General features: G+C 49.8%; 103 protein-coding genes (1 of these 103 cut by a window edge). 60 read left to right on the top strand and 43 right to left on the bottom strand.

The window, feature by feature from the left end; all coding sequences use genetic code 11:
• The first annotated feature begins 355 nt into the window (after window positions 1–355).
• The 3 genes from M1L66_RS27605 to M1L66_RS27595 all read left to right on the top strand — a co-directional run bounded on the left by M1L66_RS27605 (window position 356) and on the right by M1L66_RS27595 (window position 2,547).
• Window positions 356–820, top strand: a complete 465-nt coding sequence (locus M1L66_RS27605; protein WP_434694335.1) for a methylated-DNA--[protein]-cysteine S-methyltransferase — start codon at window positions 356–358, stop codon at window positions 818–820.
• Window position 821: 1 nt separating this feature from the next.
• Entirely contained in the window at window positions 822–1,628 is an 807-nt protein-coding gene (locus M1L66_RS27600) for a glycosyltransferase family 2 protein (RefSeq protein WP_187019949.1), read from the top strand.
• 205 nt (window positions 1,629–1,833) lie between these two features.
• Window positions 1,834–2,547, top strand: coding sequence for a hypothetical protein (locus M1L66_RS27595; protein WP_055656595.1), 714 nt, complete (start codon window positions 1,834–1,836; stop codon window positions 2,545–2,547).
• Between the two features lie 59 nt (window positions 2,548–2,606).
• Here the strand turns inward: M1L66_RS27595 and M1L66_RS27590 are convergent, their stop codons facing one another.
• From M1L66_RS27590 to M1L66_RS27580, 3 genes are all read right to left on the bottom strand, one after another.
• On the bottom strand, window positions 2,607–3,206 hold the full coding sequence (locus M1L66_RS27590) for an ABC transporter ATP-binding protein (protein WP_117622617.1): 600 nt from the start codon (window positions 3,204–3,206) through the stop codon (window positions 2,607–2,609).
• A gap of 10 nt (window positions 3,207–3,216) precedes the next feature.
• Complete coding sequence (locus M1L66_RS27585) at window positions 3,217–3,984, bottom strand: ABC transporter permease (protein WP_434688944.1); 768 nt, start codon at window positions 3,982–3,984, stop codon at window positions 3,217–3,219.
• A 120-nt stretch (window positions 3,985–4,104) separates the two neighbouring features.
• Entirely contained in the window at window positions 4,105–5,202 is a 1,098-nt protein-coding gene (locus M1L66_RS27580; protein ID WP_434688943.1) for an ABC transporter substrate-binding protein, read from the bottom strand.
• 302 nt (window positions 5,203–5,504) lie between these two features.
• Between M1L66_RS27580 and M1L66_RS27575 the strand changes: the two genes are divergently transcribed.
• The 6 genes from M1L66_RS27575 (at window position 5,505) to M1L66_RS27550 (ending at window position 13,093) form a co-directional block, all read left to right on the top strand.
• Window positions 5,505–6,335 (top strand): purine-nucleoside phosphorylase, encoded by an 831-nt coding sequence (locus M1L66_RS27575; RefSeq protein ID WP_187019945.1) that lies wholly within the window; start codon window positions 5,505–5,507, stop codon window positions 6,333–6,335.
• A 31-nt stretch (window positions 6,336–6,366) separates the two neighbouring features.
• The gene (ade, locus tag M1L66_RS27570) at window positions 6,367–8,118 is read left to right on the top strand and encodes an adenine deaminase (RefSeq protein ID WP_187019944.1); all 1,752 of its coding nucleotides are present in this window, start codon (window positions 6,367–6,369) and stop codon (window positions 8,116–8,118) included.
• 305 nt (window positions 8,119–8,423) lie between these two features.
• Complete coding sequence (locus tag M1L66_RS27565; RefSeq protein WP_002604584.1) at window positions 8,424–8,663, top strand: (2Fe-2S) ferredoxin domain-containing protein; 240 nt, start codon at window positions 8,424–8,426, stop codon at window positions 8,661–8,663.
• 2 nt (window positions 8,664–8,665) lie between these two features.
• Window positions 8,666–10,399, top strand: coding sequence for a [Fe-Fe] hydrogenase large subunit C-terminal domain-containing protein (locus M1L66_RS27560; protein ID WP_434688942.1), 1,734 nt, complete (start codon window positions 8,666–8,668; stop codon window positions 10,397–10,399).
• Entirely contained in the window at window positions 10,399–11,580 is a 1,182-nt protein-coding gene (locus tag M1L66_RS27555) for a SpoIIE family protein phosphatase (RefSeq protein ID WP_117633734.1), read from the top strand. Before M1L66_RS27560 ends, M1L66_RS27555 begins: the two co-directional genes overlap by 1 nt.
• A gap of 61 nt (window positions 11,581–11,641) precedes the next feature.
• A complete protein-coding gene (locus M1L66_RS27550) occupies window positions 11,642–13,093 on the top strand; it encodes a 4Fe-4S dicluster domain-containing protein (RefSeq protein ID WP_187019939.1) in 1,452 nt (483 codons plus the stop codon).
• Between the two features lie 356 nt (window positions 13,094–13,449).
• On the opposite strand, the gene M1L66_RS27545 is transcribed toward M1L66_RS27550, so the two are convergent.
• The gene (locus tag M1L66_RS27545; protein ID WP_242354611.1) at window positions 13,450–14,457 is read right to left on the bottom strand and encodes a LacI family DNA-binding transcriptional regulator; all 1,008 of its coding nucleotides are present in this window, start codon (window positions 14,455–14,457) and stop codon (window positions 13,450–13,452) included.
• Between the two features lie 264 nt (window positions 14,458–14,721).
• Between M1L66_RS27545 and M1L66_RS27540 the strand changes: the two genes are divergently transcribed.
• From M1L66_RS27540 to M1L66_RS27525, 4 genes are read left to right on the top strand one after another with little or no spacing between them, the layout of a single operon-like run.
• Window positions 14,722–16,047, top strand: coding sequence for an ABC transporter substrate-binding protein (locus tag M1L66_RS27540; RefSeq protein WP_434688941.1), 1,326 nt, complete (start codon window positions 14,722–14,724; stop codon window positions 16,045–16,047).
• 53 nt (window positions 16,048–16,100) lie between these two features.
• Entirely contained in the window at window positions 16,101–16,979 is an 879-nt protein-coding gene (locus tag M1L66_RS27535; RefSeq protein ID WP_434688940.1) for a carbohydrate ABC transporter permease, read from the top strand.
• Between the two features lie 6 nt (window positions 16,980–16,985).
• A complete protein-coding gene (locus M1L66_RS27530) occupies window positions 16,986–17,816 on the top strand; it encodes a carbohydrate ABC transporter permease (protein WP_242354608.1) in 831 nt (276 codons plus the stop codon).
• 13 nt (window positions 17,817–17,829) lie between these two features.
• Window positions 17,830–20,742: an MGH1-like glycoside hydrolase domain-containing protein gene (locus M1L66_RS27525; protein WP_434688939.1), complete on the top strand. Its 2,913-nt coding sequence runs from the start codon at window positions 17,830–17,832 to the stop codon at window positions 20,740–20,742.
• 135 nt (window positions 20,743–20,877) lie between these two features.
• Here the strand turns inward: M1L66_RS27525 and M1L66_RS27520 are convergent, their stop codons facing one another.
• Both M1L66_RS27520 and M1L66_RS27515 read right to left on the bottom strand, forming a co-directional pair.
• On the bottom strand, window positions 20,878–21,792 hold the full coding sequence (locus M1L66_RS27520; protein ID WP_156833137.1) for a calcium/sodium antiporter: 915 nt from the start codon (window positions 21,790–21,792) through the stop codon (window positions 20,878–20,880).
• Between the two features lie 227 nt (window positions 21,793–22,019).
• A complete protein-coding gene (locus tag M1L66_RS27515; protein WP_187019935.1) occupies window positions 22,020–22,601 on the bottom strand; it encodes a TetR/AcrR family transcriptional regulator in 582 nt (193 codons plus the stop codon).
• Window positions 22,602–22,774: 173 nt separating this feature from the next.
• Between M1L66_RS27515 and glgB the strand changes: the two genes are divergently transcribed.
• Window positions 22,775–24,550: a 1,4-alpha-glucan branching protein GlgB gene (glgB, locus tag M1L66_RS27510; protein ID WP_434688938.1), complete on the top strand. Its 1,776-nt coding sequence runs from the start codon at window positions 22,775–22,777 to the stop codon at window positions 24,548–24,550.
• A gap of 80 nt (window positions 24,551–24,630) precedes the next feature.
• Here the strand turns inward: glgB and M1L66_RS27505 are convergent, their stop codons facing one another.
• From M1L66_RS27505 to M1L66_RS27480, 6 genes are all read right to left on the bottom strand, one after another.
• Entirely contained in the window at window positions 24,631–25,326 is a 696-nt protein-coding gene (locus tag M1L66_RS27505; protein ID WP_434688937.1) for a PspA/IM30 family protein, read from the bottom strand.
• Window positions 25,327–25,384: 58 nt separating this feature from the next.
• Window positions 25,385–27,130 carry an SPFH domain-containing protein gene (locus M1L66_RS27500; RefSeq protein ID WP_434688936.1) on the bottom strand — a complete coding sequence of 582 codons (1,746 nt, stop codon included), beginning with the start codon at window positions 27,128–27,130 and terminating at the stop codon, window positions 25,385–25,387.
• A gap of 140 nt (window positions 27,131–27,270) precedes the next feature.
• Complete coding sequence (locus M1L66_RS27495) at window positions 27,271–27,813, bottom strand: hypothetical protein (protein WP_187019929.1); 543 nt, start codon at window positions 27,811–27,813, stop codon at window positions 27,271–27,273.
• Window positions 27,814–28,113: 300 nt separating this feature from the next.
• Window positions 28,114–28,359: a spore coat protein gene (locus M1L66_RS27490; protein ID WP_002604573.1), complete on the bottom strand. Its 246-nt coding sequence runs from the start codon at window positions 28,357–28,359 to the stop codon at window positions 28,114–28,116.
• Window positions 28,360–28,371: 12 nt separating this feature from the next.
• Window positions 28,372–28,545: a hypothetical protein gene (locus M1L66_RS27485; RefSeq protein WP_002604572.1), complete on the bottom strand. Its 174-nt coding sequence runs from the start codon at window positions 28,543–28,545 to the stop codon at window positions 28,372–28,374.
• Between the two features lie 35 nt (window positions 28,546–28,580).
• Complete coding sequence (locus M1L66_RS27480) at window positions 28,581–29,930, bottom strand: MATE family efflux transporter (protein ID WP_434688935.1); 1,350 nt, start codon at window positions 29,928–29,930, stop codon at window positions 28,581–28,583.
• 156 nt (window positions 29,931–30,086) lie between these two features.
• Between M1L66_RS27480 and M1L66_RS27475 the strand changes: the two genes are divergently transcribed.
• The gene (locus M1L66_RS27475) at window positions 30,087–31,157 is read left to right on the top strand and encodes a glycerol dehydrogenase (RefSeq protein ID WP_434688934.1); all 1,071 of its coding nucleotides are present in this window, start codon (window positions 30,087–30,089) and stop codon (window positions 31,155–31,157) included.
• Between the two features lie 76 nt (window positions 31,158–31,233).
• On the opposite strand, the gene M1L66_RS27470 is transcribed toward M1L66_RS27475, so the two are convergent.
• The 6 genes from M1L66_RS27470 to M1L66_RS27445 all read right to left on the bottom strand — a co-directional run bounded on the left by M1L66_RS27470 (window position 31,234) and on the right by M1L66_RS27445 (window position 37,958).
• Entirely contained in the window at window positions 31,234–32,640 is a 1,407-nt protein-coding gene (locus M1L66_RS27470) for an amidophosphoribosyltransferase (RefSeq protein WP_434688933.1), read from the bottom strand.
• A 290-nt stretch (window positions 32,641–32,930) separates the two neighbouring features.
• The gene (locus M1L66_RS27465) at window positions 32,931–34,676 is read right to left on the bottom strand and encodes an NADH-dependent [FeFe] hydrogenase, group A6 (protein WP_434688932.1); all 1,746 of its coding nucleotides are present in this window, start codon (window positions 34,674–34,676) and stop codon (window positions 32,931–32,933) included.
• 17 nt (window positions 34,677–34,693) lie between these two features.
• Window positions 34,694–36,481 (bottom strand): NADH-quinone oxidoreductase subunit NuoF, encoded by a 1,788-nt coding sequence (gene nuoF, locus M1L66_RS27460; protein ID WP_187019921.1) that lies wholly within the window; start codon window positions 36,479–36,481, stop codon window positions 34,694–34,696.
• A 12-nt stretch (window positions 36,482–36,493) separates the two neighbouring features.
• On the bottom strand, window positions 36,494–36,871 hold the full coding sequence (locus M1L66_RS27455) for a (2Fe-2S) ferredoxin domain-containing protein (RefSeq protein ID WP_002604566.1): 378 nt from the start codon (window positions 36,869–36,871) through the stop codon (window positions 36,494–36,496).
• Window positions 36,872–36,895: 24 nt separating this feature from the next.
• On the bottom strand, window positions 36,896–37,453 hold the full coding sequence (locus M1L66_RS27450; RefSeq protein WP_002604565.1) for a sensor histidine kinase: 558 nt from the start codon (window positions 37,451–37,453) through the stop codon (window positions 36,896–36,898).
• 10 nt (window positions 37,454–37,463) lie between these two features.
• Window positions 37,464–37,958, bottom strand: a complete 495-nt coding sequence (locus M1L66_RS27445; RefSeq protein ID WP_002604564.1) for a complex I 24 kDa subunit family protein — start codon at window positions 37,956–37,958, stop codon at window positions 37,464–37,466.
• 386 nt (window positions 37,959–38,344) lie between these two features.
• Here M1L66_RS27445 and M1L66_RS27440 point away from each other — a divergent pair, with 386 nt between their 5' ends.
• Genes M1L66_RS27440 through M1L66_RS27420 form a run of 5 tightly spaced genes read left to right on the top strand, consistent with a single transcriptional unit; the run spans window position 38,345 to window position 41,618 of the window.
• Window positions 38,345–38,692: a DRTGG domain-containing protein gene (locus M1L66_RS27440; protein WP_187019920.1), complete on the top strand. Its 348-nt coding sequence runs from the start codon at window positions 38,345–38,347 to the stop codon at window positions 38,690–38,692.
• A complete protein-coding gene (locus M1L66_RS27435; RefSeq protein WP_187019918.1) occupies window positions 38,692–39,117 on the top strand; it encodes an ATP-binding protein in 426 nt (141 codons plus the stop codon). Before M1L66_RS27440 ends, M1L66_RS27435 begins: the two co-directional genes overlap by 1 nt.
• Window positions 39,118–39,132: 15 nt before the next feature.
• Window positions 39,133–40,533: a [Fe-Fe] hydrogenase large subunit C-terminal domain-containing protein gene (locus tag M1L66_RS27430; RefSeq protein WP_187019917.1), complete on the top strand. Its 1,401-nt coding sequence runs from the start codon at window positions 39,133–39,135 to the stop codon at window positions 40,531–40,533.
• Between the two features lie 19 nt (window positions 40,534–40,552).
• Window positions 40,553–40,906, top strand: a complete 354-nt coding sequence (locus M1L66_RS27425) for a hypothetical protein (protein ID WP_025531293.1) — start codon at window positions 40,553–40,555, stop codon at window positions 40,904–40,906.
• A complete protein-coding gene (locus M1L66_RS27420) occupies window positions 40,893–41,618 on the top strand; it encodes a PHP domain-containing protein (RefSeq protein ID WP_187019915.1) in 726 nt (241 codons plus the stop codon). Before M1L66_RS27425 ends, M1L66_RS27420 begins: the two co-directional genes overlap by 14 nt.
• A gap of 98 nt (window positions 41,619–41,716) precedes the next feature.
• On the opposite strand, the gene M1L66_RS27415 is transcribed toward M1L66_RS27420, so the two are convergent.
• The 3 genes from M1L66_RS27415 to M1L66_RS27405 all read right to left on the bottom strand — a co-directional run bounded on the left by M1L66_RS27415 (window position 41,717) and on the right by M1L66_RS27405 (window position 43,825).
• Entirely contained in the window at window positions 41,717–42,142 is a 426-nt protein-coding gene (locus M1L66_RS27415; protein WP_187019913.1) for a pyridoxamine 5'-phosphate oxidase family protein, read from the bottom strand.
• Between the two features lie 69 nt (window positions 42,143–42,211).
• Entirely contained in the window at window positions 42,212–42,568 is a 357-nt protein-coding gene (locus tag M1L66_RS27410) for a winged helix-turn-helix transcriptional regulator (RefSeq protein WP_187019912.1), read from the bottom strand.
• A gap of 27 nt (window positions 42,569–42,595) precedes the next feature.
• A complete protein-coding gene (locus M1L66_RS27405; protein ID WP_434688930.1) occupies window positions 42,596–43,825 on the bottom strand; it encodes a helix-turn-helix transcriptional regulator in 1,230 nt (409 codons plus the stop codon).
• A 175-nt stretch (window positions 43,826–44,000) separates the two neighbouring features.
• Here M1L66_RS27405 and M1L66_RS27400 point away from each other — a divergent pair, with 175 nt between their 5' ends.
• The 3 genes from M1L66_RS27400 to M1L66_RS27390 all read left to right on the top strand — a co-directional run bounded on the left by M1L66_RS27400 (window position 44,001) and on the right by M1L66_RS27390 (window position 48,005).
• Entirely contained in the window at window positions 44,001–45,392 is a 1,392-nt protein-coding gene (locus tag M1L66_RS27400) for an MFS transporter (protein ID WP_434688929.1), read from the top strand.
• 62 nt (window positions 45,393–45,454) lie between these two features.
• Entirely contained in the window at window positions 45,455–46,315 is an 861-nt protein-coding gene (locus M1L66_RS27395; protein WP_187019907.1) for an HAD family hydrolase, read from the top strand.
• The gene (locus tag M1L66_RS27390; protein ID WP_434688927.1) at window positions 46,308–48,005 is read left to right on the top strand and encodes a glycoside hydrolase family 3 protein; all 1,698 of its coding nucleotides are present in this window, start codon (window positions 46,308–46,310) and stop codon (window positions 48,003–48,005) included. Before M1L66_RS27395 ends, M1L66_RS27390 begins: the two co-directional genes overlap by 8 nt.
• A 56-nt stretch (window positions 48,006–48,061) precedes the next feature.
• Here M1L66_RS27390 and M1L66_RS27385 read toward each other — a convergent pair whose 3' ends face one another.
• Genes M1L66_RS27385 through M1L66_RS27375 form a run of 3 tightly spaced genes read right to left on the bottom strand, consistent with a single transcriptional unit; the run spans window position 48,062 to window position 49,822 of the window.
• Complete coding sequence (locus M1L66_RS27385; RefSeq protein WP_434688926.1) at window positions 48,062–48,742, bottom strand: hypothetical protein; 681 nt, start codon at window positions 48,740–48,742, stop codon at window positions 48,062–48,064.
• Entirely contained in the window at window positions 48,739–49,269 is a 531-nt protein-coding gene (locus M1L66_RS27380) for a flavodoxin family protein (protein ID WP_434688925.1), read from the bottom strand. Before M1L66_RS27380 ends, M1L66_RS27385 begins: the two co-directional genes overlap by 4 nt.
• On the bottom strand, window positions 49,244–49,822 hold the full coding sequence (locus M1L66_RS27375; RefSeq protein WP_434688924.1) for a helix-turn-helix transcriptional regulator: 579 nt from the start codon (window positions 49,820–49,822) through the stop codon (window positions 49,244–49,246). Before M1L66_RS27375 ends, M1L66_RS27380 begins: the two co-directional genes overlap by 26 nt.
• Window positions 49,823–50,007: 185 nt before the next feature.
• Here M1L66_RS27375 and M1L66_RS27370 point away from each other — a divergent pair, with 185 nt between their 5' ends.
• Complete coding sequence (locus M1L66_RS27370; protein WP_434688923.1) at window positions 50,008–52,242, top strand: bifunctional diguanylate cyclase/phosphodiesterase; 2,235 nt, start codon at window positions 50,008–50,010, stop codon at window positions 52,240–52,242.
• A gap of 37 nt (window positions 52,243–52,279) precedes the next feature.
• On the opposite strand, the gene M1L66_RS27365 is transcribed toward M1L66_RS27370, so the two are convergent.
• On the bottom strand, window positions 52,280–52,708 hold the full coding sequence (locus M1L66_RS27365) for a DUF3021 domain-containing protein (RefSeq protein WP_434688922.1): 429 nt from the start codon (window positions 52,706–52,708) through the stop codon (window positions 52,280–52,282).
• Window positions 52,709–52,723: 15 nt separating this feature from the next.
• Window positions 52,724–53,161, bottom strand: coding sequence for a LytTR family DNA-binding domain-containing protein (locus M1L66_RS27360; RefSeq protein ID WP_434688921.1), 438 nt, complete (start codon window positions 53,159–53,161; stop codon window positions 52,724–52,726).
• Window positions 53,162–53,333: 172 nt separating this feature from the next.
• Between M1L66_RS27360 and M1L66_RS27355 the strand changes: the two genes are divergently transcribed.
• On the top strand, window positions 53,334–53,945 hold the full coding sequence (locus tag M1L66_RS27355; RefSeq protein ID WP_434688920.1) for a GNAT family N-acetyltransferase: 612 nt from the start codon (window positions 53,334–53,336) through the stop codon (window positions 53,943–53,945).
• Between the two features lie 4 nt (window positions 53,946–53,949).
• On the opposite strand, the gene M1L66_RS27350 is transcribed toward M1L66_RS27355, so the two are convergent.
• Genes M1L66_RS27350 through M1L66_RS27340 form a run of 3 tightly spaced genes read right to left on the bottom strand, consistent with a single transcriptional unit; the run spans window position 53,950 to window position 56,164 of the window.
• Complete coding sequence (locus M1L66_RS27350) at window positions 53,950–55,155, bottom strand: class I SAM-dependent rRNA methyltransferase (RefSeq protein WP_434688919.1); 1,206 nt, start codon at window positions 55,153–55,155, stop codon at window positions 53,950–53,952.
• A 37-nt stretch (window positions 55,156–55,192) separates the two neighbouring features.
• The gene (locus tag M1L66_RS27345) at window positions 55,193–55,687 is read right to left on the bottom strand and encodes a hypothetical protein (RefSeq protein ID WP_002604544.1); all 495 of its coding nucleotides are present in this window, start codon (window positions 55,685–55,687) and stop codon (window positions 55,193–55,195) included.
• Between the two features lie 36 nt (window positions 55,688–55,723).
• On the bottom strand, window positions 55,724–56,164 hold the full coding sequence (locus tag M1L66_RS27340) for a DUF4430 domain-containing protein (protein WP_434688918.1): 441 nt from the start codon (window positions 56,162–56,164) through the stop codon (window positions 55,724–55,726).
• Between the two features lie 194 nt (window positions 56,165–56,358).
• Between M1L66_RS27340 and M1L66_RS27335 the strand changes: the two genes are divergently transcribed.
• The 5 genes from M1L66_RS27335 (at window position 56,359) to M1L66_RS27315 (ending at window position 60,148) form a co-directional block, all read left to right on the top strand.
• Complete coding sequence (locus M1L66_RS27335; protein WP_434688917.1) at window positions 56,359–56,988, top strand: hypothetical protein; 630 nt, start codon at window positions 56,359–56,361, stop codon at window positions 56,986–56,988.
• Between the two features lie 186 nt (window positions 56,989–57,174).
• Window positions 57,175–57,783: an imidazole glycerol phosphate synthase subunit HisH gene (gene hisH, locus M1L66_RS27330; RefSeq protein WP_110324666.1), complete on the top strand. Its 609-nt coding sequence runs from the start codon at window positions 57,175–57,177 to the stop codon at window positions 57,781–57,783.
• 11 nt (window positions 57,784–57,794) lie between these two features.
• Window positions 57,795–58,556: an imidazole glycerol phosphate synthase subunit HisF gene (gene hisF, locus M1L66_RS27325; RefSeq protein ID WP_434688916.1), complete on the top strand. Its 762-nt coding sequence runs from the start codon at window positions 57,795–57,797 to the stop codon at window positions 58,554–58,556.
• A gap of 61 nt (window positions 58,557–58,617) precedes the next feature.
• On the top strand, window positions 58,618–59,292 hold the full coding sequence (locus M1L66_RS27320) for a uracil-DNA glycosylase (RefSeq protein WP_002604539.1): 675 nt from the start codon (window positions 58,618–58,620) through the stop codon (window positions 59,290–59,292).
• 22 nt (window positions 59,293–59,314) lie between these two features.
• Window positions 59,315–60,148, top strand: a complete 834-nt coding sequence (locus M1L66_RS27315; RefSeq protein ID WP_187019887.1) for an undecaprenyl-diphosphate phosphatase — start codon at window positions 59,315–59,317, stop codon at window positions 60,146–60,148.
• A 155-nt stretch (window positions 60,149–60,303) separates the two neighbouring features.
• Here the strand turns inward: M1L66_RS27315 and M1L66_RS27310 are convergent, their stop codons facing one another.
• From M1L66_RS27310 to M1L66_RS27300, 3 genes are all read right to left on the bottom strand, one after another.
• Window positions 60,304–62,394, bottom strand: coding sequence for a glycogen debranching protein (locus M1L66_RS27310; protein WP_434688915.1), 2,091 nt, complete (start codon window positions 62,392–62,394; stop codon window positions 60,304–60,306).
• A 21-nt stretch (window positions 62,395–62,415) separates the two neighbouring features.
• Window positions 62,416–62,661, bottom strand: a complete 246-nt coding sequence (locus M1L66_RS27305; protein ID WP_002604536.1) for an HPr family phosphocarrier protein — start codon at window positions 62,659–62,661, stop codon at window positions 62,416–62,418.
• Between the two features lie 372 nt (window positions 62,662–63,033).
• The gene (locus M1L66_RS27300; protein WP_187019884.1) at window positions 63,034–64,281 is read right to left on the bottom strand and encodes an MFS transporter; all 1,248 of its coding nucleotides are present in this window, start codon (window positions 64,279–64,281) and stop codon (window positions 63,034–63,036) included.
• 208 nt (window positions 64,282–64,489) lie between these two features.
• On the opposite strand from M1L66_RS27300, the gene M1L66_RS27295 reads away from it, so the two are divergent.
• Complete coding sequence (locus M1L66_RS27295) at window positions 64,490–66,463, top strand: CAP domain-containing protein (protein ID WP_434688914.1); 1,974 nt, start codon at window positions 64,490–64,492, stop codon at window positions 66,461–66,463.
• A 60-nt stretch (window positions 66,464–66,523) separates the two neighbouring features.
• Here the strand turns inward: M1L66_RS27295 and M1L66_RS27290 are convergent, their stop codons facing one another.
• The gene (locus M1L66_RS27290; protein WP_187019882.1) at window positions 66,524–67,552 is read right to left on the bottom strand and encodes a 3-deoxy-7-phosphoheptulonate synthase; all 1,029 of its coding nucleotides are present in this window, start codon (window positions 67,550–67,552) and stop codon (window positions 66,524–66,526) included.
• Window positions 67,553–67,740: 188 nt separating this feature from the next.
• Between M1L66_RS27290 and M1L66_RS27285 the strand changes: the two genes are divergently transcribed.
• From M1L66_RS27285 to M1L66_RS27260, 6 genes are all read left to right on the top strand, one after another.
• Window positions 67,741–68,031: a hypothetical protein gene (locus M1L66_RS27285; protein ID WP_187019880.1), complete on the top strand. Its 291-nt coding sequence runs from the start codon at window positions 67,741–67,743 to the stop codon at window positions 68,029–68,031.
• A gap of 234 nt (window positions 68,032–68,265) precedes the next feature.
• A complete protein-coding gene (locus M1L66_RS27280; protein WP_187019879.1) occupies window positions 68,266–68,838 on the top strand; it encodes a DUF4358 domain-containing protein in 573 nt (190 codons plus the stop codon).
• A 2-nt stretch (window positions 68,839–68,840) separates the two neighbouring features.
• Window positions 68,841–70,244, top strand: a complete 1,404-nt coding sequence (locus tag M1L66_RS27275; RefSeq protein WP_434688913.1) for an MBOAT family O-acyltransferase — start codon at window positions 68,841–68,843, stop codon at window positions 70,242–70,244.
• Window positions 70,245–70,276: 32 nt separating this feature from the next.
• Window positions 70,277–71,455 carry a DHHW family protein gene (locus M1L66_RS27270; RefSeq protein WP_434688912.1) on the top strand — a complete coding sequence of 393 codons (1,179 nt, stop codon included), beginning with the start codon at window positions 70,277–70,279 and terminating at the stop codon, window positions 71,453–71,455.
• 27 nt (window positions 71,456–71,482) lie between these two features.
• A complete protein-coding gene (locus M1L66_RS27265) occupies window positions 71,483–72,322 on the top strand; it encodes an RNA polymerase sigma factor (protein ID WP_434688911.1) in 840 nt (279 codons plus the stop codon).
• 102 nt (window positions 72,323–72,424) lie between these two features.
• Window positions 72,425–72,742 (top strand): carboxymuconolactone decarboxylase family protein, encoded by a 318-nt coding sequence (locus M1L66_RS27260; RefSeq protein WP_187019874.1) that lies wholly within the window; start codon window positions 72,425–72,427, stop codon window positions 72,740–72,742.
• 114 nt (window positions 72,743–72,856) lie between these two features.
• Here the strand turns inward: M1L66_RS27260 and M1L66_RS27255 are convergent, their stop codons facing one another.
• Together M1L66_RS27255 and M1L66_RS27250 are read right to left on the bottom strand one after the other, a co-directional pair.
• Window positions 72,857–73,054, bottom strand: a complete 198-nt coding sequence (locus tag M1L66_RS27255; RefSeq protein WP_434688910.1) for a hypothetical protein — start codon at window positions 73,052–73,054, stop codon at window positions 72,857–72,859.
• Window positions 73,032–73,721, bottom strand: coding sequence for a Crp/Fnr family transcriptional regulator (locus M1L66_RS27250; protein ID WP_434688909.1), 690 nt, complete (start codon window positions 73,719–73,721; stop codon window positions 73,032–73,034). Before M1L66_RS27250 ends, M1L66_RS27255 begins: the two co-directional genes overlap by 23 nt.
• Before the next feature lie 153 nt (window positions 73,722–73,874).
• Here M1L66_RS27250 and M1L66_RS27245 point away from each other — a divergent pair, with 153 nt between their 5' ends.
• From M1L66_RS27245 to M1L66_RS27230, 4 genes are all read left to right on the top strand, one after another.
• Window positions 73,875–75,311 (top strand): SLC13 family permease, encoded by a 1,437-nt coding sequence (locus tag M1L66_RS27245; RefSeq protein WP_187019870.1) that lies wholly within the window; start codon window positions 73,875–73,877, stop codon window positions 75,309–75,311.
• Between the two features lie 17 nt (window positions 75,312–75,328).
• Window positions 75,329–77,185 carry an aryl-sulfate sulfotransferase gene (locus tag M1L66_RS27240; protein ID WP_434688908.1) on the top strand — a complete coding sequence of 619 codons (1,857 nt, stop codon included), beginning with the start codon at window positions 75,329–75,331 and terminating at the stop codon, window positions 77,183–77,185.
• 417 nt (window positions 77,186–77,602) lie between these two features.
• Window positions 77,603–78,826 carry a tyrosine--tRNA ligase gene (gene tyrS / locus M1L66_RS27235; RefSeq protein ID WP_187019866.1) on the top strand — a complete coding sequence of 408 codons (1,224 nt, stop codon included), beginning with the start codon at window positions 77,603–77,605 and terminating at the stop codon, window positions 78,824–78,826.
• A gap of 229 nt (window positions 78,827–79,055) precedes the next feature.
• Complete coding sequence (locus M1L66_RS27230; RefSeq protein WP_434688907.1) at window positions 79,056–79,598, top strand: GNAT family N-acetyltransferase; 543 nt, start codon at window positions 79,056–79,058, stop codon at window positions 79,596–79,598.
• A gap of 127 nt (window positions 79,599–79,725) precedes the next feature.
• Here the strand turns inward: M1L66_RS27230 and M1L66_RS27225 are convergent, their stop codons facing one another.
• The gene (locus M1L66_RS27225; protein WP_243270183.1) at window positions 79,726–80,601 is read right to left on the bottom strand and encodes a hypothetical protein; all 876 of its coding nucleotides are present in this window, start codon (window positions 80,599–80,601) and stop codon (window positions 79,726–79,728) included.
• Between the two features lie 178 nt (window positions 80,602–80,779).
• Here M1L66_RS27225 and M1L66_RS27220 point away from each other — a divergent pair, with 178 nt between their 5' ends.
• The 3 genes from M1L66_RS27220 (at window position 80,780) to M1L66_RS27210 (ending at window position 85,387) form a co-directional block, all read left to right on the top strand.
• The gene (locus M1L66_RS27220; protein WP_187019861.1) at window positions 80,780–81,307 is read left to right on the top strand and encodes a putative immunity protein; all 528 of its coding nucleotides are present in this window, start codon (window positions 80,780–80,782) and stop codon (window positions 81,305–81,307) included.
• A 451-nt stretch (window positions 81,308–81,758) separates the two neighbouring features.
• A complete protein-coding gene (locus M1L66_RS27215) occupies window positions 81,759–84,290 on the top strand; it encodes a ribonucleoside-diphosphate reductase subunit alpha (protein WP_434688906.1) in 2,532 nt (843 codons plus the stop codon).
• 53 nt (window positions 84,291–84,343) lie between these two features.
• A complete protein-coding gene (locus tag M1L66_RS27210) occupies window positions 84,344–85,387 on the top strand; it encodes a ribonucleotide-diphosphate reductase subunit beta (RefSeq protein WP_187019858.1) in 1,044 nt (347 codons plus the stop codon).
• A 45-nt stretch (window positions 85,388–85,432) separates the two neighbouring features.
• On the opposite strand, the gene M1L66_RS27205 is transcribed toward M1L66_RS27210, so the two are convergent.
• Window positions 85,433–86,728, bottom strand: coding sequence for an HD-GYP domain-containing protein (locus tag M1L66_RS27205; protein ID WP_187019856.1), 1,296 nt, complete (start codon window positions 86,726–86,728; stop codon window positions 85,433–85,435).
• Between the two features lie 335 nt (window positions 86,729–87,063).
• Here M1L66_RS27205 and M1L66_RS27200 point away from each other — a divergent pair, with 335 nt between their 5' ends.
• From M1L66_RS27200 to treC, 10 genes are all read left to right on the top strand, one after another.
• Window positions 87,064–88,056, top strand: coding sequence for a LacI family DNA-binding transcriptional regulator (locus M1L66_RS27200; protein ID WP_434688905.1), 993 nt, complete (start codon window positions 87,064–87,066; stop codon window positions 88,054–88,056).
• A 470-nt stretch (window positions 88,057–88,526) separates the two neighbouring features.
• Complete coding sequence (gene yiaK / locus M1L66_RS27195; protein ID WP_187019853.1) at window positions 88,527–89,534, top strand: 3-dehydro-L-gulonate 2-dehydrogenase; 1,008 nt, start codon at window positions 88,527–88,529, stop codon at window positions 89,532–89,534.
• 44 nt (window positions 89,535–89,578) lie between these two features.
• On the top strand, window positions 89,579–90,925 hold the full coding sequence (locus M1L66_RS27190; RefSeq protein WP_002604500.1) for a hypothetical protein: 1,347 nt from the start codon (window positions 89,579–89,581) through the stop codon (window positions 90,923–90,925).
• Between the two features lie 19 nt (window positions 90,926–90,944).
• Window positions 90,945–93,074 carry a hydantoinase/oxoprolinase family protein gene (locus M1L66_RS27185; RefSeq protein WP_187019852.1) on the top strand — a complete coding sequence of 710 codons (2,130 nt, stop codon included), beginning with the start codon at window positions 90,945–90,947 and terminating at the stop codon, window positions 93,072–93,074.
• A gap of 87 nt (window positions 93,075–93,161) precedes the next feature.
• Entirely contained in the window at window positions 93,162–93,950 is a 789-nt protein-coding gene (locus M1L66_RS27180) for a hypothetical protein (protein WP_434688904.1), read from the top strand.
• Complete coding sequence (locus M1L66_RS27175; protein WP_187019848.1) at window positions 93,944–94,399, top strand: YhcH/YjgK/YiaL family protein; 456 nt, start codon at window positions 93,944–93,946, stop codon at window positions 94,397–94,399. Before M1L66_RS27180 ends, M1L66_RS27175 begins: the two co-directional genes overlap by 7 nt.
• A 274-nt stretch (window positions 94,400–94,673) precedes the next feature.
• Complete coding sequence (locus M1L66_RS27170) at window positions 94,674–95,864, top strand: hypothetical protein (protein WP_434688903.1); 1,191 nt, start codon at window positions 94,674–94,676, stop codon at window positions 95,862–95,864.
• A gap of 153 nt (window positions 95,865–96,017) precedes the next feature.
• On the top strand, window positions 96,018–96,731 hold the full coding sequence (treR, locus tag M1L66_RS27165) for a trehalose operon repressor (RefSeq protein ID WP_002604495.1): 714 nt from the start codon (window positions 96,018–96,020) through the stop codon (window positions 96,729–96,731).
• 522 nt (window positions 96,732–97,253) lie between these two features.
• Entirely contained in the window at window positions 97,254–98,663 is a 1,410-nt protein-coding gene (gene treP / locus M1L66_RS27160; RefSeq protein WP_434688902.1) for a PTS system trehalose-specific EIIBC component, read from the top strand.
• 16 nt (window positions 98,664–98,679) lie between these two features.
• Window positions 98,680–100,344 (top strand): alpha,alpha-phosphotrehalase, encoded by a 1,665-nt coding sequence (gene treC, locus M1L66_RS27155; RefSeq protein WP_434688901.1) that lies wholly within the window; start codon window positions 98,680–98,682, stop codon window positions 100,342–100,344.
• Window positions 100,345–100,545: 201 nt separating this feature from the next.
• On the opposite strand, the gene M1L66_RS27150 is transcribed toward treC, so the two are convergent.
• The 6 genes from M1L66_RS27150 to M1L66_RS27125 all read right to left on the bottom strand — a co-directional run bounded on the left by M1L66_RS27150 (window position 100,546) and on the right by M1L66_RS27125 (window position 106,798).
• Window positions 100,546–101,106, bottom strand: a complete 561-nt coding sequence (locus tag M1L66_RS27150) for a manganese efflux pump MntP (RefSeq protein ID WP_002604492.1) — start codon at window positions 101,104–101,106, stop codon at window positions 100,546–100,548.
• A 267-nt stretch (window positions 101,107–101,373) separates the two neighbouring features.
• Window positions 101,374–102,723, bottom strand: coding sequence for a 6-phospho-alpha-glucosidase (locus M1L66_RS27145; RefSeq protein ID WP_434688900.1), 1,350 nt, complete (start codon window positions 102,721–102,723; stop codon window positions 101,374–101,376).
• Window positions 102,724–102,773: 50 nt separating this feature from the next.
• Window positions 102,774–104,324, bottom strand: a complete 1,551-nt coding sequence (locus tag M1L66_RS27140) for a PTS transporter subunit EIIC (protein WP_434688899.1) — start codon at window positions 104,322–104,324, stop codon at window positions 102,774–102,776.
• A gap of 35 nt (window positions 104,325–104,359) precedes the next feature.
• A complete protein-coding gene (gene licT, locus M1L66_RS27135; protein WP_434688898.1) occupies window positions 104,360–105,196 on the bottom strand; it encodes a BglG family transcription antiterminator LicT in 837 nt (278 codons plus the stop codon).
• 36 nt (window positions 105,197–105,232) lie between these two features.
• Window positions 105,233–105,718, bottom strand: coding sequence for a PTS sugar transporter subunit IIA (locus M1L66_RS27130; RefSeq protein ID WP_187019838.1), 486 nt, complete (start codon window positions 105,716–105,718; stop codon window positions 105,233–105,235).
• 165 nt (window positions 105,719–105,883) lie between these two features.
• Window positions 105,884–106,798, bottom strand: coding sequence for a YitT family protein (locus M1L66_RS27125; protein ID WP_434688897.1), 915 nt, complete (start codon window positions 106,796–106,798; stop codon window positions 105,884–105,886).
• Window positions 106,799–106,955: 157 nt separating this feature from the next.
• Between M1L66_RS27125 and M1L66_RS27120 the strand changes: the two genes are divergently transcribed.
• From M1L66_RS27120 to M1L66_RS27095, 6 genes are all read left to right on the top strand, one after another.
• Window positions 106,956–108,752: a sensor histidine kinase gene (locus M1L66_RS27120; RefSeq protein ID WP_434688896.1), complete on the top strand. Its 1,797-nt coding sequence runs from the start codon at window positions 106,956–106,958 to the stop codon at window positions 108,750–108,752.
• Entirely contained in the window at window positions 108,749–110,275 is a 1,527-nt protein-coding gene (locus M1L66_RS27115) for a response regulator transcription factor (RefSeq protein WP_434688895.1), read from the top strand. Before M1L66_RS27120 ends, M1L66_RS27115 begins: the two co-directional genes overlap by 4 nt.
• Before the next feature lie 257 nt (window positions 110,276–110,532).
• Window positions 110,533–111,837, top strand: coding sequence for an ABC transporter substrate-binding protein (locus M1L66_RS27110; protein WP_434688894.1), 1,305 nt, complete (start codon window positions 110,533–110,535; stop codon window positions 111,835–111,837).
• Window positions 111,838–111,954: 117 nt separating this feature from the next.
• Window positions 111,955–112,851: a carbohydrate ABC transporter permease gene (locus M1L66_RS27105; protein WP_187019829.1), complete on the top strand. Its 897-nt coding sequence runs from the start codon at window positions 111,955–111,957 to the stop codon at window positions 112,849–112,851.
• Between the two features lie 11 nt (window positions 112,852–112,862).
• Window positions 112,863–113,726, top strand: coding sequence for a carbohydrate ABC transporter permease (locus M1L66_RS27100; protein ID WP_187019827.1), 864 nt, complete (start codon window positions 112,863–112,865; stop codon window positions 113,724–113,726).
• Window positions 113,727–114,043: 317 nt separating this feature from the next.
• A protein-coding gene (locus M1L66_RS27095) for a sulfatase-like hydrolase/transferase (RefSeq protein ID WP_187019826.1) crosses the window boundary here: on the top strand, window positions 114,044–115,343 show its 5' portion. It continues 47 nt past the right edge of the window; 1,300 of the gene's 1,347 nt are visible here — the first part of the coding sequence; the start codon lies at window positions 114,044–114,046; its stop codon lies off the right edge, out of view.

Below are 115,343 nucleotides of genomic sequence, written 5' to 3'. Positions count from 1 at the left end.
GCTATAAAATAAAAAATCCCCCATAAATGGGAGGGGCCGGCAGTAACCATCGGGTTACTGCCGGCCGAGTATGAAAAATAAAAAGTCAATGTTAAAAGGGTGGGGTTCCTTTACATTATTTAGTATAGGAGAAAATTGTGTCATAAATTTGTCCGCACCATAAACATTTCATAAAAAAACTTAAAGAAATATGAGGAAATCTTGAAAAATGGGAGAAGAAATATAAAATCCGGCGGGAAGCCGCCAAATGGGTGCCGAAACCGCCTGTTTATGGTATACTAGCCGGTAGAAGACATCGATCGCGGACTGCGATCGAAGAGAGCCACAGATGATATCCATAGAAAGGAAAATCCCCATGCTTTATTATGAATTTTACGAATCCGCACTGGGTCCGCTCACCATAGGAGATACGGACGGCGCGGTGAGCAGTATCAGCTTCGGCAGAATCCCTCTGAAGGAGGGCGTTCAAAAGGAAACAGACTTAACGCTCCAGGCCGCCAAAGAGATTGCGGAGTATCTGGCCGGTAAGCGCACGGCATTTGATCTGCCGTTGAGACCGGAGGGAACACCATTTCAGAAAAGAGTCTGGGACGCGCTTCTGACCATTCCTTATGGGGAGACGAGAAGCTACAGGGACATTGCGATCCTTGCCGGAAGCCCGAAAGGATTCCGGGCGGTGGGGATGGCCAATAACCACAATCCCATCCCGATTCTGATTCCGTGCCACCGGGTAATCGGTGCGGATGGGAGCATGACCGGGTATGGGGGCGGACTTCCTATTAAAATAAAGCTGCTGGAAACAGAGCGGGGAGGAAAGTAACGTGCAGCTGCCATTGGTGAGTATAATTGTTCCAATTCATAATTCGGAGAAGACACTGAAGCGGTGTGTTGACAGTATTTTAAAGCAGGATTACCAGGAGCTGGAGGTATTTCTGGTAGATGACGGAAGTGAAGACGGGAGTCTGGCAATATGCCGTGAGTATGCAAAGCAGGACGCCAGGATCAAAGTAATCCGCAAGGAGCAGTCCGGGGTATCCGACGCCCGCAATCTGGCAATGGACCAGGCAGAGGGGAAATACCTGCAGTTTGTGGACAGTGATGACTGGGTCACCCCGGATGCCACGAGGATGATGGTATCCGCGGCAGAGCATAGCTCCTGCGATATGGTCATCACCCATTTTTTCCGTGTCAACCATGATAAAATAAGAAGAAAAGGCCATATCAAGGAATACGAGGTTATGACCAGGGAAGGCTTTGCGGAGCACATGATGGAAAAACCGGCCAACTTTTACTACGGAGTCATGTGGAATAAACTGTACCGCCGGGACATTTTGAACACACATATGCTTCGATGCAGCAGGGAATTGAACTGGTGTGAAGATTTTCTATTCAACCTTCAGTACCTCTGTTACGCGGAGCGCATCTGTGCGCTGCCGTATCCCACCTACTATTACGTGAAGACGAAGAACAGCCTGGTGGCGAAGGAAGCCACGATGAAGAATACGATTCAGACGAAAAAGTTTATATTTACCTATTATAAAGAACTTTATGAAAATATTGACCTCTACGAGGAAAATAAAGGGAAGATCAATCGATTCCTGATCTCCATCGCTTCGGACGGCCATTGAGAGGCCTGTTTTCCGGCTCCGCATGGCGCGGATTCCGGCCGGTAACAAAAGGAAAATAATGAGAACATGATAAACAGAACATAAAGTTTATTAAGAATTGTTTGTGATTCTTTCGGTTCTTTTAATACACTATACAAAAGAATCTGAACATGTTATAATCCTCTTCGTCGCAACAAGTTAAGACAGATTATGAGGAGAGATTATTATGAGAAAGAACAGCAGGATCATTACGCTGGCAGTGGCGGCAGCCGTTATGATGGCAGTAACTGCGTGCGGATCAAAAGATAAGACAGAGACAACCGCTTCCACAGAGGCAACGACAGAGGCAGTAACCACTACCGGGGCAGAGACGACAGCGTCAGAAGCTGAAAGTACAGAGGAAGAAGACCAGGCAGAAGAGGAAGAGATGGATGAGGCTGATGAGGCCGCGGAAGAAACTACCGCATCTGCAGCGGGCGAGATTGGTTCCGACGGCGTATTTAAGGCAGCCAACGGCAAGTTTGAGATCAAGGTCCCGGCCGGCTGGACCATCGATGAGGGAAGCGACGATGAATATGTGACCTTCCTTTCCGCAAGCGGTGACGACATGCTGGAAATCATGACGATCAGCGGCAGTTCCGCAGACTCTATCCGTGAGATTTATCCGGATACAGCGGAAGAATACAAGAATATGGTGAGCCGCGGCGATGACATGGCGATTCTTTCCTACGATGTGAAGACGAAAGATGACGGAAGCCAGACCTTCCAGTACTCCATGAAGTACACGAATCCTAACGACGGGATTCACTACCTTGCTGAATCCGGTTCTTATGACGCGGCAAAGCAGACCTACTCCTGTGCGACAGGAACGGTTATGTCAACTGATGAGGCCGTTTCCAAGCAGGTTGAAGAGGCAGTAAAATCATTTAAGATTAAATAATCCGGTTTTGACGGATTGGAACAAGTAAGAGAAAAGGGATATGACCCGGAGTGATGGGGTCATATCCCTTTTTCTTCTGCCGTAAGGCGGATCAGACTGCCGCCCAGAAGGGGGACATCCTCCTCCTGATGGGTACTGATAATCGCCAGCTTTCCGGCTGTCTTCTGTTTGACAAATTCGATGACCTTTCTTCGTGTGTCCTCATCCAGACCGGTAAACGGTTCATCCATAAGGACCGCGTCAAATGGCACCGCCAGCGCCCGGCAGACGGCAACACGCCGCTTCATTCCGCCGCTTAAGGTGGAGACCGGCCGGTAGATGGATTCTTCGGGGAGAAGTTTACATAAATCTTCCTTTACGGACTCCCGTATTTCCTTCGTTACCTTCGGGAAGACCATCAGCACATTATCGAGGGAAGAGAAAGATTCACACAGGCGGTTCTCCTGAAAGACCGCCGAGAGGAATGCGCCCTCTGTCCCGGATACCGTTCCGCTGTCAGGCTGGTCGAGTCCGAGGAGAATCCGGAAGAAGGTGGTCTTTCCCGAGCCGGAGGTGCCCATGAGGCAGTATATGTCTCCGGTCCGGAAGGTCTGGCTGACCTGGCTGAAGACTTGTCGCCCGTCAAATGATTTTGAGAGATTCGTTACTGTAATTTCCATAGTGATTGGCTCACGCACCCCGCTTTCTTTTCGCTCTGTTCTGGCGTTCTGCCGCCTTTAGAAGCTCGATGAAGACCTTTTCAAACAGGCCGCTGATGACAATGATTACCAGAGTCCAGGCAAATAGATCCGCTGTGCTCAAATAGATTTTTGCCATGTAGAGTTTTTCACCGATGGAGTGGTCTGGCACACCGATGACCTCGGCCGCGATACCGGATTTAAAGCTCATGCCCAGACTGATATTGGCGCCGCTTATGAGATAGGGAAGCAGGGCGGGCCAGTAAATGTAACGGAATTTCTTCCAGCCCGACATATGAAAGACCCTGGCCATCTCCAGAAGCTGGGGCTCCGCGCTGTGAAGCCCGGCGATGGTATTGATGTAGATCATGGGAAATACCACCAGAAACGCGATAAAGACCGACAGGTTTCTGGAACCGATCCAGATCAGCGCCAGAATGACGAAGGAAGCCACCGGCACCGATTTGACCAGAACCATGACGGGTTCCAGCAAATCCTTTAAGAATGGAAAACGGCAGGCGGCGCTTCCCGCCAGGATGCCGGCCAGGAACGCACCTAAGAATCCGGTGCTGATTTTGCCGAAGGTAAGACCAATCGTCCTCCAGAATTCCGCCGTGGAGATCTGGGCAATCAGCGCCCCCGCAACCTCCGCGGGGCCGACCAGGATAATGGAATTGTGAACGGCAATGCTGATAAACTGCCAGAGCACCAGCCAGAAACAGATGATGCCGGCTTTTCGCCCCAGACCTGATGGTTTCATGGTGTGACCCTCCTCGCTTATTTTGTCTGAACTTAACCGTACTAAATTTACCAGACAGCTTACTGCAAAAATTCAGCGGCCGGAGACCGGCCGCCGGATACATACTTAACTATTCATTATTTATGGCATATAAAAGAAGTCTTTCGCAGGAAGCTCGCCGCCCACTGTGGTCGGGTCCATTTCATACAGAGCGGAAAGATATCCGTAGAGCATGTTTTTCATATCGCTTCCGTCAATATAGGTAATGCTGCAGTATGGAATCGCCTTTTCTGCCACCGGGGCCTTTTCGATGATGCCCGCGGCTGCTACGAGTTTGGCTGTCTCGGCTACGTTCTCATTGGCAAATGCGGCAGATGCTTTCTGTTCTTCCATAAATGTTTTGACTGCATCACCATGTTCTTCGAATAATTCACCGCGGCAGATGGTTACACCCGTTACGAGGCTTCCGCCGTCCTCACCGGATACGGCTTCCCATTCCCTGGTCAGATCGAGCACCATCTTGAGGGTGTCATTCTGGGCCATGGCCACTGTGACGAATGGCTGCGGAAGAAGTCCGATACCATCCGGCTTTTCTTTTAAGAGAGCGGCAACCTCGGTCGGCTCTGATTTGTATTCGAGAGTGACATCATCCGTGGTCATACCATTTGCCTTCAATAAGTACTGAAGTGCGTAATCCGGTGTCGTTCCCTTGCCGGTTAAGTAAACGGTTTTTCCTTTTAAATCCGCGATGGATTTGATGGAGTCATCGGACGATACTACGTACAGAACTCCCAGAGTATTGATATTTAAAACATTAACGCCGTGGTTGGTCTTGTTGAAAATGATGGAGGCCATGTTGGAAGGTACCAGAGCGATATCGAGATCTCCGCTCACGATCTTTCCAAGCAGTTCATCGGCTGCGGTCACCATGGTGAATTCATAGGAACCTTTTGCCTCGCCCTTTGACGCCTGATCCATCAACTTGACCAGTCCCATGGAGGTAGGCCCTTTTAAGGAACCGATGCGAAGCGTAAAGTCAGAAGACGCAGCGCCGGCGCTTTCCGTCTCCGCTTCCGTTTCAGGAGCTGTTGTGGTTTCTTCTTCAGTTGTCTCGGCAGCAGCCTCTGTGGCAGCCGCTGCTGTGGTTTCAGCCGCTGTCTCACCGCCGTTCTTTGCACAGCCGGTAAGAGCCGCCGCCGTCATGGCAAGAGCCATGAGTACAGGTAATACTTTTTTCATAATTATCATCCTCGCTTTCTGTCCGTATCAATAACCCGGCGGCATAGTCACTTGACTATGAAATAAAAAAACCACACCAAAAAAGGCATGGGGAATCCCGCGATCGATGATTTCTCCTCGCCTTCTCCGTCAGGTAATCCTTTCGGGTTAGAACGAACAATTCCAGTATACCATTACCTGGCAGGTTTTGTCAAAATGTTACTGGTTTCCATTTTACCTGTTCAGATCTATTATAAATTGTGATATACTGTAATTACTTATACTTATATCACAGAAAGGAAATGAAGGAGGATAAAGACAAGATGAACGAAGTATATGAGAAACTGCAGGGCTGTTTAAAGAGTGTGCGGGAAAAGACAGATTTTAAGCCGGAGATTGCACTGGTTTTAGGCTCTGGTCTGGGAGAATACGCGGAGGAGATCGAGGTTGCCGCGGCCATTGATTACAAAGATATCGAAGGGTTTCCGGTATCTACGGTGCCGGGACACAAGGGCAGATTTATCTTCGGCTATGTAAACGGCGTTCCGGTCGTGATCATGCAGGGCCGTGTTCACTTCTATGAGGGGTATCCGATGAGTGATGTGGTGCTTCCCGCACGGCTCATGGGACTTATGGGGGCGAAGATCCTGTTTCTTACCAACGCTTCCGGCGGTATTAACGGCACATTCCATGCGGGCGATTTCATGCTGATTCGTGACCATATCGCAACCTTTGTGCCGTCACCGCTGATCGGCGCTAACATCGACGAGCTGGGGCCGAGATTCCCTGATATGAGCGATATCTACAGAAGAGAGCTGCGTGACATTATAAAAGAGACGGCGAAGGAAGAGGGCATTGAGTTAAAAGAGGGCGTGTATTTACAGCTTACCGGCCCCAGCTATGAATCCCCTTCCGAGGTATCCATGTGCAGGACGTTGGGAGCGGATGCGGTCGGTATGAGCACGGCCTGTGAGGCTGTGGCGGCAAATCACATGGGAATGGCTGTCTGCGGTATTTCCTGTATCACCAACATGGCGTGCGGTATCAGCAAGGAGCCTCTGAGCCATACCGAGGTCCAGGAGACAGCAGACCGTGTGGCACCGCTGTTCAAGCGCCTGATTACGGCCTCTGTCACAAAGCTGGCAGGCAGATAGCCAGAGGAACAGAAAGGGGAGTATTGATCTTATGGATAAGAAACTGTCAGAGCGGATTCTGGCTTCCGCCGGAGCGAAGAAGGCGTCTCTGGTACTGAAGCATGGAACCGTTGTAAATGTATTTACCGCCGGACTGGAACAGGCAGATATCGCCATCGAGGACGGCTGCATCGTGGGACTGGGGGATTATGAAGGGGTAACGGAAATAGATTTAAAGGGAGCAGTCGTCTGTCCCGGCTTGATAGACGGCCACATTCATCTGGAGAGCTCCATGGTGGCGCCGGGAGAATTTGAGCGCACTGTCATTCCCCACGGCACCCAGGCCGTCATCACCGATCCCCATGAGATCGCCAATGTGGCGGGCACCCAGGGAATCCAGTTTATGATGGAGCGGACGAAGGGGCTGACGCTGGATGTCTTCTTTATGCTCCCATCCTGTGTGCCGGCTACCGGTCTGGATGAGTCTGGAGCCGTGTTATCGGCAGATAAGCTGGAACCATTTTATAAAGAAGAGCGTGTGCTGGGCCTTGCGGAGCTGATGAATTCCTACGGCACCACGAGGGCGGACCGTGGGATTCTCGACAAGCTTTCGGGCGCTCTCGACAGGAATAAGCTGGTGGACGGCCACGCCCCCGGCCTTTCCGGCAAGGAACTGAACGCCTACGTGACAGCCGGTGTGAAATCGGATCACGAGTGTTCCGATGCTTCCGAAGCGATCGAGAAGCTGAGCCGTGGCCAATGGATCATGATCCGGGAGGGCACGGCTGCCAGGAACCTAGAGGCGCTGATTCCGCTGTTTCAGGAGCCATACTACCACCGGTGCATGCTGGTGACGGACGACAAGCATCCGGGCGATTTACTCCGTCTCGGCCATATTGATTATATCATACGGAGAGCCATAAGCCTTGGCGCCGACCCGGTTCACGCCGTGATTATGGGTTCCTATAACGCGGCTCAGTATTTCGGGTTAAAAGACAGGGGGGCGGTAGCGCCGGGATACAAGGCGAATCTTATCGTAGTGTCGGATTTTGAGAATTTCCGTGTGGAGCAGGTATATAAAAATGGGAAGCTGGTAGCGGAAAATGGTTCCATGAAAGAAGGAATCCTGGCTGCGGAGATAAAGCACATAGACACGCCCGTAAGGGTCGGAGATTCCTTCCATTTAAAGGAGATCGTGCCGGAGCAGCTCCATATAGAAAAAAAGAGTGATCAGGTGCGGGTATTATGTTTAACGCCAGGCGAGCTGACCACCACGGAACGTCTGGTATCATGGACTGAAAATGAGGGATACGCCCCAGGTGTGGACGTGGATCAGGACATCGTAAAAATGGCAGTATTTGAGCGCCACCACGACACCGGCCACATTGGGCTGGGCTTCTTGGGCGGCTACGGACTGAAAAACGGTGCGGTAGCGACCAGCATTGCCCACGATTCCCATAATTTAATCATTGCAGGAACCAACGATGGCGACATGGTTCTGGCTGGAAACACGGTACGAAAGAACCGCGGAGGCCTGGCGGTAGTAGCGGATGGTAAAGTCCTGGGCGAACTTGCCCTGCCCATTGCCGGATTAATGAGTGAAGAGGCGGCGGAAGCTGTAGATGAAAAGCTTGAAAAGCTAAAAGAAGAAGCCGGTAAACTGGGAATATCAAAGTCGATCGACCCGTTTATGACACTGGCATTCGCCAGTCTGCCGGTAATTCCGAAGCTGAGGTTAAACACATATGGACTGATAGATGCAGAAAAGCAGGAGATCGTGGATGTCATGGTTGGATGTATGTGAAAAAGTACAGCACAGATGAAGTTTTCTGATTGATAATAATATGTCAATGTGAGATAATGTACGCAAAGGGCAGAGCCAGGCAGATACACCCGAAGCCGGCGCGGAATATGAAAAGCCGTTTTTGCCTTTCATATTCCGCGCCGGCTTCGGGTGTATCTGTATGGCGAGCGAAGCGACCCTGGAATGCCGGAGGCATTTCAGGGCTCTGCCCGCACCCCCCGCCACTATGAGCGACCATTCAAACCAAGTATTTTATTTACCCATCACCACCACAACCAAACACAAGATATTGGAGGGAGATTTTCATGAGAGTTACAATCTGTATAGGAAGCGCATGTCATTTAAAAGGTTCCAGAGAAATCATCGCCCAGCTCCAGCAGTTGGTAAAGGAGAATCATTTAGAAAGCAAAGTAGACTTAAATGGTTCCTTCTGCAGCGGAAACTGTGTCAACGGGGTCTGTGTAACCGTAGACGGCCAATTATTCTCTTTAAAACCAGAAGACACAAAGGAGTTTTTCGATAAAGAAATCGTAGGGAGGCTGTAATCATGGCGATTATTGATTTCAAGGCTACGAAATGCAAGCACTGTTACAAATGTGTCCGCAACTGTGAAGTCAAGGCGATCATGATTAAAGATGAGCGGGCCGAGATTATGCCGGACAAATGCATTTTATGCGGAAAATGCATGCAGGTCTGTCCACAGTCAGCGAAAACGCTGGTAAGCGATTTAAACACTGTAAAGGGTTACATAGCGAATCACATCCCAACCGTCGTATCCATCGCCCCATCCTATATGGGATTATTAAAATACAAGACCATCGGCCAGATTAATGCAGCCCTTCGTAAGCTGGGCTTTGCAGATGTCCGGGAGACGTCGGAGGGCGCAGCCATGGTGACGGCTGAATACGCACGGCTTCTGGAAGAGGGGGAGATGGAAACGATCATCACCACCTGCTGTCCGAGCGTCAATGACTTAATTGAGATCTATTATCCCCAGCTAATCCCCTACATGGCGCCAATTGTCTCGCCGATGATTGCCCACGGCAAGATGCTGAAGGAAGAGCTGGGACCGAATGTAAAGGTCGTATTCTTAGGCCCGTGTATCGCCAAGAAGAAAGAAGCGGGCGATGTCCGCCACGATTCCTGTATCGACGCGGTCTTAAACTTCAACGATATCAACCGCTGGCTGAACGAGGAAGAAATCACCATCGAGGACTGTGAAGACATTCCGTTCCGCCATCTGGATCCCAAGGTCAACCGCCTCTATCCGGTCACCAACGGAGTCGTGAATTCCGTTCTTGCCACAGAGGAGAAGAAGGACGGCTATCGGAAATTCTACGTTCACGGCGCCAGGAACTGCATCGATCTATGCGAAAGTATGGTGCGCGGTGAGATAAAAGGCTGTTTCATCGAGATGAACATGTGCTCCGGCGGCTGCATCAAGGGACCGACCGTAGAGGACGAGAGCATATCCAGATTCAAGGTAAAGCTGGATATGGAAGAGACCATCGAAAAAGATCCTGCAAAAAAGAGCGAGGTTGAGGAAATCGTCAATAAAATCTCCTTCAATAAGTTATTCATGGACCGTTCTCCGAGAGAACCGATGCCGACAGAGGCCCAGATCCAGGAGATCCTTAAGAAGACGGGGAAGACGAAACCGGAGGACGAGTTAAACTGCGGCGCCTGCGGTTATTCCACCTGCCGGGAGAAGGCCATCGCCGTATTCCAGAAGAAAGCCGAACTGGGAATGTGCATTCCGTTTATGCATGAAAAGGCCGAATCCTTATCAAATCTGGTGATGGAGACATCTCCGAATATCGTTCTGATCGTGGATAAGGACATGAAGGTTCTGGAGTATTCTGCGGTTGGAGAGAAGTATTTCGGGAAGACGAGGCAGGAAGCCTTAAATATGTATTTGTATGAATTCATCGATCCGTCGGATTTCCAGTGGGTCTACGATTCCCATCAGAATATTCATGGAAAAAAGGTGACCTATAGCGAATATAATTTCTCCATGCTCCAGAATATCGTTTATATTGAAAAAGAGGACGTGGTGCTCGCCACATTTATCGATATCACGAAGGAAGAGGAGCTGGCGAAGCAGGAGTATGAAAAGAAGCTGGAGACCATCGATCTGGCGCAGCGGGTAATCCATAAGCAGATGATGGTAGCCCAGGAAATTGCCGGTCTGCTGGGTGAAACGACAGCGGAAACAAAGACCACGCTTACAAAGCTCTGCCGGTCCCTGCTGGATGAAGGAAGTGAAAGCGAGGTCAAGTGATGGGAGTAACAGTAGACGTTGCATACAAAAGCCTGAATAAGTTCAACGAGGTCCTGTGCGGCGATAAGGTGGAACTGCTCCAGACGGAGAATTCCAACATCATGATTCTCGCCGACGGCATGGGAAGCGGAGTCAAGGCCAATATTCTGGCGACCCTGACCTCGAAGATATTAGGAACCATGTTTTTAAACGGCGCGACTCTGGAGGAATGCGTGGAGACGATCGTGGAGACGCTCCCGGTCTGCCAGGTGCGGCAGGTGGCATATTCTACCTTCAGTATCCTGCAGGTATTCCATAACGGAGACGCCTATCTGGTGGAATTTGACAATCCGAGCTGTATCTTTATCCGCGCCGGAGAACTGGTTCCGATTCCCCAGAATATCCGTGTAATTCAGAACAAGAAGATCAACGAGTACCGTTTCCGGGTAAAAAAAGGAGATGCCTTAGTTCTGATGAGCGACGGCACCATCCACGCCGGAGTGGGGCAGCTTCTAAACTTTGGCTGGCTCTGGGAAGACATCGCCGCCTATGCGCTGAAACAGTACCGGATCACGATCTCTGCGATCCGTCTGGCCACGGCCCTCAGCCGGGCCTGTGACGAACTGTACCAGTTCCGTCCGGGAGATGACACGACGGTGGCTGTCATGCGTATCATTGACAGGAAGCCGGTGCATCTGATGACAGGACCCGCCAGGAACCCGGAGGATGATACCGCCATGGTGGCCGAGTTCATGTCGGGAGATGAATTTACCAAGCGTGTGGTCTGCGGCGGCACCAGCGCCAATATCGTGGCCAGAACCACGAAGAAGAGCCTGGACGTCTCGCTGGATTACAATGATCCCGATATTCCGCCGATCGCCTACATCGATGGCATTGAGCTTGTCACGGAAGGCGTTCTCACCTTAAACCGCGTTCTCCAGCTGCTGAGGCGTTATGTAAAGAACGAGGCGGTCACAGAAGAATTTTTCCTGGAGCTGGATAAACCAAACGGTGCGTCCATGGTGGCGAAGATGCTGATCGAGGACTGTACGGAACTGAAGCTGTACGTTGGAAAAGCCATCAACAGCGCATATCAGAACCCCGGTCTTCCATTTGACCTCGGTATCCGCCAGAATCTGGTGGAGCAGTTAAAACACACGGTGGAAGAGATGGGAAAAAAAGTTACGGTAACTTATTATTAATGAGATTTGCTATAGATATCCATTCTGCTTCCGGCAGATGGAAGTTACGAGGAGGAAAATTATGGTAACAAACGATGCAACATTACTTCGCATAAAACATCAGGTATTGTACGAGGTGGCGAAAATGGCGTGGGAAGGCTGTCTGGAGCAGCGCAGGGAAGAGATTCCCTACAAGATGCTTCCGGGCCCGAAAGCACAGTTCCGCTGCTGTATCTACAGGGAACGCGAGATCATCAGAGAACGTGTTCGCCTTGCAGAGGGCTTATGCCCCAGTGGAAAAGATACGAAGAACATTGTACAGGTTATCAGCTCCGCCTGTGAGGGATGTCCCATTGCCCGCTACGTCGTAACCGACAACTGCCAGAAGTGTATGGGAAAGGCATGTCAGAATTCCTGTAATTTCGGAGCCATTTCCATGGGCCATGACCGTGCCTATATCGATCCTGAGAAATGTAAGGAGTGCGGCAAATGTTCCCAGGCGTGTCCGTATAATGCAATTGCAGACCTGACCCGTCCGTGTAAGAGAAGCTGTCCGGTGGACGCTATCACCATGGATGAGGACGGTATCGTTGTAATCGACGAGAGCAAATGCATCCAGTGCGGCGCCTGTATCCACAGCTGCCCGTTCGGAGCGATCGGTTCCAAGACATTCCTGGTGGATGTCATCAACTTAATCAAGGCAGGCAAGAAGGTAGTTGCCATGGTGGCGCCGGCAACAGAAGGCCAGTACGGACCGGAGATTACCATGGCCAGCTGGAGGACTGCGCTTAAGAAGATCGGTTTTGCAGACATGGTGGAGGTTGCTCTGGGCGGCGATTTAACCGCGGCTGCGGAAGCGGCAGAGTGGGCGGAGGCATATAAAGAGGGCAAGAAGATGACGACTTCCTGCTGTCCGGCGTTCGTCAACATGATCAAGCAGCACTATCCGATGCTGCTCGACAACATGTCAACGACCGTCTCCCCGATGTGCGCTGTATCCAGAATGTTAAAGGAAGAGGATCCGGAGACCATCACCGTCTTCATCGGGCCGTGTATCGCAAAGAAGAGCGAGACTCTGGATTTAAATATTAAAGACAACGCGGACTATGCCATGACGCTGGGCGAGGCTCACGCCATGATGGTGGCAAAGGGCGTAGATTTAGAGCCGGAAGAAAATACACTTCAGCAGGGATCCGTATTTGGAAAGCGTTTCGGCAATGGCGGCGGCGTGACGGCAGCAGTTTTGGAATGCTTGAAGGAGACCGGCGAAAATGCTGATATCAACGTCATGAAGTGCAACGGAGCCGCAGAATGCAAGAAAGCCCTGATGCTGCTTAAGATTGGCAAGCTGCCCGACGATTTCGTGGAAGGCATGGTCTGTGTCGGCGGCTGCGTGGGCGGCCCCAGCAAGCACAAGAGCGAGACTGAAGCCAAGAAAGCCAGGGACTTACTGATCGGCCAGGCGGATAAGAGAGAAGTTCATGAGAACTTAAAGATGCAGGGCGCAGAGCAGGTGGCAATGCATCGGCATTAGGGAGTTAGGGACGAATCGTGAAATAGAGATGATAATGAAATAGAGAAGACAATAAATCAGAGAATGAAGAAATGGAAGCCCCGGCGGATGAGCGAATCGGACCGGGGCTTCCATTTCTTTATAAATCAGACCGGAGTCATTTTTTGATTGTATTTCCACTTAAATCGTGGTAAAATAAACACATAATAAGAGTACCTGGAGAGTCATTTTTCCGGGGAGAGCAGCCTGTTCGGCAATGAAAAGGATGAATCTGATGGTCAATCTGTTGATGAAGTGTTTGGTCTGAATATTGATATATGTTTTTTATAACTCCGGGAATATATTTCCCGGAGTTTTCAGCATCCCGTATTTTATACCTAAGCCCGCGAAGCAGTGGAGGCCCTCTCAACCAACTGTACATCCAGCACAATGTTTTCTGCAGGGGCTCCTGCATCCTTGATGTGGCGGAAAAGGATCTCGACGGCTAATTCTGCCTTTCGGTGTACATCCTGTGAGATTGTGGTCAGCTGTGGTGTAAGGAATCTGCCGATGGGCTGGTTATCAAAGCCCATGATCGAATAATCGCCAGGGATCTGGAATCCAGCGTGGTGCAGATCCTGAATAAGATTTGCCGCAATGACATCGCTGGCCGCAAATATGGCCGTCAATTCACCATGACGCCGGCGAATATCTTCCAGGGCCATGGCCATGTGTTCTTCCGTGTCACTGGTATAAGCGGTAATTGCCTCGCTGGGGATTCCCAAATCCTTGAGACCAAGACAGAATCCTTCGTAACGGTGACGAATAACGCCGTTTTCCTGGCTGGATGGGCCGATAAAGGCAAATTGCCTGTGCCCCAGCCCGGCCAGATGAGCCGCCGCCAGGCTGCCCCCTTTAAAATCATCAATTCCGACGTTAATGATCTGCCTCATACTGCTGTAGCTGTCTGTAAAGACGAGAGGAATCTTGTTGTCATTCTGAATTTGGAGCATCTCGCTGTCAAATACCCCTAAAAAAATAGCTCCCTCTGAATGCCAGGAACGAAGGCTGGGGGTAATGTCTTGAAAAGTGTCCACAAGGCGAACCATAAGGCAGTACCCCTCCTGCTGGACTGCGTTAGCGATAACTCCAAGAAGCTCCGCATTATAGGGAGATTCCAATGGGTTTTCATAATGACGTTTGGAAACCAGAACCGTTATAATGTGAGAAGAACTACCCACGAGGCTTCTGGCGGAGGCATTGGGGACATATCCCATCGTATCTATAATTTCCTGTATTTTTGCACGTGTTTCCTCGGAAACGCCGGAGGTGTTACCGTGAATGACTCTTGATACGGTCATGGCACTGACACCGGCGGCTTTGGCGACATCTTTCAGTGTTACCATAATGATGTCCTCCTTACTGTTTATTTAAAGTTAACGATATATCTTTGATGATGCATTTATTATAATATAAAAAAATAAAAAATGCAATAATTACCAATTATATTTAAAAATATTTTAAATTATTACTAAATGTACTTGACATATGTAAGGATTAGTAGTAAGTTATAAACAGTTAACGTTAACTTAAAACGCAATGGACGATTTAAAATCCGCAACCAAGAGTTCAACAAGGATTACAAATCTATGAGAGAGGTAAGGGGTAACATGAAAAAGAGAATTTTAGCAGTACTGCTGGCAGCAGCAACAGCCATATCCACATCAGCCTGTAAAGCACCGGCAGGTCAGGAATCTACTGGTGCAGAGAAAACGGAAGCAGCCGAGTCGGCTGAAAACAGAAGCATGAAAGCGGATCCGGTGACGATTCATTACTTTGGCCATGCCAACAGCAATGGAGCAAATGAACAGATTATTTCAGATTTTCAAAAGGAGTATCCATGGATTACTGTGGAGTTAGTAGACCTGCCTAATGATACGGCGCAGAAGCTTTCCACTATCAGCACCATTCTCCAGGCAAAGGATTCTTCCATTGACGTCATGGTTATGGATGGAACGTGGACAACTAATTTTATGAGTGCGGGTTGGCTGGAACCGTTATCAGGAAAAATTACGGATGAGCAGTTAGGAACCTATGTGGATGGAGCTATTTCCGGATGCTATCTGGGAGATGAGCTTTATGCCCTTCCGTTCTATTTAAATGTCAGCTCACTTCTCTATAGAAAAGATCTCCTGGATAAATACGGATTTGAACCGGCAAAAACCTGGGAAGAACTGATTGAGCAGTGCAAGGTAATTACTGCCGGAGAAGAAAATATGTCCGGTTTCACGGCGGCCTGGAAGCAAAATGAATCCCTGACATGTACGGGACTCGAATACGTATGGGCTTTTGGCGGAGACGTCCTTAATGAAAATGGGACATGCATTATTAATTCCAATGAGACGAAAGCGGGATTACAGATGATGAAGCGTCTGGTTGATGAAGGAATAACCGTTGAAGGAATAACCGGATTTACCTCTGCCGATATGCGGGCTCCATTCTATGCCGGTAATGTAGTGTATGCTAGGGACTGGGCGACCGGTTATGTCGGAGCAACTGACGAGAAGCAGTCAGGCATTGCCGATCAGGTTGGAATTGCACCTCTTCCGGGAGGAGAGGACCAGGATACGAACTATAACTGTTCCGGTGGATGGAATATGGGAGTATCTGCATTTTCGGAACACAAAGAGGAGGCGGAATTATTTGCAGCATACGCCTGCAGCTATGATGCGAATGTGACTCAGACCTCGATGAACGGTGATATTCCGACCAATCTGGAAGTACTGAAGAGTGAGAAGGTATTAGAAGCGCGGCCATATATGGCAGAACTTGCCGACATGACGGCAAAATGTAAGAATCGCCCTTCCTCACCTTATTACGAGGAAGTATCTGCTGCATTCCAGAACGGAGTTGGCAATTATCTGGCTGGTAATGTCGAGCTGGATCCCATGCTGGAAGAAATGCAGAAGACTATTGATGAAATTATGTCCAGATAATTCAGAGGGGCGTCTGACTCTAAGACGCCCCGGATTTTACAGGAGGCTTTTCTATGTATCAGAAAAAACGTCAGCGGGTTGCCTATTTGTTTTTAATACCGGCCATGGTGCTGTTCCTGCTGTTTGTAGCGTATCCCGTGCTCAATACTTTAAAAACCAGTCTTTATTCCCTGCGGATTCAGACGCTCAGTCAGGGTGGTAAATTTGTGGGATTTCAGAATTTTATTAAACTGGCTCAGGATAAGACCATGTTAACTTCGCTGGTGTTTACGGTGGGATTTACAGTCGTTTCCGTAATACTGGAAACGGTGCTGGGCATGGCATGTGCACTGATCATGAACCGCACCTTTAAGGGACAGGGCTTTGTGAGAGCGATGATCCTGATTCCGTGGTGTATTCCCACCATTGTATCTGGTCTTATGTGGTCCTATATGTTCTCGGAATCCTTTGGAGTAATCAACCAGGCGTTAAAGGCGATTGGACTTTCACCGGTCATGTGGGTGACCGGGGCAAAAGGTGCATTTTCCTCCATGATCATAGCCGACGTGTGGAAAACAAGTCCTTATATGTCGCTACTGCTTCTTTCCGGTTTAAAGACCGTTCCGGGAGATATCTATGAGGCGGCCTCCATAGATGGTGCGGGAAAGATACAGCAGTTCTTTTTTATTACACTTCCGGTCATCAAACCGGTAGTTCTGGTCTCTGTTATGTTCCGGACCATACAGAGCTTTCGTATTTACGATCTCGTCAAAGTCCTTACGGACGGCGGTCCCAATAATGTAACGCAGAGCCTGACGATGTATACAATGAAGCAGTATTTTACATTTGGAGACTTAGGATATGGTGCGGCGCTTGCGGTTCTCACATTTGCTGTATCCCTGATGATTGCCATGTTCTTTTATGATGGTATGAAATCAAAACTGGAGGTGTAAAAGGCAATGAACAAGAAAAAATTGAGCCGGATTGGTCTGGCCGTGTTTCAGATTGTGTTTCTTTCCATGATGATACTTCCGTTTCTCTGGCTGATCTTGGGATCCTTTAAAAATATGAGAGAGCTTTCGGCTATTCCGGTTAAGATCTTTCCTGGAGTATGGAGTTTTGACAATTTCAGGCAGGCGTTTGAGGAGCAGCCATTTGCAAGGTATATTTTTAACAGTGTTGTTGTGGCGGCCCTAACGACGGTTCTAATTATTGTCATAGCGTCCATGACGGCCTACTCTTTGGCGAGAACGAAGATAAAGGGTAAAAAGCTGATACTGATTCTGCTTCTTTCTGTATCACTGCTTCCTCCGGTTACTCTGCTGAATCCTCTGTATTATATGCTCAGCAATATGAAACTGCTGAATAGTCTGATCGGGCTATCATTGGTTCTGACTGTGGTAGAGCTGCCCACTGCAGTATGGTTCTTAACCAGCTTCTTCCAGACTGTGCCCATCGATATGGAAGAGAGTGCGATGATCGACGGCGCGGGGATTCTAAAGACATTCACCAGTATCATCCTTCCTCTGATAGGACCGGGGATTTTTACAATCAGCATCATGACGTTTATTAATGCGTGGAATAATTATATCTTTCCGTCAGTCTTCAATCCATTACCGAAGGCGCGTACCGTGACCGTGGCGCTAACTCTTTATTCTACGGAAACGATGGTGCCGTGGCACCTGATCTCAGCCGCCGCCGTGGTGGTGACACTTCCGCTGGTGATCGTAGTATTGCTACTTCAGAAAAAAATCATTTCCGGAATTATGGATGGCGGAGTGAAGGGGTAGGGGGAGAAGGTAAATGAGAAATCTGGAGATATATAAGGAGTATCTTCCTGACTGGGGACCGTATTCCAAGAAATACATGGGGGTATCCCGGGCCTGCGAAGACGGACGGATTCCAGGAGCCAGGTTTGATCTGGTGGTATTTCCGACACTGGCCAACAGTGGTGTGCCGGTACCCAATGTGACCGTTCCAAGCAATTACCATCCGTGGCAGGCTGCGGCCGATCTGCGTTATTACAGTTATCGATACGATTTGGAGTGGAAGGATCAGTGTTACGCGGAGGTATCATTTTCCCAAATGGAAGCAGGGAAGGTAGTGATCAGGACCGAGTTTGTCAACAGGACGAAAAAAGCTCAGTATGGCTGCCTGAATTATTTTGCAGCTATGGAATATCCTTATCCATATGAATATCATCTTGCATTGCCTGATAAGAGCGAGTTTTGGGACGCGGTATCTTATGATGCGTATGAGTATGCCAGACCCAGACCATGGGACTGTTTAAATCCCGATGGAACGAAAAAGGGAGAGTTTTACGATCCCGATTTTATTGGTCATCACGGACTGGGAGACCGGATTAATAAGGATTTCGTCTTTGAAATCCGTCACTGGGATTTCCGTTCCTTCGGGACAGATGAGGGCGATTTTGTCAGGTACCGTAGAAATACTACAAGAGATTATGTGAGTGGAGTGCTGTATGTACGGGCGCTGATCAAAGAGGAGAGAGAAGATGCTTTTTATTTGCTGGAGATCCGGGATGACGAGAGGGACCGGTTGAATTTTCGGAAAAATGTGGTATTCCGGAAAGATGGCAGTGTTATCGTTGATAACAATGATGCAGGAGGCGGGACGGACAGGAAAACAGTGACAGCGGACTCTGAATGCCGGCGGGCAGTCAGAGAAAAAAAGGATTGTTCTGCCACCTTGGCTGAGGCGGCACGGGCCAGGACAAGGGCTGCGGAGCAGGGCTGTCCCGTATTGTATGAAATTCCAATTGGGAGATTACCGGAAGGACTGCATACGATATCTCTGATTTCCCATGGGAATTCGGCTTTGGAGCTGGACTGCTTTGCCCTGACAGAATGGGAGGACCGGGTGGTTGTCCGGGCGGAACGCAAGGAGTACGAGGTTCATCCTGCAATCAGCCATGAGGAGGGGACTCTGATTTACGAATACGGCGCGTGTGATACAAAAATATGTTTTGCTCCGCTCAGCCCATTAGTTAAGTTTCGGAACATCGAGTCAGGGGTCCTGGAAGATGCATGGATATCGAGACTTTCGAATGGAGATAAGACCTTTGACGATGTGCTCGCGCCGTTTGGAAATGCATTTCCCAGAAAACACAGCAGTCCGGGATATTATCATAATTCTATGATCCCCTCCATTTTTATTAAGCCAGGAGAGAGCCGCGTTGAATATGCAGTAATTGGAGATGAGCGGTGGGAGATTTCGAAAGAGGATTGTGAAAGGATCTATCAGGAGTGCCGGGCAGATTCATTTTCTTTTCAGTTAAAGGAAGACGGCAGGCCATATGAACTCAGTACCCGCATTCTGGGAGCGACAGAGCTTACGAATGTGGTGTATCCAATTCATTTAGATGATGGATTTATCAAGCACCATACGCCGGGAAAACGATGGGACAGCCTGTATACATGGGATTCCGGTATGATCGCTATGGGACTGCGTGATATGAATCAGGGACTGGCAGAATACATTCTGGACACGTATCTTGCGGAAGTGGATAACAAAAACTACGCATTCGTCCATCATGGAACCCCGATCCCGACTCACCTGTATCTTTATCAGGAAATGCTGAATCATACAGAGGAGAAGGAACACCTTCTGGGGTATTATGACAGGGCCAGTCGGTATTATGAGTTTTTGGCTGGAAGGGGAGACGGTTCTGTAACGGCAAGATTTCAGAGCGGTCTGACGACGACCTTAGATTACTTTTTTAATTGCAGCGGTATGGATGATCTGCCGCCGCAGATGTACGTAAAGGAGCACGCGGCGGCCGGAAGAATCGCGCCGGTTATTTCCACCTGCCATGTGATTAGAACTGCAAAGATACTTCTTATGGCTGCGGAACACCTCGGATACGGGGAAGACGTAAGACAGTACGAAGAGGATATAAACAGGCTGACCAGTGCGCTTTCACAGGCCTGGGATGGGGACAGCGGATACTTCGGCTATCTGGTTCACGATGAAGAGGGGAGAGCGTATCATATCCTCAGAACAGAGGGAGGAGAAAACTATAATAAGACGGTGGAAGGGATATATCCCCTGATAGCTGGAGCGTGTTCCAGGGAACAGGAGGAACGGCTTCTGGCGCATCTCAAGAATCCGGAGGAGTTATTTTCCAGAGCAGGCATCAGTTCTGTGGATCAGTCGGCGAGTTATTTTATAAAAGATGGTTATTGGAATGGAAATGTGTGGTTTCCGCATCAGTGGTTTATCTGGAAGACAATGCTGGATATGGGAGAAGGAGAATTTGCCTATGAAATTGCGCATCGGGCACTGGAAGTCTGGAAACAGGAGGTTGACCGAAGCTATTATACATTTGAGCAGATAAATATAGAGACGGGACGCGGCGGCTGGTTTCATCATTTCAGCGGACTTTCCTCTCCGGTCTCTGTATGGGCGTCAGCTTATTTCCGTCCGGGGAGTGTCAGCACAGGGTTTGATCTGTGGATAGAGTCCATAAGATTTAATGAAACCACGGAGGAATGCAGCCTGAAATTTCGGAAATATTCCCATCGAACCTGCGTGATTCTGGTTTCTATGGCAGTGCGTATAGAAGGCTATTCGGTGTGCTTTACCGATGATTTCGGTCTTATAGAGAGCCGGGCGGAATTTAAGGAGCGTACGAAAGGGACCCTGGAAATCTCTTTGCCTGAAGAACGGCTGGAGGGAATCTTGAGGATTTTCTGATACAAAGAACAGAAAGAGAAAGAAAAAACTCCGGGAGAACGTCGTTCCCGGAGCTTTTTCTTATTTATGCATTCATGCTTCTTCCTGCTGATACACAATCACATTATTATACAATCACACTATCTTATATTCCCCCTATCTCACAATCACATAAATCAAATACACCAGATACATCGCCAGCATGAAAGCCCCCTCCATACGGCTAATGCGGTTCCGGCTGCGGCAGAGGATCCATGTAATGGCGCTGGCAATGATTAAAAATCCTATGTCATAAACCGAGAACGGGTTGACAAGGAGCGGGTGGATCGCGGCGGAGGCGCCGAGAACCATTAAAATATTAAAGATATTGGAGCCGATGACATTTCCCAGGGCGAGGCCATTCTCACCTTTGCGGGAGGCGACGATGGAGGTGACAAGCTCGGGTAAAGAGGTGCCCAGGGCAACGATGGTCAGTCCGATCAGGTTCTGGCTTAAACCGAAAGACGCGGCAATAGCGCTGGCATTTTCCACGACTAAGTCACCGCCCCAGACGATGGCGGCCAGTCCGCCTACGATGTAGACGGCGCAGCGCAGCGGCGGAAGCGTTTTGACCTCCTCGGTGGTGACGATCCGGTTGACCAGGGCGTCGCGGACGGTCAGCCCGACAAATGCCACAAACAGGACCAGAAGGAGGAGGCCATCCACGCGGCCGACGGTCTGATCGAATAAGATCATTGCGAACAGGACAACCGCCACAGCTGCCGAGGCCGCATAGTCCCAGCGAAGCTTGACGGCAAACGGGCGGATCGCACCGCAGGCTCCCAGTACGACCAGGAGATTAAACAAGTTGGAACCGATCACATTTCCAACTGCGATATCATTATTTCCTGCGATGGAAGCGGATATGCTGACCGATAATTCCGGCGCGCTGGTTCCAAATGCCACGATGGTGAGTCCAATGATGATGCTGGGAATGCGCAGTGCTCTGGCGACAGAGGAACTGGCCTCCACAAAGTAATCGGCTCCCTTGATCAGCAGCAGGAAACCCAGGATCAGAAATACGTACATCATAAATAATTTCCCTCTTTCGTTTGTTAAGTGCTCTTGTTAAAAAAGGAAGAAGGCCGAAAAAAAGCGAGACTTTTATTGCACGATAAACTAAGATCATGCAATAAAAGTCTCGCTTTTTATATGTGCACCGGTTTCCGGCAAAATTTTGTTCCAGGTGGAACAGATATTTTGCGGAAACGGGAATGTCGGCTACACAGGACACGGATTAACGTGCAAGCTACTCCCTTTTACCGGGTATTAGTATATCCAGTTTTCGGCGAAAAGTCAAGCGGCTTTTCATGCAGCAGCTTCTGCAGCTCCTCCGATATTCTTCCCAGTACGGCGATGACTTCTGTAACGTTCTCCCCCCGGTTCTCGGAAAACGCGTAATAGGCGCCGTAGATCTGATAACTCAGGATGAGATTTTTCACCGGATCATCCCGGTAGTCCGGATGGCGTTCATAAATCAGCTTTTTTAAGCTGGATTCGATCTTCTGGATCAGACATCCGCTCCGGCTGCCCGAAAACAGCGTCTGGATCAAAGAATCCCTGGAAAGATAGGCCAGAAAAAGCTCCTGGGTGAACGCGCCGGGATTCTCCACCATGTATTCCGGATGAGCCAGAGAATTGATGATGGAGGTCACGATCTCCGTTTCCAGGGAATCGGATAATTCATAGATGTCCGCATAGTGGAAATAGAAGGTTGACTTGTTGATCTGCGCCTTTTCACAGAGCTCCTTAACCGTGATTTTCTCCAGCGGCTTTCCGGAGCGAAGAGCGATAAATGCGTTGACGATGCTCTGGTGTGTTTTCTCTATTCTTAAGTCCATACCTGTTACACTCCTTTCCGACGATTTTACAAAAACGTCGTATATCCGACGGTTTTGCAAATCCGGTGATGGATAAAATAAAAAAGATTTTCTATAATCAATTATAGTAGGGAATCGGATGGTTGTCTATTTTCTTTGTGATCAGGGATCAATTTTTTACAGGAGGAAACGGGATGGACTATTATGGCTTTTATACGGGGAAGGAATTTACTGCCTATGAGTATCTGGGGGCGCATATTCAGGAAAATGGAACAGTATTCCGCACCTTTGCCCCCAACGCCGCGCGGATATCTGTGATCGGTGAATTTAACGGGTGGCAGGAGACTCCTATGGACAAGGTGTACGACGGTAACTTCTGGGAATGCTTTGTGCCTGCGGCTGAGGCTGGGATGATGTATAAATACAGAATCCATAAACGGGATGGCTCTTTTATCGATCACTGTGATCCCTATGGTTTTCAGATGGAATTAAGACCTCATTCGGCTTCGCTGATCAGCCGACTGGGAGACTATGCATTCAGAGATTCAAAGTGGAAAAAGAAACACAGAATCGGTTTGGACAAGCCGCTCAATATCTACGAAATGCACGCAGGCTCCTGGCGGAGAAAAGAGGGGGCGGAAGGGGAGGAGGCCTGGTATTCCTATACGGAGCTGGCGGAGCTTCTGATTCCGTATTTAAAAGAGAACGGATACAATTACGTGGAGCTGATGCCGCTGTCGGAGCATCCCTCCGATGAGTCCTGGGGGTATCAGAACACGGGATTTTACAGCCCTACCTCCAGGTATGGAACGCCTGCGGATTTGAAGAAATTCATCGATCTCTGCCACAGGCAGGAGATTGGTGTAATTATGGATTTTGTGCCGGTCCATTTCGCTGTGGATGATTATGCGCTTTGGAATTATGACGGGACGGCTCTCTATGAATATCCCCACAGCGACGTAGGACGGAGTGAGTGGGGAAGCTGCAATTTTATGCACTCCCGCGGGGAAGTCAGGAGCTTTCTCCAGTCGGCGGCGAACTACTGGCTGGAAGAGTTCCATTTTGACGGCCTGCGTATGGATGCGGTGAGTAATCTGATCTACTGGCAGGGAGATACCGCCCGCGGGGAGAACCGAAATGGTATTGGATTTCTGCAGGAGATGAACCGGGGACTGAAGAATAAGCATCCGGAGGCTCTTTTAATCGCAGAAGACTCATCCACCTACCCGGGGGTGACGAAGGCCGTGACAGACGGAGGTCTCGGTTTCGACTACAAGTGGGATATGGGCTGGATGAATGATACACTGTCGTATTTTCAGGCGCCGCCGGCGGAACGGAAGCAGAGATACCACCAGCTTACGTTTTCCATGCAGTATTTTTATAAGGAACAGTACCTGCTTTCACTTTCACATGACGAGGTGGTCCACGGAAAAGCGACAATCCTGCAGAAAATGTATGGAGAATATGAGGGGAAATTCCCACAGGCCCGGGCGCTTTACCTATATATGTTTGCCCACCCGGGTAAGAAGCTGAACTTCATGGGTAATGAATTCGGACAGCTTCGCGAATGGGATGAAAAACGGCAGCAGGACTGGGAGATCTTAAGCTATCCGGTCCATGACGCATTTCACCATTTTATGATGGATTTAAACAAATTGTATTCAGAAAATCCGGCTCTGTATGAGATGGACTATGACCCGGAAGGATTCCGGTGGCTGGACTGCCATCAGGAGGAACGGCTGATCTATGCGTTCGAACGACGGAGCGGGAAGCAGCGCATTGCGGCAGTTTTCAATTTCTCAGATGAGGTACAGGAGGGATATGTCCTGGAGGTCAAAGGGGGAGCAAGTCTGTCCCTGCTGATTTCCAGTGAGATGGAGATTCGGGAAAAACAAAAAATTCCGCTTAAGGAAGGCAAAACGATGATCTCTTTGCCTCCATATTCCGGTAGGTATTATATCGTGGAGTAATAGCAAAAATAGAAAAACCCCCGCCGTTCCGGTGCACATAGATGCATACCGAAACGGTGGGGGGTGACTACGATATTGTATTACAATTCATCTGTGAGATTAAGCGCCTTTTTCATCGCTTCCAGTTCCTCATCTACCCGCGATTTTGACTGGTCGCCGTATAGCGCATCCAGTTCCGCGGCCGTGCTGCCTCTTCCGGTCAGCTCTTCTTTGGCTTCCGCTTCGTGAAGCAGCCGGTTGGCCTTTTCTTCCATGCGGTCAAACTGACTCATTAATCCCGCAGCGGTGCTTACGGATTTCATCTGGACTTCTCCTGCCTGATTCTTTACCTTGGCTGTGCGCACCGTGTTTTTCATGGCTTCTGCGCGGGCCTTCGTCTTCTCTAAGCCTGCTGCCAGCTTCCGGTAGTCTTCCTCGGCCTTATCCGCCTGTACTTTGACGGTTACGTAACTCTGCATCAGAGTCGGCCTTAAGTCTTCCTGCTCCTGCTTTAATGTGATAGCCTGCCTGGCTTTCTCCTCATTGCCATCCCACAGGGCCCGCTCGGCGTAGGTGCCGTATTTCTTGATCTCCGCGTCGCAGGCATCCACCTTTGCCTTTGCTTCTCTGGCAGAAGCCATGACAGAGGCAGTGCTTCCTAAAAGATCCTTGATGGCGTCCTCGTACTTCCTTACCATCTGGTCGGCCATCTTCTCCGGATCCTCAGCTTTGCTTAAGAGTTCATCGATGTTTGCTGATACGATATCCTTAATTCTTCCAAATACATCTAATCCCATATATGCTCGCTCCTTTTTAACTCCGGCAGCTAAGGTCTGCGATTAAGGGCCTTTGAGCCTAATTCCGCTTATCCAGAACTGCTTCTACAATCTCCGCATTGGAAATCTCCTGTTCCATGCTGCGCTGGCCGTCTTCCTGGCCTCCGCCGTTAATATTAATATTCGTAGTGGTCTTGCCCAGCACATCCGCATCGATGATCTCCTTGAAATCGATGCCTGTGGTCTCCCTGACGGTCTCGATCGTCTTGGCAAGGACGGATCCTACATTGCTTGCCAGACTTCCAACGCCGCCTTCTCCGGTGCCGTTGCCGCTGTCGATCACGGTGATCTTCTCGATTCTGGAGAGCGGTTCTGCGATCTTGCCTGCCATCTCCGGAAGGATGCCTACGATCATCTCTGTTATGGCTGCCGTATTGTACTTATTGTAAGCCTCAGCCTTCTTTTCCATACCTTCGGCTTCCGCTAACAGGGCGGCCTTGATACCTTCTGCCTCAGCCAGCTTCTTCGCGCGGATACCTTCCGCCTCAGCCAGCTGCTTCGCACGGATACCTTCTGCCTCAGCCAGCTGTTTGGCTCTGGTGGCAGCGGCTTCCGCCTCTGCCTTCATGCGGATCGCAGCGGCCTCTGCCTCTGCTTTTTTCGTCTCGGCGATCGCGTTCGTCTCGGCGGTGGCAAGACCTCTCATTCTCGTTGCCTCGGCTTCCGCGTCGGCCTGTTTCTTAAGGGTCTGGGCGGAGGCGTCGGCTTCCGCTACTTTCTTATATTTTTCAGAATCGGCAATCTGAGCCTGTTTTTCTCTCTCAGCAATAGCCGGCTGTACAACCGTGGCCTGCAGGGAGGCTTTGGCGGTCTCTGCCTGGCGCTCCGCCAGCTCGCGGTTCTTTACTTCCTTGGAAATCTCTACCTGTACGGCGGCCTGCTCGATATCTTTCTGGCGCTCCTGGCGCAGAAGCTCTGCATCCATCTGTGTCTGAATGACATCCTTCTGGGTAATGTTCTTCTGGATGTCGTAAGCCACGTCGGCCTGGGCCTTCGAGGTCTGGATTTCCTTCTGGTAGGCCTGTTCCTTGATTAATTTTTCCTTGTTGGCGGCACTGATCTCCGCCTCGGTTGCCAGCTTCGCCTGCTCACCGTCTCTGCGGGCCTCGCTGACTTTAATCTGACGCTCGCGCTCTGCCTCAGCCTGCGCAATGTCTGCTTCTTTCTTCTTCTCGGCGATCTGCTTCACACCCAGGGATTTGATGTACCCGTTTTCGTCTGTCACATCCTTGATGGTGAAAGACATGATCTCGAGACCCATGGTGGACAGCTCGGTGGCCGCCGCTTCCTGTACGGAGTTGGCGAATTTCTCACGGTTGCTGTACAGTTCTTCTACAGAAAGTGTGGATACTACTTCACGCAGCTTGCCTTCCAGGATCTGCCGGGCAATCTCTTCCATGTTGAGCTTGACTTCCTTGATGTCCTTGCCGTTGAAACGCTCGATTGCCTTTAAGATGCTGGTGGTGTCGTTCTTAACCTTCAGTACGACGGTGCTGACTACATTGATCGGTACTTTCTGGGAGGACATACTGTCTTCCGTCGTAATCTCCAGGCTGGAGGCGCTAAGCGATATGTAATCGATTCGATTGATGACGGGAATCACGATACCGCCACCGCCGGTAATTACCTTTTTCTTGATGCCGGTTACGACGCCCGCCTTATCCTGTGGAACACGTTTCCACCAGGACATGATCACCATTATAATCAAAATGACTGCGGCCACAATAATGATGATTGGAATTAGCTTGTTGATTAGTTCGCTCATTTTCGTTCTCCTTTTCTCGCCTTTTCTTTTCCCGGTTACGCCCACGCGCAGTTATGAAACCGCGGACATGAGGTTACGGAAAGCGAAGTGATGTGATGGTAAAGTTTATGTATAAAGACCGGCGGAAATCACCTCAGCCTCTATTCATCATTCATACTGCCGTACCCGGCAAACTCGTCTTTGGGACGAACCACGGCGATCTCGCCGTCAAATTCAACCAGCTTTACCACGGTGTTCTGCTTTAAGACCTCCGATGCGTCCGTGCTCCGGCACACGAAGGTGGTGGCAATGCCCTTGATATTATCGAACTCTACTGTTCCCAGGCCGCCTGCCAAAACCGTATTGATGATCTTTCCATCACACAGATAAAGCTCCTCACGATTCATAGCCTCATTTTCCACCCGTTTTAACCTCCTTATGACCATCTGTACCGCCATCGCAGCCGCATAGCCGATTACGATGGCGGGAATCAGGCTGTTAAACAAAAGTCCCATGCCGCCGAATGTGATGAGCCCGGTACAGATACTCACTCCCGAGATCGGCAGGAAATTCAAGTCAATATCAAAATCAAAATTAAGAAATGCCTCCAGCGCTCCGGATACATTTTCCAGAAATTCACCCAGAACAGACAGCGAGAGCAGTAAAAAACCGATAACCATACAAATGATGTAGATATCCCTCATGGCGTCCCCCTCCGCGGCTGTTTTAAGGCTTTGCTTTTTCGGCTCAGTGCCTCTGTCAGCCAGCTCCTGTAACGATATCTATTATACCATTTTTCGGTAAAACATACTATCTATCAATTCATACAAATTTCTTAAATTAGTTGAACAAAAATGGTATTAATCCGTTGTAGAAAGAATTTAAAAAGCAGTATGAGAGAAGGTTTTTAGATAAAGGACTGTATAGAGAAATTAAATTTCAATAAAAAAGCATTGCCATGAGAATTGGGCTCATGGCAATGCTTCTTGCTGTGCTGGGATATCTTACATTCCGGCGAATTTGTTTTTCACTTTGGCAATCTTTTCCTGTGGTGCCTGCTCCATCGGATACCAGCCCTTAGCGGACATCTTCTTGTAAATATCATCCTGCATGCAGAGACTGTCGTTTAATGCACAGTCAAATGTCTGATGAACATTAGCTGTCGATGACTCAATCGTTCCGTGCAGGTATAAGTCACACACTCCCTTGGTGGTAAGGAGTAAGTTTTCCATAATACACTTGTCGTCCATGTTTGCGCCTCCTTACACTAAATTAATGAAATTATCAAAAATCTGCTGATGCTTCTGGGAAATCTGTTCCACACAGGTCTTTAATTCCTGATCCTGTAAATTCGTGATTGCTTCCTGACACTGTGTCTTCAAAAACTTCTCATGACCTAATGCGTCTTCAATATACGTTAATTCCTTTGGACTCATATTATCACCTCCACATTTAGTATGTGAGTTTCTGCTCAATCCATTCCGGCAATTGATTCCTTTTGCGAAGGTGGAATAATTTTCCTGTAAAAAATCATGGTGAGCACAGTGGCCGCCGTCCAGCCGAACGGCCATGCCATCCAGATGCCGGTGCTGCCAAAGTGAGGCGTCAGCAGGCAGGCGAACAGAATACGCAGGATCAGATCGGGGATGGTGGCAATGACAAAATATACCATGGCTCCGGAGCCGCGCAGAATACCGTCGGTCATCAGCTTGATCGAGATCATGAAATAGAGGGGCGCTACGATTTTTAAAAACATCACACCGGCGTTTATGGCCTCCTGACTGCCTGAATCCAGAAACAGCCCCATGATCTGTCTGCTGAACAGGAAATAGAGAGCCACAAAAGGCACGGAGGCGATCAGGGAGAGACGGACGCCTTCCCGGAAACCGGAACTGATCCGGCCGCCCTTGCCTGCGCCCAGATTCTGGGCCGTAAAGCCGGACAGACAGCTTCCCAGGGTCATGAAGGAGGTGATGGCAAAGGTATTCAGTTTGATGGCCGCGGAGTAGCCTGCAATGACGGCAGAGCCATAGTGGTTGACGATGACCTGGACGAATAGATTTCCCACGGAAAGCACGCTCTGCTGCATAATGCTGGGGACCGCGATTGCCGCGAACTGCTTAAAGAGTCCCCAATCAAACATGGCGGCTTTTTCGGTACCGGCCATATTTTTCAGGCGTGAACCGAGGGTCACCACTGCCAGAATACAGGAGACACCCTGAGCGAGAAACGTGGCCCAGGCGACACCGGCGACGCCCATGTGAAAGCCGGCGACGAACCAGATGTCGAGCACGATATTGCCCAGAGAGGAGCCGATTAAGAACCAAAGGGGCGTTTTTGAATCTCCAAATGCAGTGAAAATTCCGGTGCAGACATTATAAAGGATCAGGAACAACAGTCCGAAGGTGTAGATGCGCAGATACAGGGCGCCGTCGGAGAAGACGTTGTCAGGCGTCTTGATCCATCTCATCATGGGAGCGCAGAAGATGACCCCGTAGGCGGTCAGAAAGAGGCTTAGAGCGACGCAGGATATGAAGGCCGTATGGATGGCTGTCTTCATTCTGCGGAAGTCCCTGGCGCCGAAGAGGCGGGATACGACCACCGACGCGCCTAAATTGCTTCCGGTGGCGAAGGCCATGAAGATAACTGTGATCGGATAGGAGGCGCCGACGGCAGCCAGCGCGTCTTCACCAGCGAAGCGTCCGGCGATCATGCTGTCCGCGATATTGTAAAACTGCTGAAACATGACGCTTACCAGCATCGGCAGCAGGAAGCGCCACAGGGTTTTTCGTGGAAGTCCCACGGTTAAATCGGTTGTCATACGGTATCCTCCGGAAAAAATAGTCTAAAGAAGAGTATAGCAGGAGTAGGAAGGGAAGGCAATCGGGAAAATTGGTGATAATTTATATTGTGAAAAAATTATTAATCTTTTACAATGATGGATATAGGAACAAATTATAAGAATGGAGGCAGCCATATGAGACGTGTGATCGACGCCCCGTCCACCTACATACAGGGACCGGGAGAGATAAGGAAGCTGGCGGAGCATTACAGGAGCATTGGGGAGGGCGAAGTACTGCTGATTATGGACCGGTTTGTCCATGACGTTTACCGGGATGCGGCAGCGGAGAGCTTTGAGAAAGAGGAGATTTCCTGGAAGGAAGAGGTGTTCACCGGCGAGTGCTGTGAGCCGGAGATCACGAGACTGGCCGGGCTGGCGGAGAACTGCGGCGCCGTATTCGGGATCGGGGGCGGCAAGGTGCAGGATACGGCAAAGGCAGCAGGCCATTATTCCGGAAAGCCTGTGATTCTGGTGCCGACTGCGGTTTCCACAGATGCACCGTGCAGCAGAATCGCCGTTCTCTACCGGGAGGACGGTACCTTTGATCGTTATCTTTCGTTAAAGAGGAACCCTGATCTGATTATTCTGGACACGGAGATCATCGCCCACGCTCCGGTGCGGCTGTTTACGGCGGGAATGGGAGATGCCATTTCCACGTATTATGAGGCTTTTGCATGTCGGAGAAACGGTGGGGTGACGAGGGCCGGCGGCAGCGTGTCCATTGCGGCGGAGGCTTTGGCGAAGGCGTGTCTCGATACGGTCCTCACATACGGGGAACAGGCCAGAAAAGATGTGGAGAACCGGCTCTGTACGGAAGCTGTGGAAAATATTGTGGAAGCCAATACGTATTTAAGCGGAATCGGCTTCGAGAGCGGGGGACTGGCCTGCGCACATGCGCTTCACAACGGCCTGGCCCTTCTTCCGGAGCTGTCTTCCGTAATGCACGGAGAAAAGGTGGCGTTCTGTACACTGGTGCAGATGGTGCTGGAGGGCCGGCCGGAGGAGGAGATCAGTAAGCTTCGCGGCTTTTGCCGGAAGGTAGGGCTTCCGGTCTCGCTGGAAGACATGCATGCGGGAGAAATCCCGGAACACCGTCTGCTCGAGGCCGCGATCAGAAGCTGCTCACCGGAAGAGACGATGAGAAACATTGGCAGGGACGTGGAGCCGGAGGAAGTGGTGAGGGTGATGAAGCGTCTATCAAAATGATCCGTAGTTAAAACATTTTATATGAAATAGAAAAGAGGTCCCCTACAGCAAAACGTCAGGAGACCTCTACTTTCTGTTATTTTTTCCCGCTCCAGCAATAGGTACAGAGCTTGCAGGGAGAAATGCCGATGGAGGCCTGTAAATCATCCAGCCTGTGGTAATGGAGTGTGGTGAAATTTAGTTTCTTTCTGATTTCCTCCACCATCTCCTGATAGTTCCTGCTGTCGGGATCCGCGTAATCGGCCAGCACTTCGTCGGAGATGTTGTCCCCCTCACGGTCGCGGATGATTCTGCGGGTAATCAGATCCAGCTCCGAGTTGGAACGGGAGAAGTTTAAGTAAGGACAGCCAAACATGAGAGGCGGGCAGGCCGGCCGGATGTGGACCTCTTTCGCACCGCTCTGATATAAGAACTCCGTAGTCTCGCCCAGCTGTGTGCCGCGGACGATGGAATCGTCGATCAGCAGCATACTCTTGCCGCGGATCAGGGCATCTACAGGGATCAGCTTCATCTTTGCAATCAGATTCCGTTCTCCCTGATTCTGAGGCATGAAGGAACGGGGCCATGTGGGCGTATATTTGATAAAGGGTCTTGCAAACGGGATGCCGGATTCATTGGCATATCCGATGGCGTGAGCGATTCCGGAATCCGGAACACCGGCCACCATGTCTGCTTTTACATCATCCCGGCGGGCCAGAAGCTTTCCGCACTCATAGCGCATATTTTCGACGTTGATGCCTTCATAGGAGGAAGTCGGATAGCCGTAGTAAACCCATAAGAAGGAACAGATATTCATCTCCTCCCTGGCTGGTACCAGGCTTTCCATGCCTTCCGGCGTCAAAAAGACGATCTCTCCGGGACCCAGCTCATAGTAGTCAGAGTAGCCTAAATTAATGTAGGCAAAGCTTTCGAAAGAGGCACAGAATGCGTCTTCCTTTTTACCAATAACGATAGGGGTGCGTCCCATACGGTCTCTTGCCGCGTAGATTCCCTCCGGGGTCAGGATCAGTATGGTCATGGAGCCGTCGATCCGCTCCTGGGCGTACTGAAGGCCCTCTGTGATGCTGGCTTTCTGATTGATCAGGGCCGCCACCAGTTCTGTCGAATTGATCCTGCCGCCGCTCATCTCCATAAAATGAATATGGCCGTTCTCATAGGCCGACCGGATTAAATCGTCCTGATTATTGATTTTACCTACTGTGGTGATGGCGAAACTGCCGAGATGGGATTGAATTAAGAGCGGCTGCGGCTCATTGTCAGATATGCATCCGATTCCGGAAGTGCCTTCCAGCTCGTCCAAGTCCCCGTCAAATTTTGTACGGAAAGGAGTGTTTTCGATATTATGAATGGCACGGGAGAAGCCCCGTGGCCCGTATACAGCCATACCGCCGCGCTTGGTTCCCAGATGGGAGTGGTAATCCACTCCGAAAAATACATCGAGTGTACAACTCTTTTTAGATACGACACCAAATATTCCGCCCATAAAATTCCCTCTTCTATGTGATTAAGTCGTGTGATCGTGTGAAAATCAATCCGGACGGTCTGACAAATCAGCCGCCCGAGACAATTCTAACACATATGAGGAGATGGAAACAATGGATTTACCCATTAAATATTCTTATGAGGTTTTAGAAGTAGCGGTGGGGACGCCCCAGGACCTGCGGAGAGTCTGAGGGCGGCAAGGGCGCCAGATGTAATCTGATAAAAAAACAGACCGTCTCTTTGGCCTTCTTTAGTTGGGCAAAGGGACGGTCTGGGTAAAGACACTATAAATTAAACTTCATTGATTTTCCGCTTTACATAAGTCGTGTGAAGCAGGTGGTGCGCTTTTTCGCTGCCTGGTTTGCCGAGGTAGGTCTCGTAGAGTTCCTTGATTGCAGGATTCTCGTGGGACTTACGGATGGTTTTGGCTGCGTCTTCGTCGTATAATACTTTGGCGCGCAGGGCTCTGATGTCTACGGTGTTGCGGACGGAGCCTGGCTGCTGGGGCTGGCCGCCGCCGTTTACACAGCCGCCCGGACATCCCATGATCTCGATGAAGTGGTAGTCTGCCTCACCTGATTTTACTCTGTTTAAGAGCTCTCTGGCATTGCCGAGGCCGGAGGCGACAGCAACCTTCACATCCATGCCGGCTACGTTGTAGGTAGCTTCCTTGATGCCTTCGGTGCCGCGTACGTCGGTAAAGTCTAGCTTCTGTAATTCTTCACCGGTCAGGGTTTCGACAGCCGTTCTCAAGGCCGCTTCCATAACTCCGCCGGTTGCGCCGAAGATAACAGCAGCGCCGGTACCAAGGCCTAACGGAGCATCGAAATCTTCATCAGGAAGCTCGTTGAAGCGGATACCGAATTTCTTGATCATTCTGGCAAGCTCTCTCGTCGTCATGGAGTAGTCTACATCCGGGCAGCCGTTGGCATCCTGGTTGTCTCTGCCGATCTCGAACTTCTTCGCGGTACATGGCATAACGCTGACAGATACGATATCTTCCGGCTTTAAGCCCATCTTTTCCGCATAGTAGGATTTGGCGATAGCGCCGAACATCTGCTGCGGGGACTTGCAGGAAGATAAGTTCTCCGTCATATCCGGGAAATAGTGCTCGCAGTATTTGATCCATCCTGGTGAACAGGAGGTGATCATCGGCAGCGTGCCGCCGTTCTGAACTCTCTCAATAAATTCATGTGCTTCTTCCATAATCGTTAAGTCGGCGCTGAAGTTGGTATCGAATACTTTGTCGAAGCCGATTCTTCTTAACGCAGCAGCCATCTTGCCCTCTACGTTTGTTCCGATCGGATAGCCGAATTCCTCACCCAGTCCCGCACGAACTGCCGGAGCTGTCTGTACGATGACATGTTTGGAAGGATCTGCGATAGCGGCGGCTACGTCGTCGATGCAGGTCTTCTCATAGAGAGCGCCTGTCGGGCAGACTGCGATACACTGGCCGCAGGATACGCAGCTGGTCTCGCCCAGGCCCATATCGAATGCGGAACCGATGATGGTGGCGAAACCACGCTCATTGGCACCGATGACGCCGATTCCCTGTACCTTTTCACAGGTAGCAGAACAGCGGCGGCAGAGGATACATTTGCTGTTGTCACGGACCATGTGGGCCGCACTCTCATCGATACAGGACGGAGTCTTCTCTCCATCGTAGTAATCGCTGTCTTCCACGCCCAGCTCCTTACATAAGGTCTGCAGCTCGCAGTTTCCGCTGCGGACACAGGATAAACAGGAACGGTTGTGGTTGGATAAGATCAGCTGAAGCGTCTTTTTTCTGTATTCAACCAGGTCAGGCGTGTTGGTCCATACCTCAAGGCCCGGATTGATCGGGTAAACGCAGGCCGCAGCCAGCTTGCCGCCGTTAATCTTAACCGTACACATACGGCAGGCAGCAATTTCATTAAGATCTTTTAAATAACATAAAGTTGGTATCTCAACATGGGCGAGTCTTGCTGCTTCCAGAATGGTGGAGCCTTCTGGAGCGCTTACTTCCATGCCGTTGATTTTAATTGTAATATTCTCCATGATACGTTCTCCCTCCATTATTTCTTGTAGATAGCGCCAAACTTACACTTCTCCATACAAGCGCCGCACTTGATACACTTATCGCCATCGATAACATGCGGATTCTTGACGGAACCGGTAATTGCGTTGGCAGGACAGTTCCTTGCACAGAGCGTACAGCCCTTACACTTCTCAGGATCAATGTAGAAGTTAAGGAGTGCCTTACATACGCCTGCAGGACAGGTCTTATCTACAATATGGGCTACGTATTCATCGCGGAAGTACTGTAATGTGGAAAGTACCGGGTTCGGTGCTGTCTGCCCAAGTGCGCAGGCCGAGTTGGCCTTTATGTAGTAACATAATTCTTCCAGCTTGTCGAGGTCAGCCATGGTAGCCTGGCCCTTGGTGATCTTCTCTAAGATCTCCAGCATACGCTTCGTACCGATCCGGCACGGGGTACACTTACCGCAGGACTCCTCAACCGTGAACTCCAAGAAGAACTTGGCGATGTCGACCATACAGTCGTCTTCGTCCATAACGATCAGACCGCCGGAACCCATCATGGAGCCGATAGCAACCAGGTTGTCATAGTCGATCGGAATATCAAAATGCTCTGCCGGGATACATCCGCCGGATGGTCCGCCGGTCTGAGCCGCTTTAAACTTTTTGCCGCCCGGGATTCCGCCGCCGATCTCTTCGATGATCTCGCGCAGTGTGGTTCCCATCGGAACTTCTACAAGGCCGGTATTATGGATCTTGCCGCCGAGTGCGAATACTTTCGTTCCCTTGGACTTCTCGGTTCCCATGGAGGAGAACCACTCCGGTCCGTTTAAGATGATCTGAGGAATGTTCGCCCAGGTCTCTACGTTATTTAAAATGGTTGGCTTGCCAAACAGACCTTTCTGTGCCGGGAACGGAGGACGCGGGCGCGGTTCGCCCCGGTTGCCTTCGATGGATACCATAAGGGCAGTCTCCTCACCACAGACGAATGCACCTGCGCCGAGTCTTAAATCGATATTGAAGGAGAAGCCTGAGCCGAAGATATCGTCGCCCAGGAGTTCCATCTCTCTGGCCTGGTCAATGGCGATCTTCAGACGCTGTACGGCGATCGGGTACTCTGCACGAACGTAGATGTAACCCTGGGAAGCGCCGATGGCGTAGCCTGCGATGGTCATGGCCTCCAGTACTGCGTGAGGATCACCTTCCAGAACGGAACGGTCCATGAAAGCGCCGGGGTCGCCTTCGTCGGCGTTACAACAGACATACTTCTGGTCTGCATCGTTGCCCTTAGCCAGCTTCCACTTGAGTCCGGTTGGGAAACCAGCGCCGCCGCGGCCTCTCAAACCGCTGTCCAGCAGAACCTGGATTACGTCGTCCGGAGTCATCTCGGTTAAAACCTTACCGAGGGCCTGATATCCGCCGGTACCGATGTACTCTTCGATGACTTCCGGGTTGATGACACCACAGTTACGCAGTGCGATTCTGTGCTGCTTCTTATAGAAATCGGTATCTCCTAAGGACTTGACGCCGGATGGTGTAACCGTCTCATCATAGAGGAGTCTCTGTACAGGACGTCCTTTTAATAAGTGTTCTTCTACGATCTCAGGAATGTCCTCTTCCTTGACCATGGCATAGAAGGTTGCATCCGGGTAAACGATCATAATGGGGCCAAGGGCACAGAGTCCATGGCAGCCTGTCTGAACGACGGAAACTTCCTCATCCAGTCCCTGCTTCTTTAATTCTTCTCTTAATGATACCATAATCTGCTGGCTTCCGGAGGAAGTACATCCCGTTCCGCCGCAAACTAATACATGTGAACGATACATCTTGTTTCCTCCTTATTTAATGTCAGCTGAACCCAGCGTGTAATTTTCCAGAATATGACCGCCGATCAGATGCTCTTTGTATACTTCTTCCGCTTTCTCGGCATTCATCTTGATATAAGTTACTTTTTCTTTACCAGGCTCGAGAATCTCGACGATGGGCTCATACTGGCATAAGCCGATGCAGCCTGTCTGTGTAACGGAAAAACGGTCTGTCATGTTATTTTCCTGAACGAGTGTGGAAAGTTTATTAAGAACAGGTCTTGCGCCGCTGGCGATTCCGCAGGTTGCCATACCAACCAGTACACGGGTGCGTGCGTGGTCTTCTTCGCGCATGCTGACCTGACTCTGCATTTTCTCTCGGATTGCCTTTAATTCTTCAAGAGTCTTCATGTTATTCCTCCAATTCCGGCCGGTCTAAATGACCGCGCCACCATCTGTTTCAAGTTTGTTTTCTGCCAGATATTCCTTGATATAGGCGGATACCTCTGGAGTGTCAAAGGGGATATCCCCTAAAATCTCCCGAAACTCTCTGGTATCCAGTACAAATGACGCATCGTTATAGCGGTATGTATAGAGAAAATCCGTATCCGGATGGCATGTAATGAGCGTCTCTATCGTTCCGTTCATATCTCCAAGCGGCATCCGGTCAATATGGGAAAGACCGAAAACTGCGGTGACCGTGGTTCCCACACCGGGAGTTGAGTCGATGGTAAAGCTTCCGCCGGTGCTCTCTGCAGCATACTTAAAAAAGGGAATGCCAAGGCCTACCTTTCTCGTCTTTCTGGTCGTAAAAAATGGATCCGTCACATGAGCTGCCTGCTCCTCTGTCATGCCGCATCCATCATCCGCTATGGTGATAGTCAGCAGGTCAGAAGCAGTGTCAACGGCTGCGGTGATAGCGACAAGCGCTGCGCCCGCTCTCGTGGAATTTTCCGCTACATCCAATACATTTAAAGAAATTTCTGTCATCATGGGATTTTAACTATTCATATTTGGCAAGAATGCCAGGGACGTCATCGGGTGTCAGTCTGCCGTAAACTTCGCCGTTGATCATCATGACCGGAGCGAGTCCGCATGCGCCTACGCATCGGCAGGAGTCAAGGGAAAATTTACCGTCGGGAGTGCATTCTCCGTTGGTAATGCCAAGAAGTTCAACCAGCTTATTGTAAATCTCGCCGGAGCCCTTGACGTAACAGGCTGTACCAAGACAGACAGAAACCTGATATTTACCCTTTGGCTGGAGGGCAAACTGGGCATAGAAGGTAGCAACACCGTATATTTTCTCAAGCGGTATGCCCGTTTCATCAGATATCATGGTCTGTACTTCAATTGGAAGATAACCATAAATGTCCTGTGCCTTCTGCATGATCGGCATCAGGGCGCCTTTCGTGCCTTTAAGCTCGGAAATCACTTCTTTTAAAGCGGCTTCCTGCTCCTTTGTCCCGCTAAACAGGACACCTTGTTTTTTGCAAGCCATTTTATAACCTCCTTAAATTGTTGCTTATGCAATGTATCTAACATTCTACCATGATATTGAGAAAAAATCCATAGGTTCGGAGAGATTCGACAAAAAAATAACGATATATATAGGTAAAAATATACTGATTTCGCAATTGAATACATAGAAAAGTAGTAGGATATAGCAAAGGGCTGTAATCCGGCTCCTTTCTGCATCGGCAGGCAGGCCGCACACGGACCAGTTTTTTGTACAATTTTAACAGATAGAGGGCTGAAATATTCTATAAATAAAAGAAATTATATAAAAGGCTTTCCTTTCCTTCGAAAAATTACTATAATCTACTTATGAAATGAAAAGAATATCATAGCTGAAGTGATAAAACCATCAAAAAGGAGAGTGTATGTATGACTGCTAGAGATGTAAAGGATATTCTGGGCGCCAGGGTGCTGGTTGGTGAGGATCATTTGGAGGTGGAAGTGCGGAGTGCCTGCGGTTCCGACATGATGAGCGATGTGCTGGCATTTTCCAAGGATCATTCGGTGCTGCTTACCGGGCTCTGCAATCCGCAGGTGGTCCGTACCGCAGAGATGCTGGATATCGTCTGCCTTGTTTTTGTCAGAGGGAAAAAGCCCGATGATGCCATGCTGGAAATGGCGAGGGAGAGAAACTTAATTGTGATGGCCACCGGCCACCGGATGTTCTCGGCCTGTGGAATGCTTTATTCAGCGGGGCTTCATGGAGGTGCGATCTGATGGATAACGTTATCACTCTGAAGTATCACATATCGCCCGATGACTTCACCAGGGCGGGTGAGGCCAGCAGCGATGTGAAGGGTAAGCTAAAGCAGATGGGCGTGAGCCCTGATGCTGTGAGAAAGGTTGCTATTGCCATGTATGAAGGGGAGATCAACATGGTGATTCATGCAAAGGGAGGGGAGATTACGGTCAACATAACGCCGGAAGAGATCGAGATGATCCTGGCGGACGTGGGTCCCGGAATTCCTGATGTAGAGCTGGCCATGCAGGCCGGATATTCCACAGCTCCGGACGAAGTGCGCTCTTTGGGCTTCGGAGCAGGCATGGGCCTCCCCAATATGAAGAAGTATTCGGATGTGCTGGAGGTTGACACAACGCTGGGAGTGGGTACAACCGTCCGGATGGTGGTGAAGATAGTATAAGCTGGGGGTGAGAAGGTGGATAAATTTTATCATTCAGTCAGGCTGGATGCGGAACTGTGCATGGGATGCATTAACTGCATCAAACGGTGTCCGACCCAGGCGATCAGGGTGAGAAACGGGAAGGCGCAGATCAACAGCAAATTCTGCATTGACTGCGGCGAGTGCATCAGGGTATGCCCCCATCATGCGAAGCATGCGACGTATGACAAGCTGGATGTGCTGAAACAGTACGAGTACACGGTGGCGCTGCCGGCGCCGTCCTTATACAGCCAGTTTAACAATTTAGACGATGTGAATATCGTGTTGAATGCCCTGCTGATGATGGGCTTTCACGATGTCTTTGAGGTGAGCGCGGCTGCCGAGCTGGTCTCGGAGGCCACCAGAGAATACTTAAGTGAGAATCCCGACCGGCTTCCGGCCATCAGTACGGCATGTCCTTCGGTGGTACGGCTGATCCGGGTCCGGTTCCCGAACCTGATTCCGAATCTCCTCCCGCTTAATCCCCCTGTGGAGGTGGCGGCGATCCTGGCGGCAGAGAAGGCCATGAAGGAGACCGGACTTCCAAGAGAGAAGATCGGTATCATTTTCATATCCCCGTGTCCTTCCAAGGTGACGTATGTGAAGTCTCCTCTGGGGACGGACCACAGCGAGGTGGACCGGGTGCTGGCCATCAAGGAGGTATATCCGCAGCTGCTGTCCTGCATGAAGGCGGTGGGAGACGACCCGCCGGAGATCGGGACGTCCGGAAAGATCGGCATCAGCTGGGGACGGAGCGGCGGGGAGGCCAGCGGCCTCTTCACGGAAGAGTATCTGGCCGCCGACGGGATCGAGAATGTCATCCGGGTGCTGGAGGACATGGAGGATCAGAAGTTTACGAACTTGAAATTTGTGGAGTTAAACGCCTGCAATGGTGGATGCGTTGGAGGCGTGCTGACCGTGGAAAACCCATATGTGGCAGAAGTCAAGCTGAAAAGACTCCGGAAATACATGCCGGTGGCGAGAAGCCATATCGAGGGCAACGCCGAGGAACTGGTCAAATGGACGAAGGATGTCCAGTACGAGCCGGTATTTAACCTGGGAAACACCATGATGGAGAGCTTTGCGAGGCTGGGTCAGGCGGAGCGGCTGTGCAAGAAGCTCCCGGGCCTGGACTGCGGCTCCTGCGGGGCGCCTACGTGTAAGGCGCTGGCCGAGGATATCGTGCGCGGGGAGGCAGTGGAGTCCGACTGTGTATACTATCTGCGGGAGAATTTACATAAGCTGTCCGAGGAGGTATCCATCCTGGCGGATGACATTGCCGCGGGCAATGCGGAGGGCTATGAGATGCTGAAGGTGATGACGGAGTACATCCAGAGGATTTCGGACGAGATGTCGCTGCTTGACAGCCGGGATGAGAAGGAAAAAGACCAGGAATAGGGAAGGAGCAGAAAATAGAATGACGGTTCAGGAGTTGATAGACAGCGGTATCTTCGGTGTCGTGAATGCCGGAGAGGGGCTGGAACGGGAAATCACAAAACCGTTCTGCTGTGACTTACTCAGTATTGCCATGGGGCGCGCGCCATTTGGATGCGCGTGGGTGACGGTGATGGGCAATATGAATACACTGGCGGTTGCGTCTCTGGCGGACGCGGCCTGTGTGATCATGGCGGAAGGGGCCGTGCTCGACGATGCGGCCAGAAAGAAAGCGGTCGATCAGGAGATCACGGTACTGAAGACGGAAGAACCTATATTTGAGGCGGCCCTCGCCGTCTGGAATAAGCTTCAGGCCGGGGCGCATGAAGAGCCTTAGCTACGATCTGCATATCCATTCCTGTTTATCACCGTGCGGGGATGACGATATGACCCCGGGCAATATTGTCGGGATGGCGGCCATAAAGGGACTGGATGTGATCGCGGTAACGGATCATAATTCCTGTAAAAACTGTCCGGCTGTCCTGCATTTTGCCAAGGAATACGGCGTTCTGGCCATTCCCGGGATGGAGATTAATACCTCGGAGGAGGTTCACGCCGTCTGTCTCTTTCCAAACCTGGAGGCGGCCATGGCCTTTGATTCCTACGTTTATGACAGGCTTATTCCATTTCCAAACAATGAGGAAATATTTGGTAAGCAGCAGCTATATAATAAGGAAGACGAAGTGTGCGGAACCGTGGCAAATCTTCTTATTAACAGCGTGGATATTTCCTTTGACGGGCTGTGGGAGCTGGTGCGCTCCTACGACGGCGTGATGTTCCCGGCCCATATCGATAAGACTGCCAACAGCCTGATTGCCAACTTAGGCTTCGTACCTCCGGACAGCCAGTTTAAGACTGCGGAGGTGAAGGATTTGAAGAAGCTGCATGAGCTGAAACAGACCAATCCGTACCTGAATGGATGTCGGATCATCAGCAATTCCGACGCCCATTACCTGGAGGATATCCACGAGCCGGAGCTTACGATCGAGGCTGGGGAAAAGAGCATGCAGGGCATTGTAGACTGCCTGCTCCGGCCGTTGGGAGTGTGAGCAGCGGACTATAGAAACGACAGGAAAGAAGCGATCCGCGCAGCAATTGCACAGACCGCCTCTTTCCTGTTTTTTTGTTGAGACATTCCTTCTGCCGTTTACGCTTCCGGGATCTCGAAGCTCTCGGAATGAAAATTGGTGTAGTAACGTCCGCTTAAGGCGGTAAAACGGAGGACGCAGTAATCCGGGTCTGTGACTCCGCCTGGGTAATACATGGTGTCGCCTTCCTGCCAGATCATCTCCCTGCTCTCACTGTCCTCCAAAACCTCCATGGTTCCGGTCAGCATGGCGCCGCGGAAAAAGCGGCTGTCGCAGACGTAGACACACGCCTTCGGGTTTTCACGGAACTGCCCGACCCTCATGGAAGAGGTGTTTGTGGTGAAATAGATGGTTCTGATTCCATCTCGTTTCCGTGGCCGCAGCATGGCCTTGACATTGGGAAATCCATCTGCGGAGATGGAACCGATAAATGAGACACTCTGTTTGTCAAGCATATTTCCTACGGTATTCTGGGCGTCTTTCATATGTAAATCCTCCTTTTTTCTCATTATAGAACAGTGAGACGGGCGTGAACAGTACCCACTTTTTTGTAACTACAGCAGCCCTTTTTCTCTCAGAAAATCTTCCCGCCCATCTTCTGTCATCATGTCGATCCCAACGCTCTGCATGATGGTAACCGCTTCAAAGATCTTCCTGCCCCGGTCGGTTAAGTAGTATTCCACCTTCAGCGGATAGCCGTCGTAGGCAGTCTTGCCAACGAAGCCGTACTGGGCCAGCTCGCTTAACTGCTGGAGCAGCATCTTCTGGGAAATGCCGGCGATTTCTTTTTTGAGAGAGGAGAGGGAGCGGCCGCCCTTATTCAGCTGCCACAGGATGATGGGCTTCCATTTGCCCCTGATTGCATCGTGGGTAAGCTCCAGCGGGCAGGTGTATTCGTTTCTCTGCTTCATATCTGATACCTCCTGAACACGTACGCCCTATGCGGGGCGGATCGATTTTTTGTACTCGGTGGGCGATACGCCGATTTTTTTCTTGAAGATTCTTGTAAAATAATTCACGTCTTCGATTCCTACATAGTAGGCAATATCCTGAATCTGAATATCGGTGGTGTTCAGCAGCTTCAGAGCGGTGTCGATCCGGCGGCCGTTGACGTAGTCGGTCAGGGTCATGCCCATCTCCCGGCGGAACAGGGAGGAGAGGTAACTGGCGTTGACACTGAACATCTGTGATAAGGATTTTAAACTCAGGTTTGAGCTTAAGTTTAAGTTAATGTGGTTTAAGAGGTCTCGGATCAGCGGCGGATAGTTCTTGAGGGACTGATTTTTGACGAGGAGGCAGTATTTCCGCACCATCTCAATCCGCAGGTTTTCCAGCTGTCTGCGGGAAGTAGAGGCCTCAATCTGGACGGCATAATGATGGGAAATCTCATCTAAGTATACCGGATGGACCACCGCCTTCTCCGCGGCCTTGCGCAGCAGCGTATTTAAAACAATGATCAGGTTCTTGCTGTCACGGATGGGGTCCTTATATCTGGGGGCGATACGGAAGTCTAAAAATGTCTCGAAGCGGCGGACTGCCAGCACCTGGTCTCCCCGCATGACGGCATCCAGAAATTCGTTTTCCGCGGCGTAGCGTTTTTCCGTCACGTGGATGGAAAATGCGTGTTCCGGATCAGGAATGTAGTTCCAGCCGCTGTACTGCTCGTTCCAGTCCTCTGTCATATAGCGGATGGTGAGATCGTGATGGTCCTCATACAGGAAGACGGCAATATGGTTTAACGCCGCGGTGATTCGCGCGGGATCTACGATGGATAAGTTCTGATAGTACTGCTTTAACACGGGAAGCGTCTCTAAGGTCAGCCGGTTCCGGTTGATGACTCGGTTATACAGGAACTCGTTGGCTTCCTCCGTCATATAGGGACCTACCAGAAGGCAGCCGGAATGATTCTTTTCCGGAAGAGGCATGAGAATATAGTGACTGAAAAAATGGTCCGTGATGCTGTAGATATATTTCTCCTCGGCTTTTTCCATTATTTCACTGAACAGTTCTCTGGCGTCATGTCCGGTGAAAATGGATTTCCGCAGGGAGAAATCAATATCCGTCAGTTCTTCCGAACCGGTAGAGAGAACGGAGGTCTGCACGCCGAGCGTGGTGGATAGAAGGGAGATCATCAAATCGATGACCGCTGTCTGAGGTTCATGGCTCATATAAGGGGGTCTCCTTTGTAACGAAATCTTTATACTACTTTTTTTTTATATTATACCATACAAAACAAATATTGTGCTGATAACTACAAAAATTATCCTCAAGACTTTTATGTATTTATGGTAAAGTTTGTTTATCGAAAAAAGATAAACTTACCTTTAGGAGGGGAAATTTTGCATGAAAAGAAAATTTGGTTTCAGGGATAAGATCGGTTATATGTTCGGCGATTTCGGCAATGATTTTTTCTTTATGCTGGCCAGCACGTTTCTTATGGTATTCTATACGAAGGTACTTGGCATCAGTGCAATGGCGGTAGGAACGCTGTTTCTGGTTGCCCGGTGTGTGGACGCATGTACTGATATTACCATGGGGCATATCGTGGATACGGCAAAGCCTGCAAAGGACGGAAAGTTCCGACCGTGGATCCGCAGGATGTGCGTTCCGGTGGTGGTGGCCGGCGTCCTGATGTTTAATCCGTTTATCGCGGATAAGTCCATGACATTTAAGATGGTGTACATCTATCTTACATATTTATTCTGGGGAAGTATCTGCTATACGGGAATCAATATCCCCTATGGCTCCATGGCGTCGGGAATCACCGCGGAACCCATCGAGAGAGGCCAGCTTTCCACATTTCGAAGCGTAGGAGCGGCATTGGCCGGCGTGTGTGTCAATGTGGGCGTTCCCCTGTTTGTATACGCCTATGAGGGTGGAAACCAGGTGGTTCTGGCAGACCGTTTCTTCTATATTGCCTGCCTGTTTGCGGTTCTGGCCCTGATCTGCTATATCCTGTGCTACAGCCTGTCAACAGAGCGTGTAAAGCCGCAGGTGAAGGAGACAAACAAAGGCAGCTTTGCAAGAGCTGTGAAAGGAATGATGCACAATCGCAGCCTGCTGGCCATCATCGGAGCGGCCATCGTTCTTCTGCTCTCCATGCTGCTGTCCGGAAGCATGAACACGTACTTATACATGGATTACTTTAAGAGTAAAGAAGCCATGTCGCTGGCCGGATTCTTCAGTACCGGCGCAACTCTGATTCTTGCACCATTTTCAACGACAATTTTAAAGAAGTTCGGTAAGAAAGAAGCTTCCGCATTTTCCGTATTATTTGCTTCCATTATTTATTTCATTTTGTTTTTCTTCAGATTTCAAAACCCATGGGCCTTCTGTGTCATGATCGCCTTTGGAAACCTGGGAACCGGACTCTTTAACCTCTTAATCTGGGCATTTATTACGGATGTAATCGATTACCAGGAGGTACAGACCGGAAGCCGCGACGACGGCACTATTTACGCGGTTTACTCCTTTGCCCGTAAGATCGGCCAGGCGCTGGCAGGCGGCCTCGGCGGCTGGGTTCTGGGCGCGATCGGCTACCAGTCCTCCAAAGCTGGTGAGGTCATCGTACAGACGGAATCCGTCACCAAAAATATCTATACCGTGGCGACTCTGGCTCCGGCCGTCTGCTACCTGATTGTAGGCCTGATTCTGTTGTTTGCATATCCGTTATCCAAGAAAGTGGTAGAGGAAAACAACCGTATTCTTGCGGAGAGACGGGCTGCTGAGAAATAGATGGACTGCTGCGGAAAACAACGGCTGCTGTGAAAAACTAACTGCAAAGAAAGGTGAGAACAATGGGTGATTTATTTGAGAACTTTCAGCGAAAAAAGGAGTATCTGATCTGCATCGATTCTGACGGATGTGCCATGGACACGATGGATATCAAACATTTCCAATGCTTTGGCCCCTGCATGGTGAAGGAATGGGGGCTGGAGCAGTGGGAGAAAGCGCTCCTGGAGCGCTGGAACGAAGTGAATCTGTATTCCATGACCCGTGGAATCAACCGGTTCAAGGCGCTGGCCATCGTTCTCCACGAGGCCTCCGGAAAGTACCGTTCCATAGACGGGATCGATGCGTTTGTCCGGTGGTGTGAGACGGCGCCGGAGCTGTCGGGCGAGGCATTGTCGAAGATGGAGACGGACGAAGCCCACGTTTGTTTTCAGAAGGCGCTCTCCTGGTCGAAGGCAGTAAATGCTGCCATCGGAGGACTTCCGGAGGAGGCGAAAAAGCCGTATGAGGGTGTGGCGGAAGGTATCCGGGCGGCCCATGAGAAGGCCGATATCGCCATTGTCTCATCGGCCAATAAGCAGGCTGTGGTGGAGGAATGGGAGCGGTGCGGACTTCTTCCATTCACGGATATCGTGCTGACACAGACCGAAGGCTCCAAGGCATACTGCATCAGCCGTCTTCTGGAGGCCGGATATGAAAGAGATCACGTCCTGATGATCGGTGACGCGCCCGGAGACCATCAGGCGGCCGGACAGAACGGTGTCTGCTACTATCCGATTCTGGTGAAGAAGGAGGCGCAGTCCTGGAGACAGTTTCGGGAGGAAGCGTTGGAACGTTTTCTAAACGGCAGCTACCGGGGCGAATATGAGAATCAGTGTGCTGCGGATTTTGAGAAAAATTTAGGAAAAGGAGAAAACAATGGTTAATTTAAGAGAAAAACCTTATTATTTAAATGAGGAAGATATGAAATGGGTGGAGGATACCATCGCGTCTATGACAGATGAGGAGAAGATCGGTCAGCTGTTCGTCAATATGGTGACCTCCAGAAAACCGGAAGATCTGGAAAATGCGGTAAAGAACTATCACGTCGGAGCGATTCGTTATCACAATGCGCCGCCGGAGGAGTTATACGAGCAGAACCGGATTCTTCAGGAAAATTCGAAAATCCCGCTGTTGATCGCTTCCAACTGTGAAGCGGGCGGAAACGGCGGCGTGGGCGGCGGTACCGCGGTGGCCTGCGGGGCGGCGACAGCGGCTGCGGACGACGAGGAGACTGCCTGTGAGGTGGCGAGAATCGGGGCTTTAGAGAGCGCGGCTATCGGATGCAACTGGAACTTCGCACCGATTGTAGATCTGCTCTATAACTGGAGAAATACCATTGTCCAGTGCAGGGCCTTTAACAACAGCCCGGAAGATACCATCCGGTATGCGAAGGCATTTTTCAAGGGTACCAGAACTCAGAATATGGCTACCTGTATGAAGCATTTCCCGGGCGATGGAACCGAAGAGAACGACCAGCACCTTCTCATGGGCGTCAATGATATGACCTGCGAGGAGTGGGACAACACCTTTGGAAGAGTCTACAAAGAACTGATCGACGAAGGCGTCATGACCATTATGGCGGGGCATATCGCACTTCCCGCTTATACGAGAAAGCTTCGTCCCGATACCGCAGACGAGGACATTCTGCCGGCAACCCTGTCCCCGGAGCTGATTACGGATTTATTGAAGGGCCGTCTTGGATTCAATGGCCTGGTAGTAACCGACGCGTCTCACATGATCGGCATGTTTGCGGCCATGCCTCGCCGGGATCAGGTTCCGCAGGCGATTGCCGCGGGCTGCGATATGTTCCTGTTCTTCAACGACATGGACGAGGACTTCGGCTATATGATGGAAGGTTACAGAAACGGCGTAATTACGGAGGAGAGGCTAAGTGACGCGCTTCACCGGATTCTCGGAATCAAGGCGGCGCTGAAACTACACAAGCTGCAGGCCGAAGGCCGTCTGATGCCTCCGAGAGAGCAGCTGTCGGTGATCGGATGCAGTGAGTTCCACAAGTCTGCCGCAGAGCAGGCCGACAAGTTTATTACTCTCGTCAAGGACACGAAACATTACCTTCCAATGACGCCTGAGAAGTATAAGAGGGTGAAGCTGGTATTTATCGGCGGAGAGGGGACGGTAATCGCCGGTAAGCTTCAGGCGGACGACAGCGCTCCCATAAAGGAGATGGTCGTAAGGAAGCTTACGGAAGCCGGATTCATCGTGGACGGCGATACGCCGGCTGTAAAAGGTAAGATGGAGGACCTGCGCAAAAAGTATGACGCGTGTCTGGTGGTATTTAACGTATCGGGATTCGCACAGTACAATACCATGCGTGTAAAATGGGCGCAGCCCGCAGACCAGCCGTGGTACGTATCGGAACTGCCCACCATATTCCTCTCTCTGAACTATACAAACCATCTGATCGACGTGCCGATGGCAAAGACTTATATCAATGCCTATCTGAATTCGGAGGAAGCAGTATCCGCCGCTATCAGTAAAATGACAGGAAAGTCCCCGTTTAAGGGCAGATACAGTGAAAATGTATTCTGCGGCCGCTGGGATACCAGAATTTAATCGTAAAACTCCTCTGCCCGAATGAGTTCCATTCAAACGGCAGGGGAGTTTTTGCCTTACGATTTTAAATCTTTCACGGTCAGCCCGTTTTCACGGCCCTGTTTCCTCCAGCCGATTGAAGCAGCGGCTAAGTAGAGCGGGCGGGGGAAGGAGAGGGAGATGAGCTGGTCCTTTCCTTTTTCAAGGCGTCCGATACGTGCAGCCATGTCTTTCAGCGCGGTGCCCAGCGGCTTTTTAATGCCCTTTTGCAGCGGAGCGCTTTTTATCTGAGCCAGCATGGCCCCGGCGCCGCATCCAATGCCCTGTTTGTATTCGAAACCGCAGCGCAGGCACCAGCTCTCCACGATCCGAAGAGCGAGCGCGGCCTGCTTTCCCTCGTAAAATCCACAGTTTATGGCGGCATAAACGGCCAGCGGTTCTTCAGTTGCCAGGAGCCTGTTGTTTTTCTGCTGCCATTCCAGTTCCATTAAAAAGGAAAGCAGATGGGACGGAACGGCATCCACATAGAGCGGGAAGGAGAGGATAAGAAAGCTGGAACCGCTAAGATGTTTTACGTCCTCGGGTGACGGCTCCCAGCGCATACCCGTGTAAGCGGACGAGGCGGCGGGATGGGAAGCGGTAACGGCCATGACGGCCGTCTCTGTGCTGGGATCGAGTAAAGACCTTAAATCGTCCAGCAGCGCGCCGGAGGAGCTGTCGCGTCTCTTCGGGCTGCCGTTTATCAAAATTCCTTTCATGCCATATTCCCCCTTATCTGTTCCGGTATCTGATAGAAATGCACGGTGCAGCCGGAAGCTCCGAAATTGACGGCGTTTGCCTTAGCCAGGCGGTCCGCGGTCTCTTCCTCCAGCTTTGTGATTGAGTCCCCATAGAAATGCGTCGTGATTGCCATACGGTTATCGTGCCGCATGACATGGTGCATCTCTCCGTTAATGATGCGGAAAAATGGCTGGAGATAACCGATGCTGCGGTCCAGAATATTTTTCACATATGGGCTGTAGCCGCCGTAGCAGCAGCGGCTGATGAGTATGAGTTCGCTGGTCCTGGACAGCAGTTTGCCCATCTCCTGATAGGAATCGGGAAGGACGCAGCTGCCCGGAGTCTTGATCCAGCAGCCAAAACAGCCAATACAGGGGCGTGCCGGATACATAGGGGACAGGATGACGGCAGACGGCTCGGAGGTTCCGAGCCTGGTCAGCTGAGCGGTTTCGGGAAACAGTTCTTCAAATACGGCGGAGTCAAAGTCGTGGATGATTGTTTTCACTGAGGGGACCTCCTTTTTGGGTGTTTGCTGTTGTGGTGGAGTTTTCTGTTGCCAGCCCGGAACACCATTCAATCAGCATCTCATAGTAACGGATTCCATAGACGAGCACAGATCCGTGGAACGTGTGGCCGGCGGCCAGATTTCTGTTATTCAGCTCTTCTCTCTGTGCCTTCAGCTCTCCGAGCCCTACGGAGGCGGTCTCCATAAACAACTCCAGATTCTGCTTTGCAGTAATGGGATCTAAATACTCGTAGAAGAAAAACGGCACCAGGTAGTCGAGGCGTGTTTTTACAAAACGCACCGGCTGCTTTAACCAGGTAAGAAAGACACCGCGGCCTTCTTCCGTAATGGAATAGAGCTTCTTAAACTTTCCCCCGGTCACTTTTTCTTCTGAGAGGATGAGTTTTTTCTCTTCCAGCCTCTTTAACGCGGGATAAATGCTCCCATAGCTGGCATCGAAGAAATAGGACGTGCTTTCCGCCATATACTGCTTTAAGTCATAACCGTTGGCGGCGCATCCCATTAAAAAACCAAGAATGATATACTCTAACATAATATTACCTCCTGATATATATCAAAACGATATATATTATGCCGATACTATATCAGGTAACCATTCCAAAGTCAAGGGTATAAAAAAAGTAAGTGACAGTTGACGTACCCTTTTTCTTTCATGTACAATGAAAGAGGATGCCGTCTGTCATCGTGTATAAGAGCGCAGGCGGGAAAGGAAGAGGTATGAGAAATCTTTTCGCGAAATACAGGGAAGTTATACTCGGTCTGTTGATACTGATTTTACTGACCGTGTCGTGGCTCTTATACGCGAGTACTTTGAAACATGATTTTCAGAATGAGATCATCTCTTCTCTTGAGGAGGTTTCCACACAGGGAAAGAGTATTCTGGAAAAAGAGATAAATGGAAAGCTGGAATTATTGACCGAGGTTTCGCGCCGCGTCGGTTTTTACACAGTGGACAATTATGAGGAGGCCGCTGCCATGTTGGCCGCCACCGCGCAGGAGAATGGGTTTAAGCGGATGGGGGTCATCACTGCGGATGGAACGACATATACCACGGATCATGTACGTATGGATCTGTCCGACCGCCCTTATTACAGAAGGGGCCTGGCGGGAGAAAACAGTGTGTCCGATCCCCTGGTGGACCGGGAGGGGAGTGAAACGATCCATGTATATGCGGTGCCTGTCTATCATGATGGAGAGGTGACGGCGGTTCTGTTTGGCACCTATGATATCAACGAGATGCGCAGGCAGCTGGAGGTGACCTCCTTCGGAGGACGCGGATATACGTATATCGTAAATAAAGAGGGCAACTGCATCGTGGATTCCACTAATTCCTACAGTTACTCCAATATGCAGAATATTTTTACGTCCATGGAAGCGGAAGACAGGAAGAATCAGGCGATTGCGGACCGGATGAAGGTGGATTTTGAGAATGGGCAGGATGGATGCGTCAGATTCATAAATAAAGGGGTTCAGTACATGTACTACCGGCCGCTGCCCATCAATGACTGGTATCTGCTCACTGTGGCACCGGCCAGTGTGCTGGACAGCAAAATGAACGCGGTGCTGGGGCGTACGTATCTGCTGGGCGTGTTTATGGTGCTGATTTTCGCGGGAATCCTGGTTTATGTTCTGAAGGATCAGAAACGGAGGAAGGCCGAGCTCATGCACAGCCTCTATACGGATGAGATCACCGGCGGTTACTCCTTTGCCAAATTCCAGGTGGAGGCGGAGAAAAAGATACGCCGGGCAGAGGCGGGGAACCTGTCCCTGGTCAGCCTGGATATCGATGATTTTAAGTTTATCAATGAGCTTCTGGGATATGAGGAAGGAAATCACCTGATCCGGTATATTCATGGAGTTCTGGCGGGATGGTGCGGAGGCGAGGAACTTTTCGCTCATCAGTCTGCGGATATGTTTGTGGCACTCGTTGACGGTCACGACCATGATGCCTTGTGCAGGCGATTAGAGGAACTTTGCAGCCGTCTTCAGTCGTATTCCATCTGGCCTCAGAATAAGCTGGCTATCGTGCCGGCCATGGGGATATTCCAGATTCGAGACAAGAGCCTTACACTGGATTTCTGTCTCGACTGCGCAGGCATTGCCAGAAAGAGCCAGAAGGGACAGTTCGCCGTCCATTACGCGTTCTATGATGAGCGGGTGAAGGAACAGATCTACCGGGATAAGCGGATCGAAGCGGTGATGAAGAGTGCGCTGGAAAATGGAGAATTCAGGGCGTATTACCAGCCCCAGTACGACGCGGAATCCAAGCGGATCGTAGGGGCAGAGGCCCTGGTGCGCTGGGCGAGGCCTGACGGTGAGATCGTGTCGCCGGGCGAGTTTATCCCGCTGTTTGAGAAAAATGGATTCATCAGCGAGCTGGACCGGTATATGTTCCGGATTGTCTGTGAACAGCAGAAGGAATGGGGGAACCGTGGATATGCGGTGGTGCCGGTATCCGTCAATGTATCGAGAAAGCTTCTCTATGACCTGAATTTTGTGGAGAAATACAACCGGATTCTGACAGAAACAGCGGTGGAAGTCCAGAATGTGGAGGTCGAGATTACGGAGAGCGTCTTCTTCGACAACCAGCCTCGGCTATTGGATGCCATCAGGCATCTGCATCAGTCCGGTTACCGGATCCTTCTGGATGACTTCGGTACGGGGTATTCCTCTATGGCTATGCTGAAGGACATGTCGTTTGACACGCTGAAGATCGATAAAAGCTTCGTTGACAATATTGGTGATGAGAGAGGCAATAAGATCGTGGATGGTATCATACGCCTGGCGGAGTCGCTGGAGCTGAGCACCATCGCCGAGGGCGTGGAGACGAGAGAGCAGTACGAGTATTTAAAGGCGCACGGATGCGACGTAATACAGGGGTATTACTTTGGCCGGCCGATGACCGCGGAATCATTTGAAATGCTGCTGAGCAGCCAGACGGCCGGCAGATAGAGTTTTGTAAGCAGGAGCAGGAGCCCGGGAGGTAATCTTATGGGGTCTGCTCCCCTTTTTTATCCTGGGAGAGGATGAGGCGGTTGATCTCATCCGCCTCGTGGCGGTGTACGGCCGAAAAGTATCGGTCGATCAGGAACGCGATAAACACACACAGCAGTGATGTGTATAGAAAGCTGCTGATGGTGAGAACCGTCCAGTTTAAAACAAAGCTTGCAATAATGACAATCGCATACTCTGCTGCGAAGAACGTGGTCTTGTACGCCCTTTCCGACTGAAACGGAATGTGATCGTACACGACCGATACGAGCTGTATGAAAATGATAAGCCCTGTAAGTTCCAGGACAAAGACGCCGCTCAGTGCATAGTTGTTTCCCAGAATCAGGTTATAGATTGCGTTAAACAGGATGACGATGGTAAATGCGATCGCCGAACTGGGAAGATAGGTTCTTAAAAATCGTTTCATGGCATTTCCTCCTTGTTATCGGGATAATTTTTCTTTCAGCGCAGGTATATAATTTCTGCTGACAATGAGCTTTTCACCATTTTTCAGCAGGGCCTCCAGCCTGCGATTCCACAGGGGGGACACGCTCTTCAGCCAGGCGGTGTTGACGATGCAGTTTTTGCTGATCCGGACAAATGTGGTATTGGCCAGCTTTTCCTCAAGGGACGAAAGCGTCTCACGGCTTTCGTACACATTTTTGCCGCTGTAGAGGAATGTGCGTCCGTCAGCGGAGTCCACATAGATAATCTCCTCGGAATGCAGATAGAAGGAAGTCTCACCGATCCGCCCTTCCAGTGAAAAGGAGTACTGGCGGATATAGTCCAGGAGACGCTTAAGCCGCTGGTCGGCAATGTGGCACCGGATTTCGATTTCGGGCTCGGAAAGGCCGAGCCCTTCGTGCAGTGTTATTTTCATGTCATTCTCCTTTTTGAATATCCAGTGCACCGGATTTATGATATCATTATAGAAGTAGCTGGAATAAAGAACAAGGGGAACCGGCCAAGATGCCTTGAGGGGCGATGAAATACATTACAGGGCTGTGACCTGTAACTGAAATACAGAGAGAGGAAGAGAAGGAGTAGATAACATGGCAAAGACGATGGGAGCTGTTATGGGGGATAACATGAAAGAGGAGATCATTCTTCAGACAGAAAGGCTGGCTCTGCGGCGGCTTCGGCGGGCAGATTACGATGACCTCTGCCTGATGTTAAAGGATGAAGAGGTGATGTACGCCTATGAGCATGCATTTGAGGACTGGGAGGCCGCCGACTGGCTGGACCGTCAGCTTATGCGCTATGAAAAATACGGGTTTGGCTTATGGGCCGTGATTTTAAAGGAGACTGGGGAGCTGATCGGACAGTGCGGGCTGACCATGCAGGAGGCCGGCGAAAGAGAGGTGCTGGAGGTCGGTTATTTATTCAGAAAGGATTTCTGGCATTGCGGATACGCGCTGGAGGCCGCTGCCGCGTGCAGGAATTATGCATTTGAGAAGCTGGGAGCGGAGGAGGTGTATTCCATTATTCGGGATACCAACGCTCCTTCCAGGGCCGTGGCGGAGAGAAACGGTATGACCGTTTGCGGCAGTATCGTTAAGCACTACTATGGAATGGACATGCCCCACCTTCTGTACAGAATCAGCCGCTCGGAAGCGGGGGCAGATTCGGCGCAGAAGGCGGGGCAGGATCTGGAGCATGTGTGAAATGCTATTTCTCGTCACATACCTGGAATATGAAGAATTTTAAATAGTAAGAGGTTTCATCTCCGGACCAGAGAATGGGATGATCCGGTGCCTGCGTCCGGTATTCGACCTGGCGGAGGCGCTTGTGGACATTGCCGGCGGCTTCCCGGATGGTCTTTTCAAATAACTCCGGTGTCATGAAGTGGGAGCAGGAGCAGGTAGCTAAGTAGCCGCCGTCCTTTACCAGCTTCATACCTCTTAAATTGATCTCCCGGTAGCCTTTAACCGCGTTCTTTACGGAGTTTCTGGACTTTGTGAAGGCGGGGGGATCGAGGATGACGACGTCGAATTTCTCACCCTGGCGTTCCAGCTCGGGAAGCAGCTCGAAGACATCGGCACAGCGGAATTTGACCGTATCGGAGAGGCCGTTTAAGGCCGCGTTTTCTTCGGCCTGGGCGACTCCCAGCTCGGAGGCGTCCACACCCAGGACGGAGGAAGCGCCAGCCAGACCGGCATTAAGCGCAAAGGAGCCGGTATGGGTGAAGCAGTCTAATACCCGTTTGCCGGCGCAGAGTCTCTGAATTGCCAGCCGGTTGTATTTCTGATCAAGGAAGAAGCCTGTTTTCTGCCCGTCTTTGACATCTACGAGATAATGCACGTTATTTTCCACGATCTCCACCTTGGTGTCGAAGGGATCGCCGATGAAGCCCTTGAAGCGCTCCATGCCTTCCTGGAGACGGACCTTGGCATCACTTCGTTCGTAGACGCCGCGGATCTGGATTCCGTCCTCGGCCAGGACCTTCTTAAGCTTGTCCAGGATAACCGGCTTGAACCGGTCGATTCCCAGGGCAAGGGATTCCACAACGAGTACGTCGGAAAACTTATCGATGACAATACCCGGAAGAAAATCGGCCTCGCCGAAGATGAGACGGCAGCTGGAGGTGTCGGTCGTGGTCTTCCTGTACTCCCATGCGGCGCGCACTCTCATCTCCAGAAAGTCGTCGTCCACAACGGTATCCTTTTTTCTGGTCATTATGCGGACGGTCAGCCTGGAGTTGGCGTTGATGAATCCATGGCCCAGCGGATAACCGTCGAAGTCTTCCACAAATACCATGTCGCCATTGGCGTAATCCCCCTTGATGGTGTCGATCTCATTGTCATAAATCCACATGCCGCCGGCTTTCAACGAGCGGCCTTCGCCTTTTTTTATCCTTACAACTGCAGATTCCATATAGATTCTCCTTTTTGATTGTGAATACTCTTGTATATTAAAACTGGTTTTTCAGTCTGCTCAGCAGACGGTACAGCGGGTCAAACAGCAGGAGTGTGACGGCAAAGTTGCTGATGCCGTGAACAATGTCGAAGGGAATGCCTGCTGTCCACCATGCAAACGCGGCTCCGATGCCGCCTGTAAAGAAGTAGGAGACGGCGCACAACAGCCCAAAGAGCATACCGAAGATCCCCGCAAGCAGTGCGGCCGATATGGAACGTGGTTTTCCGTTCCATCCCATGAGAAATACGGAACCGCAAAGGATCGCCCACACATAGAGATAAGAAAACCACCACAGGCCGAAGCCGTAGATCAGTCCTTCCAGAATGACGAATACATAGAGGATGAACCAGACATGGCGGCGGAATACGAGGGTATACAGAATCAGCAGGAGCGATACCAGCTCGACATTGGGAAGCCAGGACAGGCTGACCTGCAGCACCAGAAGGATTGCGGCAAGAAACGCGTCACGGACAAGTTCCTTTGTTTTCATGTTATCCCCCTTTTGCCCAAAGAAACGGCGGCTCCATTACTGGTCCGCCGGTGTATATACAATACTGTAATTTTCTCCGTCTTTGATGGGCTGCATGCTGATGCCGTAGTTGCAGGGCTCATGATCTAAAAGCAGCGCCCAGTAGGCTCCATCCTGTGTATAGTCCGCCCGCACTCCATTAACGGTAATCATCATGAGGCCGTATTCCTCGGTGGTGGTGCCTTCTATGGTCAGCTTCGGAATGTCATCCACCGCCTCCTTCAAGTACTGTGCCTCGGTAGTAACGTGATAGCTGTCCTCACTGCCATCCTTGTAAATCACATCGATGGTGATGGTTTTACTGCCAACCATGGGAACGGGTTTTGAAAAGTTATAGATAACCAGCAGCAGCGCCAGCACGGCCACAGCCACGCAGGCACCGAGAAACGGGGAGGGACGTTTCAGTCTCTTATGTCCTTGTTTGTCTGTAATCATCATTAAAGTCTTCTTTCTATACTAAGTTCTCATAGTATAGCATAAAAAGGCAGGGAAACTCAAGAAAATTTAGGGATACTGAGAAAATACTTTTCCCAGGTCCCGGGGTGGTGTATAATGAGGGGCAGTTGGCCGCTGTTTATTGGCATGATAACGGGAACGGGGCGGCCGGACAAGAGATGAAACGGAGAGTCAAAATGGAAGAATATCGGAATATCAGACAGGAAATTACAGAGTGTGAGAAATTATTGATCGGTCTGGGGGAAGAGTGGAAGGCGGAATTTGTCCCGGATATAGCAAATGTGTATGAGAAGCTGGCGGAGCTGACGGAGGGCAGGGACTTTTTTATTGTGACGACAGTGACGGATGCCCGGATCTTTGAGTCCGGGATCGATGCATCGAGAATTGTGGCTCCCTGCGGAAATGAAACGTGGCGCCAGTGTTCCCGCTCCTGCACGAAGGATATCTGGGAGCCGGGGGAGATTCCGGAGGATATATGCCCTCACTGCGGCGCGCCGCTGACGGGAAATACCATCAAGGCGGAAACTTATATTGAGGAAGGCTATCTGCCTCAGTGGAATAAGTATACCGCCTGGCTGGCCGGCACATTGAACAAGAGGCTGGTTATCCTGGAACTGGGGGTAGGGTTTGCCGTGCCTACAGTGATCCGGTGGCCGTTTGAGAAGACGGCGGCGCTGAATAAGAAGGCTCATATGTACCGGATCCACGGGGAATTTGCACAGCTTTCCGCTGAAATGGGGGAAACGGCTGTGTCTGTCCCGATGAATTCCGTGGAGTACTTTAGAAATTTATACTTCAACTTTTAACAAAACAAGCTTAACGGCAGAGGCGGGCGGAGAGAAATCGCTATCCCCCACTGACATGAAGTCAAGCCGCGCATCTATAAGATGTAGTCGCACTCTGTGAAATTATCGAGTGTGGATTGAAACAAAGTTGTACAATCAGGGATCCTGTGATAAAATGTTGAAAAAAGGCGATACGAGGTGGCGGCCATGATAGCGATTATTGATTACGATGCCGGAAATTTAAGAAGTGTGGAAAAGGCACTGGATGCATTGGGAGAGCAGCCGGTTATCAGCCGGGATGAGAAGACGATTCTTTCTGCGGACCGGGTGATTCTGCCGGGAGTTGGTTCCTTTGGAGATGCCATGGGGAAGCTCCGTCAATACGGATTAGTGGATGTGATTCACCGCGTGACAGACCAGGGAACTCCGTTTTTAGGGATTTGTCTGGGGCTGCAGCTTTTATTTGAGCGGAGCGGGGAGAGCGTTAGCGTCCCCGGCCTGGGAATTCTTCCGGGAGAGATTGTGAAGTTCCCGGATACGCCGGGGCTCAAGGTTCCCCACATGGGCTGGAACTGTCTGGACATCCGTCCGGAAGCAAAGCTTTTTAAAGGACTGGCTTCGGGGGAATATGTGTATTTTGTCCATTCATATTATTTAAAAGCGGAGAATGAAGGGGATGTGGCGGCGTCCTCCGTTTACGGTGTCCGTTTTCACGCTTCCGTGGAACACGGCAACATCTTTGCCTGTCAGTTCCACCCGGAAAAGAGCGGTACCACGGGATTAAAGATTCTGAAAAATTTCATTGAACTACAATAGGAGGTGGCCGGATGCTGACGAAAAGGATAATTCCATGTCTCGATGTACATAACGGACGCGTGGTGAAGGGCGTCAATTTCGTGAATTTAAAGGATGCCGGAGATCCGGTGGAGATCGCGGCCGCATACGATAAGGCCGGAGCGGATGAGCTTGTCTTTCTGGATATCACAGCTTCCTCAGACAATCGGAATACCGTGGTGGATATGGTGCGCCGCGTGGCGGAAACGGTTTTTATCCCATTTACCGTGGGCGGCGGAATCCGCACGGTAGATGATTTTAAACTGCTTCTCCGGGAGGGCGCGGATAAGATATCCATCAATTCCTCTGCTATCAACACACCGGAGCTGATCTCCGATGCGGCGGACAAATTCGGACGCCAGTGCGTGGTAGTTGCCATCGATGCCAGAAGGCGGGCCGACGGAAGCGGATGGAATGTATACAAAAACGGCGGCCGTATCGACACGGGGCTGGACGCTGTGGAGTGGGCTATTAAGGCCGACCGCATGGGTGCGGGGGAGATTCTCTTAACCAGTATGGACTGCGACGGCACAAAGGCCGGATATGACGATGAATTAAACGCCGTGATCGCAGAATGTGTCTCCGTACCGCTCATTGCGTCGGGCGGCGCCGGAACAAAAGAACATTTTTACAATGCCCTGACGACGGGAAAAGCAGACGCTGCGCTGGCGGCTTCCCTGTTCCATTATAAGGAACTGGATATCATGGATCTGAAGCGCTATCTGGCGGACCGGGGACTGCCTGTGAGGTTATAGGGCAGAGGATTACGATACAGTCAAAAGTATACAGGACAATACGAAAGGAAATAACAGCAAAATGGGTGCGATCGATAATGACTGGCTGGAACCACTGAGTGTGGAGTTTAAGAAGCCATATTACAAGGAACTTTATAAGAAGGTTAAGCAGGAGTATGAGACGAAAAGAGTCTTTCCGGAGGCGGATGACATCTTTAATGCGTTTCAGTTTACGCCCCTTTCCAAGGTAAAGGTGGTGATTCTGGGGCAGGACCCCTACCACAATTACGGGCAGGCCCACGGCCTCTGCTTCTCCGTAAAGCCGGATGTGGATGTACCTCCGTCGCTGGTGAACATTTATCAGGAGCTGCACGACGATCTGGGATGCGATATCCCCAATAACGGCTATTTAAAGAAGTGGGCGGATCAGGGCGTCATGCTGCTCAATACAGTGCTGACTGTCCGCGCTCATGCGGCTAACTCCCACCAGGGAATCGGATGGGAGACATTTACGGACGCGGCTATTAAAATCTTAAACGAGCAGGACCGGCCAATGGTATTCTTATTGTGGGGCCGACCGGCACAGAATAAGAAGAGTATGCTGACCAATCCGAAGCACCTGATTCTGGAGGCACCGCATCCCAGCCCCCTTTCTGCGTTCCGGGGCTTTTTCGGTAGCAGGCATTTCAGCAAAACCAATGAGTATTTAAAGGCCAACGGGCTGGAGCCCATAGACTGGCAGATTGAAAATATATAAGAATGGAGACGGAAAATAAGAGATGAGTATAATTGAGACATTAAAGGTAATCGTACTTGGAATCGTGGAGGGATTTACCGAATGGCTCCCCATCAGCAGTACGGGCCATATGATACTGGTAGATGAAATCATCCATCTGAAACAGCCGGAAGATTTTAAAAACATGTTTATGGTCGTGATCCAGCTGGGCGCGATTCTGGCGGTCGTGGTCATGTACTTCCACAAGCTGAATCCATTTTCACCGACGAAGAAACCCGCACAAAAGCGGGCCACACTGGAGCTGTGGTCCAAAATTATCCTCGCGTGTATCCCGGCGGCCATCATAGGACTTCTTATCGATGACATTATGGAAAAATACCTGATGAATGGTTATGTCGTTGCGGCCACCTTAATTATCTATGGCGTACTGTTCATCGTTATTGAAAACGCGAATAAAAGCCGAAACTTTGAGATGCAGCGGGTGGGAGACATCTCCTACCAGACGGCGCTTTACATAGGCCTTTTCCAGCTCCTGTCCCTGATCCCCGGCACATCCCGGTCCGGTTCCACCATCCTGGGCGCCATGATCCTTGGATGCTCCAGAGGCGCTGCCGCCGAGTTTTCTTTTTTCCTGGGAATCCCCGTTATGTTCGGCGCCAGCTTCTTAAAGATTGTAAAATATGGTCTCCATTTCACCGGCCCTCAGGTCTTCTATCTGATCCTCGGCATGGTAGTGGCTTTCATTGTCTCCGTATACGCAATCCGCTTCCTGATGGGCTACATCAGAAAACACGACTTCAAATTCTTCGGTTACTATAGAATCGTCCTTGGAGTCATCGTTTTAGTCTACTTTGGAATCACAGCCTTTATCGGCTGACTCGGTTTGGCAGCATATAATATTAGAGTTAGAAACGGATTTACGTAAATGAAAAGCTAAATAATTAAAAACGAAAAACAGAGGCATGCCGCAGACCCACCAGGGTTTGCAGCATGCCTCTGCTTTTTATTTAAACTTTCTTATTCAAACTTTTCTTAAATCTCCACGGCTCCCAGGACGATCACAGCCCTCGCTCCAATCGTGACCGAATGGCAGGCCACTTCTTTCCAGCCGCTCACACGTTCCGGAATACTTTCTTTCCCTCTCCCCGTATCGACGAGCAGGTTCCAGCAAAATCCCTCGGGAAGTTTTGGCAGGCCGATTGTCAGCGGTTCCCAGTAGGTATTGACGGCGAGGTAGATGATATCCTCGGTGCCGTCGTCGTGTTTCCCGGCGTACATGATGCCGATGTAGTGGGTATAGGCCGCTGTTTCATTCTTCCATGCCTCTGTTCCGTGGACGCTGACAGGTGGAAATCCGGTGCTGGAAGGAATCGTCTCCCTTCGGATTACCGGATGACTCCTTCGAATGGCGATCATACGGCGGAAGAATGCATGGATTTCCCGGTTCTTCTCCAGCAGTGACCAGTCCAGCCAGGAGATGTGATTGTCCTGGCAGTAGGCGTTGTTATTGCCGTACTGGGTGTTTCCGAATTCGTCACCGGCGAAGAACATCGGAGTCCCGCGGCTGCACATTAAGACTGCACAGGCGTTTTTGATCATTCGGAAACGGAGCGCCAGAATGTCAGGATCATCGGTCTCGCCCTCGATACCGCAGTTCCAGCTGTTGTTGTTACTGTCTCCGTCTGTATTGTTCCAGCCGTTGGCCTCGTTGTGTTTTTCGTTGTAACTGTAGAGATCATAGAGGGTAAAACCGTCGTGGCACGTCAGGAAGTTGACGGAGGAATTATATCCACGTGTGGCCGGCGGATAGAGATCCGGCGAGCCAGTGATTCTCATGACAGCCGCAGCGGCAGTGTTGTCATCGCCCTTTAAAAAACGGCGCATATCGTCCCGGTATTTGCCGTTCCACTCCGCCCAGCGGTTCCAGGAAGAGAAGGAGCCGACCTGGTATAAACCTCCCGCGTCCCAGGCCTCGGCGATCAGCTTCGCACTGGCGAGAACCGGATCGTAAGATAAGGATTCCAGAAGCGGAGGCTTGTGAAGCGGCGTGCCATCCTCGCTTCGCCCGAGGATAGAAGCCAGATCAAACCGGAAACCGTCTACGTGGTAATGGATGGTCCAGTACCGGAGGCAGTCCAGAATCAGCTGCTGGACGATGGGATGGTTGCAGTTTAAGGTATTGCCGCAGCCGCTGAAATTATAGTAGAAGCCTTCGGGGGTCAGCATGTAGTAAATATGGTTGTCAAAGCCCTTGAAGGAGAAGAATCCGCCCTTTTCATTGCCTTCTGCGGTGTGATTGAAGACGACGTCGAGATAGACCTCCATGCCGTGCTCTTTTATGGTGCGGATGAGCGTCTTCAGCTCCCGGCCCTCGTGGTTGTGCTCGCTTTTTGAGGCGTAGCTGGTGTTGGGAGCGAAGAAGCTGACGGGATTGTAGCCCCAGTAATCCAGCAGCATCTTCCCGTCCACGCTGCGCTGGTTGCGCATCTCGTCAAATTCAAAAATGGGCATCAGCTCGATGGCGTTGACGCCCAAGTCCTCCAGATAGGGAAGTTTTTCCATGATTCCCTGAAAGGTTCCGGGAGCGGTGACCCCGGAAGAAGCATCTCTTGTAAATCCCCTGACATGAAGCTCATAAATAATTAAATCCTCCATGGGAATAGGAGGATGGCAGCAGTCGTCCCAGTTGAAATTGTCTGAGACTACCCTCGCTTTATACCGAAAGCCGCTTTCCGGCTTGGAGCCCCATGTGCCCTGTCCGGTAACGGCTTTCGCATAAATGTCCAGAAGGTATTTGGTTTTGTCGAAGATAAGCCCTTTCTTTGGATCATACGGCCCATCAATGCTGAACGCATACTCCAAATCCCGGGTGTCTAAGCCGAACACGATGATGGAATAGACATTCCCGATCCGGTAACGGTCCGGGATGGGGATCTTCGCGTATGGTTCGCTTTCGTTATGGTGAAACAGCAGCAGCTCGCAGGACGCAGCTTCCTGTGAATGAAGCGTGAAACTGACTCCTCCAGGTATCAGACGCGCGCCGAATTCTTCGTACAATCCTGGTCTTACGGAAAAACCGGATATGGTGTCAAGCGGCCTGAAATCATCGGTGTACTGTGGCATATCGGTGTCCTTTCTGACAGATTAAGGCTGAAACAACATCTCAATCCGTCCTTCAGCGGCTTTCTCATCTTTGCCGTCAAAGTAAAATAGTAAATTTCTGTTCCGCGTTACCAGTCCTTTTTTCATCTCATCATAGTCTTTTACATTTACTTTCGATTTGCCATTATCGATATAGATGTCGCAGTCAAAACAATTGGCCGCCGTAATTAAAACAGCTATGGGGATGGGGGTATAACGCTGATAAATGTCAACTTGTTTCGTTCGCATATCCCAGCCTCCTTTTTATGGCGGGCGGATAATCCGTACGTCGGGTGACAAAACATTAAGATACTCTTCCAGAAAATGATTGGTGAACTGTGAAATATAGATAAATCAATCTATCTATATTCTACCATATATTTTAGCGCGATACAAGATTAAAGCAAAATAATAAACAGTTTAATCGTGAAAATTTTGTGAAATATGTGTAAAAACTAAATGCTGACTGCATGTATCCACTAAAACTGGGAATGTGCGGAAACCTTTCAGATAACAGCGCTGGTTATAATATCTGCAATAGGGCCAGGTCACACAGATATAATATGATCCATGCGGCCTGGAGGTTCACAGCCGGCCTGTAATCCAGGAACCTCAGATATATTACTGCCCCTCTCCCTCCTGTCCTTCCGCCTGTCGATCACAATTGCGCACGGCTGGTATCGCAAGGCATAAAAACGACGCGATGAGCACCAGCCACCCGGCGATAATGAACCATTTCTCAACGCCAAAGCGCTCCGCAAATACTCCAGAGACGGATAATCCGACCGGTCCGCTGATCAGCCGGATGCTGCCGGATAACGATAAAACGCGTCCCAGATATTTTGCTTCGAAGCTGCTTTGCAGAAGCGGTGTGTAGATTCCCCAATAAAACGGGCCGGACACGCCCATCAGCCAGGAGCAGAAGACAAATGCGGCAAAACCATGCTCAGGAAGAAGCCCGGATATAAATAAACTGAAGCTCATCAGCAGAAACGAACCGACAATGGTATAAATCCTGTTTTTCGTTCCGCCCCATTTCGATAGTATAAGAGAGCCGAATAACAGCCCGATCGAAAATACGACTTCGACGACGCTTGCATTTGTGCTGGTTCCATGAAAATACGACATGCTCATCAGCGGGAACAACGCACTGGCCGGCATCAGCGCCAGGGTATACAGGGTGCTGATCAGAACCAGACCCAACATGCCCTTATTCGTCTTCAGAATTAAGAAGCCCTCCATAGCCTCCCGCAGTACATGGATCTTTCCCCTGTTTTCCTCTTCAGGCAGTTTCGGTATCTGCGTAATGGCCAGTGTAAAAACCGCGGCCAAGGCGCCCAGGACATCCAGAAAGATGATGCCGCTTAAACTCCAGGAGCTGTAGAATACGGCAGCCAGTACCGGGCTTAGTATCTGTGATACGGATTCTAAAGCCTGGGAATATCCGGCACAGCGGGTCAGCTGATCCTCCGGAACAATCTGCGGCGTAACGGCCTGGAGACACGGTGTGTGAAAGGCAGAACCGATGGAACGGAAAAACAGGACCACGAGGATCAGTTCGGTTGACAATGTCCCCGTCCAGCCGGCGATTACCATGACCAAACTGGCGGCGGAGATGAACAGATCCGAAAGAATCATGATCCATTTTCGGTTATACCGGTCGATGAACACTCCGATAAACGGCCCCAGGACTCCCTGCGGTAAAAATCCCATCATCATGGCGGCTGTCAGTACGAGGGCCGAGCCGGTTTGATCCGTTAGGTACCATACAATGGCAAACTGAAGGACAGCGCTTGAAAATTGGGAAAAAGCCTGCCCCGCCCATATCGTAAAAAAATTCTGTTTCCAGTTTCTCTGTAATGCGTTCATATTATTTCCCCCAGTTGGTGATTAGAAATATAGTATACAATAAATGATGCGAAATTAGTAATATAATTTTGAATCGCTTGATAATCAGGGAAGTACATTGTATAATTGATCTTAGATAATAAAAAATTAATGGAATTGTAAGGAAAATAGTGCAGTTAAAATCCTTACAATCGGGGCATGAAGGGAGACAAGAGATGAAAAGAAACGAATGCTGGCGTTGGCGCTGGCTTTTGTGCTGGTTTGCAGTAATTTTGCGTGGGCAGACGCAGGCAGCAGACCAGAGCATGGCCTTGGATCAGAGTATGTATCAAAAGCGAGGGCAGCCAGCAGCTCAAATGCTGAAAAAGATGAGAGCTATAACAAGGCGACGGATTCAAATGCGCAGAATAAGGCAACCAGGTCCAATGCACTGCTGATGAAGTGGGAAGAAAGTGAGATAATTACGGACATTGCCCTTGTGAATAATTATCACAGATATGTACAGATCAAGTGGACCGTTTCTGGCTCTTATCCGTGCAATCTGTATCGTTCTGAAGACGGCAGTGATTACATAAAGCTGGAGTCAGGGACATGGAAAAGAAACTATACAGATAAAACTGCTGAAAAAGGAAAGACGTACCAATATAAGGTGACCGCAGTGAACCGCAGCTCAGATGGAAACCAGGACCCCCAGGAGACGGAGGGAAGAGTTTTAGAGGTCGTTGTTTCTGATAAAGAAATTCTGATGCAGAATCAGGACGTGACAGTCGGGACCACTGGTCAGGTTAAGATTACGTTTTCCGGCTTTGAAGAAGCTCCTGAAGGGGTATGGCGCAGCGATAACGGAAACGTGATCAGTATCACCCAGGAGGGGATTTTTACCGCAAAGAAAAGAGGCCGTGCAAATTTGTTCTTTCAGACAGCTGACGGATACGAGGTATCCTGCAAGTACCTCTGTTATGATGAAATGGTTCCACCGTCTGAAGATATGTGCACTTCAAGGGAATGGACCGTGTTTCAGATTACCAATCAGAACCGTATGAAGGAAGGACACCTTCCTCTTTCCATGGTTCCCCTTATGCAGACAGGGACTGATATAAGAAAAAAAGAGCTGACTCAGAAGTATTCCCATACCCGGCCTGATGGAAGCAGCTGTTTTACGGTTTTTGATGAGGTCGGCTATAACACCAGTTCCGTGGGAGAAAATATAGCATGGGGATATTCGAGCCCGGCGGCCGTTATGAATGGGTGGATGCACAGTTCGGGGCATTATGCAAATATTATGAATGACAATTTTACTCATTTTGCGACTGGGGAGACTAATAACTATTGGGTGCAGATGTTTTCCGGATGCTATAATGATAAGCTGAACCACATGGAGTTGTTTGTGCCGGCAGACATGACATTCAAAAAGACTTCGGCAATTGAAGATTTTGGCGTTGTTGCGGCATTTAACTGTACAGAACATGGGATTTCGTATATGCCGGTAATTTCGCAGATGTGTACCGGTTATGATGCGAATCAGGAGGGGCAGCAGACAATCGCTGTGAAATACAAAGATCTGGAAGCGTCCTTTACCGTGACCATAAAAGGAGGTTCTTCTTCCAGCAGTGGTGGAGGAAGCGGCTCCGGAGGAAGTTCTTCCGGCGGCGGAAGTAGTTCTGGCGGCGGCTCCCATTCATCCGGTGGCGGCGGTTCTTCATCAGGCGGAGGCGGTTCTTCAGCGGGAGGAACCGGAAAAGGGCCTGGTGCAGCCGGTACATCAGGGGCAGCATCGATCCCTGATTACGTGGTAAAGGGGGATTGGACACAGACGAAGGAGGGCGGCTGGAGATTTACAGATTCTAATGGAATGCCTTACCTCAATCAGTGGGCGGCAGTATACAATCCATATGCCAATCCCACGTCAGGGCAAAATGCCTTTGACTGGTTTTTCTTTGATGCGAATGGAAACATGGTTACCGGATGGTATCAGGACGGGGAGAATCTGTTTTACTTAAATCAAAATTCGGATGGAACCAGAGGAAAGATGGTTACCGGCTGGTGCTGGGTTCCGGATCAGAATGGCGTGCAGAAATGCTATTATTTCAACCCCAATTCAGACGGCACCCGCGGGAAAATGATGCGGAATGGTGTGATTGATGGGAATACCGTGAATGAGAACGGTGAATGGACTGTAAATGGAGTCGTTCAGACAAAGTAAGGGCAGAGTGAAACAGCCGCGCACAGGATTAAAACCTTGTGCGCGGCTGTTCAATTATTTTTATACATTTTCCGCTATCTCATAAAGCAGTCGTTCAGAATCTGCCCATCCGAGACAGGGATCGGTGATAGACTTCCCGTAGCAGTGCTCGCCGACTTTCTGGCTGCCTGGCTCAATGTAGCTTTCGATCATCAGGCCCTTGACCAGATCCTTGATCTGAGCCGCATGTCTTCTGCTGTGAAGAACTTCCTTGGCGATGCGGATCTGTTCCATGTATTTCTTGTTGGAATTGGAGTGGTTGGTATCCACGATACAGGCTGCGTTATCCAGGCTGCGCTTGGCGTAAAGTTCCTGAAGCAGAACCAGGTCTTCAAAATGGTAGTTCGGAATGCACTGGCCGTGTTTGTTGACTGCGCCGCGGAGAATGGTATGAGCCAGCGGATTGCCGCCGCTCTTTACTTCCCAGCCGCGGTATGTAAAATCATGGCCCTGCTGTGCCGCTACGACGGAGTTCAGCATAACGGATAAGTCGCCGCTGGTAGGATTCTTCATGCCGACGGCCACGTCACAGCCGCTGGCGGTAAGACGGTGCTGCTGGTTCTCTACGGAACGGGCTCCGATGGCCACGTAGGACATAATATCATCCAGATAAGTCATGTTCTCCGGATAGAGCATTTCATCGGCGGTGGGGAAGCCTGTCTCGGCAAATACGCGCATGTGCATCTTGCGGATGGCGATGAGTCCCTCGTGCATATCCGGTTTCTTCTCCGGGTCTGGCTGATGAAGCATTCCCTTGTATCCCTCGCCGGTGGTACGCGGCTTGTTGGTGTAGACACGCGGAATGATGATGAGACGGTCCGCGGTCTTCTCCTGAACCTTGATTAAGCGTTCTGCGTAGTCGCACACGGAATCTTCATTGTCCGCAGAGCACGGACCAATGATCACGAGAAATTTATCGCTTTTGCCGGTCAGAACATCGCTGACCTCCTGGTCCCTCTTTGCCTTCCGCTCTTTTAATTCAGCCGGAAGAGGGAAGCGTTCTTTGATTTCATCCGGGGTCGGAAGGTTGTTTACATATTGAAATCCCATGGTATCCTCCTGAAGATAAGATTCTTCTCTTTTGTTGTTGCCAATTATATACCAGAATATCGGAAAAATCTATACCTGACCGAAATTTTAGGAAATGTGTTCAAACAAGGGAATCCGGGTGTTCCTTTTTTTACAAAAATAGTGTATGATATGAGAGAAGATTTGAGAAAAGGGAATGGTGTGAGAGTATGGATAGATTCTGGACCTGGGGCGGTAAATACGTGGGAGTCAGACAGAAGGAGTATCTGGTGGCCTGTGACGGCACCGTGCTCGGGAAGTTTTACGGCAGAGATATTTATGATCAGGACGGATATTATGTGGGAGAACTGGGAAAGGGCGGCCGGCTGATTAAGAACAGAACAAAGTCTGCCACACGCAGACCGGCATTCAGCAGAGGCGTGAAGGGAACGATCCAGGCCCCCCTGCGGGACTGTGCGCCTTATCCGCTAATCTATGGGTTTGATGATTTTGAATTTTGATACGCCTGTACATCGCCTTATTTGACCTGGAATCATGGAGGTAAGGGATGTGCAGGCTTTTTCATTGCAGTATGGCTGATTTCATTTGATGAAATGACGGGGAATGAAGGACAGGGAATGAACTGACGGGCCGTAAGAGAACCTTCAGTATTTCGTAGGAGATATGCTATAGATATCTGGCCGGTTCTATATTATAATGAATCCGCGTAAGTAGAACAGATAAAGGAGAAATTTATGAGAAAATCAGTATTTGTAACCGCGCTGGTTCTGACAGCGATAAGCCTTACGGCCTGTGGAGGCAAGAAGGGCCCGGATAACGGCGGGTCAGGAACTGTGGCAGAGTCCACACAGGCGATTACGGTGGATTTGGAGAAAGTTCACCAGGCAGTAAAAGATGTATATGGAGAAAATTATATACCAAGCGCAGCCTATGACGCACAGGCATTAAATGATATATTCGGAGTTCCGGAGGATTTATATGAGGAATTCATCGCGGAGGGACCGATGATCAGCGTCCATGTGGACACCTTTGTGGCCATCAGGGCGAAGGAAGGAAAGGGCGGGGATGTGGAGAAGCTGCTTGGCGATTACCGCACCCGTCTCGTGGAAGATTCCATGCAGTATCCGATGAACATCAGCAAGGTGCAGGCGTCTGAAGTAGTCCGTCACGGAGATTATGTGTTCTTCGTTATGCTGGGAACGGCTTCTGAGGAAGCGCAGGAGCAGGGCGAAGAGGCTGCCCTTCAATCTGCACAGGAAGAAAACAAGAAGGCAGTTGACGCAATTAACGCATTCTTTGAGGGGTAAACATGGTATTTTCCAGCCTGTTATTCTTATTCCGGTTTCTGCCGGTTATGTTAATTGTATATTTTGCTGCTCCAAAGAGGTTCCGCAATGGGGTTCTGTTCATTGGGAGCCTCATTTTTTATGGATGGGGAGAACCGGTGTACATCTCCCTGCTGCTGTTTTCCACGCTGGTCGATTACGTCCACGGACGTCTGGTGTGGCGCTTTATGGAAGAGGGAAAACAGAAGCGGGCCAGGCTCTGTGTGGCTTCCTCGGTCATCATCAATCTGGGGCTTTTAGGCGTCTTTAAATACGCGGATTTCCTTTTGGAAACCGTGGGGCGGCTGACCGGGCTTGCGTTCCCTCTTTCGGGACTGGCGCTTCCTATCGGTATTTCTTTTTATACGTTCCAAACCATGTCATACACGATCGACATTTACCGGAAGGAGGCCAGCCCGCAGAAGAATATCATCGATTTCGGTGCCTATGTCTCCATGTTTCCCCAGCTGATTGCGGGACCAATCGTGCGGTATCACACCATTGCAGAGGAATTGCGGGAGCGGACTGAGAACTTCGCCGGATTTTCCAGGGGAGTCTTTCTGTTTGCCGTGGGCCTGGGTAAGAAGGTATTGATCGCCAATACCATAGGAGCGCTGTGGACGCAGATTTCGGGTGTACCGGATGCAGAGCGGACCGTCCTGATGATGTGGATGGGGATTCTGGCGTTCGGCATGCAGATCTACTTTGATTTCTCCGGTTATTCGGATATGGCCATGGGGCTGGGGGCGATGATGGGCTTTCACTTCCCGGAGAATTTCCGGTATCCCTATACGGCGAAGAGCATCACCGATTTCTGGCGCAGGTGGCATATCACCCTGAGCACCTGGTTTAAGGAGTATGTGTATATACCGCTGGGCGGAAACCGGAAAGGCGCGGCGGTGCAGGTGCGGAACATCGCGATCGTCTGGCTGCTGACAGGAATCTGGCACGGAGCGGCCTGGAATTACCTCTTATGGGGGCTCTATTTCGGTGCGCTTCTGCTGCTTGAGAAGTTTATTCTGAAGCCGTATCTGGAGAAGATGCCATCTGCCGTCAGAAGCGTATACGCCATGATCTTCGTCTTTCTTGGCTGGGTGCTGTTTGCACATGAAAATATGGCGGAGGGGCTTCAGTACTTCACCCAGATGGCCGGCGCCGGAGGTATCGCCTTTGCAAGCCGGAGAACGTGGTATTTGCTGGTGACCAATCTGCCGTTATTTGCGGCGGCTGTCCTGGGTTCTACACCGCTTCCGGGGATCTTGTGCAGGAAGTTGTCGGGACGTGTGAGAGAGACGGCCGAATTGCTGTTTGTGGCGGTTATTCTTGTACTGTCGGTAGCATTTCTGGTAGATGCCAGTTATAATCCGTTTCTGTATTTCAGGTTCTAGTGCCTCCCGGCGCTGGCAAATGAGGAGAGTTTATGAAGAAAGAGAGACATAGTGACAGAGCCATGACCTTCCTGTTTCTGGGCTTTTTGGGGATTGTATCCCTGGCGGGTATGATTATGCCGCAGAAGGCGTTTTCAGACTCGGAGAACCGGTATCTGCAAAAGAAACCGGAATTTACGGTGAAGTCTCTGCTGGATGGAAGCTATGGAGAGAAGTACGAACAGTATTTGAGCGATCAGTTTCCGGGAAGAAACGGATGGATCGGTCTGAAGGTTACGTCAGAGCGTCTGGCCTTTCAGAAAGATGTAAACGGCGTATACTTCGGGAAAGACGGCTATCTGATCGAGAAATACGATACAGAGGACGTGGAAGGGGAGCAGCTGAACAAAAATATGGAGAAGCTGGCCGCATTTACAGGGGCGGCAGAGAAGTCCCTGGGGAAAGACCATGTGCGGGTGATGCTTGTACCATCGGCGTCCCAGGTCATGACGGACCGGCTGCCATTTCTCGCCGCGCCCTACGATCAGGGCCGGGTAACGGAGCTGCTTTCCGAACGCCTGAAAGAAACAGGGAACTCCCCGGAGATGGTGCTTCCGGCAGAAGACTGCTTAAAATCGTTTCGTGACGAGGAACTGTACTACCGGACGGATCACCATTGGACCGCCAGAGGGGCGTTTTTGGGATACCGGCTGTGGGCGGAGTCCATGGGGCTTATCCCTTGGACGGAAGACATGTTTAATATCCGGAGGGTCAGCAGCGAGTTTCATGGAACGGTCTATTCCAAACTCAATGTTCCGTGGCGATACGATTCCATCGAAGAGTGGCAGCCGAAGGAGCCGCAGGATTACCGGGTGTCCTTCGATGGGGAACCGAAGGAATATGATTCCCTCTACTTTCCTGACGCATTAGAGGGAAAGGACAAATACGCCGTGTATCTCGACGGCAACCATGCCATAACCAAAATCGAAAACAGGAGCATACAAGGAGATCAGAAGGAAAAAAAGCTTTTCATAATCAAGGACTCCTACGCCCACAGCTTCGCCGTGTTCGCGGCCAACCATTTCGGAACCGTGTATATGGCGGACCTGCGGTACCTGAACCTGAATTTGAAGGAGTGGATGGAGGAACAGGGAATCACGGATGTTCTGGTGATGTACCAGATTCCGGGATTTGCAAAGGAAAAAACGGTATCACGGCTGGTTTATAAATAGCAGGGGCCGTGAACTGCAGCGAGGCGTATGATGAAGGAGATACAACAGAAGGCAGCAGGCAATGTGGACTTGGGAACAGAAGAATGGATTGAGCAATATGGAAGGTTCGTGTATGGGCTTGCGTTCCGTCTGACAACGGATGTGCAGGAGGCAGAGGACCTTTCCCAGGAGACGCTCTTAAAGGCGTGGCTGCACTGCCCGGAACTTAAGAATCCGGCGGCGGTGAAGAGCTGGCTGCGAACGATCTGTGTCAATGAATTTCGGATGAAGATCCGTAAACAGGCCAGCACCCCTCTCAGCTTTTCAGATGATCTGGAGGCCCTGGAGTGGGAGGGGAATCTATTTACTGAAAACATTCCGTCTCCTGTGGAAGAAGTTATCGTGTCGGAGGAGGTTGGAAGGCTTCGGGACGGCTGCTTTCTTGCTATGGCGGGGAAGCTGCCTTTGAATCAGAGGGCTGCATTTTCGCTTGTGGATATGTTTGGCCTGTCCATTCCGGAGACGGCGGAAATTCTCGATGTTACGCCCAAGGCGGTAAAGGGGCTTTTATACAGGGCGAGGCTGAGTCTGGAGTCTTTCTTCCGTGACCACTGCGGCATCCTGGATGAGAAAAATCCCTGCAGATGTTCGGCATGGATTGAATTTTCAAGTAACAGGAATGCTCTGCAGAGGGAGACGAGAACGCGGATCACCGTACTGGACTACCGGGATACCGGGTATCAGCCGGACGAAGAAACGAGGAGACAGATTCTCCATTATTACCGAAACATTCCGGACCGCGTTCCGCCGCGGGAATGGTATGATACGGTGGCGTCGGCAATTGGAACTTTTTTTAAAAATAATGCTGAAAAAACGGGACTTTCATAATTTCGCAGCATCTTACTTTATAGAAGCGGTTATAGGGGCTGGCAGCAGGCCGTGTGATCGTTTCAATACCATAAAACCAAAATAGAGAATGGAGAATGTGACATGGAGAAAAGTAAGATGGGAAATGGATTTAAGATTTTGCTGAGTGAGACTGGAGAAACCGGGAAGGCGTACATGGAAATGGTCATGAAAGGATCACAGGCCAGTGCACTGGACAGAAAGACGCAGGAGCTGGCCTACTTATCCGTACTGGCCGCTCTGCGCATGACCGGAGGCATTGCATACCATGTGGATTCTGTAAAAAAGCTGGGAGCGACAAAGGCTGAAGTCATGAGCGCAGTTTTAGTCGGCCTTCCGGCCGTGGGAATACAGGTGATCGATGCGCTTTCGGCAGCCGCAGAGTGTTACGGAGAATCGTGAGATATCCGGGTGAAGGAAACTTGAGAAGCGGTTAAAAAATGCAGTGCCCCCATACAGGACAAAGAAGTTATATGTCCCGTATGGGGCGCTTTTTATTTTACCATACGTCTGATCCTATTCCTCTTCCTGCGGAGAAAAGTCGTAACAGTTCAGACGGCTCATCTTCTTGACCGAAAAAAGCCGGTCAAGAAGCATCGGATATCCATCCGATGTAAAAATCAGCGCAAAAACGGTCTTATAAGCAAGCTTAACGTCCGCCTTTGCACTGAGTTTTCCGCCGTCTGAACTGTTACGAAAAATCACCGATTTCATGTGGATTTTCTGCAAGATACTTTAACTGTTCCATATCACAGATTACGGTCTTGTGGCCTTCCTTTTCAATCACCTTCATTTTTTTCAGTACCAGCATAATTTTGGAAACGGTTACCGAATGGACTCCAAGGTATCTGGCCAGTTCAGTGTAGGTAAAATATTTCTGAAGTTCATATCTTCCGTTCTTTTCATTTGCCAGCTCAATCAGAGTCCGGCAGAGGCGCCCCGACGTATGATCCTCCTTCGAAGAATGTACATGGGAGATTTCTTCCATAAAATGCCGGGCGATTCCTTCGCTGATCCAGTAGCCGATTTCCGGCTCTTCTTTTATCTTTCTCTCCAGTACGGAAAAAGGAATTTTGTATAGAATGCACTCTGTCTTTGTATACAAAGAACAGAAGCTATAGAGTGTATTAATCTGGGCTGCCCCTTTGTGGGATAGAAAAAACGGCACGCCGCCGATCAAATCCTTTTCCCTGAAATAGTGATAGATAATCTCTTCCCCGTTTTGGGTGAAACGCAGCAGGGCGCATACGCCGGATATCAGACAGTAAGCGGTATTTTCATGATTGATAATCGAAGAAAAGTACTGGTTTTTATCCAATTGGATCCTGGTGCCCTCTCTGCATAGAATTTCTAAAAAATGATCTCTTTCGTTCTCCTTCACAGTCCCTCCGGTTGTACAACATGCACATAAATGATGCTGCCTTTTTAAAATTTATAAGCGATGTTTAGTGATTGCTATTTTTTTAACAGCGACCGTATGTTATTATCTTAACAGAGTACTCAGACAAATTCAATCGATAAAAGGAGAAGCACCATGAAATCAGGGGTTAAGTATTATATTCATTGTATTATTGGCATATTGATTATGCTGGTTTTCCGTTTTATTTCTCCCTTTGGACCAGTTACGGAAGTCGGAGTCAAGGTATTAGGCGTCTTTCTTGGAACGATGTATCTATGGACCTTTGTCGATACGCTCTGGCCCAGTCTGTTCGGTGTCCTGATGTTAGGACTCACCGGTTTCGGTAGTTTTAACGGCCTTTTGAGCTCGACCTTTGGAAATCCGATCGTCATCATGCTGTTCTTTGTCATCATGCTGACAGGAGCCATAACAGAAGAAGGAATTTGCGAGTACATTTCCCGCTGGTTTATCACCCGCAGGATCAATAACGGACGCCCATGGGTATTTACCGCAATGCTTCTACTGGGAGTATATCTTTTATCCGTATTGACCGCTCCGAGTCCCACCATATTCATCTTCTGGCCGATTCTCTACAGCCTATTTGCAGTAATCGGCTATAAAGAAGGCGACCGGTATGTGACCTTAATGCTGATCTCTGTGGTAATGGCGGCTTCCTTTGGGTTTGCGACAACACCTTTCAAGGGCGCGCTCCCGGGGCTGCTGGGCAATTATGCAAAGGTGACCGGGACGGCGATCGAATACCTCCCCTATATGGTAACCGCAGCGGCGATTTCGCTGACGGCGCTGGCAGCCATCGTTCTGCTCATGCGTTTCGTACTTAAGCCGGACGTGACGCCGCTGAAACAGATCGATGCCAGTCTTTTTGACAAAAATCCGCTGCCGCCCATGAATCTCCGCCAGAAAAGCTTAAGCTTTGCCCTGCTCTTTTTTATCATCTGGGTGCTGGCTCCCTCTCTTTTGCCGGAAGGGGCTCTGCAGCAGCTGTTAAAGGATACACAGAATGCAATCCCTGTCTTTATCATAACCGTATGCTGTCTGATCCACGTAGACAAAAAGCCGCTGGTTAATTTTAAGACGATTGTTTCCAAATATATGATCTGGTCCGTTGTGCTGATTGTAGGCTCCGCATTGACCATTGGAAATGCCCTGACCGATGAAGCCACGGGAATCACCGTGTTATTGAAGCAGATTTTAACGCCTGTATTCGAGGGACAGAGTCCGCTGGTCTTCACCATTACCATTGTTGTCATTGCGTGTGTTCTCACCAATATCTGCAACAATATGGTGGTAGGCATGCTGCTCATACCAATTATCCATGTATTTTCGCAGCAGATCGGCGCCGGCTCCGCGGCCACCTCCTGCTTGTCCATGTATATGGTGTGTATTGCCGTTGTGACGCCGGCCGCCTCCACGACATCGGCCATCCTGCACGGAAATACGAAATGGCTGAAAATTGGTGATATCTATAAATACGGAATCCTGATGAGCATAATCAGTCTGATTGCCGTCTTGGCCGTGGGCCTGCCCATCGCTAATATTTTCTTTTCATAAATAACAGGAGGAACAGGATGAAAACAATAGAACATTTTATAGACCAGCAGGCCGCAGCAGAACAGGAATTTATAGAGAGCTTTCACCGGGAACACCGTTCTTTTGAAAATCCGCTCGTTACGGTAAATCCTTACGGCATAGCGCCTCTCACCGCCGTGATCGCTTTTTTTACGGAGGAGAAGGTGAGTGTGAGCATTACGGTGAAAGGGATGGAAGCCAGCGGAGATATCTCGAAAGCATTTCCGGAGGCGTATGAACACGTAATACCGGTGCTTGGCCTGTATCCGGGAATGGATAATACTGTGGAACTGAGGTTGTCAGATGGTCGGCGTAAAGAAATCATTATCACCAGCGGCCCGCTGGACAGTGCCGTCAAACTGCCGGAGTCCATTGACACGACAGCCGCGTATATGGATGGAAACGTGATGTTCGTCATACCCGCCATGGGCGCGCTTCCGGCCGCTTACGATTACCGCGGAGACTGCCGCTGGTACTGCACGGAAAACATCACCTTCGCCATAAAGGAACTGCAGAACGGCCGTTTTTCCATCGGTTCCCCCCGCCTTCTGGAGAAACCGTATTATACGACAGGGCTGTGGGAAATGGACCTGATCGGAAAAATCTATGCGGAATACCGTCTTCCCGGCGGCTATCACCACGACCAGTTTGAGATGGAGGATGGGAACCTCCTTGTACTGACGGAGTGCTTTGAAAATGGCACGGTGGAGGATATGTGCGTCCTGATTGACAGGGCGGATGGTTCCATTTTAAAAACCTGGGACTTCAAGGACATTCTGCCTCAGGATGCCGCTCCTTCCGGAAGCTGGAGCGCTCACGACTGGTTCCACAATAATGCCCTGTGGTATGATAAAAAGACGGATTCCATCACACTATCCGGCCGCCATCAGGATGTCCTGATCAACATCGATTTTCAGAGCGGAAAACTGAACTGGATTCTGGGGGATCCGGAAGGCTGGCCGGAGGACATGAGGGAAGCGTACTTCTTAAAGCCAGTGGGCGATCTGGAATGGCAGTATGAACAGCACGCCTGTCTCATAACCCCGGATGGTGATGTAATGACCTTTGACAACGGCCATTACCGTTCTAAAAACCCGGAGCATTACCGCCTGGGAAAAGACAATTACTCGAGAGGCGTGCGTTTTAGCATCGACCGGGAGAAACGGACCGTCCGACAGATCTGGCAGTACGGAAAGGAACGGGGAAATGAGTTCTTCTCGCCCTACATCTCCAACGTGGACTACTACGGAGAGGGGAATTATCTGGTACATTCCGGCGGAATTGCCTCCCTTGACGGTATCACCTGCGAAGGTGTCGGCTCCCGCAGATACTTTGAGAACAAAAATGTCCGGCTTGAGTCAAAGACCGTGGAGCTTCTGGACGGCAGAGTTGTCTACGAAATGTGCCTGAACGCCAATTATTACCGCGCAAAGAAAATGTCCCTTTACAGCGAAGGGGAGAACTTGACGCTGGGACGCGGAAAAATACTGGGGACATTAGGAAAAACGCCGGAATTCGAAACCGCCGCCGAGACGGAATATAGTAAAAGCACCATTCCGGATCAATACCACTTAGAAATCAGCGAAGAGTTTGACCGTTACACCTTCCATGGAACCTTCGAAAAAGGGCAGCTGGTGATGCTGGTCTTAGAAGATGGGGAGGGAAACTGTCATAACTATTTCATATCCACTTCCGCAGTGTCATTTACCGCCATGTGCGTGGGCACATTCCAGAGTTCCGGGCGTCAGGTGGACTTCCGGCTGAATAAATGCGGTCTTCAGGGGGAATACGCCGTTTCTCTGATTATCGATGATACAAAATACAGCCTTGGCCTGACTTTAAAAATTGATGGCTGAAAAAATAAATTTAGGCTCTTGACAAACAAACCGAAACCTCATATACTAATCAATAACTTCATAAATGCAAAAAGGCGTTGATAAGAACAAGTAATAATGCGCAACAGCACACAGAAAGTAGCCGGTTGATGAGAGGCGCGTGGAAAGCGGATTGTGAATACATCTTTGAGCTTCACACTGAAAGCAGATCTGGAAAGGACGGAGAGTCCTATGGATCGGCGAGTAGACTGTGACGGATTCCTGCACACGTTATCGTGCTAGAGTATGGTGATCGTACTCGAAGAGGTAAGCGGCGCGAGCCGTTTATAAATTAAGGTGGTAACACGGGATTACAGTCTCGTCCTTTGAACAGGACGGGACTTTTTTTTATGTAATAGGAAAGTATCTGCAAAAATTAAAGAAAAGGAGAAAACAATTATGACAGCGTACGAAGAACTCAAAGCCCGCGGCCTCATTGCCCAGGTAACGAATGAAGAAGAGATCAGCAAAATGATCAACGAAGGGAAGGCTGTATTCTATATTGGCTTTGACCCAACCGCGGACAGCCTTCACGTAGGACATTTTATGGCGCTTTGCCTGATGAAGCGTTTACAGGAGGCGGGAAACAAACCGATCGCGCTGATCGGCGGCGGTACCGGAATGATCGGTGATCCGTCGGGACGCAGCGATTTGCGCCAGATGATGACTGTGGATACGATTCAGCACAACTGCGACTGCTTCAAGAAGCAGATGAGCCGTTTTATCGATTTTTCCGAAGGAAAGGCCATGATGGTCAACAATGCGGACTGGCTGCTGGATTTGAATTACGTCGATTTCCTGCGTGAAGTGGGAACTCATTTTTCCGTAAATAACATGCTGAGAGCGGAATGCTACAAGCAGCGTATGGAGAAAGGCTTAAGCTTCCTGGAGTTCAACTACATGATCATGCAGAGCTACGATTTCTATGAGCTGTTTAAGCGTTACGGCTGTAATATGCAGTTCGGCGGCGACGATCAGTGGAGCAACATGCTGGGCGGTACAGAGCTGATCCGCCGGAAGCTGGGCAAGGATGCGCACGCTATGACAATCACCCTGCTGCTTAACTCCGAGGGCAAGAAGATGGGCAAGACCCAGTCCGGCGCTGTATGGCTGGATCCGAACAAGACCACTCCGTTTGACTTCTACCAGTACTGGAGAAATGTGAGCGACGCAGATGTCTTAAAATGTCTTCGCATGCTGACATTCCTGCCGATCGAGCAGATTAACGAGATGGATAAATGGGAAGGAAGCCAGTTAAACCAGGCGAAAGAAATTCTGGCATACGAGCTGACAAAGCTGGTTCACGGCGAGGAAGAAGCTGAAAAGTCTCAGAAGAGCGCCCGCGAACTGTTCACTGGCGGTAATGCGGCCGATATGCCGACCTGCGAGCTGACGGATGAAGATTTCAGAGAAGGAACCATTGATATTCTCGATATTCTTCATAAATCCGGCCTCGCCGGCTCACGTTCCGAGGCAAGACGCAACGTGGAACAGGGCGGCGTATCCGTTGACGGCAATGCAGTAAATGACGTGAAGGCCGTCTTCGCCAAAGAGGGCCTGGAGGGCGAAGGCGTCGTTGTGAAGCGCGGAAAGAAGAAGTTTGTTAAGGTTATTGCGAAATAGAATTTAGGATATGGTGAGAGCGGTGAATGCTTATGGCGTTTGCCGCTCTCCTGTTGTTGGAGTATAACTGTCCCAGAGCCTGCGGCAAAAAAAACGCTGATAGAAATGACATCGGAATACTTGACAAAACCGGCAGCTGAATTTAGAGTAGAATGATAAATCAGGTTGGGACCGGAAAACAGTCAAAGCAGGAAACGCAGAATCAGGTAAGAACGCAGGGAGGAATACTGTGGAAAGCATAAATGTGATAGTGGAAACAGAGCGGTTGATTTTAAGAAGATATGTGGAAGGAGATGCGCAGGATTTGTACGAATACTTATCCAATCCGGAGGTCGTTAAATACGAACCTTATAAACCGATGGATCTGGATGAAGTAAAGAGCAGCCTTGCATGGAGAATCTCGACTGATGAGATGATTGCCGTCGAACTAAAAAGCAATCATAAGATGATAGGAAATGTATATTTGGGAAAGAGGGAGTTTGACGCCCTCGAAATGGGATACGTATTTAATCAGGATTATTGGGGAAAGGGATATGCTAAGGAAAGCTGCAAGGCTTTAATCGAGCAGGCATTTTCCGGTGGAATACATAGAATCTTCGCTGAGTGTGACCCTCAAAATCAAGGCTCCTGGAAACTGCTGGAGTCATTGGGATTTGAACGGGAAGCTTACTTGAAACAAAATGTGTATTTTTGGAAGGATGACGATAACAAACCTCTTTGGAAGGATACTTATATTTATGCCAGGTTGAATCCGTATATGGAGAGGCGATAAAAGGATGGCGGAGGCTGGGATCGCTCTTGGAAGAATCCCGGTCTCTGCCATCCTTTTTTATGTGGATTGCCTGATTGCTGTGGTGACGCCGATGTTGACATAAGCGCTGCCGTTGGTATCGAATGGCTTAGTGAAGTGCACCATTCTCGTCGGGAGTAAAAGTTTTCGCCTTTGTCAGCATTTTTCCATTTTCCTGCAGGTAATAGGTCTTTCCGTCAACGGTGAGAAAACCTGTCTGCATAACGCCGGTTTCCGGATTTAAGTAATACCAGTCGCCGTTATCATTTAACCAGCCTTTGTGGAGACTGCCGGTGCTGTCATAGTAATACCAGCTGCCATCCTGGGAAGACCAGCCGCGGGGGGCGGCTGCTTCGCCGGAACCGTCTGTATTTACCGAATCGGCAAATGCTACGATTTTATATGCAGTATTGGAACCCGACTGTGTCCAGACGAGACATTTCTTACCTTTCACAAGGTCCTGAAGTGTGACGATATTTCTTGTGAGGTAAGGAAGAATCTGACTGTCGGAGTTAACGGTATAGGTGGTACCGTTATCTGCTGAAATGGTACCGGAAACACCGTCACCTGCAACCGTCAGGGTATCAACTGTTATATATTCCGGAACTTTGAAATCGGCCGGAATGCTGCAGAGAATGATCTCTCCGTGAGACATCGGCGGAAGACTTAAGGTCATGGCCGGGCTGATATAGGCGTAGATGGTCTCGCCGTTTTTAAGCGTATCCAGCGAGGCGGGATAACCGTTTACTGCGTCTAAAATTCTGGTTTCTTCCGATACATTGATAATTAATTCCTGTCCGGCGAAATCCCCGTCCTGCCGGGAAATGGACAGTCGGCCGTCGCTGGTCTGATTTACCGTTCCATAGATCCGGACGGAAGAAGGAGCCGTACCTGTGTCAGCCTTTGAACGGAAAGCAAATCCAGAGGCGAAGACGGCTGTGACGCATAAAAGTGAGAGAAGCAGACTTCCGGTTATTTTTTTCATTGAAACCTCCATTAAATTAAGTTGTGTTTTTCAATTGCTGCCAATTAGATTATAGCAGGTTGGAAGAAAAATGAAAATTAAGAAAGGTTTACAAATACTTACAATGATGGATGGAGTGCTGGGAAGTATGGTATGATAAAATTGTGTGAAAGATGAGAGAAGGAACAGGAGAAAAACGATGCCTAAATTAAGAAAAATGCTTGGTGATGTCAATTCTGCGGAATGTATTGCTCTGATGCGTCTTATTGAAACACAGAATGAAAAAACACTGGCGGGCTGGGCTGTTGGCTATGCGAAAGATAATTTCCTGGGAATTTATGAGAACGAGTGCCCGGGGAATGCGTGTCTGAGGGATACGATACTGGTATGTGAAGAATATTTAAAAGGAAACGGTAAATTAAGTGAGATAAAACCGGTAATTAAGGAAGCGGGGCAGTTTGCCCGGGATCTGGCGGATAATCCGACCGCGCAGGCTGCGGCGCGAGCGGTTTCAACAGCATGTGCTTCGGTCCATACGCCGACCAGCGCGCTGGGATTTCTGTTTTATGGGGCCGCAGCCGCAGCATACAGCCAGGCCGGACTGGAACAAGGTGCTGAGGTTTATGATAAAATAGCTTCCAAAGAGTTGGAAAAAGCCGTAGATTCACTGAAACAGGTCTGCGTGACGGATGAAGCACATCCAGTGAAGGTGAAATGGAATTGTTAGGGGGGCCGATGCAGAAGATTGTTGCTGTTAAGTACAGCCGGCAAAGAAAATAATTTCAACGTGGAAATGCCGATTTCTCTTATCTTTTTAATCGGTATTTCCACGTTATTTTTTTTCGTTCTGTTCCCGCAGGGAAAGGTCTCACATTCGGACTCATCACTATCTGATTCATGGCTGCCTGATTCCAAGCCGGAATTCTGTTTATAATAGAATAAAAGCGCTTTTTCGCCCGTGTAATAAGATCAGATTTCGGGATGGCCATCAGTTTTGCATGTATCGATCTGTTGTATTACAAACGGTAAAAAAATCAAATATTTTGCGATCACAATCTTGTAATAAACTACATCTTGTGGTATCATCTTTTAGTGACGGCATTAATAACAGTTATTAATACTGATTGCTTGATGAATGAAAAATGACAATTAAACTTTGGAGAATGGCGGTAAAAGAAATGGATATCAGAAAAAGAAACGGTCAGCCGGAATCATACGAGTGCGGGAAGATAAAGAGTGCAATCCTGTGTGCGTTTGCCAGTGTGAATCAGGAGCCTGGCGAGGCGCGGATGGACAGGATCATGGGCCTGGTGAAAGAGAAAGTGGACGGCGCGGTGAAGGACGGAAGTCCTCTCAGCGTGGAGCAGATTCAGGATATGGTGGAACAGTCTCTGATGGAAGCCGGCTGCTACGAGGCGCTTAAGAGCTTTATTCTTTATCGGAATGAGCGGAGTAAGGAACGCAGTGTGAGGCAGGATCTGGTCCGGTATTTTAACGATGTTCCTGATATGGAGGCCGTCTTAAAGGAGATTCAGAAAAAATGGACCGGCACCGCGTACCGGCTGGAGCACCTGTTTATGAAATTTTCGGCTTTCTATAAACAGGGGATGACGGAAGCGGAGAAGCTGGCCGCCTTAATCCAGGCCGCTGTGGAGCTTACCACCCAGGAAGCGCCGGACTGGGAGTACATTGCAGCCCGTCTTTTGATGGTCCGCTTCAGAAAGAACTTAAGATCCATGGAGGCGAAGTATCAGATCAGAAGCTTTTACGATAAGCTGTATTTTCTGACAGGAGAACGGCTTTACGGTGACTATATTCTGGAACATTACACCAGGGAGGAGATCGAGACGTGTGAGGGCTTCCTCGACGGCACACGGGATCAGCTTTTTACGTATTCCGGTCTGGAACTGCTTCTTTCCAGATATGTGATCCGCAGCCGGGAGAATGTTCCGTTAGAGTCCCCGCAGGAAATGTTTCTGGGCATCGCCCTGCATCTGGCCATGCTGGAGAAGAACGACCGGCTGGAATGGGTGAGGCGTTTTTACGATATGCTGAGTACGCTTAAGGTTACCATGGCGACGCCGACCCTTTCCAACGCGAGAAAGCCGTATCATCAGCTTTCCTCCTGTTTTATCGACACGGTGCCGGACAGCCTGGATGGCATTTACCGCAGCATTGACAGCTTTGCCAAGGTCAGCAAGTTCGGCGGTGGTATGGGGCTGTATTTCGGCAAGGTCAGGGCAGCAGGAAGTGCAATCCGCGGCTTTAAGGGCGCAGCAGGGGGCGTGATCCGCTGGATCAAGCTGGCGAATGATACCGCGGTGGCGGTAGATCAGCTGGGCGTGCGCCAGGGAGCCGTCGCCGTATATCTGGATGCGTGGCACAAGGACCTTCCGGAATTCCTGGCGCTGCGTACCAACAATGGGGACGACCGTATGAAGGCACACGACGTATTTCCGGCGGTCTGTTATCCGAACCTGTTCTGGAAGCTGGCAAAGGAGAATATTGACGCGGACTGGTACCTGATGTGTCCTCATGAGATCCTCACGGTAAAGGGCTACTCGCTGGAAGATTCCTATGGACAGGAATGGGAGGAACGCTATCGGGAATGTGTCGCTGATCACAGGATTCATAAGCGGGTGATTCCGGTAAAAGAACTGGTCCGCCTGATTTTAAAGAGTGCGGTGGAGACGGGAACTCCATTTACCTTTAACCGGGACCTGGTTAATGAGGCAAATCCCAACAGCCATAAGGGCATCATTTACTGCAGCAATCTCTGTACGGAAATTGCACAGAATATGAGTCCGGTGGAACAGATGGAGCAGCGCATCGAAACGGTGGACGGCGAAACGGTGGTGGTGACAGTGACAAAGCCCGGCGATTTCGTGGTATGTAATCTGGCCAGCCTCTCTCTCGGGAAGATCGATGTGACGGACCGGAAAGAGGTTACCGAGCTGACACGGTACGCAGTGCGTGCGCTGGACAATGTCATTGACTTAAACTTTTTCCCGGTTCCATACGCCAAAATCAACAACATGCGGTACCGCCCTATCGGACTGGGGATCAGCGGTTACCACCATATGCTGGCGAAAAACGGAATTTCCTGGGAATCGGAGGAGCATTTGGCATTTACCGACCGGGTGTTTGAATGGATTAATTATGCGGCGATTGAGGCAAGCTGCGACTATGCCGGGGAAAAGGGCCGCTATGAGCTGTTTGAAGGAAGCGATTGGCAGACAGGCGCCTATTTTGAAAAACGGAACTACCATTCGGAAGAGTGGCTCCGGCTGAAGGAAAAGACGGCGGCAAACGGCATGAGAAACGGATGGCTGATCGCCATTGCGCCGACGAGCAGCACCAGTATGCTGGCGGGAACGACGGCCGGCCTGGATCCGATCATGAACCGGTATTACCTGGAGGAAAAGAAGAATGGACTGGTGCCACGGGTGGCTCCGGATTTATCTCCCGAGACATTCTGGCAGTACAAGAACGCCCACTACATTGACCAGCAGTGGTCCGTCCGGGCGGGGGGAATCCGGCAGCGCCATGTGGATCAGGCGCAGAGCATGAATCTCTATATCACTAACGAATACACCTTAAGGCAGGTGCTGAACCTTTATGTATTGGCCTGGGAGTGCGGCGTAAAAACCATTTATTATATCCGCTCCAGAAGCCTGGAAGTAGAAGAGTGCGAGGTATGCTCCAGTTAAATACGGCCGCGGAAATAACATGCAGCAAGCTGTAAAAAGGGAAAGGAAAGACCATGGAACAATTAACCAGAAAGCCGTTATTCAATCCGAACGGCGATACCGACGTCAGAAACCGCCGTATGATAGGCGGCAATACAACGAATCTCAACGATTTTAACAATATGAAATATACCTGGGTGAGCGACTGGTACCGGCAGGCCATGAACAATTTTTGGGTGCCGGAGGAGATCAACCTGGGCCATGATGTAAAGGATTATCCTATGCTGGACGCCGGGGAGCGGAGGGCTTATGACAAGATTCTGTCATTCCTCGTATTCCTGGACAGCATCCAGACCGCCAATTTACCGGCCATCGGCGAATATATAACGGCCAATGAAATCAACCTATGCCTGTCCATCCAGACCTTCCAGGAGGCGGTCCACAGCCAGAGCTACAGCTATATGCTGGATACCATCTGCGAGCCGCAGACCAGGAACGAGGTGCTCTACCAGTGGAAAAATGATGAGCATCTGCTTGCCAGAAATACCTTTATCGGAAATCTTTATAATGAATTTCAGAAGGACAAGAGCCCGTTTACATTTATGAAGACCGTGGTAGCCAATTTTATCCTTGAAGGGGTTTACTTCTACAGCGGATTTATGTTCTTCTATAACCTTGGCAGGAACCACAAGATGCCGGGATCCGCACAGGAGATCCGGTATATCAACCGGGATGAGAACACCCATTTATGGCTGTTCCGCAACATGATTCTGGAACTCAAAAATGAGGAGCCGGAGCTCTTTACCCCCGAACGCGTGGATGTTTACAGAGAGATGATTAAAGAGGGATGCCGCCAGGAGATTGCCTGGGGCCATTACGCCATCGGAGACAAGGTGCCGGGACTGACGAAAGATATGATAACGGACTATATTCAGTATCTTGGCAACCTGCGGTGTGTGAGCCTTGGCTTTGACCCGATTTATGAGGGGCATGAAAAGGAACCGGAGAGTATGGCCTGGGTATCCCAGTACAGCAATGCCAACATGATAAAGACGGATTTCTTTGAGGCCAGAAGTACGGCTTATGCGAAGAGCAGCGCTCTGGTAGATGATCTTTAAATCTGGCAGATGATCTTTAAAAAAGAAGCGGGCATGAGGACAGTTTTAGAAAACTGCCTTCATGCCCGCGATGTCATCCACGGTCATGGCCTGGGAAATCCGGTCAAAATCCTTTTGTATGAGAACGTAGATATCTAGAATCGGCTGGCACTGAATTCGGGTCTCCTCCATGATCTCATCGTAGTCGGAAATCATGAGCTCCACAATATCGGCGTCGATCAGACCAGCGTCCTTCATTTCTGTGATAATCGTGCATATTTTGTCTTTGGAAAATGCGGTCTTATAGCTTCTCGTGCCGGAAAGGGCGCTGATGATATCGGCGATGGCCACGATCCGTTCTCCGGTGCTTAAGTCGGCGGCGGCCAGGCCTCTAGGGTAACCGGAGCCGTCGAGTTTTTCGTGGTGACGGAGGGCGAGCAATTTGACCGTATCCTTGATGACGTCTCCGAAAATTTTCTCAGTGATGTCCACGTGGGTGCGCATGATATTCATGGCCTGGGGACTTAATTTTCCAGGATATTCCAGGATTTCCACCGGAATGCCGATCTTTCCCAAGTCATGAAGCATGGAACCGCAGATGATCTGGTTGCATTCCTCCTCGTTCATCCCCATGCGTTTTGCCAGTTCGGCACTGATGGTCGTGGTGGTGATGGTATGGGTAACTGTGTGGCGGCTTCGAAAATCAATGGTGAAGATGAGCATCTTTAAATAATCCGTGATTTCGTCCTGTGTGAGGGGAATCTCGGAAAACAGCTGGAAAAATAGAGATTCTGCGTCCGTGTCGCCTTCGAACGGTGTGTGGAAATCGCAGGCGAGGGCAAGATCGGTAATAACGGGCGAGAATTTTGTGCCGCTTTCTTTCTTCAGAAGAACCGCGGTTTCTTCCCATGTCATGTGCTGCACCTCCATGGCGACGTCGATGCGGTCGGCCACATGAATGACCTGGGCAAGAAGCCGGATTTCCTTCGGAAATGCCTCCGAATGCTCCAGAACCTGCCAGGTGGCGTGATGCAGAAGAATAGCTCCGGCAAGATTTTTAAGCGGAGAAAAGTATTTGATGAACAGATAGCCATAAACGGAGTGGGCCAGAACATCATCGGTGTCAAACTGCAGCATCTTTGAAATCTCATCGGTCTTGTAGGCGCCGATGTCGTGGAGAAGGGACAGAAAGCAGACGTCCCGTATCTTCCGGGCGTCTTCATGGAAGTATGGCTTTAACATTTCAGATACAATATAGGCCACCCTGTAGCCGTGATTCATCAGGCGGGCGTCCACATAGCTGCAGGAACGACGGATAATTTCCAGTATTCCCCGGTTGTCAATGGAACCTGTATACTGCATAATTTTGTTCTCCAGTTTTCGTGTTTGATGGTAAATTTAAGTGTAACATAAATGGGGGGAAATGTCATGCTTATGTATGGGAATTTTACAGCAAAATGTGAAAGGATGGTTACAGTTCACTCCCCACCAGGGGCACCGCAGTCCGGTTCGGCCAGGCAGGGAGTGAACTGTAACATAGGATGTTCCATGCGTTCCGGACGGATCGCAGAGTGAGAATGGCGCCCGAACTGTAGACGGATTATGTTCTTTTGATAAATTCGCAAATCATCGTGACAAATCAGGAAAAATCATTTACAATAAATGGAGAAAGGGCTTTCAGAGAGGGGATGCAGACTATGAATATCTACGATATTGCGGCGGAGGCGAAGACATCGATCTCCACCGTATCACGGGTACTGAATAATAAAGGGAATGTAAATCCGGAAATCAGACGGCGGGTGGAGGAGGTGCTTAAGAAGTACGACTATAAACCCAGCGCCATTGCGCGTGGAATGGTGTCGAAGACGATGAAGAGTATTGCGATTCTGACTGTGGATGTCAGGGTGACCCACTACGCCAGAATGGTTTACGTGATTGAACAGATTTTCAGCAATGAGGGGTATAATGTGACCGTCTGTAATACGGGTGGTTCGATCAGCGAATGCGGCCGGTATTTCGAGATCCTTTCCGAAAAACAGGTGGATGGAATTGTGTTGATCGGATCTGTCTTTAATGAGCTGATCCATTACCCGGAGATGACGGCCAGGATTAAGGGGATTCCTGTGGTGGTCGCCAATGGACAGGTGAAGCAGCCGGATTTCTATTCCGTTATGGTGGATGATATGAAAGGAATCCGTTCCGTCGTCGATTATCTCTATGAAAAAGGACACAGAGACCTGCTCTATCTCTATGACCTGGAGACGGAGAGCAGCCGGGCGAAATGTCAGGGGTTTCTGGAAGCCATGAAGCTGCATGATATCACCGGCGCCGAAAAGAATGTGGTGCACTGCCGGTACGGCCTGGAAGGCGGTCTCGAGGCGGCAGAGGAGATCTGCCAGCTCGGCATTCCGTTTACAGGGATTGTGTGCGGTGAAGATATTACTGCCATCGGGGTGATGAAGGGGCTGAAAAAGAAAGGCTTCCGGGTGCCCGAGGATATCGCGGTGACCGGCTGCAACAATTCTCCTGATTCTCTGATCTGTGAGCCGGAACTGACGACGCTGGATAATAAGCCTGAACTTCTGGGAGATATGTGCGCCCAGCTTTTAAAGGATGTTTTGGAAGGCCGGAAAGCCTTATCCAATGTGGCTATACAGCCAGAATTAATGATACGCGGGACTACACAGTGAGAAAACAGAATTGGGAAAACAGGATCGGGAAAACAGGGTCGGGAAAATAGAATCGAGAAAACGGAATCGAGAAAAGAAAATCAAAAAAAGGATCATAAAATTATGATTATGTAAAAACGCTTTCTCAATATAAAAGAGTTTATTTGGACACTAAAATCAAATAAACTCTTCTTTTTTATATTTAAACGTGAAAACGCTTTTATATGAATGTAAAACAATGTAACTTTTCAACAAAAAAGCATGCAGATAAATATGCATTATTAACTAAAATAAAGAGTTTATTACAAGGCATATTGACAAAATAGTCTCAAATGCTATAATGAATCTATAAGAAAGCGCTTTCTCAAAAACAGAAAATGAGATCTAAAAAGTAAAGAGCAGTAATGAAGACAGGACAGGTAATTGAGAAGAAGACAAATTCTTCCGTCAGTCCCCCACCGGCGGAGGCCAGATTAAAGGAGAGAAAAAACATGAGAGTGCAGTATGAGGATTTATTAATGAAGTTCCAGGGAATTTTGATGAGCAGAGGGTTTTCCGAGACTCACGCGCTTGACGCGGCGACGGTGTTTGCAAAAAACAGTCTCGACGGTGTGTATTCCCACGGCGTAAACCGCTTTCCGAGAGTGGTCAGCTATCTGGATAAAGGAGAGATCGATCCGTCGGCTATTGCGACATGCGAATCGGCTATGGGAGCCATTGAGCGGTGGAACGGACACCGCGGATTCGGTCCGTTAAATGCAAAGCTTGCCATGGATCGTGCCTGTGAACTGGCGAAGTTAAACGGTGTGGGCGTCGTGGCGCTGGGCAATAACAACCACTGGATGCGCGGCGGCAGCTACGGATGGCAGGCTGCTGACCAGGGATGCATCGGAATCTGCTGGTCCAATACCATGCCGAATATGCCGGCCTGGGGCGGTAAAGACAGAAAGATCGGAAACAATCCACTCATTATGGCGATTCCGAGAAGCAGCGGTAAGCACGCGGTCATCGACTGTGCCGTATCCCAGTTCTCTTATGGCAAGATCGAGGAGGCGAGGCTGAAGGGCCAGCAGCTTCCGGTACCGGGCGGCTACGACACCAATGGAAATATCACCACGGATCCCGCAGAGATTGAAAAGACATGGAGAGTGCTTCCGATGGGCTACTGGAAGGGAAGCGGAATCTCGATTGCCCTGGATCTGATCGCAACGGTTTTAACCAGCGAGAATTCCGTTAAGAAGATCGGAACCTTCGGCGACGAGGTAGGCTTATCCCAGGTGATGATCGCCATGGATCCGTCTAAGTTTAACACGACTGAGGAAACAGACCGCATTGTGGATGAGATTCTGGCGGATATCAAGGCCTCGGAGCCTGCGGCAGAGGGCGGGGAGGTGTTCTACCCTGGCGAGCTGGAACTGAAGACGAGAGATGACAACACGAAGAACGGAATTCCGGTTATCGAAGAGGTGTGGGAGACGTTGAATTCTTTGGAACGCTAGAAGGGGTTACCCGGAAAGAATGGTAGAGAGGGAGAGAAAAATCAATGGAATATATCATAGGAATTCTGATTCTGGTATCATTTTTCGGCCTGGCATTCTATGCCGCGAAAGGCGGAAACTTAATGATGGGTATGCTGGTCATGGCAATTCTCTGGACCGTACTCCCCATGATCGGCAATACATTTCCGACGAATCCGGCATTTGTTGCGGCTAATGCGGAGAACGTCGGTATCACATGGATCCAGGCATTCTCAAAAGTATTTCAGAGCGGCCCGGAAGGCTGGGGAACCGTTCTGGTCAACGTTGTATTCGGCGCCTGGTTTGGACGCGTGCTCTTAGAGACGGGAATTGCCTCCACGCTGATCCGAAAGACCACGGAGCTTGGCGGCGATAAGCCGGCCGTTACCTGCATTCTTTTATGTATCGTGACCACAGCGATTTTCTCCTCCCTGTTTGGAGCAGGAGCGGTTGTGGCGATCGGTGTGATTATCCTTCCGATTCTGATGTCTCTTGGGATTCCGAAGGTACTGTCTGTCGTATCCTTTATGCTGAGCATCGGCGCCGGAATGTTCTTAAATCCGGTCCTGTTTGGACAGTATACCGCATTTTTTCTCGATGCGGAGGGGAGAACTACATATCCTTACGAAGAGTATGTGCGTTGGGGCGGAATTGCCCTGGCGGTTCAGCTGATTTTCACCATTTGTCTTGTGCTGTTCTGCATGAGAAAGAAGAAGACAGTTCACTCCTGGGCGGCCAGACGGCCAATCAGACAGAAAATGGATTTCGCTCCGGGCAAATCTCTTCTTACCCCGTTTATTCCGGTGTTTCTGCTGATTGTGTTCAAGGTTCCGATCATCATGGGATTCCTGATCGGAGGTTTTTATGCCCTTTTTGTCTGCGGGAAGCTTAAGAATTTCCGTACGGCCTGCCGTACCTTTAATAAAGACTTTTTCGACGGAGTTGTCGATACCGCTCCGCTGGTGGGCTTCCTGCTCATGGTACCCATGTTCAACAAAGCGGCCGAACTGTGTATCCCGTATTTTAACGCGCTGCTGGGCAATGTAATTCCTCACAGCACCCTGTTTATCACCATTATTTTCTGTGCTCTGGCACCGCTTGGGCTGTTCCGCGGACCGTTTACCTTATACGGATGCGGCGCGGCCACGCTGGGGATTTTAAAGGGAATCGGATTTTCTACCGCATTTCTGGCGCCTCTTATGATTGCGTCTACGACGGTCATGAACGTTTCCTGCTGTATCACACAGTCCTGGATCGTATGGGGAATCAGCTATGCCAAAGTTTCCACCAGGGATTTCTTAAAGATGAGCGTCGTATGCGGCTGGATCATCTGCGTGATCTTACAGATTGTCACATTTGTGATGTTCGGTTAACGAAAAGGAGTAAACTATCATGGGAAAAAGATTAGTGAGAATGGGTATTGACGTAGGCGGGACCCATACGAAGGCGGTAGCCATTGACAATGCGACACATGAGATTATCGGAAAATCTTCCGTTAAGACGACACATGACGATGTGAGTGGTGTGGCGGCCGGTGTTGTAGCCGCGTTTCAGAACTGCTTAAGGGAAAATGATATCGCTCCGGAGGACGTGATTTTCGTGGCGCACAGCACCACCCAGGCTACCAACGCTCTGATTGAGGGCGATGTGGCGACTGTCGGAGTGGTCGGCATGGGGCCGAAGGGCATGGAGGGCGTTCTCTCCCGTGCTCAGACGAAGCTGAAGGACATCGATTTAGGATCCGGCAGAAAGATTGTTATCAAAAACCGGTATTTAAAGGACGACGAAGTGGATGAGAATACCGTGAGAAAGGCAGTGGAGGAATTAAAAGCGGAAGGCGCCCAGGTTATGGTTGCGTCGGATGCCTACGGCGTGGATGACATCGCTGGAGAACAGTTCGTCTATGAGATTGCCCATGACGAGATGGGATTTGAGACGACACTGGCCTCCGACATTACGAAGCTTTACGGACTGACGAGGAGAACGAGAACGGCTGCAATCAACGCCAGTATTCTGCCGAAAATGCTGAACACTGCCAACAGCACCGAGAGCAGTGTCCGTGAGGCCGGCGTGGAGGTTCCGCTGATGATCATGCGCGGAGACGGCGGCGTTATGGAAATCAATGAGATGAAGAAGCGCCCGGTTCTTACCATGCTGTCGGGACCTGCCGCCAGCGTCATGGGATCGCTTATGTACCTGCGCGCCTCCAACGGGGTGTACTTTGAAGTGGGTGGTACGACGACCAATATCGGTGTCATTAAAAACGGGCGACCTGCCATTGATTACTCCATCGTCGGCGGCCACAGAACCTATATCAGTTCTCTGGATGTGCGCGTGCTCGGTGTGGCCGGGGGCAGCATGATCCGTGTGAATAAGACCGGGGTTCACGATGTGGGACCGCGTTCCGCTCATATTGCGGGGCTGGATTACGCGGTATTTACCGACGAGGATGAGATCGTGGAGCCGAAGCTGGAATTTTTCTCTCCCAAGGAGGGGGATCCGGATGACTATGTGGCAATCCGCTTAAAGAGCGGCAAACGGGTGACGATCACCAACAGCTGCGCGGCTAACGTACTGGGGCTGGTAACGGAGAAGGATTTCTCCCATGGAAATGTAAACGCAGCCAGAAAGGCGATGCAGCCCATTGCGGATTACTTAGGTGTTACGGTGGAAGATGTGGCGAGACAGATTCTTACCAGGGCGTACGAGAAGATTGAACCGATCATCCTGGATCTGGCGGCGAAATACCATTTGGAGCACGACCAGATTTCCCTGGTAGGCGTAGGCGGCGGCGCGACGTCACTGATCGGATTCTGTGCGGATAAAATGAATATTAAGTACAGCGTTCCGGAAAATGCGGAAGTCATTTCTTCGATCGGCGTGGCGCTGGCCATGGTTCGGGATGTGGTAGAACGTGTGGTTCCCAGTCCGACACCGGAGGACTTAAGAAGCATCAAGCGTGAAGCTGTTGACAAGGCGGTGGAGAGTGGCGCGGCGCCGGATTCCGTGGAGGTTCACATCGAAATCGACCCTCAAACTTCCAAGCTTACCGCCATTGCGCTGGGCTCCACGGAAGTGAAGACTACCGACTTATTAAAAGAGTGCACGGAGGAAGAGGCGCGGACTCTGGCGGCGGAAGACTTACGGGCAAATCCCGCCGATGTCCAGCTCGTCGGGCAGACGGCCAGCTTCTACGTTTATAATATGGAAGGGAAGGGCAGAAATCCGCTCCGCATTCTGGATAAGAAAGGATTTATCAAGGTCCAGAGAACAGACGGGGAAGTCGTTCTGACAAAGGCGTCCTCATATCGGAGCATTGTATCGAAGATGTGGGAAGAGCTGGCCATATTTAAGGCGGACGCCATTCTGCGGCCGGACTATTATATCTGTGTCGGCGCGCGGGTCATGGACTTTAACGGATCCGGAGAACTGGAACAGATTCTGATGTTGATGGATGTGGAAATGCAGATGATCGACTCTTCCGATGATATTATTATTGTCGGCGCGAAGAATCAGTTGTAGAATAGAAGAGAAAGAGCTGTTTTCCGGTACAGAGTCCGGTGAGCCAGTCTGTGATATTATTTATTATAGAAGAAAGGGGAGTACGCTGTGGCTTTAAATGGTGCAAAACGTTTGGCGGGCAGTCTGTTCGGAAAGGCTGAAATGCCTGATCTGGGTCTGGAAGATACGGGGAAGGTGCTTCCGCTTCGTCCGATGATGGAACGCCTTCTCTCACTGGACCGGGAAGCCTGGGGGCTTTACGCCTGGTCGAGAGAGCCGCTGGAGGGCAAATTTGACCGGGAGCAGAAGCTTCAGTATCAGAGAAAGGCGGAAGCCTGCGGGAGAGAAGAGGCGGTGCTGGCAGCGGCAGAAGCCGTATTGGAAGTGCCGGACAGTCTGGCAAAATCCGCAGCGGCCTCCATGAAGCTGCATGTGACGACTCCCGATACACCTGTGGGCGGCGGCCAGGTTACCTTTGCACAGTATGTGGAACCGGACGAGGTGACCATATTTATGGACGCGGTCGAAAAGGCGGAAGCGTTGGCGGCCTCGGAAGGCCTCGCGGATATCCTGGGAAATGTGAAGATTTTCGATATACTTCTGGCCCATGAGATATTCCATGCGGTGGAGTTCAAGAAGGAGAATACCATCTATACGAAGACGGAGAGAGTGGAGCTGTGGCGGAAACCATTTTCCAATAAGTCCCGTCTCGTCTGCCTCGGCGAGATGGCCGGTATGGCGTTTGCAGAGGAACTGCTTAAGCTTCCGTTTTCTCCCTACGTGCTCGATGTTCTTCTGATGTATGGATATCATGGGGCGGCGGCTACGGCTCTTTTTGAGGAAATCATGGAAATCGCCGGAGAGAACGGCGGGAAAGTTGAGGAAGAGACATGCTGACAAGTAATTTGAATGTAGTGGAGAAATACGACTATCTGGCTGAGAAATTCCGCAGGGGCTATGAATTTTTACGGACTACGGATCTGAAGGCGCTGGCCGTTGGAAGAGTGGATATTGACGGCGATGACATTTACGCCAGCGTTCAGGAATACACTTCTCTGAAGGCGGATACGTGCAAGTTCGAAGCGCACAACCGATATTTCGATATCCAGTATGTGGTGGAAGGCGAGGAACAGTTCGGCTATGCGAAACGCGCGGATCTGACGGAAGAGGCTCCTTATGATGAGACGAATGACATCGTGTTTTTCTGCGAACCCGAGGAAGCGGGCACGGTCCTGTTAAAGGCAGGAGACTGCATCGTTGTGGCTCCGGAGGACGCACATAAGCCGAGATGCCAGGCAAAAGAGGCATGCTATGTGAAGAAGATTGTGATTAAGGTCAGAGTGTAGATGATGATGTGAGAAACAACATACAGAAGACTGCCTGCCATCGGTGAAATACCGGGGCAGGCAGTCTTTGTTTCTCCGGGGCCTGCGTACTGCATGCTAAGGAAATATGGCTGCTGAAGCGACCGCATTCGGGCATGCGAGTCGGGCTTGTCGGACTCTCTGCTCTATAAATGATGCAGAAATATCAACATTGATTTTACCACCCCGGTGTGATACTATTTTCTCAGACAGACACGGTATTTGGGCGGTTTCAGCCGCCGGAAGGGAGCTGAAGGTGGAGGGTGTGAAAATGGGGGCGGCCAGCCGGATCACCTGGCGGCCGGGAACCGGTAAAACGGGAATTCCTGAAACGAAAAATGGACTGCCGTATCCTATGGGAAGTCAGGGCGCGGCGGAGGTAAGAGGCGGTAAGAGCCTCACATACGGCGGAAACACGGCGAAAGAGGCAGTGGGGGCAGGAACCTCTGACACGGTGGCGTTTGGGGCCGAGGTCAGAGGGCCGGTTTCGGAAGAAGCGGTGCTTGATTATCTGCGTGTTCTGGAAAAAGATTACCCGGGTGTGACGATTCTGATCCGGGACCGGGAGGAGGTCCGGGATTTAAAACAGTTGGCGGCTTCGCTGGGAAAAGGGCGTTTTCTGGTTGTCACCACGGATTTTCTGAAGCGGATGGGACGGGAGGCCGGAGAATATGAACGGTGTAAGACTGTTCTTAAGGAGACGATGCGCGGACTGGCGATGGGCGGAAGTGCCAACACGAGCGAGGGCGCGTGTTTAGACGCAGCCGGTAAAAAGACGTGGGCGGCGCCGGCAGCAGGAAAGCAGAAGTCCGGTCAGAAAGATGGCACATCAGGCCTTACCGGCTTTCCGGGCAGTCAGGAAAAGCAGAAGTTGGAATCAGAAATAAATGTAAAAAAGGCCTCAGTAAGTTCCTATGCGACCAGCGGTCATTATGGGAGCCTTGCCAGAGCGGGGACAAAGGGCCAGGTGCAGAAGGTGCTGGGAGACGTTCACCGAAGCATCGGAAATTTAAGGCTGGCGGCTTGCTTCGGAGACGAGGAGGAGAGGACGAAGGCTGACCGGGCGATCCGCTCTCTCCAGAAGCTTCTGGCAAGAGGAAGCAGAAAGATCCGGCGGCTGGACCGGGAAAGCAGCCTGAAGCTTCAAAAGAAGCATGCGGAGAAGGCACGAAAGGAGAAGAAGGTTCTGCAGATCAGGCTGGAGATGAAGAAGAGAAGGGTCGCCCGGTATGGGGCCGATTACAGTCTTGTACGTGAAGGCCTTGCAGACACCTGCTATATTCTGGGGACGGGAAAGCACCGGAGCTGGGAAGAGGAGCGGGCGGCGCAGGAGATTCCGGGAGCCGGTGGGATCGGAGCCGGTATGGGTTCCATGGGTGGTGACGGAGGCGGAGAGGGAGCCATCGACGCTTCTGACGTGGTCATTTCGGATGGAGGTTCGTTTTAGCGACGAACCTTTTTTCTATCATCACGCGGGAGAGTAGTGTTTTGTATCTTTATTTTGCGTTGACTAAGCTGTACGTATATGTTAAAATACATACAGGAGTTATATGGTTTTGGTTCGCTGTGGATTCTTGATTCGAATAAAGTGAGGTCAATTATGGAGAGTAAATACAAACATCTTTACAACCAGCTGCAGGCTCAGATTGAAAAGCGGGAATACAAGGCAGGGGACAAGCTTCCTTCTGAAGGCGATTTGATGGAATTGTACGGCGCGTCCCGCGATACGGTCAGGAAGGCGCTGGATCTGCTGGTACAGGACGGATTTATCAGAAAGGCGAAGGGAAAGCCTGCGGTCGTTCTGGACAAGAATAAATTTAACTTCCCAGTGTCGGAGATCGCCAGCTTTAAGGAGATATACCGTTTCTCCGATTCGAAGCCAAAAACGTACGTGGAAAATTTAGAGATCGTCAAGAATGACCCGAAGCTGATGGAGGCCCTGCAGATCGGCCCCGAGGACGAGGCGTTTGTTCTGGAGCGGGTCAGGGAGATAGAGGGGGAAAAGATCATTATCGATAAGGATTATTTCTCCAGAAAGGTGGTGGATAATCTTCCGCTTCGGGCGGCCCAGGATTCCGTCTATGAGTATCTGGAGCAGGAGGTGGGCTTAAAGATCGGTTTCGCCATGAAGGAGATTACGGTACAGATGGCGGGAGATGAAGACCGCCGCCTTCTGGATATGAAGAACTACGATATGATCGTTGTGGTGAAGAGCTATACGTATCTGGAAGATTCCACGCTGTTCCAGTTTACGGAGTCCCGCCACCGCCCGGATAAGTTTAAGTTTGTGGACTTTGCGAGGCGAAAGCTGTAAACAATGTTATGTGGTGGAAGATACGCGGACTTCTGCATAGGGGATCGAGGAAAAGGGAGAGCGGGCGGCAGGAAGGGAAAGGTTCAGGGATTCCGAGGGGGTGGGACTAAGGGCGAACAGCCCCCTCCGCAGGGGTTCCGGTCAATTCGACCGAACGCCTGATGCGTTCGCTCTCAGTGCCCGCAAAATCGCGTCCTGAAAACGCGATTTTGCCCCTGCTCCGACGGCTGTTCGCCCTAAGTCCCACCGACCTCTGCACCATTCACCTTTCCCTCCCTGCCTTCCCGCTTTACTTCCTGCCACTGAGGAAACAAGAAACCGTTTGTTCGTCAGCCTCCGTCCCCTTCCTGCTCTCCTCAAATTCTTTGGCGCAGCATTCGCCAAACCACTATCTGCCGGTGGATTTTTTTATTTATTTTTCCAAATATGTTGACAAACATATACGTATATGTTATATTGGATTCACAAAATAAACATACAAGAAGAAAAAAATAAAAAACGTGTATGAAAAGGAGAATGGTTATGGGGAAGTATTCGGATGACGCAAAGAAGCTTCTGGAATATGTCGGCGGAAAACAGAATATCTCAGCAGTCACACACTGTATGACCAGGATGCGTTTTGTTCTGGCCGATCCTGAGAAGGCCGATGTGGCGAAGATCGAAGCGCTGAAGAGTGTAAAGGGGACGTTTACACAGGCGGGACAGTTCCAGGTGATTATTGGAAATGATGTTTCTGCGTTTTATAATGAGTTTACCTCCGTATCCGGGATTGAAGGAGTTTCCAAGGAGGAAGTGAAGCAGGAAGCGAAAGGGAACATGAATCCGGTTCAGAAGGCGGTAGCCAATATCGCGGAGATATTCGCACCTCTGATTCCGGCCATCATCGTCGGCGGTCTGATTCTGGGATTCCGGAACATCATCGGTGAGATTCGGTTTATGAACGGCGGGACAGAGACGCTGATCGAGGTGTCCCAGTTCTGGGCGGGAGTACACAGCTTCCTGTGGCTGATCGGTGAGGCGATATTCCATTTCCTGCCGGTAGGCATCACGTGGTCGGTGACGAAGAAGATGGGCACGACCCAGATTCTGGGTATCGTACTCGGTCTGACACTGGTGTCTCCGCAGCTGTTAAACGCCTATGCCATGGCTCCCGGCGTGGAAGTTCCGGTATGGAATTTTGGATTTTTCACCATGCAGATGGTCGGCTATCAGGCGCAGGTAATTCCGGCGATTCTGGCCGGATTCGTGCTGGTTTATTTAGAGAAGTTCTTTAAGAAGATTACGCCTCAGGCGATTTCCATGATCGTGGTGCCGTTCTTATCACTGGTGCTGGCTGTGATCGCTGCACACGCGGTTCTGGGTCCTGTGGGCTGGGCCGTGGGTTCCTGGGTCTCAAAGGTGGTTTACGCAGGGCTTACCTCAAGTTTCCGCTGGTTATTCGCCACCGTATTCGGTTTTATCTACGCACCGCTCGTAATAACCGGTCTTCACCATATGACCAATGCCATCGATTTGCAGCTGATGGCGGAGTTTGGAGGCACCATGCTGTGGCCGATGATTGCTTTATCCAACATTGCACAGGGATCCGCAGTACTTGGCATGATCTATTTACAGAAGCATAACGAAGAGGCGAAGCAGATATCCATTCCGGCATGTATTTCCTGTTATCTGGGTGTCACGGAGCCGGCGATCTTCGGTGTTAACTTAAAGAGGGGATTTCCATTTATCTCCGCCATGATCGGTTCCGCGATTGCGGCCACCGTATCCGTGGGAAGCAACGTTATGGCGAATTCCATCGGCGTAGGCGGAATTCCCGGAATCCTGTCCATTCAGCCGCAGTGTATGGGAAGATTTGCTGTCTGTATGCTGATTACCATGGTGGTTCCTTTTGTGCTGACGGTAGTAGTCGGTAAGAAAAAAGACGTTCGGTAAATAAGTGGAGGAGAATATGAAAGACTTCAGGAAATCGTGTGTATATCAGATATATCCAAAGTCCTTCCGGGACACGACTGGTAATGGCGTCGGTGACTTAAACGGAGTCACGGAGAAGCTGGACTACTTAAAGAAACTGGGAGTCGATTATCTGTGGCTTACGCCCTTCTTCGTCTCGCCGCAGAATGACAATGGATACGATATTGCGGACTATTACCACATTGATCCGCTGTTCGGCACCATGGAAGACTTAGACCGCCTCATTAAAGAGGCGGCTGACCGGGGCATGGGACTGATGTTTGACATGGTGTTCAACCATACCTCGACCCAGCACGAGTGGTTTGCCCGGGCGCTTAAGGGAGAGAAGGAGTACCAGGACTACTATATTTTTCGGAAAGGAAAAAAGGGGGTTCCCCCCACCAACTGGCAGTCCAAGTTCGGCGGCAGTGCCTGGGAGTACGTGGAGGAGCTGGGGCAGTATTATCTTCATCTGTTTGACCGGACGCAGGCGGACTTAAACTGGGAGAATCCGAAGGTGCGGGAAGAGATCCGCAGGGTTCTTCTCTTCTGGAAGAAGAAGGGAATCCGTGGTTTTCGTTTCGATGTCATCAATCTGATCTCCAAGCCCGCGTACTTTGAGGATGACGACGAGGGAGACGGCCGCAGATTCTATACTGACGGCCCCCGGGTGCATGAGTATTTAAAAGAGATGGTGAAAGAGACCGGCCTGTATGAGGACGATATCATCACTGTGGGGGAGATGTCCTCCACCACAATCCATCACTGTATCCAGTATACCAACCCGCAGGAACAGCAGCTGAAGATGTGCTTTAATTTCCACCATCTGAAGGTAGACTATAAAAATGGGGACAAATGGTCTCTGATGCCCTATGATTTCATGGGCCTGAAAAAGATTTTTCACACCTGGCAGACCGGTATGGCCGAGGGCAGCGGATGGAACGCCGTGTTCTGGTGCAACCATGACCAGCCGAGGGCGGTATCGCGGTTTGGGGACGAAGCGAGATACCGGAAGCAGTCGGCCAAGATGCTGGCGACGGCCATCCACGGCATGAGAGGAACGCCCTATATTTATCAGGGAGAGGAGCTGGGCATGACCAACGCCGGTTTTACTTCCGCCGATCAGTACCGTGATGTGGAAAGTCTGCATTATTTCGATATTCTGAAGGAAAGCGGAATGGAGGAAGCCCGTATTTACGAGGTCCTGCGCCAGCGGTCCCGCGACAACAGCCGGACTCCCATGCAGTGGAGCGATCAGGAGTATGCCGGCTTTACAAACGGCGTGCCCTGGATCGAAGTCAACCGGAACTATAAAGAAATCAATGCGGAAGAATGCCTGGAAGACAGCGATTCTATTTTTTACTACTATCAGAAGCTGGTCGGCTTGAGGAAAGAGTACGACGTTATCAGCGAAGGCGGGTACGAACCGGTACTGGAGGATCATGAGGCAGTATTTGCCTACAAAAGGACGTACGGCGGTGATACGTTGCTGGTCCTGACTAATTTTACCGACAGAAGCCAGTCCATAGCGGCGGCAGATTTAAAGCTTCCGGATGAGGAACTGACGAAATACAGAACGCTGATTGCCAACGATGGGGCAGAGAGGGAGAGTAAGAAGATCCGGCTTTCTCCATATGGAGCCATTATGCTGATCAGAGAGTGATACGGAACGCTTTTTAGGAAAGCAAATGGACCATATAAAAAAACAGCAGGGCAATACGGAAAAAACTGATAATCCCTTTTTACAAACCGGGTTTATCAGTTTCTTCCGTATGTTCACGCTGTTTTTTATTTTGCCTGGTATAACGTATTGTAGGTCCTTGTGCATAGAACACTCACTATCCACAAGGACTTATGATACGCTCTAGATACCCAATGTATGATCGAGCAGTATTTTTACACCCATAATCACCAGGATCAGCCCGCCTGCAAACTCGGCTTTGGACTTATACCTGGTGCCGAAGACATTGCCGACCTTGACACCGATGATGGAGAGGACAAAGGTGGTGGAGCCGATGAAGGAAACGGCCGGAACGATGCGTACCTGCAGGAAGGCGAAGGTGACGCCGACGGCCAGTGCATCGATGCTGGTGGCGATGGCAAGCAGAATCATATTGCCCGGCGCCACGGAGCAGTCCACACATTCCTCCTCCTTATTCAGGGACTCCCGGATCATGTTGAATCCGATGATGCCCAGAAGGATAAAGGCGATCCAGTGGTCGATGGAAGTGATGGCCTCTTTAAACTGAGATCCCAATATGTAACCGAAAAGCGGCATGCCCGCCTGGAAACCACCGAAATAGAGTCCGACGATGACTGCGTTTTTCCAGCTCATCCTCTGCATGGAGAGTCCCTTACAGATGGAAACGGCGAAGGCGTCCATAGAAAGGCCCACCGCGATAATGAACAGCTCAATTAATGACATGTGATATTCCTCCTGCGTATAAGCTTAATAAGTATATGATGCGGAGAACAAAAAAAGACTTATCTGCAGGCAGCGAAAAACCCGCAGACAAGTCTCATCTTTTTGCATAAAAGCAAGTTAAGCAGGACCAGATAGACAGACGCTATCAGTATGTTGACCCTGCTGCACGCCGCATCCCTGACCCGTGGGGGACGTGCTGACTACTCCCTCATCTTCCGTTTATTCTAATGGATTTTACTGGGTATGTCAAGTGCAAAACATCAAAGCTTACCGAAGCTCCGGCCAGAATTCCTTATTAGCCTCAATCATCTCATCCAGAATGGCCTTTGCCACCGTAGCCGACGGCACCGTTTTATTCATGGAAAAGGCTTTCCATACCTTTTCATAGGAGCCCTCGATGCCTCCGGCGACCAGAAGCTTCTCCGATGCCAGCTGCTGCTCCATCAGTCCCTTATAGTAGTCGCCGATGGGGCCCTGACAGATTACCTCCGGACCATTTTTGCCGATATAGGCAGGAACCTCGACCATGGCATCCGGTGCGATATTCTCGATGGCCCCGTTATTCTGTACAATCACGATGAATTTCTTCTTCGTGTCATTTTTAAGAGCCATGGCGAGATCCGCGATGTAGTTGCCGTGGGCGCCGTGGTAGAATGCCTTTGCAGTCACCTCTCCGGTCTTGATATAATGGTCAATTCCCTCAAACAGCTCCTTTTCTCTGGAGTCCATTACCTCATTGGCTCTCGTATACTCCGGATTGGATTCTTCCACCACATCCTTGGACAGCAGATAGTACTGCAGATACGTATTGGGCAGATACTCCGGATTCGACTGCAGGACCTTATACACATTATTCCAGGTATGGATCCAGGAGGCGTTTAAATGGCGTTCTCCCACGCGGTCGTGTTCCTTAAGCTTCTCCAGCACATCCGGCGGCAGAAGTGTCTTGTTCTTCATAACGTATTCTGTAATTTCCGCCTTTAAATCTCTGCCCTGATACGTGATATCCGTAAACCAGCCGAAATGATTCAGCCCGAAATAATTGACATCAAAGTCTGTAAAATTCGGAATATCTAAACATCTGCCCACCATCTCCAGGATTGCAATAGGCATATCACAGATGTTGATAATCCGGGCATGGGGGCGCAGCGCCCGGCACGCTTCCGATACCACAGCCGCCGGATTGGAGTAGTTTAAGATCCAATGGTCAGGGGCCGCATACTTCTCCACGTCATCAATCACCTGAATCATGGGAAACAGCGTGCGCAGGCCGTAGGCCAGCCCGCCGCAGCCACAGGTCTCCTGTCCCACACAGCCGTGGCGCAGCGGAATCTTCTCATCCTTTTCTCTCATGGCGTATTTCCCTACGCGCATCTGGGCAAAGATAAAGCTGGAATTCTCGTACGCCGTCTTTTTGTCCGTCGTTACCGTCAGGCGAATCGGAGACTTCATATCCTTTAAGATCCAGTCTACCACAAGACTCACCTTATACTGGCGCTCTTCATCAATATCAAACAGCCGTACTTCCTCTACCTCCAGTTCCTTCTGTCTTAAAGCAATGGATTTTACGATTCCCGGTGTAAAGGTGCTGCCTCCGCCTACAATTGTGATTATCATATTATTTCCTCTCTTTCTGCGGCCATGCCGCTCCATAAATGTTCTGTATCCTACATGCGCTCCAGCATATCCTCTACCTGGCTCTTTACAGCCGGTACCTGCATACCGAATACGATTTGTATATCAGTGCCGTTTTTCTTAATTCCGCTGTTTTTCATGGTATTGATCAAGTCATCCCTGATTAAGCTGCCATCCTTTACCACCACCCGCAGACGTGTAAAACAATTGTCCAGCGACTCGATATTCGCCTTGCCGCCAAGTCCCTCTATTAACTTCCGAATGGGTTCATCCTTTGACTGGCTGGCCGCCGTCTCGCCGCTTCCCGCGTCCTCTGCTATAAGCTCTCTTCCCGGCGTCTTAAGGTTTAGTTTCTTAATCAGAAAAACGAAAAGGAAATAGTATCCGACTGCGGTCACCGCTCCCAGAAGCAGCAGCAGCGGCCAGTTGGTCTTCTCCACACCCAGGGCCAGATTGGAGATCATAATGTTGACGATGCCGCCGCTGGTGGAAGCCGGAATGCTGAGGACCTTTAACAGTACCAGCAAGCCGCCGCTGATCAGGGAGTGAACAACAAAAAGCAGGGGGGCTGCAAAGACGAACAGGAAATCCATCGGTTCTGTAATTGCCGATAAGATGGCCGCCAGCATAAGCGGGAACATGACTGCTTTTGTATTCTCCCGGTTTTCCTTTCTCGCGGTCGTGATAAAGGCCAGGCCGATTCCGATATACGGGAATAAATTATTGAATGTGTAGCTGTTATAATAGGTGGATGGTGAAAATGGTACTCCCGGCATGTTCATCTCCGCCACCCGGATCGGATAAGCGCCGGAGATGATCTGATCTCCAAGCACCAGGGTTCCGCCCACATCGGTAAACTGGAACGGTGCGTACACAAGATGGTGAAGCCCTGTGGGAACCAGAAGCTTGTTAAGCAGGCCGTATATGTAAAGTCCCACATTGCCGCTGCTCTTAATTAAATCGGTCAGAGCCGAGATCCCCCGCTGAACCACCGGCCATACGTAGGACGCTCCGAAGCCCAGAAACAGGGAAAGAAGGATCAGAAGGAAAAATGGAAATCTTACCCCGGAGAACATGGAGAAATACCCCTTAAACTGTTTCTCTCCGTACTTATTAAATACATATCCTGTCAGGCAGCCCAATGTGATGCCGCTGAACACGCCCATATCCAGCACCTGGATGCCCAGAACGGTAGACTGCCCCGTACCGTATAATCCCAGCGGCCCCATCTCTGCCAGCCTGCCGATAAAAGACAGCGTGATGTTATTGGCATTTAGGAATAAAAAATAGGACATCAGGGCGATCAGCGACGCGTGGCCTTTGTTCTTTTTCGCCAGCGCTCCCGCGATACCGACACAGAATATTACGCTCAAATTGTTGATTAAAAACATCAGACAATTATAAATCAGCTTTCCCACCAGCTGAAACGGCGCTGCCTGTAAAAATGGAATCTTCGCTGTGATCGAACCGTTTGTCAGGAGAATTCCGAGAATCAGCACCGTACCGGCAACCGATAAATACATGAGCGGCTGGACAATGGCCTTGGAAAACCGTTCCAGCGCACTTTTCATTTTTTCTTTCATATTCATTTTCTGCGCGCAGAGCGCGCAACCCCTTTCTAATGGACTGATAGTGTGTTGATCATGTGATAAACGAGGAATCCCTTTTCCGCATTTGTCATATCCTTATGGTATGTCTTTTGCACGTAGTCACCGATTTTCTCCGCACATCCATATACTACCGGATACTGGCTTCTGCCGAGTGTGAAGAGAAATTCATTCGCAGACTGGGCACTGCCTTCTCCCAGCACCCGCCTGGCGAAAAACTGCAGATGGCGGACAAACCGATCGTACGGAATGGAGGTTTCGTCCAGATTCACATCGAAATATTCCGATACGATTTGAAGGATATCGCGCACCATTTGGATACTCTGAATCGTGCAGCTGGCCCTCTGATCCATGGAGGCATTGACGATGTGAAGGGCAATAAAGCCCATCTCTTCCTCCGAGATCCGGATTCCCATCTTCTTCCAGATAATCTCTCCGGCCTTCCTGGCCAGCATAAACTCCTCTTTGTAGAACTGCCGTATCTCCAGAAGCAGCGGATTTTCGCATATTACGTGATTCTTTTCCCGTTCCAGGGACATACTGATATGATCGGTCAGTGTGATATACAGATCCTCGCTGATTTTCAAATCGGAGTCACGGCGGATCATCTCGACCACTTCCTCCGATATGGATAAATAGACGGAAGGGATATCCTTGACCAGCTTTTCCAGCCTTGTCATCACTCCGGAGTCCTCCAGGGTAAAGATCTTCTCCACCTTTTCCTGTTCAATGGAATCCCCCGGCTTCTTCTGAAAGGCCAGCCCTTTTCCTATGGCAATCATCTCAGGCCCGTCGGCCCCGTTCACTGCCACCACAACATTATTGTTATAAATTCTCTTGATTTCCATGACGTCTCACTCTCCCTCTCCAACAAAAAGACACGGTTACAGCCACAGAATTTTCTCTCCCGCCGTCACGGTTCCCGGCGGCGCCTTATGAACCTCTCCAAACTGTTCGCCGTTTGATACCAGCATCATCGTTACCGTATCATAGCCTGCCCCTTTCAGTACTTCAATATCAAAGTTTACCAGCAGCTGCCCCTTTTTAACCGTATCATTCGATTTCACATGAACCGTAAATCCCTTTCCGTTTAAGGCTACCGTGTCGATTCCGATATGGATCAGCAGCTCGACCCCATCCTTCGTCTTAATCCCCAGCGCGTGGCCGGTTGGAAAGAGTGCCACGATTGTTCCGTCTGCCGGTGCATACAGACTGCCGTCTGTCGGAATGACCGCCACTCCATCTCCCAGCGACTTTTCCGCAAACACTGCATCGCTGACGGTCTCCAGTGGTACGAGTTCACCGCTTACCGGGCTGAACACCGCCTTTTCCTGTACCTCCTGTTTCTTCCAGTTTTTAAATAATCCCATGTTTTCCTCCTTTTCTGAAAACAAAAACAGGCTTAACCAAAATCTTAAAAGCACATACGAGTGCTTCTAAAGATCTTGGTTAAGCCTGTTTTCACAGTAACATTCCTTGTTTCTTTATAGCGCGATTATAACAAAACAAAAATGCATTGTCAACTGTTTTGTTCTCTATTCCAGCGGCTGTATGTAGAAATTCCCCACAACGTCGCTGGAGTTTATGACATTGACAAAGGTATCGGGGTACTGCTCGCGGATGCGTTTCTTCATCTTTTTCACGTCGCCGTCGGAGAGGACGGTGTAGAGAAGATACTTTTTGTTGGCCGAGTAGGAACCGAAGCCCTTTAAGATGGTGCTGCTGTGGTTGGTCAGCTCCATCAAATCCGCGGACACGGCGGCCGGATTGTCTGTGACGATGAGCAGCGTCTTTTTCTTGTATTTCTTATAAAGCGTGTTGATCACCTGCGTGTTGCAGAACTGGTAGATGATGGAGTACAGTGCAATATCCATGCCGAAGATGGCTCCGGAAATGAGGATGATAACAGCGCTGAACAGCAGCATATAGTTGAAGGTGGATATCTTATATTTGGTGGAGAGGGACATGGCGATGAAATCCGTTCCGCCTCCGCTGGCCCGGTTGTTCAGGATGAGGCTCATGCCCAGGCCGTTGATGATTCCGCCGAATACGGAGATGAGAAGAAGGTCTCCGGTGATGGGGATGACAGGCAGCTGGTCGACCAGGATTGACACGGTCAAGAGGCTCACACAGGACAGAATCGTAAACTTTTTCCCGACAATGCGGTAGGCAAATACAGCCGGGATGGCGTTGAAAACCACGTTTAAAAAGGTGAAGGAGATCTTCACGTCAAAAAAGGCCAGCCCCACCCTCTGAATCAGCTTGGCGAGTCCGGAGAAACCGCCCGGGACCAGCTTTCCCTGTTCGACGAAGGTGTTTAAATTCACCGCTACGATGACACTTCCGAAAAGGATAAAAAAGATGGAGACAGCGTTGCGGAGCCGCTTATCCTTTTCTGCCTTTTCCGCATTCTTTTTGTATAAATCGGAAACACCCTGTTTTTCTGCCATTGGGACCCTCCTTTTTCCGGCAAAGACTTAACACATACTACCATTTCCCCAAGAAATCCTGTATAATTATATTGTTTTATACAGGGACACAAAAGGGGATTCGTATTTTTTCTGTTTCTATCATATCATATATTTCGGAAGAAGGGGTCTAAAAATTATGAAACAATTACTGCATTTTGACAGTATAAGAAAAAAGGTCATTTTTTTAGACTTGATCGTTGTTTTTCCGCTATTCATCTTATTCTGTATTTTAATGAGCTATATATTTGAAGACGGCAATTACAAACTGAACTACAGCAAGCTGGACCTTCTGGAAGAAAAATGCAGCAATATTGCGAACAGGAATACGGAGATCATAAAAATATCGGTAGGCATGTATCTGGATCCTGAGATTAACCGTCTGATCTCGAAGAGGAACAGGCTGACGGGCTATGAATATATCAGTGCACAGGACAGCATACAGAGTAAAATGCTGGAGCTGACGGAATTGTTTCCTGACAGGCAGTATCAAATGATGCTGCTCTGTAAAAACGATATGAATTTTTATCAGTCCTCTTTAAACTTGATGCAGGATGCTGTCACTCTGGATATGCTGGACGAGGAAAGCTGGTATCAGGAGGCGATGGAAAAGAATGATTCCATCTATTTCCTCCCGAAGTACAGGAGTCCTGTATTGCAGAAGCTGTTTCAGGAGGACAAGCTGTTTGCGGTTCAGAAACTGCGGAATTTAAACAGCGGAAGAGATGTCGGCATTATGATTGTGGCCATATCCCAGGATATCTGGGGGAATGTCATACTGGGCGATGAGGATTCCGATGAGAATACCATCGTCATCGATCAGTACAGAAAAATAATATTTTCTTCCGATCCCAGAATGTATGGATATGAGGTGGAGGATAATTCTTACTATAATCAGATAACAAATTATACGAAGGGCTTTTTTCTGGGAAATGTGATGAACCAATACAGCCATATACGGTTTGCCAGTATTGATGGTTTGGGCTGGAAGCTGATTTCCTATGAACCATACCGCCATGGCTGGACTTCTTTCTATGTAATCCTGTTCCTCGTCCTGGGAACCGCGATGTTTCTTGTGCTCATCGTCATAGTCTTTTATAACTGCAGCTTTATCTCCCGGAGAATGGAGAAATTAAATAAAAACATCCTGGAGGTGACGAATGGGGATTTAAAGACAAGAATCCAGGATGACTATGAAATAGAGTTCCATGAAATCTGTCACAATTTTAATTATATGCTGGACCACATTGAAAATCTGATGAAGCAGCTGGAGATAGAAGAGGAAGAAAAGCACGCCCTGGAGATCCAGGCTTTACAGGCACAGATTAACCCGCATTTCTTTTATAATACGCTGGTGACCATCCGGTTTATGATTCAGATGGAGGAATATAATGAGGCAGACAGAGCGCTGCTTGCCTTTTCAAAATTGCTGAGAAAATCCTTTGTGAATTCCCAGAAGGTCATTCCGATCAAGGAAGAACTGGCCATGGCGGAAGATTATCTGGAATTAATGAAGCTCCGATATCGCGATAAATTTCAATGGAAAATACTCGCAGCGGAAGACGTAGTGGAATTGGGGATTCTGAAGAACGTCATCCAACCGTTGGTTGAAAACAGCATCTCTCACGGCTTTAACATGAAAGACGGCATGGGACATATCGTCATATGCGCATACCGGATAAAGGAAAATGTCGTAATCGAGGTGGAAGACGATGGTGTGGGGGTAGACTTAGAAAAGATAAATAACAGCATACATAATCAGCAGACCGTGAAGGCCAGAGATCAGCTGAACGGAATCGGGCTTTCCAATATTCAGATGAGAATTTTACGGAATTTCGGCGATCAATATGGACTGAGTGTAGAGGTGAATTCATCGGGCGGCGTTACTTTCCGGATGAAGTTACCTGTCATTAATATGGAGGGGGCAAACAGTTGAATATCGTAATTGCAGATGACGAGGAGATCATCTTAAAATGGATGAAAAAGAATATCGAAGCGCTGTCGCCGGAGCATCATGTGATCGAAGCATGTATCAATGGAATGCAGGTTCTGAATTGCTGCCTGAACCATCAGGTCGATGTGCTGTTTACCGATATACGTATGCCGATCATGGATGGGATGGAGCTGCTTAAAAAGCTGAATCAGAATCATGTCCTGCCTTATACGGTTGTCCTGAGCGCGTATGATGACTTTTCTTATGCAAGGGACTGTCTGAAGCTGGGGGTGAGTGAGTTTCTCTTAAAGTCTGAGATTACAAAGGATGAACTGGAAGCCTGCCTGCAGACCGCGAAGGAACGGATCAGGAATCAGGGGGCGGCGGAGACAAAACAATCATCTCCCGCCCGGGAGATGGAAAAGGTTCTGCTGCAGTGCTTTAAAGAACCGGACTATATTTCCAGGGACATCTTAAAACAGGTCTGGAATACCTGCTGGGAGATAAAAGGGAGTTATGCAGTGATCATCTTCCGCGATACCGATCGGATATCGAATCAGGAACAGCTTAAGGAGATTCTGCCATTTGCCTTTCAGGAGGAGAAGAGGGTGCTCTACTGGCTGCCAAAGAGTGAGCGGGAGATCCTTGTACTTACGGAAATGAATCATGACAACCCTCAGAAGCTTACAGAAAAAATATATGAGACGGTCGCCTCCTTCGGCGGCAGCAATATGTATGTCAGCAGCTCCGACACCGGTAAAACGGTGGACGAACTGGAGACATTATACCAGCATTCACAGGAGGTTCTCACCTATCAGCTGTTTTACAGGCACATTGGCGGACTGAATTATGAAACGATGAAGAACCGGATCAACCATATAGAGGCTGGAATGGAAGCAAAGTTTGAAAAACTGGAGCTGCTGATCAACAGCCGGGCCTGGAGCAGTATAGTCGAGGAAATGGAAGCGATATTCGATTATGCGGGGAAAATGGAGCCGGATGTATCCTGCATCAGAAGGCTGTTTCTAAATACCTTACTGAATCTGTACTGGAGTCATCTGGAGGAGGCGGACAGAAGAGTGTTTTCGATCGATAAGATCATTGAAGTGACACACTGTACCGATATTGGCCAGCTTGAAACAAAGGTTTTGACGCAGGCGGAAGAAATCCTCAGGGTATTGATCGGCAAACAGAAGAAATACAGTGAAGCTGTATTTCTGATCATGCAGTATATGGAAGAACGGTATGCAGACTCCATTACACTCGATGAGCTTGCAAACCATGTTCATATGAATCGCAGCTATATCTCCCATCTCTTCAAAAAAGAGACTGGCAGGAATATTAATACCTATCTGTTAGAGCTTCGAATGGAAAAAGCGAAAATTCTTTTAAAGAACAGTAACCATAATATTCAGGATATCTGCTGTCAGATCGGGATCCCGGATTCGGCTTACTTTAGTAAGGTATTTAAAAAGTATTCCGGTATGACACCGATCGAATTCAGGCGCATCAGCAATGAAAACTGATGCGTCTTTTTATTTCAAAAGACAACAAAACATGGATTGTATAAAAGTGCCAAATAAATTACAAAAATATCAAAATAATTTTAAAATATGCAAGAGAAACTACGAAGTTAAAATGAAAAATAGTAAAAAAGACACAAAAAACAAATGAAGAACAGAAAAGGATATACATAGTACATAGTAAAAGAATGCAAAATCAGTATAATATAGTTATCAAGTTCCTGGAGTACAACAACCATAAACAAAAGGAGAGGGAAGTTATGAGAAGAAATTGGAAAGTTATCTTAAGCGCAGCAGCAGTCAGCTGTATGGTGTTGTCTTTGGCCGCCTGTGGAGGCGGTAATGAAGACCTGGTTTCCGATGCAGGGAAGGATACCAGTGATGAAAATGTAAAACTGGTCTTTCTCAGGGCAGGAACCGAAGATTATAAGAAGGATGCCTTTACTCAGATGATAGAAGGGTTTGAAGCGAAGTATCCGAATTATACGGTAGAGTATCAGGAAGCTCCCTGGGGAGATGATTTTGAGACAAAACTGAACACCGGATTTGCTTCCGGCACGGCACCGGACGTCATTCACTACTCCCTGGCATCGATCGGTGCGAGAGTACCCATGGGGCAGTATGAGTGCCTCGACTCGTATGCCGAAGGCTGGGAGGGCATGGAAGATATGTATGACAGCGTAAAAGAAGCCGGAAGTATCGGCGGAAAGCTTTACGGTGTCCCGTACACGCCGGATGCACGAATGTTTGCGATCAATACAGAGTTATTTGAAAAGGCAGGGCTCGATCCGGATTCACCGCCTGCCAACTGGGATGAGCTGTTGGAGGCCCATAAAAAACTGATGGTTAAGGATTCCTCCGGCAATGTAATCCAGTGCGGCTATGGAATCCCCACCAGCGGAAGAAATATCAACCAATACCTGGAAATATTCATTGTTCAGAACGGCCTGAATAATCTTGTGGATGAAGCGAGCAATGAAATCCTGTTTAACAAACCGGAAGCAGTCGAGGCGATGGATTTCATGAAGCAGTTAAAGGATGCCGGTCTGGTGGACTGGAATAACACGCAGAAGGATCAGAATCCTTTCTACAATGGAACGGCGGCCATGACGGTTATTTCTGAAAATGAGTTTAATAATATCAACACAGGAGATCTGGAAGGAAAGATCAAGCTCGTTCCCATGTTTTCCAAGGCAAACAGCGGTACCTTCTGCGGGATGCATTTTATGTTTATGAATGCGAACTCCAAGAATAAAGAGGCTGCCTGGAAATTAATTGAGTACATGAGCAGCAAGGAGTCGATGCAAATCTGGATGGATACGGCAAAGACGGCTCCCGTAAGGTCCTCTTTGGAAGAGGCGTATCTGAAAAAGAATCCGGTAAATGGACCGATGATTATGGAAGCAATAGAAATTGGAAAAGGATCGCCCAAGGTTCCGTACTTTAACAGTGTATTTACTTATGTGGACGATGCCATGGAACAGGTATTCTATGGGCAATTATCCCCTCAGGATGCGCTTAATGCAGCTGCGGAAAAGGTGCAGGAGGAAATTGATAATCAATAACTGCGGCAATGCGGTCTGTTTGATAAGAATAGGCCGCATTATTTATTCCCGCAGGCAGCAAGTCAGGTGTCCGGATGGCCGGACCTTTTATCAGGAAGAAATGAGGAGAGAGGAAAGATGGCTGGAAAAAAAGTAAGAAAAAACACACGCGGCGATAAAGAGGCGTATATCATGATATTGCCTGCTTATCTGATTTTCACTATTTTCATTCTGGTTCCGATCGGCATGGTACTGTTTTACAGCCTGACCGATTTCAATATGTACCAGATTCCCGCTTTTTTAGGTTTGAAGAATTATAGTAAGCTGTTTCATGATTCGGAGTTTCTCGCATCGGTTGGAAATACACTGCTGTATACGGTTGTAACGCTGACCATTCAGCTGGTATTGGGGCTCTTGCTGGCGGTACTGCTTTATCGGGAATCCAGGGCAGTTCCTTTTTTCCGGACAGCGCTTTACATGCCCAATATCATGTCCATGGTGTGCGTATCCATGGTATGGCTGTGGCTGTATAATCCCAACTTCGGCCTTCTCAACAGCTTTTTAAAGCTTATCGGCATACCGGCCCAGCAGTGGCTCATTAATCCGAATCAGGCAATGCTCTGCATAATTATGATTGGAATCTGGAAGAACTGCGGATATTCCATGGTCATCTTCCTGGGAGGGCTTACCGGCATTCCCCAGTCCTTATATGAGGCGGCGGAGCTCGATGGAGCAGGCGCTATCCATAAGTTTCGCTACATCACGTGGCCGATGCTGTATCCCACGACCTTTTTCCTGCTCGTAACAGGAATCGTAAACAGCTTTGCAGTGTTTGAACAGGTAAATATTATGACGAACGGCGGGCCTTTAAACAGAACAACGACGATCGTCCATCAAATATACAGGAGAGGTTTTCTGGAGTTTAAAATGGGATATGCGAGTGCCATGGCGGTTCTGCTCCTGGTGTTTTCTTTAATCGTTACCATGATGGTATTTAAGTTTGGCAATAAAGGTCAGGATGTGGATGTTTCATAGGAGGAGCAAAGATGAAAAGGAAAAAAAGGTTACATATGATCTGGATAGTCTGTATGGCAGTGGTTTCTTTGATTATCCTGCTTCCGATTCTTGTAATGATTTTAACTTCATTTAAAACAACAGGGGAGATTAACTCGGCGGTATTTCATTTCCTGCCGGAGTCGATGAATCTTGATAATTATAAGGCGGCGATGTCCACCGGAAGCTGGCTGATCTATTTTAGAAATTCCCTGGTCATCACCCTGGTCAGCATTGTATTCTCGCTGTTGTTTAATTCCGTCGCGGGGTATGCGTTTGCCCGGCTGCATTTTAAAGGATCGAAGGTACTGTTTACACTGCTGCTGGTCGGCCTTATGATGCCGCCGCAGGTAACGATGCTGCCCACGTTCCTGATTATGGCGAGATTTCCGCTGATCGGTGGAAATGATATTCTGGGATTTGGCGGTTCGGGATTAATGAATACGTTTCCCGGAGTGATTATTCCATTGGTATCGGGGTCCTTCGGCGTCTTCCTGTCGAAGCAGTTTTTCGAGAATTTTCCCCGATCCCTCGATGAAGCCGCCATGCTTGACGGGGCCGGTAAATGGAAAACGTATTTCTATATCTACCTTCCCAATTCAAAGGTTATTCTTGCAACCCTGGCGCTGTTAAAGGGATCGTCAGTCTGGAACGATTACTTATGGCCTTTGGTCATGACAAATTCAGTCAATATGAGAACCGTACAGCTGGCGCTTACCATGTTCCGGGATGAGAGCACGGTGCGCTGGGGCCCCATGATGGCGGCGGCAACGTTAATCTCGCTTCCGATGATTCTGTTATTCCTGTGTGCACAGAAGTATTTTGTACAGGGAGTTGTTTCGACCGGAATTAAGTAGCAGCAGAGAGGGTTACCGTTCACTCCCCACCAGGGGCACCGCAGTCCGGTTCGGCCGGGCAGGCTTCCTCAGCCTTTCCAGTGACTTTGCAGGGTATTAGAAGTTCTTAACGCGCAAAATTTTTCGTTCAGGTGAAATTCCCACTTGTCTGAGCGCAGCGAGTTTGGGAATTTCACCTGGCTTTTAGAAAAATTCTGCACGTTTAGAACTTCTTATGCCCGAAACCGGAACTGGAAAGGCTGAGGAAGCCTGCCCGGCCGAACCGGACTGCGGTGCCCCTGATGGGGAGTGAACGGTAACCAGAGAGGAGTAAAGGGATGAAAAGACCCAATATTATTGTATATTTTTCGGATCAGCAGCGCTGGGATACGCTGGGGTGTTATGGACAGCCGCTTTTAGTTTCCCCCAATCTCGACAGACTGGCAAAGGAGGGCGTGAAATTTGAAAATGCCTTTACCTGCCAGCCGGTTTGCGGTCCCGCCCGTGCGTGCCTGCAGAGCGGTAAATATGCGACACAGGTAAACTGCCATAGAAATGCGCTGGCATTGCCGCAGGATATAATAACGCTGGCCGATTATTTCCACGAATCCGGTTATGAGACGGCTTACGTGGGCAAATGGCATCTGGCCTCAAACAGAAGCAGCTATACGGCGCCGTTCGATGAGGAAAACTACGAGACCCGGGCGATTCCTCCGGAACGCAGGGGCGGGTATCGGGATTATTGGATGGCGGCCGATGTTCTGGAGGCAACCTCCCATGGATACGATGGATATGTGTTTGACCGAGAAGGGAAAAAATGTGAGTTTATCGGTTACCGCGCGGATTCCATTAATAATTATGCGATTCATTACCTCCACCAGTATGATGGGAAGAAACCATTTTTTCTGTTTATTTCTCAAATCGAGCCTCACCATCAGAACGATCACGGCCGGTTTGAGGCGCCGGATGGCGCGCGAGAGAAGTTTACCGGCTATGAGCTGCCGGCTGACATTCCTGTGGATAAGGGGGACTGGAAGGAACATTACCCGGACTATTTAGGCCAGTGTCACAGCCTGGATGAAAATGTCGGGCGGCTTGTCGATACGCTGAAGGCGAGGGGATTGTGGGAGAATACGATCCTGTTTTACACATCAGACCATGGCTGCCATTTCTGCACGAGGAACAGCGAGTATAAGCGCTCCTGTCATGAGGCAAGCATCCATATTCCGATGCTTGCTGTGGGCGGACCGTTTCAAGGCGGCAGAACCATCACGGAGCTGGTCAGTCTTATTGATTTGCCGGTGACGCTGCTTGACTGCGCAGGTATAAAGAAACCGGAGGATTTTCAGGGGAATTCGCTGAAATCCCTTGCCGATGGGACCTCAGAAGGCTGGGACGACTGTGTGTTTATACAGATCAGTGAAAGCGAGGTCGGCAGAGCAATCCGGACCGATCAGTGGAAATATGCAATCGCTGCGGATGCGGATGGATGGAGCTGCCCGGGGGCGGATGTTTATTATGAACAGTATCTGTTTGATTTAGCGCACGATCCGGCGGAATGCTGCAACCTGGCGGGAGACCCTGCCTTTGAACCGGCAAGAAGGGTATTGCGTGAGAAACTCCTGCTTTGTATGGAAC

The sequence above is a fragment of the Hungatella sp. SB206 genome, from assembly GCF_051132295.1.
GTDB classification, from domain to species: domain Bacteria; phylum Bacillota; class Clostridia; order Lachnospirales; family Lachnospiraceae; genus Hungatella; species Hungatella effluvii.
The sequence above is the reverse complement of the archived record's forward strand: the minus strand, read 5'-3'. Positions and strand labels throughout refer to the sequence as shown.

Excerpts from the sequence above, each read along its gene's own strand:
- M1L66_RS27605 (WP_434694335.1), top strand. The coding sequence starts at position 356 with ATGCTTTATTATGAATTTTACGAATCCGCACTGGGTCCGCTCACCATA.
- M1L66_RS27595 (WP_055656595.1), top strand. The coding sequence starts at position 1,834 with ATGAGAAAGAACAGCAGGATCATTACGCTGGCAGTGGCGGCAGCCGTT.
- M1L66_RS27590 (WP_117622617.1), bottom strand. The coding sequence starts at position 3,206 with ATGGAAATTACAGTAACGAATCTCTCAAAATCATTTGACGGGCGACAA.
- M1L66_RS27585 (WP_434688944.1), bottom strand. The coding sequence starts at position 3,984 with ATGAAACCATCAGGTCTGGGGCGAAAAGCCGGCATCATCTGTTTCTGG.
- M1L66_RS27580 (WP_434688943.1), bottom strand. The coding sequence starts at position 5,202 with ATGAAAAAAGTATTACCTGTACTCATGGCTCTTGCCATGACGGCGGCG.
- M1L66_RS27575 (WP_187019945.1), top strand. The coding sequence starts at position 5,505 with ATGAACGAAGTATATGAGAAACTGCAGGGCTGTTTAAAGAGTGTGCGG.
- ade (WP_187019944.1), top strand. The coding sequence starts at position 6,367 with ATGGATAAGAAACTGTCAGAGCGGATTCTGGCTTCCGCCGGAGCGAAG.
- M1L66_RS27565 (WP_002604584.1), top strand. The coding sequence starts at position 8,424 with ATGAGAGTTACAATCTGTATAGGAAGCGCATGTCATTTAAAAGGTTCC.
- M1L66_RS27560 (WP_434688942.1), top strand. The coding sequence starts at position 8,666 with ATGGCGATTATTGATTTCAAGGCTACGAAATGCAAGCACTGTTACAAA.
- M1L66_RS27555 (WP_117633734.1), top strand. The coding sequence starts at position 10,399 with ATGGGAGTAACAGTAGACGTTGCATACAAAAGCCTGAATAAGTTCAAC.
- M1L66_RS27550 (WP_187019939.1), top strand. The coding sequence starts at position 11,642 with ATGGTAACAAACGATGCAACATTACTTCGCATAAAACATCAGGTATTG.
- M1L66_RS27545 (WP_242354611.1), bottom strand. The coding sequence starts at position 14,457 with ATGGTAACACTGAAAGATGTCGCCAAAGCCGCCGGTGTCAGTGCCATG.
- M1L66_RS27540 (WP_434688941.1), top strand. The coding sequence starts at position 14,722 with ATGAAAAAGAGAATTTTAGCAGTACTGCTGGCAGCAGCAACAGCCATA.
- M1L66_RS27535 (WP_434688940.1), top strand. The coding sequence starts at position 16,101 with ATGTATCAGAAAAAACGTCAGCGGGTTGCCTATTTGTTTTTAATACCG.
- M1L66_RS27530 (WP_242354608.1), top strand. The coding sequence starts at position 16,986 with ATGAACAAGAAAAAATTGAGCCGGATTGGTCTGGCCGTGTTTCAGATT.
- M1L66_RS27525 (WP_434688939.1), top strand. The coding sequence starts at position 17,830 with ATGAGAAATCTGGAGATATATAAGGAGTATCTTCCTGACTGGGGACCG.
- M1L66_RS27520 (WP_156833137.1), bottom strand. The coding sequence starts at position 21,792 with ATGATGTACGTATTTCTGATCCTGGGTTTCCTGCTGCTGATCAAGGGA.
- M1L66_RS27515 (WP_187019935.1), bottom strand. The coding sequence starts at position 22,601 with ATGGACTTAAGAATAGAGAAAACACACCAGAGCATCGTCAACGCATTT.
- glgB (WP_434688938.1), top strand. The coding sequence starts at position 22,775 with ATGGACTATTATGGCTTTTATACGGGGAAGGAATTTACTGCCTATGAG.
- M1L66_RS27505 (WP_434688937.1), bottom strand. The coding sequence starts at position 25,326 with ATGGGATTAGATGTATTTGGAAGAATTAAGGATATCGTATCAGCAAAC.
- M1L66_RS27500 (WP_434688936.1), bottom strand. The coding sequence starts at position 27,130 with ATGAGCGAACTAATCAACAAGCTAATTCCAATCATCATTATTGTGGCC.
- M1L66_RS27495 (WP_187019929.1), bottom strand. The coding sequence starts at position 27,813 with ATGAGGGATATCTACATCATTTGTATGGTTATCGGTTTTTTACTGCTC.
- M1L66_RS27490 (WP_002604573.1), bottom strand. The coding sequence starts at position 28,359 with ATGGACGACAAGTGTATTATGGAAAACTTACTCCTTACCACCAAGGGA.
- M1L66_RS27485 (WP_002604572.1), bottom strand. The coding sequence starts at position 28,545 with ATGAGTCCAAAGGAATTAACGTATATTGAAGACGCATTAGGTCATGAG.
- M1L66_RS27480 (WP_434688935.1), bottom strand. The coding sequence starts at position 29,930 with ATGACAACCGATTTAACCGTGGGACTTCCACGAAAAACCCTGTGGCGC.
- M1L66_RS27475 (WP_434688934.1), top strand. The coding sequence starts at position 30,087 with ATGAGACGTGTGATCGACGCCCCGTCCACCTACATACAGGGACCGGGA.
- M1L66_RS27470 (WP_434688933.1), bottom strand. The coding sequence starts at position 32,640 with ATGGGCGGAATATTTGGTGTCGTATCTAAAAAGAGTTGTACACTCGAT.
- M1L66_RS27465 (WP_434688932.1), bottom strand. The coding sequence starts at position 34,676 with ATGGAGAATATTACAATTAAAATCAACGGCATGGAAGTAAGCGCTCCA.
- nuoF (WP_187019921.1), bottom strand. The coding sequence starts at position 36,481 with ATGTATCGTTCACATGTATTAGTTTGCGGCGGAACGGGATGTACTTCC.
- M1L66_RS27455 (WP_002604566.1), bottom strand. The coding sequence starts at position 36,871 with ATGAAGACTCTTGAAGAATTAAAGGCAATCCGAGAGAAAATGCAGAGT.
- M1L66_RS27450 (WP_002604565.1), bottom strand. The coding sequence starts at position 37,453 with ATGATGACAGAAATTTCTTTAAATGTATTGGATGTAGCGGAAAATTCC.
- M1L66_RS27445 (WP_002604564.1), bottom strand. The coding sequence starts at position 37,958 with ATGGCTTGCAAAAAACAAGGTGTCCTGTTTAGCGGGACAAAGGAGCAG.
- M1L66_RS27440 (WP_187019920.1), top strand. The coding sequence starts at position 38,345 with ATGACTGCTAGAGATGTAAAGGATATTCTGGGCGCCAGGGTGCTGGTT.
- M1L66_RS27435 (WP_187019918.1), top strand. The coding sequence starts at position 38,692 with ATGGATAACGTTATCACTCTGAAGTATCACATATCGCCCGATGACTTC.
- M1L66_RS27425 (WP_025531293.1), top strand. The coding sequence starts at position 40,553 with ATGACGGTTCAGGAGTTGATAGACAGCGGTATCTTCGGTGTCGTGAAT.
- M1L66_RS27420 (WP_187019915.1), top strand. The coding sequence starts at position 40,893 with ATGAAGAGCCTTAGCTACGATCTGCATATCCATTCCTGTTTATCACCG.
- M1L66_RS27415 (WP_187019913.1), bottom strand. The coding sequence starts at position 42,142 with ATGAAAGACGCCCAGAATACCGTAGGAAATATGCTTGACAAACAGAGT.
- M1L66_RS27410 (WP_187019912.1), bottom strand. The coding sequence starts at position 42,568 with ATGAAGCAGAGAAACGAATACACCTGCCCGCTGGAGCTTACCCACGAT.
- M1L66_RS27405 (WP_434688930.1), bottom strand. The coding sequence starts at position 43,825 with ATGAGCCATGAACCTCAGACAGCGGTCATCGATTTGATGATCTCCCTT.
- M1L66_RS27400 (WP_434688929.1), top strand. The coding sequence starts at position 44,001 with ATGAAAAGAAAATTTGGTTTCAGGGATAAGATCGGTTATATGTTCGGC.
- M1L66_RS27395 (WP_187019907.1), top strand. The coding sequence starts at position 45,455 with ATGGGTGATTTATTTGAGAACTTTCAGCGAAAAAAGGAGTATCTGATC.
- M1L66_RS27390 (WP_434688927.1), top strand. The coding sequence starts at position 46,308 with ATGGTTAATTTAAGAGAAAAACCTTATTATTTAAATGAGGAAGATATG.
- M1L66_RS27385 (WP_434688926.1), bottom strand. The coding sequence starts at position 48,742 with ATGAAAGGAATTTTGATAAACGGCAGCCCGAAGAGACGCGACAGCTCC.
- M1L66_RS27375 (WP_434688924.1), bottom strand. The coding sequence starts at position 49,822 with ATGTTAGAGTATATCATTCTTGGTTTTTTAATGGGATGCGCCGCCAAC.
- M1L66_RS27370 (WP_434688923.1), top strand. The coding sequence starts at position 50,008 with ATGAGAAATCTTTTCGCGAAATACAGGGAAGTTATACTCGGTCTGTTG.
- M1L66_RS27365 (WP_434688922.1), bottom strand. The coding sequence starts at position 52,708 with ATGAAACGATTTTTAAGAACCTATCTTCCCAGTTCGGCGATCGCATTT.
- M1L66_RS27360 (WP_434688921.1), bottom strand. The coding sequence starts at position 53,161 with ATGAAAATAACACTGCACGAAGGGCTCGGCCTTTCCGAGCCCGAAATC.
- M1L66_RS27355 (WP_434688920.1), top strand. The coding sequence starts at position 53,334 with ATGGCAAAGACGATGGGAGCTGTTATGGGGGATAACATGAAAGAGGAG.
- M1L66_RS27350 (WP_434688919.1), bottom strand. The coding sequence starts at position 55,155 with ATGGAATCTGCAGTTGTAAGGATAAAAAAAGGCGAAGGCCGCTCGTTG.
- M1L66_RS27345 (WP_002604544.1), bottom strand. The coding sequence starts at position 55,687 with ATGAAAACAAAGGAACTTGTCCGTGACGCGTTTCTTGCCGCAATCCTT.
- M1L66_RS27340 (WP_434688918.1), bottom strand. The coding sequence starts at position 56,164 with ATGATGATTACAGACAAACAAGGACATAAGAGACTGAAACGTCCCTCC.
- M1L66_RS27335 (WP_434688917.1), top strand. The coding sequence starts at position 56,359 with ATGGAAGAATATCGGAATATCAGACAGGAAATTACAGAGTGTGAGAAA.
- hisH (WP_110324666.1), top strand. The coding sequence starts at position 57,175 with ATGATAGCGATTATTGATTACGATGCCGGAAATTTAAGAAGTGTGGAA.
- hisF (WP_434688916.1), top strand. The coding sequence starts at position 57,795 with ATGCTGACGAAAAGGATAATTCCATGTCTCGATGTACATAACGGACGC.
- M1L66_RS27320 (WP_002604539.1), top strand. The coding sequence starts at position 58,618 with ATGGGTGCGATCGATAATGACTGGCTGGAACCACTGAGTGTGGAGTTT.
- M1L66_RS27315 (WP_187019887.1), top strand. The coding sequence starts at position 59,315 with ATGAGTATAATTGAGACATTAAAGGTAATCGTACTTGGAATCGTGGAG.
- M1L66_RS27310 (WP_434688915.1), bottom strand. The coding sequence starts at position 62,394 with ATGCCACAGTACACCGATGATTTCAGGCCGCTTGACACCATATCCGGT.
- M1L66_RS27305 (WP_002604536.1), bottom strand. The coding sequence starts at position 62,661 with ATGCGAACGAAACAAGTTGACATTTATCAGCGTTATACCCCCATCCCC.
- M1L66_RS27300 (WP_187019884.1), bottom strand. The coding sequence starts at position 64,281 with ATGAACGCATTACAGAGAAACTGGAAACAGAATTTTTTTACGATATGG.
- M1L66_RS27295 (WP_434688914.1), top strand. The coding sequence starts at position 64,490 with ATGCTGGCGTTGGCGCTGGCTTTTGTGCTGGTTTGCAGTAATTTTGCG.
- M1L66_RS27290 (WP_187019882.1), bottom strand. The coding sequence starts at position 67,552 with ATGGGATTTCAATATGTAAACAACCTTCCGACCCCGGATGAAATCAAA.
- M1L66_RS27285 (WP_187019880.1), top strand. The coding sequence starts at position 67,741 with ATGGATAGATTCTGGACCTGGGGCGGTAAATACGTGGGAGTCAGACAG.
- M1L66_RS27280 (WP_187019879.1), top strand. The coding sequence starts at position 68,266 with ATGAGAAAATCAGTATTTGTAACCGCGCTGGTTCTGACAGCGATAAGC.
- M1L66_RS27275 (WP_434688913.1), top strand. The coding sequence starts at position 68,841 with ATGGTATTTTCCAGCCTGTTATTCTTATTCCGGTTTCTGCCGGTTATG.
- M1L66_RS27270 (WP_434688912.1), top strand. The coding sequence starts at position 70,277 with ATGAAGAAAGAGAGACATAGTGACAGAGCCATGACCTTCCTGTTTCTG.
- M1L66_RS27265 (WP_434688911.1), top strand. The coding sequence starts at position 71,483 with ATGATGAAGGAGATACAACAGAAGGCAGCAGGCAATGTGGACTTGGGA.
- M1L66_RS27260 (WP_187019874.1), top strand. The coding sequence starts at position 72,425 with ATGGAGAAAAGTAAGATGGGAAATGGATTTAAGATTTTGCTGAGTGAG.
- M1L66_RS27255 (WP_434688910.1), bottom strand. The coding sequence starts at position 73,054 with ATGAAATCGGTGATTTTTCGTAACAGTTCAGACGGCGGAAAACTCAGT.
- M1L66_RS27245 (WP_187019870.1), top strand. The coding sequence starts at position 73,875 with ATGAAATCAGGGGTTAAGTATTATATTCATTGTATTATTGGCATATTG.
- M1L66_RS27240 (WP_434688908.1), top strand. The coding sequence starts at position 75,329 with ATGAAAACAATAGAACATTTTATAGACCAGCAGGCCGCAGCAGAACAG.
- tyrS (WP_187019866.1), top strand. The coding sequence starts at position 77,603 with ATGACAGCGTACGAAGAACTCAAAGCCCGCGGCCTCATTGCCCAGGTA.
- M1L66_RS27225 (WP_243270183.1), bottom strand. The coding sequence starts at position 80,601 with ATGAAAAAAATAACCGGAAGTCTGCTTCTCTCACTTTTATGCGTCACA.
- M1L66_RS27220 (WP_187019861.1), top strand. The coding sequence starts at position 80,780 with ATGCCTAAATTAAGAAAAATGCTTGGTGATGTCAATTCTGCGGAATGT.
- M1L66_RS27215 (WP_434688906.1), top strand. The coding sequence starts at position 81,759 with ATGGATATCAGAAAAAGAAACGGTCAGCCGGAATCATACGAGTGCGGG.
- M1L66_RS27210 (WP_187019858.1), top strand. The coding sequence starts at position 84,344 with ATGGAACAATTAACCAGAAAGCCGTTATTCAATCCGAACGGCGATACC.
- M1L66_RS27205 (WP_187019856.1), bottom strand. The coding sequence starts at position 86,728 with ATGCAGTATACAGGTTCCATTGACAACCGGGGAATACTGGAAATTATC.
- M1L66_RS27200 (WP_434688905.1), top strand. The coding sequence starts at position 87,064 with ATGAATATCTACGATATTGCGGCGGAGGCGAAGACATCGATCTCCACC.
- yiaK (WP_187019853.1), top strand. The coding sequence starts at position 88,527 with ATGAGAGTGCAGTATGAGGATTTATTAATGAAGTTCCAGGGAATTTTG.
- M1L66_RS27190 (WP_002604500.1), top strand. The coding sequence starts at position 89,579 with ATGGAATATATCATAGGAATTCTGATTCTGGTATCATTTTTCGGCCTG.
- M1L66_RS27185 (WP_187019852.1), top strand. The coding sequence starts at position 90,945 with ATGGGAAAAAGATTAGTGAGAATGGGTATTGACGTAGGCGGGACCCAT.
- M1L66_RS27175 (WP_187019848.1), top strand. The coding sequence starts at position 93,944 with ATGCTGACAAGTAATTTGAATGTAGTGGAGAAATACGACTATCTGGCT.
- treR (WP_002604495.1), top strand. The coding sequence starts at position 96,018 with ATGGAGAGTAAATACAAACATCTTTACAACCAGCTGCAGGCTCAGATT.
- treP (WP_434688902.1), top strand. The coding sequence starts at position 97,254 with ATGGGGAAGTATTCGGATGACGCAAAGAAGCTTCTGGAATATGTCGGC.
- treC (WP_434688901.1), top strand. The coding sequence starts at position 98,680 with ATGAAAGACTTCAGGAAATCGTGTGTATATCAGATATATCCAAAGTCC.
- M1L66_RS27150 (WP_002604492.1), bottom strand. The coding sequence starts at position 101,106 with ATGTCATTAATTGAGCTGTTCATTATCGCGGTGGGCCTTTCTATGGAC.
- M1L66_RS27145 (WP_434688900.1), bottom strand. The coding sequence starts at position 102,723 with ATGATAATCACAATTGTAGGCGGAGGCAGCACCTTTACACCGGGAATC.
- M1L66_RS27140 (WP_434688899.1), bottom strand. The coding sequence starts at position 104,324 with ATGAAAGAAAAAATGAAAAGTGCGCTGGAACGGTTTTCCAAGGCCATT.
- licT (WP_434688898.1), bottom strand. The coding sequence starts at position 105,196 with ATGGAAATCAAGAGAATTTATAACAATAATGTTGTGGTGGCAGTGAAC.
- M1L66_RS27130 (WP_187019838.1), bottom strand. The coding sequence starts at position 105,718 with ATGGGATTATTTAAAAACTGGAAGAAACAGGAGGTACAGGAAAAGGCG.
- M1L66_RS27125 (WP_434688897.1), bottom strand. The coding sequence starts at position 106,798 with ATGGCAGAAAAACAGGGTGTTTCCGATTTATACAAAAAGAATGCGGAA.
- M1L66_RS27120 (WP_434688896.1), top strand. The coding sequence starts at position 106,956 with ATGAAACAATTACTGCATTTTGACAGTATAAGAAAAAAGGTCATTTTT.
- M1L66_RS27110 (WP_434688894.1), top strand. The coding sequence starts at position 110,533 with ATGAGAAGAAATTGGAAAGTTATCTTAAGCGCAGCAGCAGTCAGCTGT.
- M1L66_RS27105 (WP_187019829.1), top strand. The coding sequence starts at position 111,955 with ATGGCTGGAAAAAAAGTAAGAAAAAACACACGCGGCGATAAAGAGGCG.
- M1L66_RS27100 (WP_187019827.1), top strand. The coding sequence starts at position 112,863 with ATGAAAAGGAAAAAAAGGTTACATATGATCTGGATAGTCTGTATGGCA.